The sequence below is a fragment of the Providencia sp. 6390 genome (assembly GCF_058148425.1).
In genome coordinates this window covers 57672-173014 of sequence record NZ_JBYVYL010000004.1, presented here as the reverse complement: position 1 = coordinate 173014, position 115343 = coordinate 57672, and the positions used below count along the sequence as shown (strand labels likewise).

General features: G+C 40.2%; 120 protein-coding genes, 3 tRNA genes and 2 pseudogenes (2 of these 125 cut by a window edge). 72 read left to right on the top strand and 53 right to left on the bottom strand.

All coding sequences use genetic code 11. The annotated features are described in order from the left end of the window. The 12 genes from AC3Z9T_RS10315 to pdxR form a co-directional block, all read right to left on the bottom strand. Nucleotides 1-584 carry the 5' portion of a bestrophin-like domain gene (locus tag AC3Z9T_RS10315; RefSeq protein WP_490126074.1) on the bottom strand. The gene continues 232 nt to the left of window position 1, outside the view, so only the first 584 of its 816 coding nucleotides appear in the window; its start codon is at nt 582-584; the stop codon falls past the left edge of the window. A gap of 179 nt (nt 585-763) precedes the next feature. Next, nucleotides 764-1216, bottom strand: a complete 453-nt coding sequence (locus AC3Z9T_RS10310; RefSeq protein ID WP_490126073.1) for a GNAT family N-acetyltransferase — start codon at nt 1214-1216, stop codon at nt 764-766. A 22-nt stretch (nt 1217-1238) separates the two neighbouring features. After that, on the bottom strand, nt 1239-2132 hold the full coding sequence (locus AC3Z9T_RS10305; protein WP_490126072.1) for a dihydrodipicolinate synthase family protein: 894 nt from the start codon (nt 2130-2132) through the stop codon (nt 1239-1241). A 145-nt stretch (nt 2133-2277) separates the two neighbouring features. Next, nucleotides 2278-3438: an iron-containing alcohol dehydrogenase gene (locus AC3Z9T_RS10300; protein WP_490126071.1), complete on the bottom strand. Its 1161-nt coding sequence runs from the start codon at nt 3436-3438 to the stop codon at nt 2278-2280. Next, a complete protein-coding gene (locus tag AC3Z9T_RS10295; protein ID WP_490126070.1) occupies nt 3435-3770 on the bottom strand; it encodes a putative quinol monooxygenase in 336 nt (111 codons plus the stop codon). The genes AC3Z9T_RS10300 and AC3Z9T_RS10295 overlap by 4 nt, the downstream gene beginning before the upstream one ends. Beyond that, the gene (locus AC3Z9T_RS10290; protein ID WP_490126069.1) at nt 3767-4357 is read right to left on the bottom strand and encodes a glycerol-3-phosphate responsive antiterminator; all 591 of its coding nucleotides are present in this window, start codon (nt 4355-4357) and stop codon (nt 3767-3769) included. Before AC3Z9T_RS10290 ends, AC3Z9T_RS10295 begins: the two co-directional genes overlap by 4 nt. An 11-nt stretch (nt 4358-4368) precedes the next feature. Continuing rightward, on the bottom strand, nt 4369-5913 hold the full coding sequence (locus AC3Z9T_RS10285; protein ID WP_490126068.1) for an FAD-binding oxidoreductase: 1545 nt from the start codon (nt 5911-5913) through the stop codon (nt 4369-4371). Beyond that, nucleotides 5910-7589 (bottom strand): glycerol-3-phosphate dehydrogenase/oxidase, encoded by a 1680-nt coding sequence (locus AC3Z9T_RS10280; RefSeq protein WP_490126067.1) that lies wholly within the window; start codon nt 7587-7589, stop codon nt 5910-5912. Before AC3Z9T_RS10280 ends, AC3Z9T_RS10285 begins: the two co-directional genes overlap by 4 nt. A 14-nt stretch (nt 7590-7603) precedes the next feature. Next, entirely contained in the window at nt 7604-9130 is a 1527-nt protein-coding gene (locus AC3Z9T_RS10275) for an FGGY family carbohydrate kinase (protein ID WP_490126066.1), read from the bottom strand. Further along, nucleotides 9127-10590, bottom strand: coding sequence for an MFS transporter (locus AC3Z9T_RS10270; RefSeq protein WP_490126065.1), 1464 nt, complete (start codon nt 10588-10590; stop codon nt 9127-9129). The genes AC3Z9T_RS10275 and AC3Z9T_RS10270 overlap by 4 nt, the downstream gene beginning before the upstream one ends. A gap of 652 nt (nt 10591-11242) precedes the next feature. Further along, nucleotides 11243-11593, bottom strand: a complete 351-nt coding sequence (locus tag AC3Z9T_RS10265; protein ID WP_490126064.1) for a phage holin family protein — start codon at nt 11591-11593, stop codon at nt 11243-11245. Between the two features lie 494 nt (nt 11594-12087). Next, nucleotides 12088-13506 carry a MocR-like pyridoxine biosynthesis transcription factor PdxR gene (pdxR, locus tag AC3Z9T_RS10260; RefSeq protein ID WP_490126063.1) on the bottom strand — a complete coding sequence of 473 codons (1419 nt, stop codon included), beginning with the start codon at nt 13504-13506 and terminating at the stop codon, nt 12088-12090. A 120-nt stretch (nt 13507-13626) separates the two neighbouring features. Between pdxR and AC3Z9T_RS10255 the strand changes: the two genes are divergently transcribed. After that, on the top strand, nt 13627-14058 hold the full coding sequence (locus AC3Z9T_RS10255; protein WP_490126062.1) for a carboxymuconolactone decarboxylase family protein: 432 nt from the start codon (nt 13627-13629) through the stop codon (nt 14056-14058). A gap of 48 nt (nt 14059-14106) precedes the next feature. Here AC3Z9T_RS10255 and AC3Z9T_RS10250 read toward each other — a convergent pair whose 3' ends face one another. Next, a complete protein-coding gene (locus AC3Z9T_RS10250) occupies nt 14107-14538 on the bottom strand; it encodes a DMT family transporter (RefSeq protein ID WP_490126061.1) in 432 nt (143 codons plus the stop codon). Between the two features lie 2 nt (nt 14539-14540). Next, nucleotides 14541-14999, bottom strand: a complete 459-nt coding sequence (locus tag AC3Z9T_RS10245) for a DMT family transporter (RefSeq protein WP_490126060.1) — start codon at nt 14997-14999, stop codon at nt 14541-14543. A 99-nt stretch (nt 15000-15098) separates the two neighbouring features. On the opposite strand from AC3Z9T_RS10245, the gene AC3Z9T_RS10240 reads away from it, so the two are divergent. Then, nucleotides 15099-16028: a LysR family transcriptional regulator gene (locus AC3Z9T_RS10240; protein WP_490126059.1), complete on the top strand. Its 930-nt coding sequence runs from the start codon at nt 15099-15101 to the stop codon at nt 16026-16028. A gap of 63 nt (nt 16029-16091) precedes the next feature. On the opposite strand, the gene map is transcribed toward AC3Z9T_RS10240, so the two are convergent. Continuing rightward, on the bottom strand, nt 16092-16892 hold the full coding sequence (gene map / locus AC3Z9T_RS10235; RefSeq protein WP_490126058.1) for a type I methionyl aminopeptidase: 801 nt from the start codon (nt 16890-16892) through the stop codon (nt 16092-16094). Nucleotides 16893-17272: 380 nt separating this feature from the next. Between map and AC3Z9T_RS10230 the strand changes: the two genes are divergently transcribed. The 16 genes from AC3Z9T_RS10230 to AC3Z9T_RS10155 all read left to right on the top strand — a co-directional run bounded on the left by AC3Z9T_RS10230 (nt 17273) and on the right by AC3Z9T_RS10155 (nt 31775). Beyond that, nucleotides 17273-17698 carry a universal stress protein gene (locus AC3Z9T_RS10230; protein ID WP_490126057.1) on the top strand — a complete coding sequence of 142 codons (426 nt, stop codon included), beginning with the start codon at nt 17273-17275 and terminating at the stop codon, nt 17696-17698. Between the two features lie 434 nt (nt 17699-18132). Next, the gene (nirD, locus tag AC3Z9T_RS10225; protein ID WP_490126056.1) at nt 18133-18447 is read left to right on the top strand and encodes a nitrite reductase small subunit NirD; all 315 of its coding nucleotides are present in this window, start codon (nt 18133-18135) and stop codon (nt 18445-18447) included. A gap of 2 nt (nt 18448-18449) precedes the next feature. Then, nucleotides 18450-18758, top strand: a complete 309-nt coding sequence (locus AC3Z9T_RS10220) for a recombinase-like helix-turn-helix domain-containing protein (RefSeq protein ID WP_490126055.1) — start codon at nt 18450-18452, stop codon at nt 18756-18758. A gap of 62 nt (nt 18759-18820) precedes the next feature. Continuing rightward, entirely contained in the window at nt 18821-19858 is a 1038-nt protein-coding gene (locus tag AC3Z9T_RS10215) for a Rieske 2Fe-2S domain-containing protein (protein ID WP_490126054.1), read from the top strand. Further along, entirely contained in the window at nt 19851-20606 is a 756-nt protein-coding gene (locus tag AC3Z9T_RS10210; protein ID WP_490126053.1) for an SDR family oxidoreductase, read from the top strand. The genes AC3Z9T_RS10215 and AC3Z9T_RS10210 overlap by 8 nt, the downstream gene beginning before the upstream one ends. 30 nt (nt 20607-20636) lie before the next feature. Continuing rightward, a complete protein-coding gene (locus AC3Z9T_RS10205) occupies nt 20637-21413 on the top strand; it encodes an IclR family transcriptional regulator (RefSeq protein WP_490126052.1) in 777 nt (258 codons plus the stop codon). 109 nt (nt 21414-21522) lie between these two features. Then, the gene (locus tag AC3Z9T_RS10200) at nt 21523-22449 is read left to right on the top strand and encodes a VOC family protein (protein ID WP_490126051.1); all 927 of its coding nucleotides are present in this window, start codon (nt 21523-21525) and stop codon (nt 22447-22449) included. Between the two features lie 4 nt (nt 22450-22453). Beyond that, nucleotides 22454-23668 carry an NAD(P)/FAD-dependent oxidoreductase gene (locus tag AC3Z9T_RS10195; RefSeq protein ID WP_490126050.1) on the top strand — a complete coding sequence of 405 codons (1215 nt, stop codon included), beginning with the start codon at nt 22454-22456 and terminating at the stop codon, nt 23666-23668. A gap of 22 nt (nt 23669-23690) precedes the next feature. Continuing rightward, on the top strand, nt 23691-24959 hold the full coding sequence (locus AC3Z9T_RS10190; RefSeq protein WP_490126049.1) for an MFS transporter: 1269 nt from the start codon (nt 23691-23693) through the stop codon (nt 24957-24959). 29 nt (nt 24960-24988) lie between these two features. Then, entirely contained in the window at nt 24989-25507 is a 519-nt protein-coding gene (locus AC3Z9T_RS10185; protein WP_490126048.1) for a cupin domain-containing protein, read from the top strand. Nucleotides 25508-25522: 15 nt separating this feature from the next. Beyond that, the gene (locus AC3Z9T_RS10180) at nt 25523-26362 is read left to right on the top strand and encodes an alpha/beta fold hydrolase (RefSeq protein WP_490126271.1); all 840 of its coding nucleotides are present in this window, start codon (nt 25523-25525) and stop codon (nt 26360-26362) included. A gap of 15 nt (nt 26363-26377) precedes the next feature. Continuing rightward, a complete protein-coding gene (locus tag AC3Z9T_RS10175; protein WP_490126047.1) occupies nt 26378-27172 on the top strand; it encodes an SDR family oxidoreductase in 795 nt (264 codons plus the stop codon). A gap of 10 nt (nt 27173-27182) precedes the next feature. Continuing rightward, complete coding sequence (locus AC3Z9T_RS10170; protein ID WP_490126270.1) at nt 27183-27971, top strand: aspartate dehydrogenase; 789 nt, start codon at nt 27183-27185, stop codon at nt 27969-27971. Nucleotides 27972-27984: 13 nt separating this feature from the next. Continuing rightward, nucleotides 27985-29454, top strand: a complete 1470-nt coding sequence (locus AC3Z9T_RS10165; RefSeq protein WP_490126046.1) for an aldehyde dehydrogenase — start codon at nt 27985-27987, stop codon at nt 29452-29454. A 51-nt stretch (nt 29455-29505) separates the two neighbouring features. Further along, entirely contained in the window at nt 29506-31149 is a 1644-nt protein-coding gene (locus tag AC3Z9T_RS10160; protein ID WP_490126045.1) for a thiamine pyrophosphate-binding protein, read from the top strand. 194 nt (nt 31150-31343) lie between these two features. Then, nucleotides 31344-31775: a hypothetical protein gene (locus AC3Z9T_RS10155; protein ID WP_490126044.1), complete on the top strand. Its 432-nt coding sequence runs from the start codon at nt 31344-31346 to the stop codon at nt 31773-31775. A 108-nt stretch (nt 31776-31883) separates the two neighbouring features. On the opposite strand, the gene cspE is transcribed toward AC3Z9T_RS10155, so the two are convergent. From cspE to AC3Z9T_RS10130, 5 genes are all read right to left on the bottom strand, one after another. After that, a complete protein-coding gene (cspE, locus tag AC3Z9T_RS10150; protein WP_070925520.1) occupies nt 31884-32096 on the bottom strand; it encodes a transcription antiterminator/RNA stability regulator CspE in 213 nt (70 codons plus the stop codon). Nucleotides 32097-32457: 361 nt separating this feature from the next. Continuing rightward, nucleotides 32458-33216: an energy transducer TonB gene (locus AC3Z9T_RS10145; RefSeq protein ID WP_490126043.1), complete on the bottom strand. Its 759-nt coding sequence runs from the start codon at nt 33214-33216 to the stop codon at nt 32458-32460. A gap of 46 nt (nt 33217-33262) precedes the next feature. Further along, a complete protein-coding gene (locus tag AC3Z9T_RS10140) occupies nt 33263-36289 on the bottom strand; it encodes a TonB-dependent receptor domain-containing protein (RefSeq protein WP_490126042.1) in 3027 nt (1008 codons plus the stop codon). 18 nt (nt 36290-36307) lie between these two features. After that, nucleotides 36308-37768: a surface lipoprotein assembly modifier gene (locus tag AC3Z9T_RS10135; protein ID WP_490126041.1), complete on the bottom strand. Its 1461-nt coding sequence runs from the start codon at nt 37766-37768 to the stop codon at nt 36308-36310. A 66-nt stretch (nt 37769-37834) separates the two neighbouring features. Further along, on the bottom strand, nt 37835-38584 hold the full coding sequence (locus AC3Z9T_RS10130) for a Slam-dependent surface lipoprotein (RefSeq protein ID WP_490126040.1): 750 nt from the start codon (nt 38582-38584) through the stop codon (nt 37835-37837). Nucleotides 38585-39113: 529 nt separating this feature from the next. On the opposite strand from AC3Z9T_RS10130, the gene copM reads away from it, so the two are divergent. After that, entirely contained in the window at nt 39114-39479 is a 366-nt protein-coding gene (gene copM / locus AC3Z9T_RS10125) for a CopM family metallochaperone (protein ID WP_490126039.1), read from the top strand. A 38-nt stretch (nt 39480-39517) separates the two neighbouring features. Here the strand turns inward: copM and AC3Z9T_RS10120 are convergent, their stop codons facing one another. The 4 genes from AC3Z9T_RS10120 to AC3Z9T_RS10105 all read right to left on the bottom strand — a co-directional run bounded on the left by AC3Z9T_RS10120 (nt 39518) and on the right by AC3Z9T_RS10105 (nt 42265). After that, nucleotides 39518-40114 carry a DJ-1/PfpI family protein gene (locus AC3Z9T_RS10120; protein ID WP_490126038.1) on the bottom strand — a complete coding sequence of 199 codons (597 nt, stop codon included), beginning with the start codon at nt 40112-40114 and terminating at the stop codon, nt 39518-39520. A gap of 202 nt (nt 40115-40316) precedes the next feature. Further along, a complete protein-coding gene (locus tag AC3Z9T_RS10115; protein WP_490126037.1) occupies nt 40317-41087 on the bottom strand; it encodes a nucleotidyltransferase domain-containing protein in 771 nt (256 codons plus the stop codon). Nucleotides 41088-41455: 368 nt separating this feature from the next. Beyond that, nucleotides 41456-41746 (bottom strand): YdcA family protein, encoded by a 291-nt coding sequence (locus tag AC3Z9T_RS10110; protein ID WP_490126036.1) that lies wholly within the window; start codon nt 41744-41746, stop codon nt 41456-41458. Nucleotides 41747-41896: 150 nt separating this feature from the next. After that, nucleotides 41897-42265, bottom strand: coding sequence for a winged helix-turn-helix transcriptional regulator (locus AC3Z9T_RS10105; RefSeq protein ID WP_490126035.1), 369 nt, complete (start codon nt 42263-42265; stop codon nt 41897-41899). Nucleotides 42266-42361: 96 nt separating this feature from the next. On the opposite strand from AC3Z9T_RS10105, the gene nfsB reads away from it, so the two are divergent. Next, nucleotides 42362-43015 carry an oxygen-insensitive NAD(P)H nitroreductase gene (gene nfsB / locus AC3Z9T_RS10100; protein WP_490126034.1) on the top strand — a complete coding sequence of 218 codons (654 nt, stop codon included), beginning with the start codon at nt 42362-42364 and terminating at the stop codon, nt 43013-43015. A 479-nt stretch (nt 43016-43494) separates the two neighbouring features. Here nfsB and AC3Z9T_RS10095 read toward each other — a convergent pair whose 3' ends face one another. From AC3Z9T_RS10095 to AC3Z9T_RS10065, 7 genes and pseudogenes are all read right to left on the bottom strand, one after another. Continuing rightward, entirely contained in the window at nt 43495-45567 is a 2073-nt protein-coding gene (locus AC3Z9T_RS10095) for an NACHT domain-containing protein (RefSeq protein WP_490126033.1), read from the bottom strand. 8 nt (nt 45568-45575) lie between these two features. Further along, nucleotides 45576-46376, bottom strand: a pseudogene (locus tag AC3Z9T_RS10090) (phage integrase); the annotation flags it as partial. 1760 nt (nt 46377-48136) lie between these two features. Next, the gene (locus AC3Z9T_RS10085) at nt 48137-48757 is read right to left on the bottom strand and encodes an HNH endonuclease (RefSeq protein ID WP_490126032.1); all 621 of its coding nucleotides are present in this window, start codon (nt 48755-48757) and stop codon (nt 48137-48139) included. 9 nt (nt 48758-48766) lie between these two features. Next, a complete protein-coding gene (locus tag AC3Z9T_RS10080) occupies nt 48767-49975 on the bottom strand; it encodes an AAA family ATPase (protein ID WP_490126031.1) in 1209 nt (402 codons plus the stop codon). 2 nt (nt 49976-49977) lie between these two features. Beyond that, nucleotides 49978-50976: a phage integrase gene (locus AC3Z9T_RS10075; RefSeq protein WP_490126030.1), complete on the bottom strand. Its 999-nt coding sequence runs from the start codon at nt 50974-50976 to the stop codon at nt 49978-49980. A 5-nt stretch (nt 50977-50981) separates the two neighbouring features. Continuing rightward, nucleotides 50982-51323, bottom strand: coding sequence for a hypothetical protein (locus tag AC3Z9T_RS10070; RefSeq protein ID WP_490126029.1), 342 nt, complete (start codon nt 51321-51323; stop codon nt 50982-50984). A gap of 199 nt (nt 51324-51522) precedes the next feature. Continuing rightward, a complete protein-coding gene (locus AC3Z9T_RS10065) occupies nt 51523-51861 on the bottom strand; it encodes a helix-turn-helix domain-containing protein (RefSeq protein WP_474333460.1) in 339 nt (112 codons plus the stop codon). 84 nt (nt 51862-51945) lie between these two features. On the opposite strand from AC3Z9T_RS10065, the gene AC3Z9T_RS10060 reads away from it, so the two are divergent. From AC3Z9T_RS10060 to AC3Z9T_RS10050, 3 genes are read left to right on the top strand one after another with little or no spacing between them, the layout of a single operon-like run. After that, the gene (locus AC3Z9T_RS10060; RefSeq protein ID WP_474333462.1) at nt 51946-52137 is read left to right on the top strand and encodes a hypothetical protein; all 192 of its coding nucleotides are present in this window, start codon (nt 51946-51948) and stop codon (nt 52135-52137) included. A gap of 1 nt (nt 52138) precedes the next feature. Then, nucleotides 52139-52342, top strand: coding sequence for a DNA-binding protein (locus tag AC3Z9T_RS10055; RefSeq protein ID WP_349490301.1), 204 nt, complete (start codon nt 52139-52141; stop codon nt 52340-52342). Nucleotides 52343-52355: 13 nt separating this feature from the next. After that, nucleotides 52356-52556 (top strand): hypothetical protein, encoded by a 201-nt coding sequence (locus AC3Z9T_RS10050; protein WP_474333465.1) that lies wholly within the window; start codon nt 52356-52358, stop codon nt 52554-52556. Nucleotides 52557-52570: 14 nt separating this feature from the next. Here AC3Z9T_RS10050 and AC3Z9T_RS10045 read toward each other — a convergent pair whose 3' ends face one another. Beyond that, the gene (locus AC3Z9T_RS10045; protein WP_490126028.1) at nt 52571-52996 is read right to left on the bottom strand and encodes a hypothetical protein; all 426 of its coding nucleotides are present in this window, start codon (nt 52994-52996) and stop codon (nt 52571-52573) included. Between the two features lies 1 nt (nt 52997). Between AC3Z9T_RS10045 and AC3Z9T_RS10040 the strand changes: the two genes are divergently transcribed. From AC3Z9T_RS10040 to AC3Z9T_RS10020, 5 genes are all read left to right on the top strand, one after another. Then, on the top strand, nt 52998-53210 hold the full coding sequence (locus tag AC3Z9T_RS10040; protein WP_490126027.1) for a hypothetical protein: 213 nt from the start codon (nt 52998-53000) through the stop codon (nt 53208-53210). 1 nt (nt 53211) lies between these two features. Next, nucleotides 53212-53391 (top strand): TetR family transcriptional regulator, encoded by a 180-nt coding sequence (locus AC3Z9T_RS10035; RefSeq protein WP_490126026.1) that lies wholly within the window; start codon nt 53212-53214, stop codon nt 53389-53391. 9 nt (nt 53392-53400) lie between these two features. Next, nucleotides 53401-53784 (top strand): DUF5347 family protein, encoded by a 384-nt coding sequence (locus tag AC3Z9T_RS10030; RefSeq protein ID WP_490126025.1) that lies wholly within the window; start codon nt 53401-53403, stop codon nt 53782-53784. A 69-nt stretch (nt 53785-53853) separates the two neighbouring features. Beyond that, a complete protein-coding gene (locus tag AC3Z9T_RS10025) occupies nt 53854-54156 on the top strand; it encodes a DUF2732 family protein (RefSeq protein ID WP_490126024.1) in 303 nt (100 codons plus the stop codon). Further along, on the top strand, nt 54149-54370 hold the full coding sequence (locus AC3Z9T_RS10020) for a TraR/DksA family transcriptional regulator (protein WP_490126023.1): 222 nt from the start codon (nt 54149-54151) through the stop codon (nt 54368-54370). Before AC3Z9T_RS10025 ends, AC3Z9T_RS10020 begins: the two co-directional genes overlap by 8 nt. Nucleotides 54371-54400: 30 nt before the next feature. Here AC3Z9T_RS10020 and AC3Z9T_RS10015 read toward each other — a convergent pair whose 3' ends face one another. Next, a complete protein-coding gene (locus tag AC3Z9T_RS10015; protein ID WP_349490293.1) occupies nt 54401-54961 on the bottom strand; it encodes a hypothetical protein in 561 nt (186 codons plus the stop codon). 82 nt (nt 54962-55043) lie between these two features. Here AC3Z9T_RS10015 and AC3Z9T_RS10010 point away from each other — a divergent pair, with 82 nt between their 5' ends. The 6 genes from AC3Z9T_RS10010 to AC3Z9T_RS09985 all read left to right on the top strand — a co-directional run bounded on the left by AC3Z9T_RS10010 (nt 55044) and on the right by AC3Z9T_RS09985 (nt 60452). Beyond that, the gene (locus AC3Z9T_RS10010) at nt 55044-55880 is read left to right on the top strand and encodes a DNA adenine methylase (RefSeq protein ID WP_490126022.1); all 837 of its coding nucleotides are present in this window, start codon (nt 55044-55046) and stop codon (nt 55878-55880) included. Then, a complete protein-coding gene (locus tag AC3Z9T_RS10005; protein WP_490126021.1) occupies nt 55880-56203 on the top strand; it encodes a hypothetical protein in 324 nt (107 codons plus the stop codon). Before AC3Z9T_RS10010 ends, AC3Z9T_RS10005 begins: the two co-directional genes overlap by 1 nt. After that, a complete protein-coding gene (locus AC3Z9T_RS10000) occupies nt 56196-58595 on the top strand; it encodes a replication endonuclease (RefSeq protein ID WP_490126020.1) in 2400 nt (799 codons plus the stop codon). The genes AC3Z9T_RS10005 and AC3Z9T_RS10000 overlap by 8 nt, the downstream gene beginning before the upstream one ends. A 416-nt stretch (nt 58596-59011) precedes the next feature. Beyond that, nucleotides 59012-59224, top strand: a complete 213-nt coding sequence (locus AC3Z9T_RS09995; RefSeq protein ID WP_318580931.1) for a hypothetical protein — start codon at nt 59012-59014, stop codon at nt 59222-59224. A gap of 5 nt (nt 59225-59229) precedes the next feature. Continuing rightward, complete coding sequence (locus tag AC3Z9T_RS09990; protein WP_318580930.1) at nt 59230-60114, top strand: hypothetical protein; 885 nt, start codon at nt 59230-59232, stop codon at nt 60112-60114. Between the two features lie 161 nt (nt 60115-60275). Beyond that, nucleotides 60276-60452 (top strand): hypothetical protein, encoded by a 177-nt coding sequence (locus AC3Z9T_RS09985; RefSeq protein ID WP_490126019.1) that lies wholly within the window; start codon nt 60276-60278, stop codon nt 60450-60452. A 163-nt stretch (nt 60453-60615) separates the two neighbouring features. Here the strand turns inward: AC3Z9T_RS09985 and AC3Z9T_RS09980 are convergent, their stop codons facing one another. Together AC3Z9T_RS09980 and AC3Z9T_RS09975 are read right to left on the bottom strand one after the other, a co-directional pair. After that, nucleotides 60616-61641 carry a phage portal protein gene (locus AC3Z9T_RS09980; RefSeq protein ID WP_490126018.1) on the bottom strand — a complete coding sequence of 342 codons (1026 nt, stop codon included), beginning with the start codon at nt 61639-61641 and terminating at the stop codon, nt 60616-60618. Then, the gene (locus tag AC3Z9T_RS09975) at nt 61641-63398 is read right to left on the bottom strand and encodes a terminase ATPase subunit family protein (RefSeq protein WP_490126017.1); all 1758 of its coding nucleotides are present in this window, start codon (nt 63396-63398) and stop codon (nt 61641-61643) included. Before AC3Z9T_RS09975 ends, AC3Z9T_RS09980 begins: the two co-directional genes overlap by 1 nt. A gap of 143 nt (nt 63399-63541) precedes the next feature. Here AC3Z9T_RS09975 and AC3Z9T_RS09970 point away from each other — a divergent pair, with 143 nt between their 5' ends. The 25 genes from AC3Z9T_RS09970 (at nt 63542) to AC3Z9T_RS09850 (ending at nt 82332) form a co-directional block, all read left to right on the top strand. Beyond that, nucleotides 63542-64375, top strand: coding sequence for a GPO family capsid scaffolding protein (locus AC3Z9T_RS09970; RefSeq protein WP_490126016.1), 834 nt, complete (start codon nt 63542-63544; stop codon nt 64373-64375). A 24-nt stretch (nt 64376-64399) separates the two neighbouring features. Next, nucleotides 64400-65494 carry a phage major capsid protein, P2 family gene (locus AC3Z9T_RS09965; protein ID WP_490126015.1) on the top strand — a complete coding sequence of 365 codons (1095 nt, stop codon included), beginning with the start codon at nt 64400-64402 and terminating at the stop codon, nt 65492-65494. Continuing rightward, complete coding sequence (gpM, locus tag AC3Z9T_RS09960; RefSeq protein ID WP_490126014.1) at nt 65494-66186, top strand: phage terminase small subunit; 693 nt, start codon at nt 65494-65496, stop codon at nt 66184-66186. Before AC3Z9T_RS09965 ends, gpM begins: the two co-directional genes overlap by 1 nt. Nucleotides 66187-66252: 66 nt before the next feature. Beyond that, a complete protein-coding gene (locus tag AC3Z9T_RS09955) occupies nt 66253-66717 on the top strand; it encodes a head completion/stabilization protein (RefSeq protein ID WP_490126013.1) in 465 nt (154 codons plus the stop codon). Then, a complete protein-coding gene (locus tag AC3Z9T_RS09950; RefSeq protein ID WP_121875173.1) occupies nt 66714-66917 on the top strand; it encodes a tail protein X in 204 nt (67 codons plus the stop codon). The genes AC3Z9T_RS09955 and AC3Z9T_RS09950 overlap by 4 nt, the downstream gene beginning before the upstream one ends. A gap of 33 nt (nt 66918-66950) precedes the next feature. Beyond that, nucleotides 66951-67253, top strand: coding sequence for a phage holin, lambda family (locus tag AC3Z9T_RS09945; protein WP_490126269.1), 303 nt, complete (start codon nt 66951-66953; stop codon nt 67251-67253). Further along, nucleotides 67254-67655, top strand: a complete 402-nt coding sequence (locus tag AC3Z9T_RS09940) for a structural protein (protein WP_490126012.1) — start codon at nt 67254-67256, stop codon at nt 67653-67655. Then, nucleotides 67652-68197 carry a DUF2570 domain-containing protein gene (locus AC3Z9T_RS09935; protein WP_490126011.1) on the top strand — a complete coding sequence of 182 codons (546 nt, stop codon included), beginning with the start codon at nt 67652-67654 and terminating at the stop codon, nt 68195-68197. Before AC3Z9T_RS09940 ends, AC3Z9T_RS09935 begins: the two co-directional genes overlap by 4 nt. Beyond that, nucleotides 68175-68606 carry a phage tail protein gene (locus tag AC3Z9T_RS09930; protein ID WP_490126010.1) on the top strand — a complete coding sequence of 144 codons (432 nt, stop codon included), beginning with the start codon at nt 68175-68177 and terminating at the stop codon, nt 68604-68606. Before AC3Z9T_RS09935 ends, AC3Z9T_RS09930 begins: the two co-directional genes overlap by 23 nt. After that, nucleotides 68599-69213 carry a phage virion morphogenesis protein gene (locus tag AC3Z9T_RS09925; RefSeq protein ID WP_490126009.1) on the top strand — a complete coding sequence of 205 codons (615 nt, stop codon included), beginning with the start codon at nt 68599-68601 and terminating at the stop codon, nt 69211-69213. Before AC3Z9T_RS09930 ends, AC3Z9T_RS09925 begins: the two co-directional genes overlap by 8 nt. A 69-nt stretch (nt 69214-69282) precedes the next feature. Then, nucleotides 69283-69921, top strand: coding sequence for a phage baseplate assembly protein V (locus tag AC3Z9T_RS09920; protein ID WP_490126008.1), 639 nt, complete (start codon nt 69283-69285; stop codon nt 69919-69921). After that, on the top strand, nt 69918-70259 hold the full coding sequence (locus tag AC3Z9T_RS09915) for a GPW/gp25 family protein (RefSeq protein ID WP_490126007.1): 342 nt from the start codon (nt 69918-69920) through the stop codon (nt 70257-70259). Before AC3Z9T_RS09920 ends, AC3Z9T_RS09915 begins: the two co-directional genes overlap by 4 nt. Nucleotides 70260-70262: 3 nt before the next feature. Next, the gene (locus AC3Z9T_RS09910) at nt 70263-71171 is read left to right on the top strand and encodes a baseplate assembly protein (RefSeq protein WP_490126006.1); all 909 of its coding nucleotides are present in this window, start codon (nt 70263-70265) and stop codon (nt 71169-71171) included. Further along, entirely contained in the window at nt 71164-71775 is a 612-nt protein-coding gene (locus AC3Z9T_RS09905) for a phage tail protein I (RefSeq protein WP_490126005.1), read from the top strand. Before AC3Z9T_RS09910 ends, AC3Z9T_RS09905 begins: the two co-directional genes overlap by 8 nt. Then, nucleotides 71772-73655, top strand: a complete 1884-nt coding sequence (locus AC3Z9T_RS09900; protein ID WP_490126004.1) for a phage tail-collar fiber domain-containing protein — start codon at nt 71772-71774, stop codon at nt 73653-73655. Before AC3Z9T_RS09905 ends, AC3Z9T_RS09900 begins: the two co-directional genes overlap by 4 nt. Then, nucleotides 73655-74290, top strand: coding sequence for a tail fiber assembly protein (locus tag AC3Z9T_RS09895; RefSeq protein WP_490126003.1), 636 nt, complete (start codon nt 73655-73657; stop codon nt 74288-74290). Before AC3Z9T_RS09900 ends, AC3Z9T_RS09895 begins: the two co-directional genes overlap by 1 nt. Nucleotides 74291-74388: 98 nt before the next feature. Next, complete coding sequence (locus tag AC3Z9T_RS09890) at nt 74389-75225, top strand: hypothetical protein (RefSeq protein WP_490126002.1); 837 nt, start codon at nt 74389-74391, stop codon at nt 75223-75225. A gap of 134 nt (nt 75226-75359) precedes the next feature. Next, on the top strand, nt 75360-76532 hold the full coding sequence (locus AC3Z9T_RS09885) for a phage tail sheath protein (RefSeq protein WP_490126001.1): 1173 nt from the start codon (nt 75360-75362) through the stop codon (nt 76530-76532). 2 nt (nt 76533-76534) lie between these two features. Beyond that, on the top strand, nt 76535-77050 hold the full coding sequence (locus tag AC3Z9T_RS09880; protein WP_474333513.1) for a phage major tail tube protein: 516 nt from the start codon (nt 76535-76537) through the stop codon (nt 77048-77050). 11 nt (nt 77051-77061) lie between these two features. After that, the gene (locus AC3Z9T_RS09875) at nt 77062-77370 is read left to right on the top strand and encodes a phage tail assembly protein (RefSeq protein ID WP_490126000.1); all 309 of its coding nucleotides are present in this window, start codon (nt 77062-77064) and stop codon (nt 77368-77370) included. A gap of 11 nt (nt 77371-77381) precedes the next feature. Then, the gene (locus tag AC3Z9T_RS09870) at nt 77382-77504 is read left to right on the top strand and encodes a GpE family phage tail protein (RefSeq protein ID WP_121875239.1); all 123 of its coding nucleotides are present in this window, start codon (nt 77382-77384) and stop codon (nt 77502-77504) included. Further along, complete coding sequence (locus tag AC3Z9T_RS09865) at nt 77497-80469, top strand: phage tail tape measure protein (protein ID WP_490125999.1); 2973 nt, start codon at nt 77497-77499, stop codon at nt 80467-80469. The genes AC3Z9T_RS09870 and AC3Z9T_RS09865 overlap by 8 nt, the downstream gene beginning before the upstream one ends. Nucleotides 80470-80471: 2 nt before the next feature. After that, nucleotides 80472-80939 (top strand): phage tail protein, encoded by a 468-nt coding sequence (locus AC3Z9T_RS09860; RefSeq protein WP_490125998.1) that lies wholly within the window; start codon nt 80472-80474, stop codon nt 80937-80939. Next, complete coding sequence (locus AC3Z9T_RS09855; protein ID WP_490125997.1) at nt 80936-82033, top strand: phage late control D family protein; 1098 nt, start codon at nt 80936-80938, stop codon at nt 82031-82033. Before AC3Z9T_RS09860 ends, AC3Z9T_RS09855 begins: the two co-directional genes overlap by 4 nt. 86 nt (nt 82034-82119) lie before the next feature. Further along, nucleotides 82120-82332, top strand: a complete 213-nt coding sequence (locus tag AC3Z9T_RS09850; RefSeq protein WP_490125996.1) for an ogr/Delta-like zinc finger family protein — start codon at nt 82120-82122, stop codon at nt 82330-82332. Nucleotides 82333-82533: 201 nt separating this feature from the next. Here AC3Z9T_RS09850 and AC3Z9T_RS09845 read toward each other — a convergent pair. From AC3Z9T_RS09845 to AC3Z9T_RS09785, 13 genes are all read right to left on the bottom strand, one after another. After that, nucleotides 82534-82620: transfer RNA gene (locus tag AC3Z9T_RS09845), tRNA-Leu, on the bottom strand. 8 nt (nt 82621-82628) lie between these two features. After that, nucleotides 82629-82702: transfer RNA gene (locus tag AC3Z9T_RS09840), tRNA-Cys, on the bottom strand. A gap of 26 nt (nt 82703-82728) precedes the next feature. After that, nucleotides 82729-82804: transfer RNA gene (locus AC3Z9T_RS09835), tRNA-Gly, on the bottom strand. 163 nt (nt 82805-82967) lie between these two features. After that, nucleotides 82968-83516 (bottom strand): CDP-diacylglycerol--glycerol-3-phosphate 3-phosphatidyltransferase, encoded by a 549-nt coding sequence (gene pgsA, locus AC3Z9T_RS09830; protein ID WP_490126268.1) that lies wholly within the window; start codon nt 83514-83516, stop codon nt 82968-82970. Between the two features lie 57 nt (nt 83517-83573). After that, on the bottom strand, nt 83574-85406 hold the full coding sequence (uvrC, locus tag AC3Z9T_RS09825; RefSeq protein ID WP_490125995.1) for an excinuclease ABC subunit UvrC: 1833 nt from the start codon (nt 85404-85406) through the stop codon (nt 83574-83576). Then, entirely contained in the window at nt 85373-86059 is a 687-nt protein-coding gene (locus tag AC3Z9T_RS09820) for a LuxR C-terminal-related transcriptional regulator (RefSeq protein WP_490125994.1), read from the bottom strand. Before AC3Z9T_RS09820 ends, uvrC begins: the two co-directional genes overlap by 34 nt. 223 nt (nt 86060-86282) lie before the next feature. Then, on the bottom strand, nt 86283-87515 hold the full coding sequence (gene pepT, locus AC3Z9T_RS09815) for a peptidase T (protein WP_490125993.1): 1233 nt from the start codon (nt 87513-87515) through the stop codon (nt 86283-86285). Between the two features lie 29 nt (nt 87516-87544). After that, entirely contained in the window at nt 87545-89098 is a 1554-nt protein-coding gene (locus AC3Z9T_RS09810) for an AbgT family transporter (RefSeq protein WP_490125992.1), read from the bottom strand. A 297-nt stretch (nt 89099-89395) separates the two neighbouring features. Next, nucleotides 89396-89812 carry a phosphate-starvation-inducible protein PsiE gene (gene psiE / locus AC3Z9T_RS09805; RefSeq protein WP_490125991.1) on the bottom strand — a complete coding sequence of 139 codons (417 nt, stop codon included), beginning with the start codon at nt 89810-89812 and terminating at the stop codon, nt 89396-89398. 179 nt (nt 89813-89991) lie between these two features. Next, complete coding sequence (locus AC3Z9T_RS09800) at nt 89992-90402, bottom strand: GFA family protein (RefSeq protein WP_490125990.1); 411 nt, start codon at nt 90400-90402, stop codon at nt 89992-89994. Nucleotides 90403-90471: 69 nt separating this feature from the next. Next, a complete protein-coding gene (locus tag AC3Z9T_RS09795; RefSeq protein WP_490125989.1) occupies nt 90472-90735 on the bottom strand; it encodes a hypothetical protein in 264 nt (87 codons plus the stop codon). Between the two features lie 188 nt (nt 90736-90923). After that, nucleotides 90924-92402, bottom strand: coding sequence for a DUF3999 family protein (locus AC3Z9T_RS09790; protein ID WP_490125988.1), 1479 nt, complete (start codon nt 92400-92402; stop codon nt 90924-90926). Further along, nucleotides 92392-95223 (bottom strand): DUF2339 domain-containing protein, encoded by a 2832-nt coding sequence (locus tag AC3Z9T_RS09785; RefSeq protein ID WP_490125987.1) that lies wholly within the window; start codon nt 95221-95223, stop codon nt 92392-92394. Before AC3Z9T_RS09785 ends, AC3Z9T_RS09790 begins: the two co-directional genes overlap by 11 nt. Before the next feature lie 796 nt (nt 95224-96019). On the opposite strand from AC3Z9T_RS09785, the gene AC3Z9T_RS09780 reads away from it, so the two are divergent. The 3 genes from AC3Z9T_RS09780 to AC3Z9T_RS09770 all read left to right on the top strand — a co-directional run bounded on the left by AC3Z9T_RS09780 (nt 96020) and on the right by AC3Z9T_RS09770 (nt 98798). Beyond that, nucleotides 96020-96943 (top strand): AEC family transporter, encoded by a 924-nt coding sequence (locus AC3Z9T_RS09780; RefSeq protein ID WP_490125986.1) that lies wholly within the window; start codon nt 96020-96022, stop codon nt 96941-96943. A 138-nt stretch (nt 96944-97081) separates the two neighbouring features. Further along, nucleotides 97082-98059: a class II fructose-bisphosphatase gene (glpX, locus tag AC3Z9T_RS09775; RefSeq protein WP_490126267.1), complete on the top strand. Its 978-nt coding sequence runs from the start codon at nt 97082-97084 to the stop codon at nt 98057-98059. A 250-nt stretch (nt 98060-98309) separates the two neighbouring features. Next, complete coding sequence (locus tag AC3Z9T_RS09770) at nt 98310-98798, top strand: DUF4822 domain-containing protein (protein WP_490125985.1); 489 nt, start codon at nt 98310-98312, stop codon at nt 98796-98798. Between the two features lie 60 nt (nt 98799-98858). Here AC3Z9T_RS09770 and dtpA read toward each other — a convergent pair whose 3' ends face one another. Further along, the gene (gene dtpA / locus AC3Z9T_RS09765; RefSeq protein ID WP_490125984.1) at nt 98859-100328 is read right to left on the bottom strand and encodes a dipeptide/tripeptide permease DtpA; all 1470 of its coding nucleotides are present in this window, start codon (nt 100326-100328) and stop codon (nt 98859-98861) included. Between the two features lie 836 nt (nt 100329-101164). On the opposite strand from dtpA, the pseudogene AC3Z9T_RS09760 reads away from it, so the two are divergent. After that, nucleotides 101165-101236, top strand: a pseudogene (locus AC3Z9T_RS09760) (RNA-guided endonuclease InsQ/TnpB family protein); the annotation flags it as partial. Between the two features lie 517 nt (nt 101237-101753). Next, nucleotides 101754-102785, top strand: coding sequence for a tetratricopeptide repeat protein (locus AC3Z9T_RS09755; RefSeq protein ID WP_490125983.1), 1032 nt, complete (start codon nt 101754-101756; stop codon nt 102783-102785). A 40-nt stretch (nt 102786-102825) separates the two neighbouring features. Here the strand turns inward: AC3Z9T_RS09755 and dpiA are convergent, their stop codons facing one another. Both dpiA and dpiB read right to left on the bottom strand, forming a co-directional pair. Further along, the gene (gene dpiA / locus AC3Z9T_RS09750) at nt 102826-103509 is read right to left on the bottom strand and encodes a two-component response regulator DpiA (protein WP_490125982.1); all 684 of its coding nucleotides are present in this window, start codon (nt 103507-103509) and stop codon (nt 102826-102828) included. Beyond that, entirely contained in the window at nt 103502-105139 is a 1638-nt protein-coding gene (gene dpiB / locus AC3Z9T_RS09745) for a sensor histidine kinase DpiB (protein ID WP_490125981.1), read from the bottom strand. The genes dpiA and dpiB overlap by 8 nt, the downstream gene beginning before the upstream one ends. Before the next feature lie 369 nt (nt 105140-105508). Here dpiB and citC point away from each other — a divergent pair, with 369 nt between their 5' ends. From citC to AC3Z9T_RS09705, 8 genes are all read left to right on the top strand, one after another. After that, nucleotides 105509-106585, top strand: coding sequence for a [citrate (pro-3S)-lyase] ligase (gene citC, locus AC3Z9T_RS09740; RefSeq protein WP_490125980.1), 1077 nt, complete (start codon nt 105509-105511; stop codon nt 106583-106585). Next, nucleotides 106582-106878, top strand: a complete 297-nt coding sequence (gene citD / locus AC3Z9T_RS09735) for a citrate lyase acyl carrier protein (protein ID WP_490125979.1) — start codon at nt 106582-106584, stop codon at nt 106876-106878. Before citC ends, citD begins: the two co-directional genes overlap by 4 nt. Beyond that, complete coding sequence (citE, locus tag AC3Z9T_RS09730) at nt 106878-107774, top strand: citrate (pro-3S)-lyase subunit beta (protein ID WP_070926190.1); 897 nt, start codon at nt 106878-106880, stop codon at nt 107772-107774. The genes citD and citE overlap by 1 nt, the downstream gene beginning before the upstream one ends. 61 nt (nt 107775-107835) lie before the next feature. Next, a complete protein-coding gene (gene citF / locus AC3Z9T_RS09725; RefSeq protein ID WP_490126266.1) occupies nt 107836-109311 on the top strand; it encodes a citrate lyase subunit alpha in 1476 nt (491 codons plus the stop codon). A gap of 4 nt (nt 109312-109315) precedes the next feature. Beyond that, nucleotides 109316-109861, top strand: a complete 546-nt coding sequence (citX, locus tag AC3Z9T_RS09720) for a citrate lyase holo-[acyl-carrier protein] synthase (protein ID WP_490125978.1) — start codon at nt 109316-109318, stop codon at nt 109859-109861. Continuing rightward, on the top strand, nt 109842-110756 hold the full coding sequence (citG, locus tag AC3Z9T_RS09715; protein ID WP_490125977.1) for a triphosphoribosyl-dephospho-CoA synthase CitG: 915 nt from the start codon (nt 109842-109844) through the stop codon (nt 110754-110756). The genes citX and citG overlap by 20 nt, the downstream gene beginning before the upstream one ends. 206 nt (nt 110757-110962) lie before the next feature. Then, on the top strand, nt 110963-112396 hold the full coding sequence (locus tag AC3Z9T_RS09710; RefSeq protein ID WP_490125976.1) for an anion permease: 1434 nt from the start codon (nt 110963-110965) through the stop codon (nt 112394-112396). Nucleotides 112397-112546: 150 nt separating this feature from the next. Then, on the top strand, nt 112547-113602 hold the full coding sequence (locus AC3Z9T_RS09705) for a 4-oxalomesaconate tautomerase (RefSeq protein WP_490125975.1): 1056 nt from the start codon (nt 112547-112549) through the stop codon (nt 113600-113602). A gap of 116 nt (nt 113603-113718) precedes the next feature. Here the strand turns inward: AC3Z9T_RS09705 and AC3Z9T_RS09700 are convergent, their stop codons facing one another. Both AC3Z9T_RS09700 and AC3Z9T_RS09695 read right to left on the bottom strand, forming a co-directional pair. After that, the gene (locus tag AC3Z9T_RS09700) at nt 113719-114840 is read right to left on the bottom strand and encodes an AAA family ATPase (protein ID WP_490125974.1); all 1122 of its coding nucleotides are present in this window, start codon (nt 114838-114840) and stop codon (nt 113719-113721) included. Next, nucleotides 114837-115343, bottom strand: the 3' portion of a protein-coding gene (locus AC3Z9T_RS09695) for an RNA ligase family protein (protein WP_490126265.1). 204 nt of this gene lie beyond the right edge of the window; only the last 507 of its 711 coding nucleotides appear in the window; its start codon lies beyond the right edge, outside the window; the stop codon is at nt 114837-114839. Before AC3Z9T_RS09695 ends, AC3Z9T_RS09700 begins: the two co-directional genes overlap by 4 nt.

The window sequence follows — 115343 nt, the reverse complement described above, 5'->3', positions numbered from 1 at the left end:
AATAAAAACCATGCCGCATTAGGTATTTGATGACGCCAACTAGCCATGGTTTTTTGTTGTGAAAGATAAAGATCACTAAATGCAGTCAACACCGAAGCAATCACTGGGTTAGGTGTTTTATTGGCTTCTTTAACCGCTATTTCCCACAATGCGGCTTGTTTTTCTAAAGACAGACGTCGCCACTGGTTATTTTCATCACTCACACCCGATCTGAAAAATTCAATACGCGCTTCTAGGTACTGTTCCAATAGGATCAACGCATCAGCCCTATCACTGCTGTCCAATATTTGCGCGCGTTGATAGGCATTACCAATAGCAATCGCTTCGTTCTCTTCGGTTTGCTGCCGATTATTGTAGCCATTGATTGAAATAGATAACACAAAGCCAATCAATAAGCCTAATAATGATAAAATAGCACCCAGTATAATTTTAGCTTCATCATCAGCAATGTCTTCGTGTGCATTTCGGCGTTTAAATATAAATTTACCGATGTACGCAGAAATAACTAATAACACAAATGTGATTATAAACAATAAAATAGAGTCAATCGGCGTATCATTAATTAACTCGGAAAGATTAAACATAGTTTATGTCCAGATAGATAATTTTCCGATGATATACCATATCCAGAATTAGACTTTCTAGCTTTTTGTTGACCCAAAATAATTTCAGATTTTAACGCTAAAACCTCATCTATAAATGATAATAAGTAATGCTTTTATCTCAAAAAACAGCCATCTAACCGGCTGTTTTTAAATCATTTTTAGAGGAGCATTAAACTGTAAATATACTCACCATCAATGATTTCACCTGTATAAGTAAAACCATGTGAAGTATAGAGATTTTTTGCGATCACATTTTCATCATCAAGGCCTAATGTGACTTTGTGAAGCCCTTTAGCTTTAAAATAATCAATGATCGCTGAAAATGTTTTTTTCCCCAAACCCAGCCCTATAAACTTGTAATCCAGCATATAGCGACAGATTTGCGCTTCATTCGGTAAAGACTCCAGTTCCCTGTACATAAAGAAGCCAATTAATGTTTGATCACAATACAATGCTTTAGGCTTGAACTCTGGATAGTAATGAGATTCTGCAATCGATAAAGCATTACAGCAGATATAGTCTTCAAGTACTGTGGCTATCCCATTAGCATTCGAAGTTAACTCGCCAACATCAAATAGGTTATCTTTATCTATTTCTTTTATGTGTATCATATTTGGTTAAAAATAAGTTTTATCAAATTAGTTGTAGTGAATGTAATAAATTATTGAGCTGTTCTTTATCATTACGGTCTACCCCCATTAATGGATGAGGCAAACATGGCGCTTGTACCAATTGCATAATTTCTGCCATTGTCGCCACACAACGTACGCTACCCTTATATTTTGCAACCATTTGCCATAAAGCAGTGAATTTTTCTGAGAGATGAATACCTTCATCGATATCTCCTTTCTGCACCGCTCGTAAAATATTCAGCATCTCTGTGGGTAATAAGCCTGCTGTTGCAGAAAACCATACATCCGCCCCTCCTGCCACACCATAGGCTGCTAAGCTGTCTGTACTGACACCAATTTTAACATGGCTGGGTATTAGCTCTCGTAGCACTTGTATGTGCTGCCTCACCAGTGAAATGTCATTTGAAATGGCTGGAGTTTTTATCGCGGCAATATGCGGCAATTGAGCAATTTTCGCGTAGAATTCATTTGTAAACGTAAAATGTGTCGTTCCGCTATTGTTATATACACAAAGTGGAACAGAGATTTCCCGAGAAACCATTTCAAATAAATGGTATACCTCATTTTCATTTAAAACATGGTAGGCAACTGGCGCTAACATTAATGCCGAAGCCCCTGCTTTTTGTGCATCCTCACTATAAGTTAAAACATCATAACTGTTTACCGCACCAATCCCCACCATAACAGGAATATGACCTGCCGCCTCAACTGCCAGCTCAGTGACCTGTTTTCTTTGAGATGCGTTCAAATAAGGATAGCAACCAGTTGAACCTAAAACGCCTATCGAATCAACTTTGGCTTCTGTTAATCGGTTGATCAGCCCAAGAAATGCATTGTGGTCAACGCGATTATTTTGTAGTGGCGTTAAAGGGAAAGCAGATAAACCATGGAACATGAATACCTCTCAGACAATCGTTGAAAGGTTAGATATAACGCTAACAACAAATAAAAAACAAGCACCGCACCGAGCAGAAGCACAATTGTCACCATCACAATTTACCTGCACGAATGAACCCTTAATAGCGGTGCATAATTTTTATTTACCATGCCTGCTGATATAGCTCTAATGCATTTTCCTCTGTTAGTTCTCGTGGGTTATTCACTAATAGCCGAGTCTGAGCCATAGCAGCAGTGGCGAGTGATGTTAAATCACTGTGTGAAACCCCCAATTCACGCAGGCGCTGAGGAGCTTGGCACGATGCAATAATTTGAGCCATCCGGCGAATAAATGCTTCACTATCTTGTTGCTCGTTGTTTACTACTGGAGCACCTACATACATAGCTAATTCTGCATATAGCTTGCCTGCGCTAGGCAAGTTAAATTTAAGCACTGGCAATAACATCAATGCATTTGATAAACCATGCGAAATATGATGCTGCGCACCCAGTGGATAGGCCAATGCATGAACTGCGGCAACAGGTGAATTAGCAAAAGCGATCCCAGCAAGTGTTGCACCTAATAAATTGGCTTCTCTGGCAGCTTGATTATTGCCATCATCGCAAGCAGTCACTAAATTTTGACTGAGTAGCACCAACGCTTCTTTGGCCAGTAAATCTGAAAGTAAATTTTTCTTATGCTTACTGGTATAGGCTTCGATCGCATGAACCATCGCATCAATCCCTGATGCAGCCGTATGTATTACTGGTAGCTTCAGAGTTAGCTGAGCATCTAACACCACCACATCACAGAACAATGTTGAGTCAACGATCCCCATTTTATTGTCATCGGACGTGGTAAGGATCGCAATATTAGTAACTTCTGAGCCTGTTCCTGCTGTGGTTGGTATTTGAATTAAAGGTAGCCTTTCTCCCTTAACCTTATTGATACCATACATTTCAGAAAGTTTTTGCTGTGATTGCGCCATGATGGCCACAAGCTTTGCTACATCTAGACTTGAGCCACCACCTAACCCAATAATGATTTCAGCACCAACATTTATCGCCATTTCAGCCGCATCAATCACCTGCTGCTCTAAGGGATCTGGCTGAACTGCCGAATAGAGTGAAACACTATATCCAGCTCGCTCTAAATTATGCATAACATCAGACACAATACCGGTTTGCACCAGCCCCTGATCGGTAATCATCATCACCTGTTTTTGTAAACTCAAGGCTTCTATGATGCTGTCTAACCGCTGCGCTGCTCCCCATTCAAAAACGATTTTGGGTACGCAGGCAAATTCAAATTTTGCTAAGTTCACAATTGGCGTCTCCCTTGATTGGGAGAATTATCTCCTTGTGTAACAAAAATACTTTCAACGTGTTTTCTATCTAAAAGTGGCGTGATGACAGCAACACCAATGCGTTGAAAATGAGCTGTTTGGCGATGTGCTTCCAAACCATCTGCTGTTTGATATTGTTCAAGAATAACAAAGTGATCACTATTTTCTGTAGAACGGAAGAATTGATATGACAAATTATCAGGCTCTGTGCGTGTAGCTTCAGCCAGTTCTATCAAGGCTTGATTAACGCTATCTCCCATTCCCTGTTTGGCATAGTAGTAAGCAATAACTTGCAGATACTGATTATTCATTTCATTTTTCCTTCTGGTGATAATGCCATTCCCCATAATTGGCAATCACTGCTTGAAACAGCGATAGCACCACTTGCTAATGCATAGGTGACATCATTGGCATGACTCACAAATCCAGAAGCAACAATCGGAGGCAGTTTCATTTTATCGGTGTGAGATAATAGAGGTAGCATAGGCGCTGGCATTAATTGCACATAATCAGGTGCACTTTGCTCGATAGCATTTAAACTGCGCAGCCAAGTGGAGCGATCGGTGACAAAGATTTTTTGCATCGTCAGCAATTCAAGGCGATTAGCACGTTGAATGGTCTGTAAACGAGTTGATAGTATGCCTGTCGCACCGCTTTCAGCAATATATTCAATACCACTTTTATCTTGCTGAATACCATTGCAGCTATCAATATTCACAATCACGAATTTATCCGCTTGTGTGAGTAAATTAATCACTGGTTGAATTTTTAGCAGATCGATATTGGCAACAATGCAAACTTTTGCCTCGCTTTCAATAGCGACTTTTAATTGATCGACACCATAGATCGCCATAATGACAGGATGGCGCGCTAACAGCGCGCCAAAGTTATGAACCATAATTCACCTACCTAATCAGTAGGAAGCTCAGTACTAAATCCGAGTTTCCCTGGGTTGAGTATTTGTTTCGGATCAAGCGTATCTTTCACGCTTTTCATAATTGAAAAAGCAGATGAAAGTGATTCCGCCATATAAGGTGCTCTTAGTAGCCCGACCCCATGATGATGGCTGAGTGTGGCTTTATGTTTAATAATCACTTGGTTTGCTGCATCCCATGTCGCGCGATACCATGCTGCACGTTGTGTCACATCAACATCGCCTCTTAATGAGAAATACAGGCAAGCGCCATCAACATAAGCGTGTGATTGGTGCGCAGAGCCTGCTAATGTTCCCGGTACTGCATTAATAGCCGCCACAACTTTATCATAAATCGTGCTGAGATCACGCCAGCAACCAATCATTTCTAATGTATCGGCAACCAGTCCCGGTGTCCGTTTAAACCCTTCTGCACTTTTCCCTGTTAGATAACGGGTATCTAACCAACGCTCAAAGATGGCTGCTTGATCAAGAGGCTGTCCGCTTTGTTGGCACACCCGATCAGCAATGGTCAAAAAGGCATCAACCACTTCTTTGGCACCTTCATCGGCAATTAACAATACATTGGTGTTAGGCAAATCAAATTGCACGCCACTTTCTAGGTTGTCATAAAGGCGCAAAACCGCTGGCGTTGTACCCTGTTGCATTATTTGTCGACAAGCTTCTAACCCTTCTGCAAAACTGTCAAAACCCCATGCAATTGCACGCCCATACTCAGGTAAACGATGAAGCTTGAAACGAATACGAACAATAATGCCTAACGTACCCTCAGAGCCAATAAATAACTGTTGTAAGTCAGGCCCTGTCGCAGCACGTGAATAGCCCCCTACCGTAATCAATTGGCCATCCGCAAGCACGATATCCATGCCATACACCATATCTTCAATTTTGCCATAACGAGTTGACAGCTGCCCCGCACCTCGGCACGCCACCCAACCGCCTACTGTGCTGATGCCAAATGATGAAGGCCAATGTCCCATCGTCATTCCATATTCTTTTTGAATGATTTCTTCAAAAACATCACCAAACATACCTGCTTCAACATCAACAATTTGGCTGTTTTCATCAAAACTGACTAATTTGTTCAGTTCACAAACATCCAATACGATCCCACCACGTAAAGGTAAAGCTGCGCCGGTAACATTACTGCGCCCTGCTGAAACCGTGACTGGTATAGTTTTTTCGTTCGCAATACGCATCACTGCTTGTACTTGTTCAACGGTTGAGACACAAACGATCACCGCCGTTGGCGTTGCGGGCTTACCTTCCGTTTCACTGATCATGGTTTTTGCCCACCAATCACGCGTGAAACGAATAACATCTTGCTCTGAAGTCATCACACAGTCAGCAATCTGTATTAATCGATCGACCGTCTCTTTATCCACATTGACTGGCGCAGTTTGTAGCCCTTGGCTACCATTGCCTGAAGATACTGATGTTGCCCACCCCGGTGGAGTGTGTGCGCCAACAATATAGTTACCTCGGTTATAGCCGCGCTTAATCGCATCTTTACTGATCATAATTCTTCTCCTATAAGTATCGATTTTTCACGTTTAATCGCTGCCTGATAGTCGTCTACTTGTGTCTTAATCTCTTCGGCAGTAAAACTCAGTTCTTGTTGAAGTAATTCACCCACTCGCTGTGCTGCTTGTGCAGAAGCATCTCTAGCCATTAAGCGCGCTCGGATCCTCCTTGCTAGCACATCGTCAACCGTACTCGCGAGCTCATGACGAATGGCATAAAGTACCTCTGCCTCGCTATAAGGTAGGCCTTCAACAATCGGTTTTGCGAGTGTGGGATCTTGTTGCAAAATATCACTGACAAAATGCGCTTCTGTTCCATAGCGCTCGCCAAGGTGTGCCGCCATTCCACCTGATGCCATCACTGCTTGCGGATCATAACCCGCCGCACCTAATAGATAAGCTGATTTGGTGGTACAACGTTTTTTCTTACCTAATAATTTACTGGCAGCATCAATAGTTTGCTCCGCCATATGCCGCGAGGTGGTTAACTTGCCACCAACGACAGTAATCAAGCCATCTTCTGCGATCGTGATTTGATGATCACGTTTCATTTCAATGGTCTTGCCACCTTTTCCTCCGACTAAAGGTCGACACCCTGCAATACTGCCAACAACATCATCAACCGTTAAATTGGCTTTCAAGGCCGTATTCGCTCCCTCAATTAAGAAATCTAATTCTTTACGAGTGCAATACACGTCATCTAAGTTTCCTTCGTAGTCCTCATCGGTAGTGCCTAAGTAAGAAACATTTCCCCAACGTGTAATGGTTGCGCGGCGGTTGCGCCCTGGAACAGGAATGGTGACAGTACAATCATTACGTATTTTCAACCATGGGATCGCAATGTGAACGCCTTTTGCAGGGCGAACATGCAAAGCACTTTCAGTGCCTTTTTTCTCGCCTTTCCAATCGCGTAGCCATACGCCAGTTGCCATGATCACGACTTTGGCAGAAACATTGATTTCACGATTATCGGCCTGAACCATCGCGCCACTCACTTTGCCATGAGCACCCCTGAGGATTTCCTGTGCTTTGGTATGATTGACGACAGTGACTCCGTGATGTGCGGCAGTTCTTGCTAATGCAAGTGTCAGTCTGGCGTCATCAACACGTGCATCAAAATACATGAATCCACCAGACAGCTGTTCCTCATTCAGTGTCGGACAATGCGATAACACTTCAGCGGGTGTCAATTTTTGGTGCAAAATGCCTTCGCGCCAGCCACCCGCTAAATCGTAAGTCCATAGTAAACTTTCGAATGCTTTAGCTAATCGCTTATCAAATACGCCGTTTTTATCTAAGATCGGGAACATAAAAGGTAAGCGCTGTACTAAATGCCGTGCATTACGACGTAAGCGTTGACGCTCTAATAAGGAATGAAAAACCAGCTTTAAATTCCCTTGTTCTATATAACGCAACCCACCATGTACCATTTTGGAAGATTTGGATGATGTGCCAGAGGCAAAATCATCCTTTTCAACTAACGCAACTTTATATCCTCTTAGACTGGCATCTAATGCAGAATAAGCCCCTGTTACACCCCCACCAATAATTAAGATGTCGTATTTTTCATGCTGTAACTGATTGAGTTGTTCTTCTCGATTGAGTCTTAGTGGCTCTGTTGTAAACAGATCACTATGTGATTTACTGGGCTGACGAGATGGCAAAAAATTCATGAGTAAATAGACTCCTAACAAGCAATGGCTTTTGTCGCGGTATTATCGATTTCAAGTTGAATACGTGAATTCCACTGTAAAAGGCGCTGATGACGCTCAGCGGCGCTAATTGAGGGAATAAAACGTTTCGCTACCGTTAATGTTTTGCAGGCACCTTCGAGAGAATCCCAAAGTAATCCATTCGAACCAGCTAAAAATGCAGCGCCTCTAAGGCTTGCCCTTGCTGTTTCAGACATGCGCAACACGGGAACGCCGCTGATATCCGCTTGAATTTGCAATAAAGCATCACTGTTTGACATTCCACCACCTACCACCAGTTCTGCGGCAGTTAAACCCGTTGCGGATTGATTCGCTCGTAAGCAGCCCGCCACTGAGTTGGCAATACCTTCTAAAATGGCATAAGCAATTTGTGGACGTGTCGTTGAAATCGATATGCCGTTTAAAGAGGCACGTGCTTGAGGCTGTAAAATAGGTACTCGTAACCCAGTTAAAGCAGGAATAAAACTGACACCACCTGCATTTTCTGCTTGCATCGCCAGTTCACTAATTTGCTCTGGCGAATCAAACCAGTGCAGCTTTTCACATACCCAATTCAGCGCTGAGCCAGTTGTAGGAACAAAAGTTTCTACTGAGTAATGAGATCGTGATTGCTGGCGTCGCGCCACCATAGCCAATGTGCTTTCAAGTTTATGGTCGAATGAAGGAACGCTTTCACTGACGATTTGATCGATGAAACTCCCTGTACCATGCATGCAAATAGATTGCCCGTGCTGAATACAACCTAAACCGACCGCTCCAGCAAACTGATCTCCCATACAAGCTAATATTGGCACAGCAATACCGAGCAGATCTTGCCGTGTCGTTCCTAAATCATCTGAATCATCTTTAAGTTCAGGCAATAATGATAAAGGAAATGATAAAGCCTCCAACCATGGGGTGTAATAACGATGTTCACGCAAGCGATAAGCGCCTGCAGAGGTTGCATTCGTTGGTGTTGTAATGCAGTGACCTTCCTGTGATAAATGCCACAATAACCAACTATCGATGGTGCCAAATTTGAGTCGGTTAGCCTTAAATGCCTCAGCAACCACTGAAGTTTCTTGAATATGTTTCGCAGCCCATAAATAAGGTGAACGAATACCGACAGGACGACCTGTGTGTTGTAATAATCGCTGATCCCATTCATCAGCTAGGGTATGTAAAATATCGGCATAGCGTGCATCTTGCCAAACCATGGCGGGTACTAATGATTTGCCCGTCTCACTGTCCCACAGTACAGAGGTCGAGCGCTGGGTCGCAATACTTAAGGCCACAATATTTAGATTGTTTTGTTGCGCCTGAGCGATAGTTTTACGGCAAACATCTAATGTCGCCTTTAATATGTCATCTGCATTTTGCTCTGTAACACCATGCTGTAAACTTTCAACTCGTAAAGGGTGATATTCCAAAAAGCTCACTAACCCATCGGCGCCGACAACGGCTGAACGTGTACCTGACGTTCCTTCATCGATCGCTAGAATGACATTTTGACTGTGTTTCATTCTGTTCTCCTTAACGAGTTGTCAATAATGGTTTCTTTTTCTGCTTTAAATTGCGGAGCATTTGGCTCATTGTCAGGCACGATATCGGTACGAGTGGGATCCCATTTAATTAGGAAACAAATGACACTGGCGACCAGCGGTACAACCGACATAATAAGAAAAGTGGTTTGCAAGCCATAAGATTCACGGAAAACAGGGAAAATGAATAAACCGAGTGCAGCTCCCATCGCTCCAAGAGCACCAATGATACCGTTTGCCCCCGCGCGCAACTCACTTCTGAATGAAAGTGAAGATAGACTTTTTCCATTCGCTCCCGGTCCACCTGAGTGACAGAGAATAAATAGCGCAGGTACAGTCAACGATAACCAAATTGGCATCACGTCACTGTAGAGCCCTAAAGAAAGTAGAACGAAAAAGGCAACGGCGAAGCCTGTTGCTGATGCCATTCTTAACCCCAGCCAACGGCCAATCAGTGGTGACATAAATCCACCGAGGATCCCAAACAGGTTGAAGAACAGTGAACCTAGTGTCGCATAAACAAAGTTCTTGCCGAACATAGCCGCACTGATCACTGGCAGATACCAACCGATCCCAAAGTATTGAATGGATTGACAGATTTGTACTGTTGCAGCCAAAAGTGTTCTGGGTAAATAAACCCCTTTAAAAATAAGTAATAAATTCCGAACGCCACCTTTTGCTTGACCTACAATTGGCTTCAATTCTTCTTTAGGCGCTAATACAAAATAATCACCATAGACTTTGGTCATTGCTTTAGTGGCTTCAGCAAAACGTGATTTTCGAGCCAACCAAATTGGGCTTTCAACAAGATAGACAAATTGCAGAATAAAAATAGTAATGCCACAAACCGCGGTGACACCAATAGAATAACGCCAGATCGCATCACCAACATCCATTGAGAAAAATAGTAATGCAAAAATCAAATTGAGACACACGGCAACATACCAAACCCCTTGCCATGTATTAAGACGACTTTTTAATTTTGCGGGGGTAAATTCGGCTAACATCGCCATTGCGACGGCAAAGTCCATCCCGTAAGACACGCCAACAAAGAAGCGCCCTGCGATAATGGTGTGGAAATCTGCGGAGAACATCACTAACAATGCACCAATAATGGCAACAACCTTAGCAATAATTAATGGTTTAACCCTTCCCCATCGATCAGCAATCCAACCACCTACAGGGTTAAAAACGATTGCGACCCATGACGAGAAAGACGTCAATAACGCAATCTGCGTCGCTGATAAATTTAAATCACGGGTCATTGGGTTGAGCCCTGCACTTAATGCTGAATTTGAAAATGCATCAAGGAATAATCCCCCAAGCATTAACCACCAAATCAGCCCTGCACGGCCAGTAAGACGAGCCTGAGAATCGATGAATTGTATAATGTCATCGATACCTCTTATTGTTACGGATTTTGATAGATTGCGAACAGTCATAGCAGCCCCCTTCGTAATATTGGTAAGATGGCCGCTATCCACTAAAAAAAGACAATAAGAGACCATCTTCATATCACAGATAGTCTCTTATCTAAAATCTGCTGCCCTCAATCTACTGGCATACAACAATGAATGTCAAAACATTGTTAATATAATTAATGATAATTGTGACTTGTAGCGCAAATGTTAACAAATAATCAATAAGGTAAAACCAATAAATTTAGGATAAGTAAAAAACACAAGCAAAAATAGCTTTTATTACATCAATTATTAATATATTTAACATGTATGATAAGATATAAAACTGAATTAACCAAGAATGTAAAATTCAAAGAAATACTAATCAAAGTGCCTTAATAGAATACCCAACGAATAATCATTACCTCTGAGTTTCACCTAACTGATAGGAAAGACAAACAAAATATAGTAGCTGTACTCTAAATAATTCGAGGTGCAGCTAGGCGACAGGTGAACGAATCGCTAGGAGCATACAAAAGTATATGACTGACGTGTGTAAATGTAGGCAACAACGTTACAACTTGAAATATGACGAGTATAAGTGATTATTAATAATAAGATCCATATATTCGATAAGCCTGATTGATGGCTTATCGTAAAACTTAATTCTGTCAATATATCTCATTATTTAACATTATTCTTTTTCTCCATAACGTTTTTTCATTGAAATCAAAAGTGAATCCACAATCCAGCTAATCTTTTTTGTACCAAGAAAACCTATCATGGCTCCACAAAATTCAGCAAGAGATGACCAAGCCTCAGAATAATTCATATAAACTAATAACCATTGCAGTGCACGGATCGCACTCACGGTAATTGCCCCACAAATCACTGCTTCCGCTAATGATTGCCATGTACTATTGCCATCTCGCCATTCTCGAATAAATGCAATCAGCGTTGCTAACATAACACCACTTAATAATGGAAAATTGAGTTGAACCCAGCGAAAAACCTGCTCCCAAAAATCGATATTTTTTTCATGCATAATGATACCTCCTAAATGGAGTGCTAGTTTATTGTCAATAAATGAAGCCTCCTTATAATTATGTAAGGTCATCAAGTTATATATACTCGTCATACTTCAAGTTGCAGTACCTTTCGTTAAGGTATAAGTGACTACGTTCACTCGTTGCATAGCTGCACCTCGAATTATTTAGAGTATAGATTTTCATAATCTTACCAAATTTAATTAATTATCATTCAATAATTACCATTACTATTACTATTACTATTACTATTACTATTAATAAATCAAGGATATAATAATGATAAAGTGAGCCTTATACATAACAAGGCAAAGTTACAACCATTAATTAAACATTCTATTTTATATTATTTAACACAAAATAGCATACAGATAGATACTCGCATGGATAAGAATTAGTATAAATACGTTATTTCTTTAGTCATTAATAATATTTACACCTCAAACTATATTGCAAAAAAAGAGAATAACTAATATTAAACAATTTATTTAGTTTAAACAGTGATAATTTTCTTTAATTGCAAACAAAAGTCGAATGCATCATGTGAATTCTTAATATTAGTGAACCCTAATAATATAATTTGCGAAGAGTTATTAGACTGCATCCAACTATCAAGTGCTTGAATAGCGAAACCTTGCTTATTCGCTCGCATCACAAATTTTTCCGCTGACTGCCCATTAATTAGCTCAGCAACAATATGCATTCCACCAGACTGCTGATGAACTAATAAGATACCAGCGAAAACTTGAGTGATAGCATCAATTAAGTATTGCCGTCTCTGCTTATATAAATTGCGCATTTTTCGTAAATGACGTGAGAAATGCCCTTCTTGAATAAACAGTTGGCAAATCTGTTGTGTCCATATAGGGCTAGTTCCTCCTAATGATCGCGCTGTGCTTTGAAATTGAGTCACTTGGTTAATCGGCACAACGGTGTATGAAAGGCGTAAAGAGGGAAACAGCACCTTACTTAAGGTTCCGCAGTAAATAACCCTATGATCTTTATCTAGGTTTTTCAACGCAGGAATTGGACGGCCTAAATAACGAAACTCACTGTCGTAATCATCTTCAATCACCCAACTTGCATGTTGGTTTGCCCATTTAAGTAAATCCATGCGCCTTTTCAATGATAACGTAACATTGGTTGGACTGTGATGAGTCGGTGTCACTAAGGCAAATTTTGCATTCACAGCCATTTTATTGCCTAAATCAATATCCATTCCCTGATCGTCAACACCAATGGGGACTAAAACCATTCCCATTTTTTGCAGGAATTCCCGAGCAATATGATAACCAGGCTCCTCAAACCAACCAATATCCCCTTCTTGAAATAAGCTTCGTAGAATTAAAAATAAACTCGCCCTATAACCAGATGAAATAAATATTTGCTCAGGTGAGCAAGCTACGCCTCTCGATACCGCCAAATAACTCGCTAACGCTTCTCTTAACCCCATAAAACCTTGTGGATCAGGGTAACCAAGCTGCACGGGTTCGATATTACGTAACACTCGATGCGTTAACCGACTCCACAACGTCAAAGGAAATACATCTAAAGCAGGGATCCCAAGTTGAAAAGGCAATAATTCATTTTCATGATAAAAATGAGTCCCCTCAGCACATGGATTATCTTGATGTAACTGGTTCGCTGTGATGGATTTTGTATTACGCAAAAAATTCGCCATTGAGGCAATAAACGTGCCTTTAGCCCCTCGGCCAATCAATATACCTTCACTGGTCAACAGCTGATAAGCAAGTTCAACAGTTCCTCGAGCAACGTTTAATTCACTGGCTAAAGTACGGATCGAAGGTACTCTTTGCCCCGCAAGCAGTTGTCCTGACTCGATTGCATCACGAAACCGATGATACAGCTGCATATACAATGGCTCATTAAGCGTACTATCAACCTTAAACATATTACCCTCTATCTTGTCCTAGTTATTTTTACCATTTTTGTCACTTTATTATAGGACAATTTATTATTACTATCTTTACCAATAAATCATCATATTATATTGATAAGGATAGAAATTGTTATGAGTACACTACGCCTAGTCTATAGCAAGTTATCACCTGAAGCCTATAAAGGTTTAATTGATTGTAAGAAAGCGTTAGAAAAAGGTGGATTAGGGATTGAACTGATTGAATTAGTTAACTTGCGTGTTTCACAAATGAATGGATGCGCTTTTTGCTTAGAAATGCATGCTGCATCATTGAGAGAACGTGGCATCAGCAATAAAAAAATTGACAGCTTAGCGGGTTGGCAAGTCAGTGCACATTTTACTGTCGAAGAACGTGCCGCTCTTGCTTGGACTGAATCGCTGGTTAATATTGCTCAAACTGTTGCACCCGATGAGTTATTTCAAAACCTTAAACACTACTTTTCTGATGCACAAATCTCTGATTTAACCCTTGCCATAGGGCTAATGAGTGCGTTGAATCGTATTGCCATTGGTATGCGACAGTAATATCACTATGCTTGGTGTGATAATTGAACCATCACACCAACATGAGTTTTAATTTTCAGACTTCATATACTGATAGAGAACGCCAGTAATAATTAGCATTAATCCGAATAGCTGGAGGGTTAAATAGCTACCAGTATGCCCATTAAAAATATCTAATACAAAGCTTGAAACCACTTGTCCACTAATCGCCAATAAAGTTGTCAATGTGACACCCAATTTAGGTAAAACATAGCTATTAATCACGACAAAAAATGCGCCAATCACTCCACCAACAAATGCAACTAGAGGGATCTGATGAATATTTTGGATATATAAACCGCCTTGAAAAATCAAAACTAATCCCAAAAATAAGAAACCCACAATATGATTAACTAAAGAAGCATAAAATGCATTTTTACTTTGTGCCAATGCGCCATTGAGCGTTCGGCTTGACACAATACATAATCCATTCAGCAAAGCGATACTAACAAAAAACCACATTTCTATTTCCCTAATACAATCAATGTACTGCCTAGAATAAATAACGCCGATACGATTAAATCACTCGTATCTATCCGTTTTCCTTTTACTCTTAAACCAAAGAAACCGAAATAGTCTATTACTAGGCCAAACACCACTTGCCCGACCAACATCAAAACGATACTTCCTGATAAAGACAGTGGGCTATTCACAGTAATTGCAGCCAGTAATACAGTGAATGCGCCAGGAATCCCAGCTAAATAACTGATTATGCTTGTTTTACCCTTTAATACCACGTGTTTATTTCTCAATCTGAATAACATAAACACAGCAAAAGAAAAAACAGCGCCTACTCCGTGAGTTAACCAAGAGGCTTTTAGTGGTGATGTAAATTGCGATAAATAACTGTTGCTCATGATCATTAAGGTGAGCAACACTCCTGACATAATAGCCAGTAAAGGTAACAATATTTTATTCTTCATAAGGAAACTTTTTTATTGAGGGAGCTTCATTATAGTTTTGCTAATGGTATTAATTAATCTATAGAATAGGAAACACTGTGTTTATTTTGAGTCAACAATATGCATGATTTAAATGCTATTCCTATTTTAATCGAAGTTGCAGAAAACTTAAGTTTCACCAGAGCGGCTGAAAAGTTACATATGACCAAGTCTGCCGTGAGTAAATCAGTTAGCACTGTTGAAAGTCAACTAGGCGTAAAATTATTCAATCGTTCAACACGTAAAATTAGCTTAACTGAAATAGGTACGACCTATATTGAATACTTAAAAACATCCTACTCTTTCATTGAGCAAGGAAAAGACGCTATCACCCAGTTAAATCTCAAAGCTGCAGGTAGAATAAAAATCACAGTTCCCATGTCATTTGGTACATTACACTTATCAAGGTTGATGCCTAAATTCTTAAAACAATTCCCTGACTTGCAAACTGAAATGATTTTAGATGACAAAGTGGTTGATTTAATCGCCGAAGGATTTGATGTTGCCATACGTATTGGTCATTTGCCTGATTCTTCACTAGTTGGGCGAAAAATAACCTCTTGCTATAGTGCATTGTGTGCTTCGCCCAATTATTTAGCACAGCATGGAATACCTAAACAAGCTGTGGACTTAAAACGCCATAATTGTCTGTTCTATTCATTATATCAATCAGGACAAGAATGGATTTTCTATAAAGGGAAAACCACCGAAAACATTAGCCCTAATAGTAAATTTATCGTCAATAACAGTGAATCACTATTACAAGCCGTTTTGCAAGATATTGGTATTGCTTTATTGCCTTGCTTTATTGCAGCTCCATATCTACAAAATGGTTCGCTAGTGCCTTTACTTACTGAATATTCACTACCACAACACGCCATTTACGCCGTTTATCCTAATCGAAGTTATTTACCCCATAAGACACGAGTAATGATTGATTTTTTATTTGAACAACTAAACCCAAATAGCCAATATGCACAGCAATATGAAATTAATTATTACACCCCTTAGTTAGCACAAAGGCCGCTTTCGCGGCCTTAAGGTTTTAACCTACAAGATCATAAAAGTAATCCGTTATGACTTAAAGACAGATGAGGAAATAAATTTTTTCTCCTCATTACGCAAGGTTAATACCTCATAGCCTGTGGCTGTGACTAAAATAGTATGTTCTGACTGGGCTGAAAGTTTTTTATCTCGAGTGACCACTGTCCAACCATCTTTCTTAGTTTTGATCTTCATGCCACCTTGGTTGATCATCGGCTCAATGGTGAATATCATCCCTTCTTTTAATTCAATCCCTTGACCACGAACGCCATAATGTAGTACTTGAGGGTCTTCATGCATCTCACGACCTATACCATGACCGCAGTATTCACGAACCACACTATAGCCATTGGTTTGAGCATGATGTTGAATAGCGGCACCAATATCACCCAATGTTGCGCCCGGTTTTACCTGTTTAATACCTTCCCACATGGCTTCGTAAGTGTCTTTAACTAATTTACGAGCCAGTGGCGATGCTTCAGGCATCACATACATTTTACTTGAATCAGCAATAAAGCCATTTTTTTCTAATGTAATATCAACGTTGATAATATCTTTTGCCTTCAAATGCTCATCAACTTTTGGAACACCATGACAAACCACTTCATTCAATGAGGTATTTAAAACATACTGATAATCATATTGCCCTTTACTGGCTGGTCTTGCCTGTAAATCATTGACAATATAATCTTCAACTTTGTCATTTATTTCCATAGTAGTAATACCTGGCACGATGAAAGTATCTAGCATTGCAAATACTTTGGCTAATAAACGACCGGATTCACGCATCAATTCAATTTCTTCAGCTGTTTTGATTGTGATATTACTCATGGTGCTTCCCTTTATGGTTATACTCGTCATACTTAAAATTACAGGGTTGTCGACCACCTACCTGCACTTCGAATTATTTAGAGTATAAAAAATTTTTAGACTAGTTATCGCAGCAACTCAAAGCGATACAATTGACAAACCATATCGCATACCCAATGAGAATGATAGGCAATCAGCACAAACGAGATAATCAATACTTATTTGACCTACATTTTTTAACATTAATTTCTAACTTAAATCCGCCGTCAAAGTATTACTAGTTATAATGATGTATTCTTTTCACCACTGGTCACTCTAGAACTGCTTATAGATTGAACGTTTTTTATCTTTATGACCTGATTTATTTTTAAAGCACTATCGATGATTGTTCGGAGAACAATATGTATAAAAAAATTTTAGTTCCTATTGATATTACAGAAAAAAGTTTAGCTCATATGGTACTTCCTCACATTAGGTATCTTTCTGAGGAAGAAAATGCTCATATTCACTTTTTAGCAATAATTCCAACCGTTCCTTTTTATACCTCTATGGGCTTTGGCTTCGCGGAAAAAGCAGACAGTGAACAAGATAAAGTCACCAAGCAATTAGTTGATATTATTAATGAATTTGAATTACCCAAAGAAAAATTTACTGCTCAAGTGGTCATGGGTACACCGAGAGATGAAATTTTACGTATTGCTGATGATATTCAAGCAGACTTGATTGTTATCGGTTCAAGACGACCGGGTATGTCTACCTATTTTCTTGGTTCTACCGCTTCAATGATCATTCAAAACTCTAAAATTTCTGTTTTAACTGTACGTTAAAAGGTCAACCCACTTAGGTGGGTTTTCTATAGAAAAAACATAACATTTTGTAATATAATAATTATTATCTATCTACTACTAACAAAAATATCGACTTAATAGTTTCCAACCTAAACTTATCGTCGAAATAACGATAAAAGCATAAAAAACACCCACCGATTACTTTTTTAGTGTTTCATGACTAATTTATGATGAAATAAACTAAACAGCCTATTTTTCCTTTCATGTTTCAGAGCAATAATCCACAACTTGTTTCTTATATGAAACTAAAATCAACCATAACCTCGACATACTGCACATTTTAAAACAATCAATTTACATAGCCATAACATTTGATTGACTACTTATCACCCTACCAATTAGTCTGGTTTTAAATAATAAACAATGTTTTATATATGAAACAAAATTATTTAGCTGTAGAGAGAGGAAACAAGATGAGTTGGATAGCGATATGTGATGTCTCGCAAGTACAAGAAGAATTTCCTTATTCAGCACGCGTCAAGGATACCGAGATCGGCGTTTTTCTCGTCGAAGACCAATACTACGCCATGGAAGATGTTTGCCCGCATGCCTATGCCCTACTCAGCCAAGGCTTTGTTGAAGATGGCAAAGTTGAGTGCCCACTGCACGAAGCCGTGTTTGATATTCGAACAGGTAAGTGTCTACGTGAGCCAGGTGGCCGTGATCTGCAAACATACCAAACACGTGTTGTTGATGACCGAATCGAAATCAGTTTGATTGAGGAGTAGACATGGATCCAATACAAAATTTTAACCCTTTCTTACCTGCAAATCATCAAATTATCCCAGCAAGAGAAGGGGGTAAAGGCCAGATCCAATCACCCGGCGCCGCACCCAATGTCGTTTGGCAAACTCGTTCGCGGATCCCTGATGAATATGAAGTCGCGCTGATCGCGATGTTAGAAACCTTGTTTGCTTCGGGTATTGAAACCCTTGAGCAAATCATTGATTCACTAAATCAAAAACAATTGTTTGACCGACAAGGCCAACCATGGAATGAAGCAAGTTTTCGCGAATTTCTCCAAGTAAATGGGTATTAATTCACCGCTATCTTACAGAAATAATAATAACGAATGATACCTCCGATAACAGGAAGCAAATTATGACAACCAAAACACAACTTCAAAACTATCAAGATTACTTAGATGTTGGACTGCGAGGTCAGTGGTATCCCGTTTTATCAAGCTGGGAAGTCACGAGCAACCCAATTGGTATTACCCGCCTCGAAGAACAAATTGTTTTATGGCGCGATGATAAAGGGCAAATTCATGCACTGGAAGATCGCTGCCCACATCGCGGTGCTCGTTTATCCATGGGCTGGAACCTAGGTGAACGCATTGCTTGTTGGTATCACGGTGTTGAAGTTGGTGGTGATGGTATTGTTAAAGATGTTCCTGCGGTCAATCAATGCCCTCTCGAAGGCCAAAAGTGTTTAAAAACCTACCCTGTTCAAGAATTGCATGGTGCTATTTTTCTCTACTTTGCTATTGAAGATGAAGCACCGCCATCACTCGAATTCCCAGAAGAGTTAGCTGATAGCGAAAATCATAGTAATTTTTTATGTACCGCGACATGGAATTGCAACTATCAATATGCGCTTGAAAACGTCATGGACCCAATGCATGGCACGTATTTACATTCATCTTCTCACTCTATGGCTGATGGTGATAAACAATCGGAAATGATTTTAGAGCCGACTCAAAACGGTTTTATTTTCCGCAAAAATGACCAAATCGGCGTCAACTTTGACTGGGTAGAATTTGCCAGCACAGGTGCTCACTGGCTCCGCTTATCTATCCCGTATCAAAAGCGCTTTGGGCCCGGCGGACACTTCTGGATCATCGGGATGGTGGTTCCTGAAGACAGATTTAATACACGCGTTTTCTTTTGGCGCATCCGTAAAGTCAAAGATTGGCAACGCGACCTCTGGCGCTTTATGTATCGCAATCGATTAGAAGGCCTGCATTGGGATGTGTTAGAGCAAGACCGTATCATTTTAGAAAACATGGCGCCAAATGCTCGCCAGCAAGAATTCCTTTATCAACATGATGTTGGTTTATCACGTCTACGTCGCATTATGCAGCGTGAAGCCAAAAAGCAATTTGACCAACTCTATAATAAGGAAATGTCAAATGCATGACCTACTGGCGGGTAAACGTATTGTTATTACGGGCGCAGCGAGAGGCTTAGGCTTTAGTTTCGCTCAAGCGATTGCTCAACAAGGCGCTCATGTTGTGCTGTGTGACATTCTAAAAGAACGCTTACAGCAGAGTGTCGCACAACTGCAACAAGAAGGTTTAACCGCTGAAGGACATCATTTGAATATTGCCGATCCCGACGCTATAGAGCGTGTTTTTCAGCAAATCGGCCAGCAAGGCGCAATTGATGGATTAGTGAATAATGCAGCCCTCGCAACAGGTGTTGGCGGTAAAACATTAGACGAATATGACCTCGACCTTTGGGATAGAGTGATGACCGTTAACGTTAAGGGCACATGGCTCGTCACCAAGGCGGCGCTGCCCTACTTACGTCAAAGTGAACATGGCAAAATCGTCAATATTGCATCAGATACCGCCCTGTGGGGAGCCCCGCGACTGATGGCGTATGTCGCTAGCAAAGGCGCAATTATTAGCATGACCCGCTCCATGGCACGTGAGCTAGGCGCACAAAAGATTTGTGTTAACGCCATCGCGCCGGGTCTGACCAAAGTTGAAGCGACAGAATATGTTCCCGCTGAACGCCACCAACTGTATGAAAATGGGCGAGCGCTGCAAGGTGAGCAGCAACCTGAAGATGTTACCGGAACAGTTCTATATTTGCTTTCACCAATGGCTAATTTCGTCACTGGGCAGCTGATCCCAGTTAACGGTGGATTTGTATTTAACTAATGGCGCCGCTGATGCGGGGAGGCTAAAACTTTGAGTTCAACATGCAAATATTTGATCCCCGGTTTAGAAAAAGGATTACAGCTTTTATTACTCCTTGCACAGCAGCATCGCGAACTGACTTTCGCTGAAATTTTACGTCTGGTTGATATGCCAAAAGCAACGGCTTATCGAGCCATCCAAACGTTAGTACATTTAGATTTTATCGAACAGCACCCAAGGACTGGCGCATTCTCTTTGGGTCGTAAAGTGCTCAGTTTAGGCTTAGGTTATATTGCCTCTCTCGATCTGACTCAACTGGGGCAACCTATCATAGAGCAGTTGCGTGACCGCAGTCAGTGTAATAGTCACCTTGTGATACGTGATGGCCAAGACATTATTTATATCGCTCGCGTCAGTGGTGCTGAGTCAAAAATTAACCATGTTAGTGTTGGAACGCGTTTACTGGCGCATCGAACATCGCTTGGACGCATGTTATTAAGTGGATTAAGCCGAGCTGAATTTGATGAGCTCTATCCAGACGATGAATTACCTGATGACGCGGGCAGTAAACAGGTTTTTTGGAATATGATCCAAGCCGACCGATTACGGGGCTATGTTATCGGGGAGTCTTTCTATCGACGTGGAATTTCTTCCATTGTTTACCCCGTTTATAACCGAGACAACGGTGTCGAGGCGGTCATTAGCATTATGATGCCAATGGATAGTATCCCAGCCCAAGAACGCCAACGATTACAAAATGAAGTCAGGAGTGCAGCTCAAAAACTCACAGAATTTATTGGTGGGATGACATCCGCTAAAGCGATATAGCACTACTCAACAATCACACTGAACATTAGGTTTATTGCATAAGCCAGCGGCCTCTGCTTGCCCCAAATCTAAGTTGGCAATAACCAAATTATTATATGAGGATTAAATTATGTCAGTCATTGGTATCGAAAAATTAGAATTTGGGGTCGATGACATCGCGGCTTGCCAGCAGTTTTTGCAGGATTTTGGCTTGCACAAATCCCCCAATAACCCATCTCATTTCACCACGTTATCAGGAGCTAGCGTCACCGTTTCAACAATTGATGCCCCTCACTTACCCGCTCCTTTTGAAGCAGGCTCAACCTTACGCCGTATCACTTGGGGCGTGAAAGATGCAGCAGAGCTTGAACATATCATCAAAAAAATTGCGGATTGTCCTCAATTCAAACGTACAGAATATGGCGCTGAATGCCTTGACCCAAACGGCATGAGCGTAGCTTTTACTATCACCCAACAGCAGCCTGTTTCCGTTGCAGTTTCACCAATTAATCAATGGGGTGACATTCGCCGTATTGATGCTCCAAGCCCGGTTTACGATAAAGCGACCCCAATTAATATCGGTCACGTGGTTTTTTTTGTTGATGACTTGCCAGCAACAGAAGCTTTTTATTGCCAGAAACTCGGTTTCCAAGTGTCTGACCGCTATATCGATCGCGCCGTTTTTTTACGTACTCAAATAAATGGCTGCCATCACAATCTCTTTTTACTCAAGCTACCACACCGTGGGCGTGGCCTGAACCATGTCGCCTTTACCGTACGCGATATTCATGAAGTCATTGGTGGTGGACTAGCGATGAACCGCCAGCACTGGAGCACATTTATCGGCCCAGGTCGCCATCCAATATCATCCGCTTACTTTTGGTATGTCAACAGCCCAACGGGAGGAGCGTTTGAATACTATACCAATGACGACTACTTAACGGAAAAGTGGCAACCTCGCGAACTAGAACACTCTTTAGTTTCCTTTACTGAATGGGCAGTCGAAGGTGGCATCGACCACGAAACTCGCCGCCAAGTCAAAAAAGAAAAGGAGTGAGACCATGACACAGGTTATCAATGGTGGGATCGTGATTATTGGTGGAGGCCAAGCTGGAGGTTGGGCGGCCAAAACCTTAAGAGATGAAGGCTATCAAGGGATTTTATCCGTGATCAGTGATGAGTCACATGATTTCTATGAACGACCACCGTTATCCAAAGCGGCTCTCAAACAGCACGATTTATCGCTATCGCGTTTATTCAATGAAGAAGAAACCGCAGCATTAAACATCACATGGTATCGACCACTCCGCGCAACGACAATTGACCCTAAAAATAAATACGTTTTACTCAGTGATGGACGTCATATCACATTTGATAAATTATTAATTGCAACAGGCGGTCGAGCACGTTACCTCTCTTCTGCTTGGCAGGCGCACCCACGAGTTTTCACACTTCGTTCATGGGATGATGCACAACACTTACGCGCAGCCATGCTTAAAGCAAAAAACATTGCCATTATCGGTGGTGGATGGATCGGTTTAGAAGTTGCCGCCTCGGCTCGCCAGATGGGACTTGAAGTCACTGTTTTTGAGCGTCAAATACGCCTGTGTCAACGCAGTGTCCCCGCTTCTGTTTCTGATGCATTAACGCAGCGACATCAACAAGCAGGCGTCAATATCATCACTGATTGTGGCGATATTTGCCTTGATGAAACGACCAAGCAGTTATCAATAAGTTGTGATAAACAAGCCAGCCAATCTTTTGACCTTGCCGTTATGGGTATTGGTGTCGAGCTAAATTTAGAATTAGCGGCTGCTGCGGGTCTTGAATTAACTCATGGCATTGTCATTAACGGCCAAGGACAGACGTCACACCCTGACATCTATGCCGCGGGCGATGTCGCTTGTCATCCTACATTATCGCTGTGTTTACAGTCTTGGGCGTATGCACAAAACCAAGCCATTTCCACAGCAAAAGCGATGCTTAATGAACACAGTGAACCTTTTAGTGACCTCGCTTGGTTATGGTCAGATCAATACCAAGACAATATCCAAATACTTGGCATTCCAACGACTGACGCCACACAACATATTCAGCGTATTACACCCAATTCTGAAATTTATTTCTCACTCAATCAGGCCAATGAGCTGATCCAAATGGTGTCATTCAATGATGCCAGAGCTATTAAATTGGGCAAACGATGGATGCAAAACAACCGTAAGCTATCGCCTTCAGAGCTTGCAGATCCTAATTTTTCACTGATGTCGCTGAAGTAAATAAGCGAGTAGGAGAAACAACATGGCAAACCAACAAGTTTCTGTTTCCTCAGTGACTAGTGAGCTAGAAACACAACAGGAAGAAAAAGTGAATTGGTTCATTCCAATTGGGCTGTTTTCCTGCGTATTGCTCGCCTTTTTTGACAAAATTAGTATTGCAGCGCTGTTCTCTGATGAACAATTTCAAAAAGCCCTTGGCATCGATTTTGACCCGACTCGCCTTGGATTATTAATGAGCGCCTTTCTTTTTGCTTATGGCGTTTCATCAATGCTACTCAGTGGTATTGGCGATAAGTTCCATCCAACTAAAATGCTGCTTTTTATGGTCAGCAGTTGGTGCTTTTTAATGATTTTTATGGGTTTTACCCACCATTACGGCACCATGGTTTTTCTGCGTATTTTACTCGGTATCGCTGAAGGCCCATTACTTGCCATCTCTTACGCCATCGTTCGTCGAACATTTCCACAAAAAATGCAGGCACGAGCCACAATGCTTTGGTTACTTGGCACCCCTATCGGTGCAGCACTAGGCTTCCCTATTTCCTTATATTTGCTTCATAACTTCGGTTGGCAAAGCACCTTCTTTGTCATGGCGGCCTTTACTGTACCTGTTTGGTGGCTGATCATTATCGGTATTCGCCATCCTAATTTAGCTAATAGACAAGCCAAAAGTGCGAATGGTCAGGTTTCAGCCAGTGAAATTGCTGAAACAAAAACACAGCGCAACATTTTACTACGTAATAGCCACTTTTGGGTCATCTGCTTGTTTAACATTGCCTTCTTAGTTTACCTCTGGGGAATGAATGGTTGGTTACCAAGCTACTTGATTAAAGGCAAATCCATCAATTTAGAACATGCAGGGATCCTCTCCTCATTGCCTTTTATCGCCATGTTATTTGGTGAGGCTATCGGTGCTTGGCTTTCAGATCGCTATGATCGCCGTGCATTAGTTTGTTTTATCTCATTGCTTGGTGCAGTGGCTGGGTTGGCGGGTGTGTTATTCCTCGATAATACCTACAGCATTATTTTGATGATGGCATTCAGCATGTTTATGTGGGGCGCAGGTGCACCGAATATTTTTGCCTTGTTAGCTAAAGCGACCCAAAAACAAGTCAGTGCACTGGCGGGCGGTATTTTCAATGGACTCGGTAACCTTGCTGGTGCAGCCGCACCACTGCTAATGGGGGTACTGATCACCATGACCCACGATATGGATAGCGGATTATTATTTATCGTTATTATCGGTTTAATCGGCAGCTTGTTACTTCTGCCACTCATTAAGAAATATTGATTAAAAACTCAGTATTAGGAGATAGCACTATGTCACAACAACTGAACCAAATAAAACCACAAGGTATTGAAATCGCAGATTGGGTTGAATCACGCATCGCACGTTTTGAAGGCCGCAAATATGATTGGAACGCACTGAAATTTCAGGCTGACTTCGATCCTAAATACCGCCGCGCACAAATGCGTTATATCGGTACTGGCGCCACGGGTGTCGCCAATGATGCAAACACTGTACCCGCTGAAAATTTTACTTTTTCGACCATGGTGCTGCCGGCGAAATGTGAAGGCCCTCTTCATTTGCACCCAGATGTAGAAGAAGTCTTTTTCATGCTTAAAGGCACCATTACCTTATTTATCAAAGATGGTGACGAAGAATATGAAACTGTGTTGAAGGAGCGTGACCTCATTTCTGTACCAGCGGGTATCTATCGTGGCTTATTCAACCACGGCGAAGAAGAAGCGCTTATGTGTGTAATGATTGGCACACCAAAACCAGCGATCCCGACTTACCCAGAAGATCACCCATTATCAAAAGTAAAACGTGGTTAATAGGAGAACTCAGTGATGAAACTGCCAAGTGAACAATTACCTGAAATCCAATCTGCCAATTTTGGCCAATATTTTTTGAATTGGCGAGAGGCAGGCAGCGGTGATGCCATCATTCTATTGCATGGCATCAGCTCAGGATCGGCTTCATGGGTTTATCAATTGGCAGAGTCATCACTGACACAACATTATCGACTGATTGCATGGGATGCGCCCGGTTACCGTAACAGTCAAGCTCTCAGTAACCAGCACCCTACTGCCATTGATTATGCTGATGCATTAGCCGCTTTTATTGACGGCTTGGCGCTGACCTCGGTTGTTCTTGTCGGTCATTCACTCGGTGCATTAATAGCGAGTGCATTTGCAGCGAAATATCCGAGCAAGATAAAAAGCGTATTTTTAGCCAATCCAGCGCAAGGTTACGCAACAAAAAGCAAAACAGAGCAACAACAAGTTTATCAACAGCGTGAAGACATTGTTTTTAATTTAGGCATTGAAAACTATGCACAACAGCGAGCGGCAGCCTTACTCAGCCCGGCAGCTAGCAAACAACAAGTTGATTGGGTAAGACAAACCATGAGCCAACTCAATCCAAACGGCTTTCTCGCAGCAGCATGGATGTTGGCACACGATGATCTTGGTCATTATCTTGAGCAGTTCTCAGGGCCAGTACAAATGGTGGTTGGTCTCGACGATACCATCACCCCACCCGAAAAAGTACAACAGCTGGCACAGCAAAAAGGTTGCCCATTGAGTTACCTCGAAAAAGCAGGCCATGCCAGTTATCTCGATGCCTCTCAACAATTTAATCATTACCTGACACAATTTTTGGCATCCGATGCCGCAGTAGAAGTTTGATTAAGGAATAGCGCTATGAATTTACAGTTAGAAAATCGTGTTGCGGTTGTCACTGGAGGAAGCTCAGGAATTGGCTTAGCCACCGTCAAACTGCTGTTAGAAGAAGGATGCAAAGTCGCTTTCTGCGGTCGAGATCAAAACAAATTAACGCAGACACTCCAGTCATTGCAGACTCTCTACCCTCAAGCACAACTTCTGGCTGTGAGTTGTGATGTGTTGGATAAACAACAAACTGAAGCTTTTGCTGCACAAGTTCAATCCCACTTTGGGCAAGTTGATTTATTAATTAATAACGCAGGGCAAGGCTATGTTGCCAATTACGCTGATACTCCCGAAACCGCTTGGCTGCACGAAGCGCAGCTAAAACTCTTCGGTGTTATCAATCCCGTGAATGCATTTATGTCACTGCTAGAGCAATCTAATATTGCCTCCATTACCTGTGTCAACTCGTTATTGGCTTTACAACCCGAACCGCATATGGTTGCCACCTCCGCGGCTCGCGCCGCATTATTGAATCTCACATTAAACTTATCAAAAACCTTATTACCAAAAGGGATCCGCGTTAATTCAATTTTACTGGGTATGGTGGAATCTGAACAATGGCGCCGTCGTTTTGAAAACCGTAACGACAAGGATCTTGATTGGGACAGCTGGATCGGTGCTATAGCACAAAAAAGAGGCATTCCTATGCAGCGCCTAGGTAAACCTGAAGAGCCAGCACGTGCCTTAATCTTTTTAGCATCACCTATGGCATCTTTTACTTCAGGGGCAGCGATTGATGTCTCTGGCGGTTTTAGCCATCACATTTAAAGGAACTATGATGAAAACATTGATGCTTATCGGATATGGCGCTATGGCCAATGAAGTTATCAACCGCCTACCAGCTGGAATTGAACTACGTTGGATTGTGGCTCGCGAACCTCACCATAACGAAATCAAACAACGCTTTGATCACCGTGTTACGCCACTCAGCTGCCCATCACATGCAGATCAACAACCTGATTTGGTTTTAGAATGTGCTAGCCAGCAAGCCGTCAAACAATATGCCGCTATGATACTGGCAAAAGGTTGGACATTCGCGGTTATTTCGACAGGTGCACTCGCCGACGCACAATTTGCAGATAGTCTAAACCAACAACCACATCAAGGTACTTTTATTCCACTATCAGGTGCTGTCGCTGGGCTAGATGGCTTACGCTGTGCGAAACAAGCCAAAATTAACCAAGTCACTTACCTTTCACGTAAAAGCCCTGCGAGTTGGCGTAATGGCCCAGCGGAACAATATATTGACCTCAACAACGTCACTGAGCCTACAGTTTTCTTCCGTGGCTCAGCACGCGACGCGGCACTCAAATTTCCAGCCAATGCCAATGTCGCAGCCACTGTTGCTTTGTATGGCGTTGGTATGGATCAAACGAAAGTGGAGTTAATGGTTGACCCAACCACAAGCAAAAACAGCCATCACATTGATGTTACTGGAGATTTCGGACATTTTTGCATTGAGCTGAATGGCAATCCTTTGCCATCAAACCCGAAAACCTCTCTGTTATCTGCCTTAAGTGCTGTTGAAATTTGCCAACGCATTGCACAGCACGATGCCATTATCTGACAGGAGAAAAATAATGAAAAAGCTTGATATATTCGTCGGAGGGAAATGGCAACAAGGTCGCGGCAACGAAATGTACTCACGTTTCCCTGGGGATCAACATATTGTTGCCACCTTAAACAGTGCTAGCCTTGAAGATGTTGAAGATGCGGTCATTGCGGCGGACAAGGCATGGCGTGCACCGAATTGGCGTTCGTTACCATCCCACCAGCGAGCCACAATCCTACTTAAAGTCAGTGCATTAATTGAAGAGCACATTGATGAACTGACCCACTTACAAACCCTCGATAATGGCAAACCGTGGGCTGAAGCACGTGGGCTAGTCATGAGCGCCGCGGCAACCGCTCGCTACTTTGCTGCCGTTTGTGAAGTCAGTGGTGGTGAACTGCCACCACGTCGCCAATCCGATATGATGACATTGAGTACTTATCAGCCGGTTGGGGTGATCGCAGCGATTACGCCATGGAACTCACCCATCGCAAGCGATATGCAAAAAATCGCGCCAGCGATTGCCGCGGGTAACGCAGTGATCTTAAAACCGGCTGAAGCAACACCATTGATATCCTTAAAACTCGCCGAACTGTTTGAACAGGCAGGCCTTCCTGCTGGATTACTGAGTATCTTGCCGGGCAAAGGCTCTATTGTTGGTGATGCCCTAGTTCGCCACCCACTGGTCAAAAAAATTTCATTTACTGGTGGCACAAACACCGGCCGCCAACTTGCTCACATCGCCGCTGACAAACTGATCACCACATCACTTGAGCTAGGTGGCAAATCACCAACCATCGTCTTAGAAGATGCAGATATCGAACTGGCTGCACATGGCGTTTGTTATGGCATTTTTAGCTCAATGGGGCAGGCTTGCATTGCGGGCTCACGGCTATTTGTGGCGAAAGCTATCTATAAACCGTTTATGGAGCGATTAACCGCCCTCACCCAGCAACTCATCATTGGCGATCCACGTCAAGAGCGTGTGCATATCGGCCCACTCATTTCCCCTGCGCATCGAGAAAACGTGATCAGCTACGTCACTCAAGCCATCAAAGAAGGTGGCACAATTCGCCTTGGCGGTGAAATACCGAGTGACCCAAGTTTGCAAGAAGGTAATTACTACCTGCCAACCATCATTGAGGGTCTGACTAACCAAGCCTCCGTCTGCCAAGAAGAAATTTTTGGCCCTGTTTTAGTCGTCATTCCTTTTGATAACGAAGATGAACTTATCAATGAAGCGAATGATTCTATTTATGGACTCGCTGCGGGGATCTGGACAAAAGACTATACGCGCGCATTTAAACTCGCCGATACATTAGACGTCGGCACTGTTTGGATCAATACCTACAAAGTTTTCTCCATTTCAACACCTTTTGGCGGTTTTAAAGAGAGTGGACTCGGTAGAGAAAAAGGCGTTGAAAGCCTTAAAGCCTATATGCAACAAAAAAGTATTTTTCTGGCATTAAACCCACAACCAAACCGTTGGTGTGAATAAATGACCACTGAATTGCGACCAGTGAGTTATCAAATTCTTAAGGAGAGCACTATGTACGAGACAATCACGGTTGGCGAGGCGATCGCCAGAACATTAGAACAATATCAAATCAGTACCGTGTATGGGGTTATTTCAATTCACAACCTCCCAGTGGCCGATGCCATTGGCCGCCGCGGTGTCATTGATTTTACCCCAAGCCGTGGTGAGGCTGGAGCCGTCACTATGGCTGATGCACACAGCCGCTTTACAGGTTTAGGTGTTGCTCTCACTAGCACCGGAGCAGGTGCTGGTAATGCTGTCGGCTCAATGATAGAAGCTATGAATGCCTGCTCCCCCATGATCCATATCACTGGACAAGTCGAAAAAGCATACCTTGATATGGATGCAGGTTTTATCCATGAGACCCGCGATCAGTTAGGTTTCTTGAGAGCAAGCTCAAAACAAGCCTTTCGTGTTCATACTGCAGAACAAGCCGTTGCCGTTTTACACAAGGCCATTCAAGTCGCACAAACCGAACCCTGTGGCCCAGTATCTATCGAAATTCCAATTGATATCCAAAGCACACAAGTACCCTTATCTATTCTAAGTGCCCCACTGACGCCTTTGGCACTTCCTGATGTGACATCAGCGCAAATAGACGCGATCTGGCAAAAACTGCAACATGCACAACACCCTTTACTGTGGATTGGTGGTGGTGCATTGCAATCAAGTCAAGCCGTTAAAAGACTGGCTGATTTAGGTGTTGCCGTGATTAGCAGTACACATGGACGAGGTATTCTATCTGATGACCACCCATTTAGTTTACGTGCTTTTCACAACGCCGATTCCATTGATAAGTTAATGCGTGATTGTGATATCACACTGGTAGCCGGCTCTCGACTGCGCAGTAATGAAACAAAAACGTGGTCGCTTCCTCTACCACAACCGTTAATTCAAATTGATATTGATCCACTTGCAGCCAATCGTAACTACAATGCAGATCTCGTTATCACGGCAGATTGTACTCAGATATTAAATGGCTTAGCGGATAAATTAGAACAAACAAATTTTACTACCTCATCACAATGGCAACAACGAGTACAAACAGCGGTACAACAAGCCGAAGCTCAGCTAAGAGAACAATGTGGTGCTTATAGCCAATTAAGTGATGCTGTTGAGCAGGCTCTACCTTACGGAGGCATATTTGTTCGTGATATTACCGTTTCAGGCAGCTTATGGGGAAGCCGACTATTAAAAGCCACTCGGCCATTACATAATATTCACTCGTTAGCTGGGGCTATCGGTTTAGGCTTAGCAATGTCAATTGGCACTGCTAAGGCAAATCCAAATACCCCTGTTATCGGTTTAGTGGGTGACGGTGGCCTAATGCTTGGTATTGGTGAATTAGCGACCATGGCGCAAGAACAATTACCGATTGTACTGATCATCATGAATGACCATGGATATGGTGTTATGCGAGGTATTCAGGAAAAATACTTTGCAGGCCGACAGTACTACAATGAATTGCTTACTCCATCATTTAGCAAACTCGCTGAGTCGATGGGAGTTCGTGCATTAACAATAGATAAGGCAAAAGACTTTCAAACGACCATTAAACAAGCGATTGAGCTAAAACAGCCTGTGGTCGTCGAAGTTTTGATGAACAATATTGGAACAATGAATTTTTCAGGCCCACCACAGAAAAAATTATTCTAAAACTTAATCATATATATGGGGTGAGTGAGTTATCACCCCATTGATTTATTTCCAATCAGCCATTCTCAGCATTGTCCTGTCCTATCACACTGACTTAACTTATATATATACAAATAAATTGCTATACTCGCCGCTAAACAAATTTCAGGAAAGTGTACTTATTGTTAATAGTACCGACGACTTAAGGAACAATAATGAAAAAATATCTATTACCCATTAGCCTTACGGTGAATGTGATCCTTCTTGCTTCGATTATTTTTTTAGGGGTTAAGCTATTTAATATAAAGAATAAAATCGACACAACGATTGAGCAGGTAAAAAATGGGCAATATTCTCAGTTGATTAAAGATAATACTGGAAACTTAGTCCCTGAAGGGCTCAAAAACTTTAATAAAATTGAAGTTTCAGACAACAAATGTGATTATTTTGACCAAAAGTTTGATATACTAGTTAGTTATTTGGAAGAGAACCCTACGATCCCTGGTTCAAATGCTTATGTTAAGCAACTGAACAAGCTCAAAACCGCCGTTGAGAAATCCCCTTCTGCACTTAAAGACACCGCTTGTGAAAAAGGCGTATCCACGATTAATTATATTGGCGAAAAATTATCGTCAGTGAATCAATAGCAAGGTCATCATTTTCTATTGATTACACACAAAAAATAAAAGCCCCGTTTACACGAGGCTTTTATTCAAATTTGTACAGCGATTAATCAGCGCTGTTGCAACTTTAGCTTACAGTGGGATCACGTTAGCAGCTGCTGGGCCTTTAGCACCGTTCTCGATAGAGAAAGATACTTCTTGACCTTCGTTCAGGCTTTTGAAGCTGTTGCTTTGGATTGCAGAGAAGTGTACGAATACATCTTTGCTACCATCTTTTGGAGAGATAAAGCCAAAACCTTTATCGTTGTTGAACCATTTTACTGTACCAGTCATTGTATTAGACATGTTATTTCCTTTAAATTTATTAAGTTGCCATAAGGCGGGGTAAGGTTTGTTCTTTGTACGTACTTATGGGAATTAAATTAGAAGGAATTCACAATGAAGGTATCATGGATAACACTTAATAGAGAACTGCTTTAACTTGTCTTTCATAAATAAATGGGTACTACCAAACCAGCCGCGCTATTAACGCATACAATGATTATGATAGCAAACTTTATTTTAAATTCCGCCATAGAATCAATCACAATACGAACAACAAAATCCAAACCATAACAAGCATGATTAACTTGATATCATACTCTAATATAGTGTAATACAAACCATTTTAAGCAGTTAATACAACATTATGTTTTTAAAAATGCTTCTATTGAAATTTAATTTTAAGTGATATTGGAGACTTAAATCCTTCTGGTGGAACGCCAACAGAACGACTTTTTTCAACCGCAGCCAGTGCTGCATTATCTAATATCTCATAACCTGAACTCGTCACAATACGCGCAGAAGTCATCTCCCCCGCAACAGTGAGATGGAATTCAACTTCGATGACTCCACGAATTTTCATACTCTTAGCTCTTCGTGGGTGCTGCTTGTTACGTTCAATTTCTTGACGTAATTTTTCACTATAAGAGCTTAATTGACCACTATCCGCTACATTTGAAAAACCTTGAGCAGGCTTACCTATTGCTCCCATCGCTTCAGACAATGACGTCACACCATTTTGTGACTCCAATGGTTGTGGCTGAGTAGATACCTTCTCTACTTCAATTTTCATTTTTTCCTGCTGCTCAATGACCTCTTTTGATACAGCGACTTTATTGCTTTCCTTAGTAACTGGTTTGCGTTGCGTTTTTTTTTCCTTATTAGCCACAATGAGTTCTGCTGCATCAACCATTATTGGAGAAATAGGTAAATCATGCTGTTCACTAGGCGCCTCTACCACAGTCTCTGGTGATCTTGCTTGTTCAATAGCTTGAGTTAATGCAACCGATATTACTGGCGATTCAGCACTCGCTCGATGTTGCAAACTTTGCTCTGTTTTAGAAATTTTCATCAAATTAACAATAACCGCTAAATGCAGCAATATCGAAACAGATACGGTCAAAAATAGCGTATTTTTCATCATATTCTAATCAACCCTCTTAATAACTAAATTAAGAGGGTTATTGTGTTTAAAATTGGCTAGTGAAGTTGAGTCTAAATGTCCGACCCGGAGCTGGCATCATGGTCCGGGTCAATGGATCCAAATAATATTCATCAAGAACATTAGTCGCTAATAATTCCATACTGACGTTTTTGGCAATTTGATAACTCACATAAGCATCTGCAACGAATATTGGATTCCAACGCATTGGGCTATTATTAAGCGGTGCATAATGAGGAGGATATTTACCCATCATCGCTTTTTCATCATCATTTTCTGCTCCACTGTGATAACGCATACGACTACCAACCTCTAAGCGTTGATCGAAGAAACGCATTCCTAAGTTCGCATTGATACTGTATTTAGGCTGCAATTGGGTACGCATAAAACCACCGGGAAAGCCCGCTTCAGTACAGGAGGATATATTGAAATCATTCATCGGATCTAACAGAGCGGCAGATTCACTATCGCAAACTTCATTTTTTAAACGGTAGTCAACCCCAATATCACCAAAGTAGTTGCCATTGTCATAACGCGCTTGTAATTCAATACCCGATGTGATGTGTTTATCGACCTGAGTAAATTTAAGGTGCCCATCGCGTTCAAACGAATTTTCAATCGTCGTGTGATAATAATTTATACGTACATCAGCAAAGCGTTCTGCACTAAGTAACTGTTGCATATTGCGTACATAGCCTAGCTCAATCGTTTTACCGCGCTCAGGCTGAACATCTCGCCACACCGCCGTATTTCCTATTATGGTTGCAAAACCAATAGTGTCTTCAAAAATGCTTGGCATACGAACCGTTTCAGTATAACTGGTATAAATACGGTCATTATCGGTAAGATAAACGGATGCTGAAAACGCAGGTGTCCAAGCATGTGCTTTACGTTTTTCTTGTGGTTTAAATTTTTCTTCGTCAGTTAATCTGCGGATATCTTCAGCGGGATTGTTACTCGAAGCCGAATAACCTGGAATATATTGTGTGACCAATTGGCCAGTAAATGGGTCTATGGCTTTAGCATTACGATCCAAAGTTCCATTGTAAAAAGGATTGGTTTCTTTTGTGAGTTTATTATCACTATCGGGGTACCATTTGGCCTTAGATTTTTCCCTAATACGGAATACTTCTTGTCCATTTATTTTTTTAAATTCTGATTTATCAAATGTCTGCGTATTTAAATTTAATGCATCCTTAATTAAAAGATCTCGATAATAAGGAGAACGCCGTACATCGTCAAAACGTTTATGTTTACCTTTGGGATCAACATAAATATGATTAATAATTTTGTTATATTCATCAACTGTGATAACTCGAGAAATATCATAATTCTTAGCTAATAACTGATGAGGACGAGCAAAGTTAATATCTTTTAACGCACGACGTTTATTAAGTAAATCGTCCTGTGACCAATAACTGGTACGTTGAGCACCTGCGGTTAGATTCAACCAATTTGTAGGACGCCAATTAAAATTAAAGGCAAGGGTATTTTCTTGTCTTTTCCCTTCTCTTGGTAGTGAGCCAAATGACTTAGCTGTTGCACCAATATTTGGGTCGAAAGCATTGTTGTTACTGCTGATTGTTTCGTGAGTAAAACTGCCCATAACAATCAGATCTAAACTGTCGGTTAATCGCATTTTGTTGGATAAATCAATTCCTTGTCGGTTATTGACTGAATTGAATTGTTCCCCTAAAACCAATGTGCCATCTATATTGGGATCCCATTGGCCTTTGCCTCCAGCGAGTTCAAAACCATAATCGCGCCCTTTAGGTTCCCTTGGGTAACCTCCAGAAGTATTGCTATTACTTATTGATTTAGTTAGCCAGTAGCCTAGCTTCATATCAATATAGCGATTATTTTTTGGTGAAAAAGAATAAGTGGCATGAAAGGCATCTACTTGCACTTTTGCTAATGGCCATTGTGGTACTTTCCCTTTTAAATCCATCATCGCAATTCTTGATGGCATTATTTCACCATAATCATTTATAGTCTGCGTGTAGCCAAGCGAAAGCTTTTGCTGTTCAGATAAAAATAGATTGGTTTTAATTAAATAGGTATTCATTTTACTGGAGGTATTGGTAACTTCTTTGCCAGGAAAATAGACATTGGCGGCAAATGGTAAATAAGGATCAAGCGGCTTTGATGGAGTTCCAGGATCATGACTCACAATTTCATCGGTATAGTCTCCAGCACCACGCGTTCCCGCAAAATAATTTCCTTGATCACGATAACTGTATGCTGCAATTAAATCGAATCGTTCCTGCCTCGTGCCGATCGCCATTCTGACTGCATTATCTTGTAAATTAAAAAAGTTAGCATCACCACGGGACTTTGCGGTCACTAACAGTGCGGGATCATTAAATAATGATGACGTTCTTTTTCTGAGCACATCAGATAAATTCTCGACAATAGCAGGATCATCACGATAATCGGTACCTGTATGTAATTGAGCAATGCGCGGCTTAGTCGAATTACTACTGGTCTCTAACTTTAAATCAAAGCCAAACTGATCTTCTGGAGCAACGACATCATCAATATTAATAGTTTGAATTGCAATCCCACCCCCTACCGACGTTTTTACATCCAGATCTAATGATGCGCTTTTATGTACTGTAATACTGCTGATCATATTAGGGTCAACATAGTTGCGATTATTGACGCCGTTGTAACCCCGCCATACGGTATGAGCTTGCTCTGTCCCATCTACCGTGACAGGTACCCGTCCCTGCCCTTGAATTCCACGAATATTAGGATCTATCGCGCCACTATTTCGCGCATCGCCACTAAATACCCCAACGGCACTATTTAATACATCCGCAGGATTAGTGCCTTTGTAGCGTTCAACTAAATCTTTACCAAGGTAGACATTCGATTCATTTTTATCATACTGTGCATCGTAGCCTTTTTGGTCTCGCTGTTTAATGGTTGTCGTTTTATCACTAATAATAATGGTTCCGATATCTTCGCCTTCTTTGGCAAATATTAAGTTGGGAATTAAAGCAAACGAGATACCTGTCGCAATATTAATTGCAAGCAATTTTTTTATCTTCATTATTTAACACCTAGAATATTAAAACCGTTTTTCCAATTTAAACTCAACTTCATTCTGTGTATAAGAATACAATACATCAATACTGCTATTATTTTTTCTAAATTTATAAGAGAACGATGGCGTTAAGGTAAATAGCTTATATCTTGGAACACTTAACTTTATAAAATAAAGTTGTTCATCATCGTCTCTAATTTGATTACTGAACGTATATTGAGCTTGCTCAAAATACGTTTTTTTATAGCTCGCCATGCCTAAAAAATTAAAACCTTGTGAAAAACCTTTAAATGCACCTACCCTAACACCATATTGTTTATAGCTATCACTTTGATACTGTTTATTTCGTATGACGCCATCAATGCCCCCAAAAAAAACCATATCGGGTGTAATTGCATAAATATTAGTTAAATAGAGACTACTCTTATTACCATCGCTACTTTGATACAGAGAACGGTAGTTTAATTTTTTATAATCAACGATAGCGCTTACAGAAAATTTTGGTGTAAAGCGATACTCAGTATCAATACCACCCCCAACGCCATAATATCTTTGCTGATCCGCAGTAAATTTAAACTCAACAATTGGCCCAACCGCAAATGATTTTATACCGTCTTGATATTGATAATAGGACTTTATATTAATTATATTCTCATTATTCTGAGAGGATTTTTCATATTTATAGCCATAAGTATACGCCTTAAATAGCGCATTATGATGGCGATATAAAGGAATTCGCTTTTCAATATTGGCATCATAAATAAATTTTTGCCCTTTAGTTGCTGCGCCTACACCATAGCAAACCTCTTTTACCTCACTACGATAGCAATCTCTTCGGTGATCACCCGGCACTTGATTAATGTTTGAGTTATAACCATAACCTATCGAGAGACTACCTTGCCATACAGTTCTTTTTTTCAAGGCATTTTTGAATTGAGTAATGCTGTCTAATACATGTTTCGGTAGCTGCTGCGCATATTTATCTAACACTTGGTTAAATTGTGCTGTCGCTTCTTTATTCTGTTGGTTCTCATAATATACGCGAGCTAATTCAAGCTCCACCCGTAAAAAATCAGGATTCTTTTGTAAAATTTGCTGATAATAATTAATCGCATTTCCATATTCTTTATTTAAATGAGCGTTCTTTGCATTTGCATATATCACTAATAATTTATCATACTCATTTAATTTTTGATAATAAGATAATAACCGATTCACATCATCATATTGGCCTCTGCCCAATGCAATATAAATGGCTTTCCCCATATCATGGATATTATTATTTAGTTTATATTTCTTTCCCTCAAAGTTAACGGTTAATTCATCATCAAGGGCTATATTTACTTCATCATCCCTAGGCAATCTTTTATTCACTTTTAATTTTTCTGTTAATAATCTTTGATAATCATTAATATCATCGCTATGGGAAATAGCAAATCCACTGTAAAAAACAGATAATAATATAATCAAACGTAACATCGTCATAAAATATAACCAATTGACTAGCAAGGCAGTAATAGATGGAACATTAATTCCACCTATACAAATTAACTATTGTGCTTTTGAACCACCAAATGCAACATCTTTAGTATGGTCACTATCAAAAGTCACTATCCCTGCAACCGCCTCGGCGTCAGTACCAAAAAAGTGACCAGAACTACGTCCTTCTATTGATTCATTAGCAATAGCGTCTCCTTTAAATTGCCCTTGTTCTAAGATGTTTCCATCCATAGTAATATTTAATGATTGCCCGCTCAGCGCGCCTGTATATGTTTTGGTATCGAAATCTGCGTTAAATGCACCACTTAATTTACCGGCACTATCGAACTGATTAATTCCAGCAATGGTATACTCTACTTGCCCTGAATTCGGTAGCGATTCCGTTACATCTTTACCTGAATAAAATGCGGTATGCGTTGCATCACCATCAATACCGGTTTTTGACCAATCGCCAAAATAGACTTCTTCATTTGCAACCTGAGTAAAATTAAACTTTCCGGTATTAACAGGGTGTGCACTCGTGGAGGCAGCTAATTCATATACACCGTGTTCATTTTCGACTGCTCGGGCTTTAAAACTAGAAAAACTAATTCTTGTACCAAAAAATATTGATTGCAAGCCAATACCCGGATCACCAATCGCTCCTGCATGTGAACCTCTTGCATATTGAGTGTCGCCAACGACAACTTCAACGCCATCCACACCATACTCTTGACTTTGTGCAGAAATTGTCACAGCGCTAGCATTCAAAGTCGTTGCAGATAAAGCGAAAGCTAATACCGCTAATGATAGATTTTTCATAAGGCTCCTTGTCAAATGACTGATAACTTATTGGTAAATGTAGCTATCCAAAACAGCTTAAAAGCATTAATCGAAATGCTTGGCGAAGAGTATATAGAACCCATCCCACCACTCAAATGGTAATGATTACTATTAGCATTGAAAATAAATTCAAACGAAAGTTAAATTTAAAATCATCAAAATAAATCTGATAAAAATTAAATTAATAAAAAACAAAGGGCTATAAATAAATTTCCATTACTCAAAATAAGTAGCAGGTATTATTTATTTTATATTATTTATAAAACAAATATTGTTTAACTTTTTCCTTGTAATCTTTCATATAATAACATCCTTAAAAAAATTAAATTTTGTTATTAATTTTAGATCTAGATCACCATTTTAAAATATCTTTAATTATTCTTTAAAATCATTATCTTGATAATTAATATGTAAATTAAGTTAAATTTACTCTACTTACATTGACCTTAACCCTAGGGGAAGCTTTATGGTTATCGCAATTCAACCCATCATGAACAAGGAAATTCTCATGAAAAAATTGCTTCCTATTGCTGCTATTATTGCAACGACAGTTTCATTTGCTTCTCTTGCTGATTCAGCTCACTCAATGCACATGTCTCCGCCAGCAACTAACGATATGCAAAAAGAATTGAGTCAATCTATGGATAAAATGCATTCAGATATGGCGAAAAGTATGAATGAGCAAAATGCGGATATCGCATTTGCACAAGGGATGATAGCCCATCATTTAGGCGCAATTGACATGGCTAAGATTGAACTTAAATATGGCACAGATCCTGAAATGAGAAAGCTAGCAGAAGAAATTATTAATGCTCAAGGGCCTGAAATAGAACAAATGCAACAATGGCTAGAAAAAAATCAAAATAAAAAATAATTTTATAGGTTAGCCTCGAGGATCAGGGGCTAACCTATTTATATATTCACGGCAAATGGATCATTGTTAGCATCATCATTCCATACATACTCCATACTTTTGATAATTGATAATGCTTGAGACCGGTCATAAAAATCACTCACCACTTGCAATGACATATCAATACCTGCACTAACCCCAGAAGATGTATAAAACTTGCCATCCTTCACCCAACGAGCCTTCGAATGCCAATTAACCTGACTATTAATTGAAGTTACCCATTCAAATGCTAATTTATTACTCGTTGCATTAAATCCATTCAATAAATTCGTCGCTGCCAATAAAGCCGATCCCGTACAAACCGTCATACAATATGACGTGTATTCAACTTGCTGTTTAAGCCAATGAATATACTCTTTATCAATCGCTAGAGGCCGAGTTCCCTGCCCACCGGGGATCAACAGATATTCATACTGAGGAGCGATCACCTTTTCTGTTTCAATAGTCACACCTTGCGAACTGGTTTTTTTACCACCTTCGGGTGAAATAAATTTCACGTTACAGTCAGGTAACCGACCAAAAACTTCAACCGGTCCCATCACATCTAAGGTTTCAAAACCATCAAATAAAACAATTTCTAAAGTCTCTATGTTCATCAAACACCTCTCTTACCTGCTGAAATTAAGCAGTCAATTAAGTGGCTAGTACAAATCACTATACTGCAATACAAGGGCAGTAACTTAAATTATGATGAGTATATACTCTAAATAACTCGAGTTGCAGTTAGGCGACAAGTGAATGAGTCGCTAGGAGCCTACATAAGTAGTTGACTAGTGCGAGTGAGCCTAGTCAACAACATTACTTTTGCTGCATATAATGTTCATTTAACCACGAAATGAAACTTTCTAATTTAGATATAAATGTGCCGATATCGTCTTGAGGCTCAAAACTTTGTCGCAAAAAATAGTTGATTTGATGCTCATATTCAGGAAAAAGAGCAATAAACTGCTCAGCATACTCATTTAAACTTTCAGGCCAAGCTGCTTCATTATGACCACGTAGCATATTGGTTGAGCGTAACAATTTTCTTGCAGCTGCCCGCTGTATTAACCGTCGCTTATTTATATCCTTCAAGATTTTTAGATCATGAATATACTGAGTCAATACGTCAACAAAATCGCCATTAACCGCAACAGCAATCTTCCTAGAAGGAAAAAAAGGCTCAAAACGTAGTCTTAAATCATCGCCAAAAATACAGCGGCAATGGTGCTTTAGCCAATATCCCCAGCTAAACAAATTACGTTCATCAAAAACATCAGCTAACGTACCGATATCAAAATCAATTTTACTGACAACACGGTGAGTTTTTTCCAAGTATGAGTGTGTTTCATTCAATTGTTTCAGCTCAGCTTCGTCAAGCTTTCGTATAAAAATAAGACATAGATCTAAATCCGAGTGACATGCAACGGCTTGCCCTCTTGCAACGCTGCCATAAACATATACGCTGTGTAATTGATCTTTCAAAACACGTTGGAGATGATCAACGACATCGTCAATCACTTGCTTGAATTGTGCCTGGTAATCAACTGGAGGTAGAGTGGCAATCCTGCCTTGCGAGTCTATAGCCATAATTCCCTACGCTGTTCTGTGATTAAGTGATACTGCTGATTTCTAAGCTGCCAATGCGGCAGTGCACTATAAACTACCATAAATAACTTCTAAGATAACAATAAGTTGCCTTAAAATTGATAGAATTACCTTATTTAAATATAATTATTTTAATTATTTGTTTTAATTAGAAAATTTTTATCTCAAAAAAAAGTAAAACATCATAGATAAAATATGCATTGGTTGCTTTATTTCATTTGTATCTTATCAAGACTGTTATGGATGGGTGGAAAGAAAAAGAAGATAAAGAGCAGCATTGAAACTTTGTGTTGCCTTATTGTTAATGTGCCATGATTAGAAACAAAGCCCCGAAAACGGGGCTAAGTAAGTTAATTAGTTGTGCTTTTACTGGTATTTTTTGTGGATTTTGTTTTTGTTGCTTGGGATTGCTTTTTTTGGTCTGTTGATGACTTACTACTAGCAGAACTTTGCTTTGAGTATCCAGAGCAAACTTTTTTAGATTTACTGATCGTCCCATCTTTGCATACAAAATTCCCATTATCACAATAATCCACGCCACCCTTACTACCGGAACAAGGTGTATTACTTGCGTGAGCTAAGTTTATTGAAGAAATAAACATGATTAAGACTGTAGAGATACATATACAAAATTTTTTCATCGCACACCTCTATAGATAAGATTTATTACATATTAACTATAGCTAAAATTTTAGTTTAGTATATTTGGTGCAGACATTTTTATCTAAATTTAGTAAACGGGTTATTGCTATCTAGCACCCCGTTACTAACCTAAAATAAGTTTAATTTTCCTATTTTTCAACAGACTTATTATTTAGTAAAGGTATTCCATATTCATCCCCCCACACCTTTAACTCTTTTAACACTTTATTTAACGCTATTCCACTTTGACTTAACGAATACTCAACTTTTGGTGGAACTTCTGGATAAACTTTTCTCTTTATCAACCCACTAGATTCAAGTTCTCTGAGTTGCTTAGTAAGCATTCTGGGAGTTATTGATATTAACTTTTTCTGCAATTCATTAAATCTCAATGTTTTTTCTTGTAAGTGATATAAAATCACTCCTTTTCCTTTACCTCCCATTAGTTCTAATGATGCTTCAACAGCGCATCCATCATAAGAGTATTCTTTGTATCGATTCTTCTTAATAGTATCCATAAGTGTAGTATATACAGTATTTGTGCGTACTTGTCATTTTAGTACAAATTAAATATCATAGCAAAAAATAAGTAAGCTTTATAAATGGAGTCTATTATGAGATTAAGTTCGGTGTTAATGAAACGTTATGCAACTAAAAAATTCGACAATAATAAAGTAATATCAAACGATGATATTGCTATTATTAAAGAGTTATTACAGTTATCTCCATCTAGTGTAAATACACAGCCTTGGCATTTTTTAATTACAAAAAATCAAGAAGCTAAAAAGCGTATTTCTTTAGCAACTGATGCAGAATATTCATTTAACAGTGATAAAATATTAAATGCATCGCATGTTATCATTGTTTGTGCGAAAACCGATATTACAGAAAATTATATGTCTCATCTTTTAGAACAAGAAAGTAAAGATGGTAGATATTCATCCGATGAATTTAAAGAACAAGCTAACAATGCTCGTTCATTCTTTGTTGATTTGCATAGGAATAAATGCAATGATTTAACCCACTGGTTAGAAAAGCAAGTTTATTTAAATATGGGCTCACTTCTTCTAGGTGTTGCTACACTAGGTATTGATGCTGTTCCTATGGAAGGTGTTGATTTTACCATTCTAAACAAAGAGTTCTCTTTAGAAGAAAAAGGTTTAAATTCAATCGCAATTATTTCTTTAGGCTATAAAGAAAGCAATGATTTTAATGCTTCACTACCAAAATCAAGACTACATCAGAAAGAAATAATTACTGAAATATAATCTTAATTAAATACCATTAATTAAAACTAAAAAAAGATCATATTATATTTATCAAAAATGGACTATATAGCAATCTTAGTATTAGATGTGTAATTTTCCAATACAACTAATTTATAGCATTTGCTTTTAATTTAGCTATATCCACTTGCGCACATTGAGTTTCATTTGAGAGCACAATTCAGATAGAAGTAGAGTGCTTTAAATTATGCTCCTTGAATAAGATAGATTGCAATATGCTTTAGAAGACCATAAAAGAAAAGGCCTGATGTATTTATCAGGCCTTTCTAAGGGTTAAATTACTCTAGTAGCTCTTAGTAGACTTTAGTAACCTATAATGTGTTGCCCAGAATGAGACTTAAATTCGTATACCCTAAAAGCCGAGGTTTTTTAAATATTCGACACCATATATGATTATCAATAACATATTGATAATCATATCAAAAAATAATATATATATTGGTAAAGGTGCTTCCATATATCTATCTGTCGCCACTGTTTCTTATCTTATGAATAAGCACTGAAAGCTGTTCTCTATGTGATTTTTCTGGTAATTTCATACTGCTATAAGCTGGATAGTATATTGTATCAAAATGTTGTTTGACTGATTCTATCAAACCATCCAGCAATTTTTTTTCTTTTAATAGAAGATATAAATTAATCTCAAATGAAAATTTAATTTCTAAATTATCAAGTTCATTGATTTTACTCAATCTGCTCATAGTGAAGTCAGGAAGAGCATCTAAAGTATATTTAATAGCATCAAATAATTTATTATTCTTAATTCTTTCCTTCTCGTCATAATTGCTGCTATTTTTAGCTTTAATATGATTAACTTGTTCTATTCTTGTGTTTTTTATTTTACTTTTCATTTCATCATAATCTATCTGGTAGTTGTTTTCATGGTTGTATTTATATATAGCCTCATCTTTCTTGCAATCTCTATTTAAACTAACCAGCAAGTTAAGAACATTTATATTTAATAGTTTACTAAAATCTAATTCAGTAACCATGTATATATCATCTCTTTTTCCTATAACTACAGAGCGAGAAAATTTAATATCAACATCTTCACAAATTGATTTTATATAATTTTCCACATATGAAAACTCCGTTTCATATTTGTAAATCTCAATAGACATAAGAAACTTCAATACCATATTTTCCCTAAAAATTTTCGGATATGTTTTGTGTAAAAAATAAAGCATATTGTCATATATTTCACTATTTTTAACGTTATTCATTATTGTACTACAGAAATTATCAAGCATATCCTTAGGTATATAATTAAAATAGAATGCTGCATGATACTCCTGTACTGACTTATGGATGTAAACATAATTATCAGCACCATCCTTTTGAATAAGACTTGTAATACTTATAATGTCTTGTACAAACTTAGGAACCTCGTCTATATTGACATTATTAAGTTTAAAAACATCCTCTATATAATTTGTCATTTCAATCATTGAGAAATGAAATTTATCCTCAAAGAAAGAAAAAAATGACAATCCAGAGAAATATTTTTTTGACATAACATAATCTTCGATTGAGCTATGCTTATGCCTCCTAAAAGTTTTAATTTCATCATGTTCAACATATAAAATTTTATACAAATCATTATAGAAATCAAAAGTACTCTCAGGTATTTTTTCATAAAAAGGAAAGCACTTAACTAGCAAGGTTATTAATATTGGAGATATTAAAGTATCTGATAAAGATTTATTATTACTTATTGATTCTTTTATTTTACTAGCTTTTTCTTTATCATCCTTAACTAAAATATCCACAATAGATAAACAATCTTTTTCCGATAAATCATTTATTCTATAATTTTTAATCCTTGTTGCATTACAAATTTCAGTATTAGGTCTACTTGTTGTTATAATAGAGCAATGCCCATAATTTCCTATCCTATCAATTTGTTCTAATACCTTATGTCTTTGCTGAGGTGGAACTTCATCAAATCCATCCAAAAATAAATTAATATAGTTACTTTGTAAAAATGAAAACAAGCACTCATCATCAAGAATATCAACACCAAAATTATTGAATTCATTGGATATTGATTTCAGCAAATCAAAATCAAAGTTAACTAGATTTTTTAGCTCAAGGTAGATTGGTAACCTTTTTGCTTGTTTCAACGATAGAAGAAATAATTTTCTTAAAAGAGTACTTTTCCCTTGGCCTGCGATCCCAATAAAATTAATAATACCGGAACTAACATGCATCATTTCCTCATCAATCGTAATGTTAATATTATTATTTCCACCGTGTAAAATATCTTTCATTAAATAAAAACTTAATGGGAAATAAATATCATCTATATCAATATCATTCTGATGAATTATTGTTCTAACAGACCGTATTTTAGGAATATAATAATTATTATACCGTTCTATTATTTCGCGGTTATCAAATTGTATTGTTATTACTGTGGCTGAATCATGCTCTCTCTTCACCTTTGCTGATAATATACGATCTAGTATAGCGTTAGTAAGTACTTCAACAGTTTTTGTTCCCATGGTTCCTAGCATTGCGGATAACATATCCATAATCTTTACTAAACCCTATCAAATGGATTCAAACTCACAGCGGCATCTAAATGATCTGGGGCGAAGTGTGCGTATCGCATTGTCATTATGATGGTGCTGTGACCTAATATTTGCTGTAGTACTAAAATATTGCCGCCGTTCATCATGAAATGGCTGGCGAAAGTATGCCTTAGAACATGGGTTCTTTGCCCCTTAGGTAGATCAAGGCCGGCTTTTTTTAATGCGCCTTCGAATGCATCATAGCAATTAGAAAACAACTCTCCGCGTCGTTTAGGAAGCAGCTCAAATAGTTTCTGTGATATCGGTACTGTGCGGTTTTTATTGCCTTTAGTCTGAATGAATGTCACTTTATAAGGCATAACTTGAGACTGACTTAAAGATTCAGCCTCACTCCATCTTGCGCCGGTAGCAAGGCAAATTCGAACCACATTACCGAGGTCTTTATTTCGAGATTCATCGCAAGCATGCAGTAAACGCTTAATATCTTCTTGGTATAAAAATGCGAGTTCTTGATCACTCTCTTTAAATTGCCTAACGCCATCTAAAGGATTATCCCATTCTCCAAGACGCTTTAATTCTGCGAATACGGCATGTAAATATGATTGCTCACGATTAACCGTTGCTTGTTTCGGAGCAGCTTTACCTTTCGCATTCCACTTACCCTTTAAACGATTTTCACGATACACAGCAAACATATTTTTATCGAATTCAGTAATGCAAGGATCTCCTAAATGCCAGCAAATCTCATCTAATTTAGATTTCCTAGAGCTACCTGAATTTAGTGTATTTCCATGCATATGATATCTACGTCACCTAATCTAGTTGATTTTAATACTTAGTTAGATATTTTATCTTAACATACTCTCAATCCCAGCATCTGTTTAAATGGCAGAACATCCTTTTGAACAGTAAACTAATTATGCGTATAAAATCATAATGGCTATAGAATATAGTCTTTGCCATTTTTTTTAAGTGTCTTTCACCTATACCCATCATTTAATGACATCATCAATTAGTCAAAACGTTTAGTTTCATATAATTCTTAAAGCATTTCGAATATAACATTAGATTACAGTAAAGAATATAATCACATTTTATTTCTAGGATAAAATAAAAATCAGTTTCTATATATTTATTGTGGAATTTATATTGAAAATTGAGATTACAGACTTAAAAAAAGCATCTTTATATATATGATATATAAGAATATACTCTACCTAACTTATAATGTGTTCTGTAAAAAGCACTATAGAGTCTTTCTTCCCGAACTTTCTAAGCTGCCTATACGGCAGTGAACATTATGACGGGGTTGATGTCACTTACATCAATTTTCTAAGCTGCCTATACGGCAGTGAACACATAATGCGCTCAGCCAGAGTTGCACTTTTTTTTCTAAGCTGCCTATACGGCAGTGAACTATAGACTACCATAGAAAACAAGCTCAATAACAATAAGTTATCTTAAAATTGCCAAAAATACCTTACTTAACCACCACTATTTTAACTCATTGTTTTAGCTTGTTATTTTTCGTCACAAAAAATAACAGGTAAATATTGAGGTTCAATAAGGATAAAATAGGCAAAATTCATATCCTCAGAACAAATTGAAACCATTTTTAGCTTAGATGTCTACTTTGAAGAGCGTTAATTTAAATGTTTACAGGTGAGCCTAATGAAACTAGCAACAGTAGAACATGTACATGTCGATGGTCTTTATGAAGCCTTTAAATGGTATAAAGACATTCTATACTTTGAAGTAGCGCCTAAACTCAAGTTTTAATTTGATCAAGGTGGGCCACTAGTCATTGTTAAAAAAGGCATCCTAATACATTGGAAACACAATCGCTTTTAGCGCAGTCAAAGCTACTTTACTAAAATTTATGGAGCACTTGAAAAGTCGCAGTATTCAAGTTTCTATCTTTGACCATGATATTTCTATATCTATCTACTTTAAAGACCCATATAACATAAATATGAAGTCACAACATATGAGTACTTCAATTTATAAATCTTAGGGCCAATTAAAAGTCCGGTTTACTCGAGCTGGCTTTGTGATTAGCTATTTTGCTACTTCAACCACAGACACATATTTAACACTACTAATTTTATCGGATTAAATGTATATCCACGCATCATCAGCCTGACCGATAGCGATTAACCCACTAGTCACATGTATCACTTTAGTTGCCACAAAGCATTTGTAGAGAAGCAAAGTATTTCTGGCCATAAGACACCATCACAGACGGCACGATATGATAGAAAAACTACCATCGTTCTAACAGTCGGAGGACAGAAAAAATCGGGGGGAAGGTAAAAATATAGTGAAAATATATAGTGAAAATATTATGAAACGTGATTTCAGTCACAAAAAAAGCCACCTAAAAGGTGGCTTCTTTCTTTCCCTAACCCGTTGTAATTCAACGCAGTTTTTATATGGTGCCCAGGGCGGGACTTGAACCCGCACAGCCTAAAGGCCGAGGGATTTTAAATATTTAATATCAATTTTAAAATTCAGTAACATACTGAAAAATCTTTAATTTTAATTAACGAATGGTAATCTTTATACATATTTATATTTTTCCATCGCCATTTAAATCAAAATCATTGATAAGCCTTTCAAATGCTCTACGAACATCCTGATTATCTATACCAATAAAAGAGCTCACTCCTTGAGATTCATTAAATGAATTAATACTGCTATTTTCTAATTTAAAAAAATCTTTCGTATATATTCCCTTAGGTCTATTATCAATGACTTGGTAATACCATATTGATGTATTATTAACTTGCATGGATATATAATTAATATAATCATGATATACATCAAAATTAGGGTGAATAAATTTATATGATTCAGAAGCATACATTTGATTATTTGAGGCTATATAGAAATCTATTTTCTTTCCTTTTCTATATAAATTACATACTTTACAAGAACAGCTAAGGTTTTCAATTTGAAACATTTCATTCACATAAAGATGTTTTGGTAGTATATGTTCTATATCTATAGTTACAGATGCAGATCTATATAAATCTATTCTACAATAACAACATTTATGGTTTTGTTTATTAAAATGATATAGCTTAATTTTCTTTTTTATTTCATCCAAATTTTTATCGACCCATGACTCATGCCCTTTTCTTATGCTTTCTTTAATTAATTCCTGTTCATTATCATCATAAAATCTCATAACAAAACCTTATTTAATATCATTTAAAATTTTAGATACACCTTTAAGAAATTCTTTTTGTCTATCATCATAAGAAATTTCAATTAAACTATTTATTTTATCTTTAGCATCAGTAAGTTTTATTTTTTTGACGGAGTAATCATTTAATAATTTCTCGCATATTTTAGATAAAGTTCGATTTTCAGGTGTTATGACTTCAAAATATTCCATATAAATTTTTTCTATGTTTTTGAATTTATTCTGCTCCCTTATAGGCTCAAAATCTTTCATTTTATACAAATTCACATTTTTATCTGTTGATGATGCAATTATTGGTGAATGTGTAGCTATAAAAATTTCCGTACCATAGTAGAATGTCAAATCTAATAACATAGAAATATATTCTTTTTGCCATTTAGGATGCAAACTGTTCTCAGGTTCATCAATAACAATTACGGTTCCTGCCTCTACGTTTGAACCAATAAATGACATTAATCCTAAAAAATATTTTTCACCTGAACTTGCGTCATTTAAATTAAACCACTCATCATGCTTTTGAATATAAATATCTATTGCTGACAAAATCCCCATCTTTTTTAAATATTTTTCACTTAATAGTAATAAAGATAAAAACTCGGGCCTTCCTAGTGGGTTATGTATGAAATCATTACTGACCAAATCAATTGTAATCATTTTGTCTGTTTTTTTGTTTATTCCTAAAGAATAATGAGACTGTCTATATCTTTCATTCGTTAGATAATTTTCAAATGATGAATCATCTTCAATGAAATTATAGTAATTATTAATTAAATCTATACTAACCCCTCTCTCGATTAAGAAACTAATATTTTCAAATTTAATTAAATCATAATCAATTGGATTATCCTTATCAGAAACAAACTTATTAAAAAACCAAGTTCTATTCTTTTTTATTTTAAAATTTAATTTTATTTTAGGAGAAAATCCAGCATATTCAAATATCGATGCCATTCTGTTTTTTTTATCAAAATAATATAATTGAGCTAAATGTTCTTTTATATATGACCCTACATTTAAAGTTCCACGTTTAATTCCAAAATATTTATAATGCTCACTATCAGTACGACGAAATCGACTAAAAATTGAGTTGCAGACAGCCAATGTATCAATTCTATTATCTATATTATTACAAATTATTGTTTTTAGGTGATTTGTTTTACCTTCACCATTTTCACCAAAGTATATATTTACAGTACTCATATTCATCTTATTTTATCAAATGGATTCAAACTCACAGCAGCATCTAAATGATCTGGGGCGAAGTGTGCGTATCGCATTGTCATTATGATGGTGCTGTGACCTAATATTTGCTGTAGTACTAAAATATTGCCGCCGTTCATCATGAAATGGCTGGCGAAAGTATGCCTTAGAACGTGGGTTCTTTGCCCCTTAGGTAGATCAAGGCCAGCTTTTTTTAATGCACCTTCAAATGCATCGTAACAGCCGGAAAATAACTTTCCGCGCCGTTTGGGTAGTAATTCAAATAGTTTTTGTGAAATTGGTACTGTGCGGTTTTTATTGCCTTTAGTCTGAGTGAATGTCACTTTATAAGGTATGACTTGTGACTGACTTAAAGATTCAGCTTCACTCCATCTTGCGCCGGTAGCAAGGCAAATTCGAACCACATTACCGAGGTCTTTATTTCGAGATTCATCGCAAGCATGCAGTAAACGCTTAATATCTTCTTGGTATAAAAATGCGAGTTCTTGGTCACCCTCTTTAAATTGCCTAACGCCATCTAAAGGATTATCCCCTTCCCATTCTCCAAGACGCTTTAATTCTGCGAATACGGCATGTAAATATGATTGCTCACGATTAACCGTTGCTTGTTTCGGAGCAGCTTTGCCTTTCGCATTCCACTTGCCCTTTAAACGATTTTCACGGTATACAGCAAACATATTTTTATCAAATTCAGTAATGTAAGGATCACCTAAGCGCCAGCAAATAGCATCTAATTTAGATTTCCGAGAACTACCAGAATTTAATGTTTTGCCATGCATTTCATACCAACGTTCGACAAGCTCGCTTAATTTTAATGCTTGCTTTGTTGATCCGCTGGCTGAATCATTAGGCTGTAGTTTGCGCTCGAAAGATAATGCTTCACCACGTGTCGCAAATTGCTTTCGAATACGTCCGCCATTACGCCCATTGGGATAACATTCACAGATCCATTTACCCGAAGGTAATTTTCTAACTGCCATTACCTTTATTCATCCTTAGTTCGAGTTACCATAGCTTCCGCTTTATCTAGCACTTTAAGCAAATCATCGACATTATATGTCGAACAAACTGTAATTTTTTGTTGATCACTCAAATAAATATTAATCTCAGTTTTTTCATGCTTGCCTAAAAAACCAGCAATTCCATCACATATCCTTTTCTTTAAATTCAAATCATTTATTCTAAATACGATACTTTTTTTATTGGGCTGCCCTTCAGAGAAACTCATTGTTGTATCTATTTTAATTCCTTGTTTTTCCAATTCAGATACGAGATCATTGCTACAACTTTGTTCAGTGTAAAAGGTAATAATATTTATGCGACTCATACTCTGTAGTTCCTCATCTTTAACTCAACGCCTTAAACTAGTATTTTTATATTTACTGGTAGCGTTCAATACCCTTCGTGGAAAATATACCTCTATTTCTTTTGAACGTTTCTCTACAATTTCTGAACTGAAAAAAGGTCAGGCCTTTATTATTTTGATTGATAATAAAACAAAGTAGTATCATCAAAAAAATATCAGCCTATTTTGAACTAACTTTTTTTACCGGTTCAGATTTCGCGAACGCAGCGCCAACCGCCTGTACGTTTAAGCGTGCCGCCTCATCCATGGCGCGGTAATTTTCGATAAGTTTCTTCTCCTCTATTGAGATGTTATCTTGCGGAATTCTGCAACCTGATAATATATACATAACATCAACCCCCATTTCATTGAGGCGAGCGAGTAATGACGCTTTTGGCTCTGTTTTACTTGCTTCATAGTCACAATACGTTCGAAACGCTACTCCACAAGCCTTAGCCATCTCAGTTTGAGTGAGCCCAAGCTTATCTCTTTCCTCTCTTAAACGATCACCTATTTGCATTTTTCTGCAATTTCCTGTTGACTATTTGCAGAAATCTGCAAATAATGTATTTGTGTATAACCTAGTGGATCACAATATAACATTATGGCACAAGAAAAAAATATAACGCGATCGCGTTTACCTCGTACGGAAGGTAATAAAAAACTAATTCCGATGCGTTTATTCGAAACCGAAAATAATGCACTGGAGTTATTAGCAGAAAAAGAAAGTCGTTCTAAGTCAGCAATGGCGAGAATGATATTTTTGGAAGGTTTAAAATCGTTCAAAGGGGACTAACATGCAAAAAATCACTATCAATTTTTCAGTAGGGTCGCCTTACGTTTCGATTGATGAATATTCTCGATTGAGTGGAATACCTTTGAATACTTGTCGTGCAATGGTGAACCGAGGACAGATTATTATTCGACCTAAACAAGCTCCAAAAGAAAAAATCCAAGTAAACATGATTGCCATGTTAAAAGATGCAATTGGAAATAGTTGATAGAGGTTATTTTATGATTACGCAAATATCAACGCATAGTTTTAAATACCGAGGCTTTAAAATTATAAAGTTAAGGGTCAAAAAAGATACTCAGCGTAAATACAATTACAGTGTTCAACTTAATGAGCAAGAGTTTGGTTTATCTGATTCAATTGATTCTGCCACTGGGTATATAGATAGACTATATGAAATGCGCGGTATTCATCAATCATAGAAGTTTTACCCAAATTAATTAGATAAGGTCTTATATAGCAATGCAGCGCCAGAAGTTAAAACAGATGATGATATATTTACGATTGTATCTTTTACGCCTGATTTCGTCGCCTCTAAAAGTTGTTCACCAAAGGATGATTCTAATGAATTAGGAGTGAGTTTTAATAGTTCTAAACCTTTTGCGGTCAAAACCGCATCAGAAAAAGAACAGCCATATTGAATGTTAGCAGAAATGTAACCATGCTCAATTAGCCATGAAACTGTTTCAGTAACAAATATAGCATCATGATTAATTGATGGCTCATCAAATGGGTCGAGTATAGTTTCAGGAAATAACCGTTCTACTGTGAATGTTTTTCTTACAGGGAATGATTCATATAAAGATGCTAGAACAATACCTGTTATTTCGTTGAATTTTTTAATGTTAATCGGAGTAGACACTATGGATACCCTTTCAGATAAAAAAGAAAAATATGACGAGCTGTATAAAACATACCATTCCGTCATTGAAATGCAATTGTCATTGAGCATGGATAGTATCAGAGCTAAAAAAGTATGGCGATCTGCATTGTCTGATGTTGATGCCTCCGTTTTGGCCGACGTACTTGCTGATATTTTAAATCATGCAGGCCATAAAATTGTGTCAGGTAAATAATATGGATAGTGAAGAAATTATGACTCAATTATATATACAACAATATAAACACAAGCTAACAGGCTCATCTGTTAGTAATTTCAAACATAAAAAGAAACAGAATAAATTATCAACGGCAGACAAAGTATTTATGGTCATCAGTATTTTATTTCTAGTCTATTTAGTCACGGTTTCTATTTAAGTATTAGTTATGAATAGCTCAACGACTGAACAAACTAAAGCACAAGGTATTATTCAGTTATTAGGCAATATCAAAAATTATGAGAGTACTGGACAATCTCTAACCGAAAGGACTGAGGGTTTAAATCAGGCATCAAGGGTTAGAACATCACTTTTTCATCTAAATAAGGATAATCCAGATAATAGAGAGTTAGCAGGTTTTATTGAATATTTAAGATTAAATGATGAGCGAGCGCTAAGTATGATTTTTTATTTAGCAGGTATTAAAAGTAATCAACATCAATTAAGTTTTGATGAATTTAATAAAGGGGAAAAACAATTAATTATTACAGCGATTAATCAAATTAAAGCACTCGCAGCGCTATTGCCTAAAAATATAGCAATGCCTATTTAACTATAAATAACAAATTTAATGACGTTGACGCGTCAGGGATTTCTACACTCTGAATATAGGATTTTTATTATGAAAAATATAGAGAGAAGACAAATAATTATTAAAGGGCGAACTGTAGGGAAAAGCACTGAACTGCCTTTAATAGGTTGTGACCCTGCGACAGGTGAGCGTGATTACTCCGCTATTGCCATAAACATTAAGGCCATCAGAGAAGATGAACGTAAAACATTATTTGATAAGTTCTCATCTCGTCTTGATTTACTCGCTTGCAAAATACTTAAAGAAAAAATGAACGATGAACAAATTCATCAATTACTGGTTGGCGAGTCTGAGCATTTTTCTAACTTAGCGGCGGAGTTGGATCATGTCTAAAAACTTTGACCGCGCTAGCGAGTATGAACAGCAAATGCGTGAGCATCAAATCAATGCTGTTGTTAAGCGTCCTGTTGGCGTATCCGCATTTATATGTGAGGAATGCGGTCGCCCTATCCCTGAGCAACGCCGTCTTGCATCAGTTGGTTGCATCAGATGCATCGACTGCCAAACCGTTTTTGAACTGAAAGATAAACATTATCGGGGTGTATGAATATGTTCAAAGCATCCCCTAAAAATAAACTTAATTTCTCGGAGAATATTTTGGATATATGCCATCTTCGATTTCAGGAATACTACTTGAATCAACTTTTGCAATCCATGCAGGATAGATATCACCTGTCATTAAAGTTGATAAAAATTTATTCCATTGAATGGGAACAACAAAAACATTTGTTGCCATCGGTAGGTACTGAGGATCACCAAGTTGAAATAACTTTATTGCCTTATAACTCGCTTGAATCGAAAGATACATATCTGACTCTAATTGTTTCAGTGAATCCCAATATTCCCATTCAGCCATATGAAGAGTATTGCGATTATGAATTATTTCCTGCAATCCATTTTCAATCAATTCTTTCCATAAGTATTGAGCTATCCATTCATCAGCATAGGTCCACTCCATACGCTGACCTAAAACATTTCTGTATTCCTTTGTTGGCAATAAGCGCGCTGGCATATGGTTTTGTAAGGAGCCAAGAAATACCTCACATACATCAAGCATTTCTCTGGCAGATAAAAGCCGTACCTCCCCCAAAGGAGCGCTATCAGCAGGCAAAATATTAAGGTGGCGATCATAGGACATAAGCACTCCAAGATAATGAATAGATAAACGTTATTTCATTATTACATAACTAAAAAATTTAAATCATCTTATGGTAAAGATAATGACGAAATCAAAAGTTTCTACTCCTATTAAAACTATCTTAAAATGGGCTGGCTCTAAAGTTCGCATTATTGAACAGTTACGCCCTTACCTACCTAAAGCAAAACGTCTAGTCGAGCCATTCGCAGGCTCATGCGCTGTGATGATGAATACAGATTATGAAAAATATTTAATTGCTGATGCTAATCCTGATTTAATTAATTTATACAATGCGCTCATTATATTACCTGAAAGTATTGAAACTGATGCATTGTCTCTTTTTAAAGAAAGAAATAATAAGGGTGATTATTATCTCACTAGAACTGAATTTAATAGTACTAAATCTGAGCTGTCTCGGCTTCGCCAAGCTAGTTTATTCTTATATCTAAATCGTCATTGCTACAATGGATTATGCCGCTACAACCAAAAAGGTGGGTTTAATACTCCTTTCGGTAAATATAAAAATCCATATTTTCCCCAAAAAGAAATTGATAGTTTCCGCGATAAAGCTTATTTCAGCAAAGCAAACATTTTAAACCTTGAATGGCAAGATACACTCTCATTAGTTGATTTTGGTGATGGTGTTTATTGCGATCCACCTTATATGGGTAGTGGTTTTACCCAATATCACACTGCCGGTTTTTCCGATGCTGACCAAGAGGCATTGGCAATTGCTTTAAAAGATATCAATGATATTCAGGGCAATCCGATCACTGTATCAAATTCACCTGAAGCAAAAGAGCTTTACGCTGATTTAGATTTCACCATTCATGAAATAGACGCCCCTCGCACCATATCGGCTAAAGGCAATCGTAAACCAGCTAAAGAAATTATTGCTGTATTAGCAGGGGTCAAGTAATGGAACTTGATCCTAAAAATGGCGTGTACATCAGTGGTACACGTTTTGCTATTCAGCGCCATGTTGATACTGAAAATAATAACGTCATTTGGCGATTGCTTGAAATTAATCGCTTTGAACGTAGCTATAGCCTTGTTTGCTGTCATTCTGATCCGTGGATGCTGGCTATTGAATTAACCTCTTATCACGTCCAAAACGTGAAGGGAAAAGGTATCAGAACATTAGATGTTTACCGTGAGGCAGTAGATGTTATTTCCCGTCGATGTGAAACTGCAATCAATTTACTCAGACAGGAAACATTAGGCGGGGCGCTTAATGTCTAAGGTATTCGATTTTACTAAATTACCACTGACTTATACTGCGGATATGGTTTTTCCTTATCCGTGGAATAAGCCTAAAGAGAATGATTATTACAAGTCTGATGTAGAGAGACCGCTTACCCGTGAACAAGTCCTTCAGGGGCAAGCGATTTTAAATGACATTGAAGCCTTGCCGCGCGTTCTGCGCTACCGCTATCAAAAGCAGTATGAAAACCTCATTAAAGAAAAAGGCTCGCGTAAAGCGCATGATTTTTTGTATTTTCGTTTTCATGAGCAAATTTGGCCGCGCTTTATCGCTGTAAACTCACGCTACGAGATGGATGCAAAAGCATTATTGACGCTTTCTACTCGCTTATCTGTCGAAGTAAGCCAATTCAATAGATTGTTTGATCTGAGTGATAAACCGGTAAAAAAACTTGCTGAGACTATCGCTGCCGGCTTTTTCGATTTATATGAAAAGTATTGCGATACGCTGACCGAACACCATAACGGTGATCGTGAAATTATCTATGAAGATTCAATACAAACAGAAATTTATGGTCGTTTAGCTGAATTAGCAAAAGGACTGCATATATCCCCGCTTCACTATCAAGCCTATTGTCGTGTACTTAAAAATCGCAAACGAGGCAAAAAAAAGCAAAATTTAGATGTTCGCAAAGTGATTGCCGCTATCCAGCGCCTAACCAATACAGATTATTGGTATCGCAAATTAAAAGCCCATCGTACCCAATGGCTTGAAGCCTTGATGATCGCAAATATGGATGTTTGCCAGAATCGCAACCCCTACGCCAGTAAACAAGCCATTCGAGCTGTGCAAGCGCAACGTTTATCTAATATGCAGTATTTACAAGGCATGGATATTGAAGACGTTGAAACGGGCGAGCGGTTTGATCTGTTCGATAAAGTGATGGCGAGTGTTTCAAACCCTGAAATTCGGCGCATGGAATTAATGGCGCAAATGGCCGGTATTGAACGTGTAGCGAAAGAACGCGGCGATATCGGCATGTTTATTACCATGACCTGCCCTTCTAAATATCACCCGACAAAGCTGCGTAAGCGAAAGAAAGATGTGATCGCGGTGCTTAACAGTAAATGGAAAGATGAAGCCTATACACCAAAAGACGGGCAGCAATATTTAGTTAAAGTCTGGTCGCGTATTCGTTCGGCCTTTAATGACAATAATATTGATGTTTATGGGGTTCGTGTTGTTGAGCCGCACCATGACGGCACGCCGCATTGGCATATGCTGCTATTTGTTGATAAAGCCAGTCGGGCGGACGCAATTGATATTATGCGTAAACGTGCTTTGAAAGAAGATTGTGACGAGGCCGGCGCACATAAATACCGTTTCGAATGTAAGCATATGAATCGCGGCGGTGCGGTGGGTTACATTGCAAAGTATATAGCTAAAAATATTGATGGTTATGCGCTTGATGGTGAGATAGACCACGAAACTGGCAAAGATTTAAAAAGTATGGCGGCAGCGGTTACTGCTTGGGCTTCAACATGGCGCATACCTCAATTTCAATTTTATAAACTTCCTTCAAAAGGTGCTTATCGCGAATGTCGTCGGCTTCCGCGAGGCGTTTCTATTGCAGAACAACTAGGTGATATTGCTGAACGAGTTCGCGCCGCTGCCGATGGTGGTGATTTCTTTGAGTATGTGATGTCGCAAGGTGGCCCATGCATTCGTCGTAAAGAAGAAACGATACGTGTTGCTCGCGAGGTCGCTGATGTGAATGTTTACGGTGAAGACGTTCAGAAAGTCGTGGGTATTTACAATCAGCTTGTTGCAAACAAGCCAACACTCAAAACTCGCGACAGACAATACAAAATTGTGAAGAAAAACTCCGATGCTGCGGGCGATGGTCTTTTAAAAAGCGCAATCGGCGCGCCTCGGAGTCCTGTCAATAACTGTAGATCGCGAATCACATCCAATCTTTCAGATGTGCAATTTTACGAGCCAGAGCGCTGCTCTGGTGAAGTATGCAACATAGAGGAATACGGTTTTGCCTTTATTGAAACAGACGCTCAGAACTCGGTAGGGAGCGAAATTTCACAAGGTAGGCAGCAGCGGCAAGTATCACGGGTTGAATTAAATGAAGAAGAAATTGAATTAAGGCCAGAAATAGATAGTTTTATGCAGAAAACAGGGTTTGAACTCCCAACTGAAACCATGGCCAACATGTTTATCAAAGGTATGGCCATTAAAGATGATGACCGTGTTTTCAGGTTTGACGGTGAGCAAGTGCGAGTTATTGAGTCGGAAGTAGTCATAAAAGAACGAATTCAGGCAGTAAAAGCGAAAAAAGAGGTTGATTTACAGCAGTGTCGAAAACGTTACGCCGAGGCGCTGGCGCGAATAACAAGATTGAGAGGAAAAAATGCTGACTAAGTATCTAGTGTTCATCGTTTTTTGGGGCGCTTTTGCTCTATTTGTTGGTTTAATTTATAGATAGGTAAATAAAATGACAATTGAAATAAATGTAATACAGTTGGACATGACAATTTCGCATTATTCACGTGAAATATTGAACGAGCGCAAGCATTAAATAACTGTATGTTTGTACAGTTAATTTATTTGTGCTATACTGTGATCTACAAAGAAATGGACAGCGCCATTGTGTTTCGTATAGTGTCACTGTGTAAGATTGGTATACTATATGTAGTATGGGATTGTAAAGATGTCTCAAAAACGTATTGAAGAGTTGAAATATTTAATTTTTTCTTATAAAAAGCCTTAAAATATATAATGAATATAATTATTAACCACAGGTTGAATAGTCACATAGGAGTTAATAGGAGGAGCATATGACTACTGTATATAAGTCTAAAATGACTATGTCTGGCTCTAGAGATAGACTAAGAAAAGCATTACTTGATAATGTAGGTAACTATACAATAACAAGTGATGGGCGTGTTCTATCTGATAAAGAAACCCTAATATCTGCATTTGAAAAAGAATTGGAAAAAATCAATAAAATCTTACAAGCTAATGGAAATAAAGCTAAAAAGGCAGGCTAAATTTAATGAATACGCTTATATTAGCTATAGCGCTAATTAGTGGTTATGTATATGTGATCAACGCAGTTTCAGAGAGATATAAATTTAAGCGTTCCGAAGGTTGGGACGCTTATTTTTATATAGCGGTCTGGGGAGTATTTTTTACTGTTATAGCATGGATATTATGTTCGTTACTGAGTGTACTTGATGTCCTAAGAATTACTTACAATTATCTGTTATCTAAGCAAATAATTGATATTGAAACTATCAATAGAGTATTCCCTTTATCACAAATAAGTAAGCCTGCTGAACCTAGTAATGCGTTAGCGGACTTGCGTCAGCAATCTTATTACATGAAATTAGCTGATTTAAAGTTTGCTTTATTTGGTGTGGTTTCAATTCTGCTTTCTTGGATAACTGGCAAAATTGTTAAATGGTACGTGAATAAAAATGTTAAAAGACGTATTGATGCATTAGTCAAAGTTGTTCATAACGACCCGTTCGAAAGTTTATTGATAGAAGCTGATGTTAGAAGATTCCCCGTCATAATAACATTAAGTTCAAGAAAAATTTATGTCGGTTTGGTTTCTTGTCCGCAATTTGAACATGGTCGTATTGAGTACATTGAGATTCTCCCGTTACTCAGTGGCTATAGAGATAAAGATGAGCTTACTGTAAAAATCACAACAAATTACAGAAAACATTATTCAGAGAGCGGGATTCTCAGTGGCTTAGGGGAAAGTCAGTTGTCATTAGATGACTTCAGGACACTAATACCAAAAAGCGATATAGAAGGTATTTCATTTTTTGATACAACTGCATATTCAAAGTTTAAAGAAGATGAAGAAAAAGATAAAGAAGAGTGTAATTCTTTATCTGAAGAGTTCATGCCTAAGTCAGAAAAAAAATAATACTCTGAATTATAAATCACCGCCGTAAGGCGGTTTTTCTTTATTGTTTTCCTGATGCATAGATTTCGCAATTTCCCGCCCAAATCCGCAAGTTTAAACAAGGATCGCAACCCACACCAAGCGCCACCACTAGCGCGGTTCGGACGATCTCTTGCACCTGCATGAAAAGCGCTCTATTTAGTGGGCAGGCGTGGCGGGGCTACGATTGTGCGGCGACATGTTTATTGTTAATTATCCGTCCGCAAAATCTCAGCCTCACAGCGGCGTTAAAATCAATTATTCATACCATGGATAGCAATTATTTTCGCGTTGCTTACGATGGCTTACAGCGTGCTTAAATCGCTGTTTGATGTGGGTTAATTTCTGCGGATTAGTCTTGGTAGTGCCACTTTGATATAATATCGTGGGGTCTTATTATTATTAAGACCATCGAGAGCACCTACCTGTAGGCGAAAAAATACCGCCTCAGTGGGCGGTAATGTTCATTCTGAAATGAGTAATCTACTCGTTATCATCATCTAACTTATACGGTTCAAACTGTATCACCTCTTCCCCGCACCAGTCGTTCAACTGCTTCATCTTGGCTTGTAACGGTATCAGTTCATTGCGCACAAACACCTTTGCCGCCTTTTCAACATCACCAAAGCCACCGGTGTTTTGTGGAATGATCCCCATCATCTGCGGCGGTACCCGATGCGCGGCTAACATATCATCGCGGCTGACATTCTTAATATTCAAAAATTCATCTTTGGCCGCAACTTCGCTAAGTGGCATAACTTGGATACCGTCCTTCTTGCCATTCGGTGCATACAAAAACAGATTACGGAAATTGCCGGGGCCTCGACTGCTACGCACTGCTTTACGAATGTTTTCTATGTCAGTGGGTGATTGTGAAGAATCACTGATATACATGATGTAACCAGCATGGCTGCCATTCAGATAATAACGGCGGCGAAATAGCGTTGCGGATTCATTAAGCAAAGTAGAAGGTAAAGCAGCCAAGTATTCAGGCAGGCCATAAAGTTCTTGATTCACATCCGGCTCTATCAAATGAAATACGCTACCTTGATTAAATGCGAACGGCTCACTTTCATAGCCATATTTCACAAACCAATATTGCTCGTCATCGGTACCACGGCGAGTATATTTCGCCGGCGTATGTTTGAATTTTAATAATCCACCGAGTTGATTGGTGCGCTCTTCAAGATATGAATTACCGAACATCAAAAAGTCGAGTGAAAAGCTGTCGAATGCTTGCCTATCCAATAATCGGTGTGGCTTAAATGTGCTGGTTAAGATATTGCGTTTGACATAAATCGCACTGCTGTGATGCGGTGCGGCACGAAACGCTTTTGATAATCCGTTAAAATTAATGGGTGGCTCATACCAGTTTTCCATTCTGACACATTCGAGGTAATCATAGATTTCACGGCTATCAAGAACGGAAACCGGCTCACCAAATGTGAACGCTTCTACGCCGCCGGTGTTTTGCGATTGATTTTGTTTTTTGCGATTTTTACGGCTCATTAGTAAAGCTCCACGATATTATGATGTTGGGTGCTGTCACCCGTGATCGGTTCATTGAATAAGGCATGCATCGTCGCCCATGCGAGGTCGGCATGGCTGGCGTCCTCACTGCGACTGGCTTCATAGGTCGGTCGATTACCACTGGCTGTAGTTGAACGGCGAATGGCCATAAAGGATTGAATAATGTCCGTGTCGCCAGCGTCGAACTCTAAACGGCCGCTGTTGATCACATCCCATGCTTTAAGCACTAAGGCGTTTTTCATTGCGGGGTTATAGACAAACTCACGTGCTTGCGGGAAAAACTCTAAAACGGATTGATAAACACCGTGACCAATACCGGTAGAGTCAATGCCTATATATTCGACGTTATAGCGTTCAGTCAGTTGTTTGATGGCTTCTGCTTGGGCGCGAAAATCCATACCGCGCCATTGATAGCGCTCAAGAATGCGGAATGACCCACCCATCATTGAAGGCGGTGCCATCACTACGCAACCGGCACTATCACCATTTTCGGTACCTTTGGCGGGGTCGTAGCCAATCCAAACAGAACGATACCCATAAGGCCGGTACATTTCAGGCTGAAAATCTTCCCATACATCCCAGCTATCGACTAAGCAGCGCTGCATCAGCTCCAGCGAAAAAATAGAGGCTATATCATCAACAAACTCACACATCAGTAAGTTTTGATATTCATCAGGGCTGTATTCTAATGGTAGCTGTTTGATATCAAATAAATCACAGCCGCCTTTTACCGCATCTTCAACCGTCACCACTTGCCGCCAATGGCCATCTGCACAAAGTTTGCCAGCAGCTAATGCCGTGTGACTCACATCAAGGTCAATTCTATCGGCCTTGGCTCGGCCTCGGTTAAACAGTTTTCCAGACCAAAACGGGTACGCGCTATGCGTCAAGCTTGAAGGGGTTGAAAAATAGGTTTGGCGCCATTTTTTATGCATGGCCATACCGCTGGCCACTTTGCGTAATTCTTGGAATTTAGGGATCCAAAAATATTCATCAAGGTATAAATTGCCGTGGTAACTCTGTGCTGTCCGTGCATTGGTACCGAGAAAATACATCGTTGCCGCATTGGGTAGCACAATTGGGTCGCCTTTTAACTCAACGCCCACCTCTCGCGCCATATCAATGATGTAGCCTTTGAATACATGTGCTTGAGCCTTACTTGCTGATAAAAAGATTTGGTTTCGCCCTGTGATCAACGCATCCATAAACGCTTCGCGAGCAAAAAAGTAAGTCGCACCAATTTGCCGTGATTTTAAGATGTTGCGAATGCGGTGTTTATGCCCTGCGCTGTACCATGTTTTTTGGTACGCAAACATATTTTCACGAAACATTTCTTCTAGCTTTTCAATCTGTTCTTCGCTGAATACGTTCTTATCAGGTGCGCGGCGTTCGCCGGCATTGCGGTTGGCCAACTTCGGATTTAAATCAACTTCATTGCCACCGTTTTGGTATTTGTTAATTTTGGCGTGACGCTCGACTTGCCGGTACAGCAAATCAATTTCTTTATAGTCTTTACCCTCTTTATTTTCTTTGCCTAACAAGGTACAAAGCCGCATTTCCAGTGTCATTTCAACACGTTCAATCGGCGTAATATCATCCCACTTGTCGCGCCGTTTCCAGCTGTGAATAGTCGCTGACTTTTCGTTAAGCAGTTCAGCAATGCGCGCGATCCTGTACCCATTAAAATACAGGTGCATCGCGCGTTTACGGGGTTCAAAATCGTGTAATGTATTCATGCGGTCAGATTACTGATCGCAATTCTTCCGCGCGCTCGCCTTGTGTTGTACCTCCCTCCTTTACAACAACGAATCATTGTCTCTGTCATATAAACACTGGAACCATAAGCCCATTATTCTGATGTGACTGATGGAGTCATTACATGACGAAAAAAGCAAAGCCAGTGCGTATCTGTGTTGAGGGAGCCACAACCGATGGCCGCACCGTACAACGCAATTGGTTAACTGAGATTGAAAAGAACTACGACCCGAAGGTGTACGGGGCACGCATTAACCTTGAGCATTTAAATTATGAATGGATGCCACGTTTTGGTGATGTTGATTCCGTCTATACCGAAGAAATCAGCGAAGGTGCACTAAAGGGCAAGTTAGGGCTTTATGCAAAATTATCGCCGACTGACGACCTGATCCAAATGAACCAAAAACGCCAAAAGGTTTACACCTCTGTCGAAATTAGCCCTAAATTTTCCGACACCGGCGAAGCGTATTTAGTTGGCCTAGCGGTCACTGATCGCCCAGCCAGCCTCGGCACTGAAATGTTGCAATTTAGCCAAAATAGCGGCGCGAATCCGCTTTCTGAACGCAAACAATCAAAAGACAACGTTTTCACGGCGGCTGAAGAGACGCTTTTTGAGTTTGAAGATGAACAGCCCGAAGAACCGAAAACACCCGCGCTATTTTCTCGTATTGCCGAAATTCTTGGTCGTAAAAGCAAAAACGATGATGCCCGTTTTGCGGACGTCAATAAAAGCGTTGAGTTGTGTGCCAAAACCATTGATGACGTGCAAACCGAGGTCACTAGCCTAAAAACGCAATTAAGCGATCGCCAAAAAGACAGCGACGAACTGAAAACCTTACGCACTGAACTGGCTGAACTAAAAACCCAGTTAACAAAGACCGATAACAGCGGCGCGCAACGCCCTCAATCGCTGGGCAATAGTGGTGCACCGGCAGCGGAATATCTGACGGATTGCTAATTAGCCCATAATTTGAGAACAGACATGAAAAAACATACCCGATTTAAATTTAATGCGTTTTTGACACAACTGGCTTCATTGTTTGAAGTTGAGATTGAAGCGCTCTCTACCAAAGTTGAAGTGAACCCATCTATAGCCCAAAAACTGGAAGATAACATTCAGCAAAGCGCCGCTTTCCTGAGCATGATTAATATTGTTCCTGTTGACGAGCAATCAGGCCAAGTGATCGGTTTGGGTGTTGGTTCCACTATTGCCGGCACAACCGACACCACCAAAGAAGACCGTGTGCCGACAGACCCTAGTTCACTAACGGATATTGAATATAAGTGTGAACAAACCAACTTTGATACCGCATTAAAATATCAAAAGCTGGATTTATGGGCAAAATTCCAAGATTTCCAACTGCGTATTCGTAACGCGATTATTCGCCGCCAAGCGCTTGACCGCATCATGATTGGTTTTAATGGAGTTACTCGCGCCAAAAAATCTAACCGTGAAGTGAATAAACTGCTGCAAGACGTGAATATTGGTTGGCTGCAAAAAGTGCGTAATGATGCCCCTGAGCATGTAGTGAGTGACGTCAAAGACGAGAACGGCGCAGTGATTTCCAAAACTATTCGCGTTGGTGCCGGTGGTGACTTCTTCAACCTCGACGCACTGGTTATGAGTGCGGTTGATGATTTGATTGATGAAGAGTATCAAGATGACACCGAAATTGTCGTGATCTGTGGTCGCAAGCTGCTAAGTGACAAATATTTCCCACTGGTCAATAAAGACCAAGAAAACAGCGAAAAACTGGCCGCTGATATGATCATCAGCCAAAAACGCATTGGTGGCTTGCAAGCCGTTCGCGCGCCGTATTTCCCTGAAAATGCGTTGTTTGTCACGCGTCTTGATAACTTGTCGATTTACTGGCAGAACGAGACCCGCCGCCGCCACATTATCGACAACCCGAAACGCGATCAAATCGAAAACTACGAGTCAGTCAATGAAGCTTACGTTGTCGAAGACTATCGCGGCGTGGCTTTGATTGAAAATATCGAAATGGTCACCGCACCGGTCAAAACGCCTGAAACCGAAGATACCGAAGATACTGAAAAAAATAAGGACGGCGAATAATGAGCGCTAGCATTTTCCGACGTCACGTTATCCGCATGAGTGCTGAAAAGGACGCGCAACAGCGCGATCCCATCACACAAACCGGCACGGCTTATACCCAAATGACCTTAATGATGAATGCTGATCGCCGCCGGCTAAAGCGTATTCAGTCATTTGAACGTAAAGCCAGCGTGAAGCGGGAAATGCTACCCAATTATGCCCCATGGGTCGCGGGTATTTTGGCCAGTGGCAGAGGCCAGCAAGATGATGTGACGATGCGCGTGATGCTTTGGCGTGTCGACGCCGGCGATTACCACGGCGCGCTAGATATTGCTGAATATGCTTTGCGCTATAACCTGAGCATGCCTGAAAAGCACACCCGCACAACAGGTTGTGCTATCGCGGAAGAAATTGCAGATCAGGCCGAAAAGCAATACACCGCCAAAGCCCCGATCCCCTTAGATGTACTCACTCGCACTATGACGCTAACCCTTGATGAAGATATGCCCGACCTCGTGCGCGCCAATCTTTACAAGTGGTTAGGTTACGCCCAGCGAGACAACAACCAGCCGCAACCGGCAACCTGTTCATGGTTGCGAGCACTTGAATTAAATGATCGTGTTGGTGTGAAGCAAGACTTAAAGCAGCTTGAGAAGTACTTAGAAAAGCAGCAACAAACCAACACGGCATCACAGAACGAGCCACCGCGCTAGGGCGGCACAGAGGCACAACTTAGGTTAACGCCTCTGTCCACCGCCCACCTATTAAGAGGTGTCAGTATGGATTTTACATCCACGCAATCACAAAACATCGCTGATGACGTATTTCACAGTGGGGATTTTTTTCCCGATATTCACGCGCGGGATTATCAGCAATCCATGTTAACGGATGGCAAAGTCACTCCCGAACGGCTGCGCCACGCGATCACTAACGCCATCATTGAAATTAATCGTGAGTTGGCCAATTGGCGACAAACGCAAATCATCAATGGTTATGTTTCGATGGATAAAGTACCGGCTGATTTTATCAATGATGACAGTGAATTAGTTCTGCTTTACCGGCGCGCTGTTTATAGCCAAACCAAAGCCAATTTGACCGAACGTTACCGCGATGTTGATACCACTAACAGCGGTGAAAAAAAAGCCGAGGGTCTAGGTACCACAATTGATGAACTGTGGCGTGATGTGCAGTGGGCAATTCAGCGCATCAAGGGGCAATCACACAACATTGTTGAGTTGATATGAAAGTGACGGCACTGCAAGGCGAAACGCTGGATGCACTGTGTTTTCGGGTGTTGGGGCAAACGGCGGGCATGGTCGAAAAAGCCTTAGAGCTTAACCCACGTTTAGCGGAAATGGGCGCTATTTTACAACATGGCACATTAGTTGAACTCCCTGATATCACCGAGCCGCCGCAAAAAGTCCTGATCCAACTTTGGGATTAATAACACCCTCAATAGGGGGATGGTATGAAAACGATGAAAGAACATTTAACGGAAATTTTCGAAGCATTGAAAAACGCATGGCCGCAATTATCCGGTGTCGCATTAGCCATATTTATTCGCTACGCCATTTTTATTTATGACGGTGATACCCGTAAAAATAAATGGGCTGAGTGTTTATTGTGTGGTGCGCTTTCTTGGGCGGTGATCAGTGGTGCTGAGTTTATCGGTATTCCTGAAGCGGCCTCCGGCATGATTGGCGGTGCGATTGGTTTTTTAGGTGTTGAGAAAATTCGTGAGATCGCACACCGCATGATTAATAAACGATTGGGGGGATAAATGACACCACGAGGCATACGTAATCACAACCCCGGAAATATTCGTCATGGGGCTAAATGGCAAGGTCTGAGCGAACAGCAAACAGACCGTAGTTTTTGCCAGTTCACGGATCCTGTTTGGGGACTGCGTGCATTGTTTAAATTGCTACTCAATTATCAAAAATTGCATGGCCTGTGTTCTATACGCGTAGTGATTAATCGCTATGCACCACCCATTGAAAACTATACTGAGAACTATATTCAGGCGGTAGCCAATAGCCTCAATGTCAGTCCTGATGATTGTTTAACATTGGAAGATAAAGCCGTTTTATTTGAAATAAGCAAAGCGATTATCAAGGTTGAAAACAGTAACCAGCAACCCTATAGCCAACAGCAATTTGAAAAAGCGTACAGCCTGCTATGAACAAGCGATTAATTTTATTAACCGTCATCAGCCTACTTAGTGTGGGCTGTTTGATTTTTTTACTCGAAAAAAGCGATCGCTTAATCAAGTTATTGGTCAGTGAAAACAATCGACTCGCCAGTGAACTGGCTACACAACAGCACATTATTGCCGACCAATCATTACAGTTTCAGCGCTTTAATCAGATTGCCGCCAGTGCTTCATCGCGGGGTATTCAGCAGCGCGCTGACGCCGAGGAAAGAAAAATTGAATACAAAACCCTGCTTAAAAAAGAGCCGACCTGTGATCTGCCTGTGCCTCGTGATGTTGCTGACAGCCTGCTCAACAACACGTACCGTTTACGTACCAGCGCAATGCGTTCCCTTGCCGAAGGCATTGACCCAACCCGTCATGCCGTCATTGCCCGACAGCCTTTAACCTATTGTGATTTGGCGCTATGGGTAAATGCGTTGCTTGCAGACTTAGAGCAGGCCAACACCCAGCTGATGGCTATCGAAGACATAGAGGACTCTCGGCAAAATGAAAAAACTGAACGGCATTAAAGACCGGCTGTACCAAAAAATCCCTTATCTCAAAAGTAACCCTGAAAAGCTCTATCTGTTTGTCGATGATGGCAGCATCATTGCGACGATGGAGCCATCCCTTTCCTATGAGTACAGCTACAGCATAAATATTATTATTGAAGCCTTTCCTGATGACCAAAACATTGTTTTTGCCGTGGTGATCGAGTGGCTAAAAGAACATCAGCCCGATATTTTGGCCAATCCCGATAAACGCTCAACCGGCATTCGCTTTGAGGCTGATATCCTCAATAGCCAAAGTGCCAATATCAGTATTGATTTAAAACTGACTGAACGTGTCATTGTAGCCAACAAAGACGGTAAATATCACGTCGAAGCGGTCAGCGAGCCCGTAGACCCAGTCCACGAATGGGATAGTCTGTATGGATGATGCTCTCACCGAACTCAATCACGAACTCGCTGGCCTGCTCGCTCGTGTTGCCCCTGCCGAGCGCAAAAAACTGTCTCGTTTACTGGTTCGTGACTTACGTAAAAGCCAAATCAAACGTATTCGCGCCCAGAAAAACCCCGACGGCAGCACCTTTACCAAACGCAAAGCGCAATTTATTACCGTTAAGCGTGAGATGCGTTTTATCTGGCGTGGCCAACAACGTAGTTTAAAAAATTGGCGACAAAACAAAAGCATGACCACCGGCTTTGATGTGGATAAAGGCGGCGCTCGTTCATTTCGAAAAGGTGATATTCAACGTTTTATCTCAGTTAAAAAAGACCGAGTCAAAATCAAAGGGAAAAGTAAACAGGCTCGCATGTTTAAACGCCTCGCTACTGCGCGTTATATGCGAACCTTTGCCAATGAAAACGAGGCGGCAATCTATTTTGCACCGGCAGCGGCTAATATCGCCGCGATCCACCAATACGGCTTAAAAGAAAAGTTGCGTAATCTGGATATTCAATACCCCGCTCGTCAGTTGCTTGGTTTTACCCCTGAAGATGTGCGCCATATTGAAACCCTACTTATTAACTATCTCGCTTCCTGATGTTGTAAGCCCACGGTTTACAACACTAAGCCGATGCATTCACGCCATGTTTTCGTGCAGGCTGTCACCATGAACCCGAACACGAAAAATACGGAGTTACTCCGTTTAATCCGAAACCTGATCCGCACTGGCGTTGTGATTGATGTCGATATTCACCGTGGCTGTCGAGTGCAAACCGGAAACTTACAAACTGACTGGCTGCCGTGGATAACTCAACGAGCCGGTGCAGCGCGTCACCTTTGGGCGCCGTCTGTTGGTGAGCAAGTGGTGATTTTTTCGATAGGTGGTGAGCTGACCACCGGTTTAGTGTTGACCGGTATTTTTTCCGATGAACATAACGAGCCCACCGATTCATTAACCGCCAACCATGTGACCTACTCTGATGGTGCAGTGATTGAGTACGAACCGGCTACCGGCGCCTTAAAAGCCGTTGGCATTAAAACCGCATTGATTGACGCCAGCGAGCAGATCACCGCCAATGCACCCGTTGTCACCGTTAACGCCAGTGAGCAAATCCAATTCAATACACCCACGGTTATTTGTTCTGACAACCTCACCTGTGCCACGTTGAATGTGCAAGAAGGTGGCGAAATGACTGGTGATTTCAATCACCGAGGCGGCGCAATAAACTCAAACGGTATCACATTGCATACCCATACTCATGGCGGTGTGCGCTCAGGTGGTGACTCAACAGGTAACCCACAATGAAGTATTTAGGCTTAAGTGCAATAAGTGGCCAACACATCACCGACATTGATCATGTGCGCCAATCCGTGCGCGATATTTTAGTGACTCCAATCGGTAGCCGGCTCGCGCGGCGCTCATATGGCTCATTATTATTTCGCTTGATTGACCAGCCAGACAATAACGCATTGCGGTTACGGCTAATGGCGGCTTGCTATACCGCATTGTTGCAATGGGAACCGCGCATTCAAATTCAACGACTCACTATTTCATCGCCAACGCCTGCCAGTATTGTCGTTGACTTAAGCGGTGTCTTTTCCGGCACTGAACAACCATTTAATTTTTCAGTACCCGTGAGGTAAGCCATGCCAACGATTGATCTAAGCCAATTACCGCCACCGGATGTTGTCGAATCATTAGAATTCGAATTGATTTTTTCTGAACGAAAAAATGCTTTAATTGCGGCAATGCCCGAAGAACAACGCGCCGCGATTGCTCGCACGTTAGCGTTTGAATCGGAGCCGCTTACAAAACTATTACAAGAAAACAGCTATCGTGAACTGATATTACGCCAGCGCATCAATGAGGCCGCGCGAGCTAGCATGGTAGCTTTTGCCGTTGGTAGCGATTTAGATCAACTTGCCGCTAACAATAATGTGAAGCGCTTAATGTTATCAGCCGGTGATCCTAATGCCGTTCCCCCTATCCCACCGGTTTACGAATCCGATGCTGATTTACGTGTGCGTATTCCAAGTGCATTTGAAGGGCTTAGCGTAGCAGGCCCTGTTGGCAGTTATGAACATCACGCCCGTAGCGCCGATGGTCGCGTAGCGGATGCCTCGGTGATCAGCCCTGCGCCAGCTTATGTCACCGTAACAGTGTTATCCCGCGAGGGGAACGGCACTGCACCGGCGGATTTAATTGAAAAAGTAACAACCGCTTTAAACAATGAAGATGTTAGGCCAGTCGCTGACCGTGTCACTGTGCAATCTGCAACGATTGTTAATTATGAAATCGACGCGGTGATCTACTGCTATCCCTCGCCTGAATATGAACCGATTACCGCCGCTGCCGAGGCACAATTAAAACGTTACACAACCCAACAACACCGGTTAGGCCGTGACATTGTGCTGAGCGCCATCTATGCAGCGCTGCATGTGCAGGGTGTGCAACATGTTGAAATTAAAAAACCAGTTGCAGATATCAAGCTAGACAAAACACAGGCCAGTTACTGCTCAAATATTAATGTATCGCTAGGTGGTTCAGATGAATAATCGTTTACTGCCTACCGGTTCATCAGCCTTAGAAATCGCCGCCGCCGAAGCTTGCGCGCAAATCGAACGAGTACCCATTCCAATTCGTGAGCTTTGGAACCCTGATAAATGCCCCGTGCATTTGCTGCCGTATCTGGCGTGGGCGTTCAGTGTAGACCGATGGGATAAAGACTGGACGGAAAAAGCAAAGCGCGATGCGATTAAATCGGCAATGTTTATTCATAAACACAAAGGCACTATCGGTGCACTACGCCGCGTAGTTGAACCGCTCGGTTATTTAATTCGTGTTGTTGAGTGGTGGAAAACCAACGAAACACCAGGAACGTTTCGGCTTGATATCGGTGTTCTTGAAACCGGTATTACCGAAGAAATGTATCAAGAGTTAGAGGCGCTAATTTTTGATGCCAAGCCGGCGAGCCGCCATTTAGTTGGGCTAACGATTCAACTGGAAACACGCGGTGAATTCTATTGCGGGGCATCTAGCTATACCGGTGATTCACTCACTGTTTACGCTTATACCCCGCCTTTAATTTCGGTTTCTGGTCTCGACGTTCGCGGCGCTGCTGTTCACTTAATTGATGAAATGAGGATTAATCCACAATGAAATACTTTGCTCTGCTCACTAAATTAGGTGAGAACTTACTCGCTCAGGCAACCGCCTTGGGCACAAAAATTGAGTTAACCCACATGGCCGTGGGTGATGGAGGCGGCTCATTACCTACACCGGACACCAATCAAACCAAGCTAATCAAAGAACAGCGCCGAGCCGCCATTAATACGCTGTTTATTGATGAGAAAAATAAAAACCAAATTGTTGCAGAGCAAATTATCCCTGAAAAAGACGGCGGTTGGTGGATACGTGAAATCGGTTTGTTTGATAAAACGGGTAATTTGATTGCCGTGGCAAACTGCCCTGAAACCTATAAACCTCAATTAGAAGAAGGCTCAGGACGCACGCAAGCTATTAGAATGGTATTAATTGTCAGCCATACCGAGTCAGTGACATTAAAAATTGATCCATCGGTGGTACTTGCCACCCGTGATTATGTTGATGATTCAGTAAAAAAAAGCATTGAAGAGCACGAAAAAAGCCGCAAACATCCTGATGCAACCATCACGGCTAAAGGTCTTGTGCAGCTTGCCGACACGTTGAGTGCTGATAATACAAAGGCGATCACCCCTAAATTAGCGACTGAAATTAATCAGCGTGCAACCAATGCACAAACAACCGCGACTACCGCAAACACTAACGCAACGAATGCGAATAACAATGCGAACAACCGCGTTCCCAGTACTCGCAAAGTTAACAACAAACCATTAAGTGCGGATATCAATTTAACTGCCAGTGATGTTGGTGCATACGGTAAAGATGAATCTGATACTCGGTTTCAACCCAAAGGTAACTATGCACCGGCGGGTAATTATCAACCTGCTGGTGATTACGCTACCAATACAGCACTCAATAACGGCCTTGGGTCAAAGTTTGATAAAACGGGCGGGGTAATAACGGGTAGTGTCACTATTAAAAACTCTTCATTGTCAGTGAATGGAACTGGTGACTATACCGGCATTAACATGGCGCGTTTAGATTCAAGTTATGTCAGATTAGAAACTAATCCTGTCGATGATAAATCCCTATTAACCATCGTTGACCGATTAAGTGGCGGTGGGAATAAAAATGTAGTCACCATACCAAATAAGTCAGGCACAGCTATGCTAGTTGGCGACTATGGTTGGGGAGGGGTTGTATCTTCAAATTGGCTCCCGACTACTGAAGCGTATGAGTCGTTTCTAAAAAATAAGGCAACACCAACCCAAGTGTTTAGAAATGATAGCGCAGTTACCCCCAATCATTATCAATACTCAGCAACAGCATACTTTAAGGCTGGAGATACATATACTGCAATATCAGCACATTATCAGGGTGCAGGGGTTAGAGTCATCGGTGGAAATCCAAATGCGTTTTTTACATATACGCTATGGACAGATAGAAGTGCCGCAGCAGACCGAAACGGTAATTTAAAAGTTTCTGGCTCATCATCAGCATTAAGCGATTGTCAAGTTGGTGTTCCTTTACCGTGGCCTCAAGCAACAGCCCCAGCCGGTTATTTAATTTGCAACGGCCAATCATTCAATAAAACAACCTATCCGCTGTTAGCGCAAGCTTACCCGTCAGGCATTTTACCTGACTTGCGTAGTGAATTTATACGTGGTCTAGATGCAGGTCGTAATGTTGATAGCGGTCGTACTGTCTTATCTGCACAAAGTGACGCGATAAGAGATATTGCCGGAGAGATTCAGGGGATTAATCTGAGCGGCAGTGGTGCTTTTGGCGGTAGAACTGTTGTTGATTATGGCATGTCACCGAATGGCTCAGGTAAAGACCAATTTAAATTAAATTTCAAGGCATCTAACGTTGTCCCTACCGCAAATGAAAACCGTCCTCGTAACATCGCATTTTTATATATCGTGAGAGCAGCATAATGAACAAATATAATTTAGAAATTACTCAAGGTGAAATCGGCCAAGATGGCTATGTATCAAAAACTGGATGGGTAAAAACCTATTACATCAATGAAGTAACTCGTGAATATATCGGCGCGACGATGGAGCATATCACCATCGGCGGTGGTTTACCTGCTGGCGCTTATTTAGATGCTCCACCATTACCCGAAAAAGACGATACTGCGATTGTTCGCAGCGCTGATGAAAAATCATGGCTTCATGTTACGGACCATCGTGGCAAAACGGCCTACAGCACAGAAACACGCCAGCCGATAGAGGTTGATTTTATCGGTGATTTGCCAGCAAATTTAACGTTGTTAGAGCCAAAAACGGAGTTTGATAAATGGGACGGTAAAAAGTGGGTCACAGATATTGAAGCGCAAAAAGCGGCATTAGTTGCTGAAGCCGAGCAAGAAAAAGCACAGCGACTTGATGAAGCTAATAGCACAATCACCTATTTGCAAGATTCTATCGAAGTCGGACTTGATGACGATGATTATGAAAGTAAATTGAAAGACTGGAAAAAATACCGCGTTCTATTAAATCGTGTTGATACTTCAACAGCGCCAGACATTGATTGGCCACAAAAGCCCATTATTAGTGACAATAGATAAGTATTTTAGTTTAATCATTGGTTCTCTATACTCACGTTTTATATCAATAAAGCGTGATATTATAACCAACTGATTTTAATAGAATATTGAGATAGCTAATGAAGCAGCCTGATAAAGAAAATTTTTTTCTTGAAGTAATGATAAGATTTTCAGCTTTTGAAGATAAAGATACCTTTGAAGTGTTGAAACAAATTGATGAAAAAAGGCATGAAAAAACACTAAGGTTATATAGGCAAAAATATAAGTTTTACGTCCACAGGTATGTGGCATTAAGTTACATATACCAATCAATGATCAATATAGCAAATACGTTCTCTTACTTTGATGAACATAAAAAAGCACTAATCCATGAAAGAGAAAAGAATATCTATTTAGCTATGAATGAACCATTTGCTCAGGGAATCATTATACAATACGCTAAACTAAAAGAAGCATTAGTCGACATATATTCTGATGAACCTAGGGATATAGCACTTAAAGAAAGATTACTAAAGAATAAAAGTGTTGAGGCTGGCTATAGTGCATTGTCTGAACTATACCAAAAAATAAAGGAAAGTAATGTTGAAGATCTCAGAAATACAATATTTGCCCATCCATTCAAGGCAGACAAAAAAAATGTCATATATCCATATGAAGCAACTGAAAACATACTTAGTACATTTAAATCATTATGTGATGAGCCCGACAACAGAGCTTTTTCAAAAAGCAAAAATAGAATAGCTTATTTCTGTAATCAATATTTAATGAAAGCAAGTAGAATTCTATATCTTAGAGATAAAAATAAAAACTCAATCAAAACAAATGCCCAAAAACACGTAAGAATAATAAATGAATTTATGTGTTTACTAAGAGATGAATATTTTTTTGGATATGAACCAATTCTAATTCCAGATGAAAAAACAATGAAGAAATTTATTGTTGATAATCTAAAGTGAATGATCTTATTAAGATGTGGCAATAAATAGTTTACAATAGCTTTGTTGTACCCTTCCCCCATACAACACCAACCCCGCGACAACATTCAATATCAATAACACCATAGAAGCTACCACCAAAAGGAGCTTCTTTTATGGCGCAAGATTATCACCACGGCGTACGCGTTGTTGAAATCAACGACGGCACTCGCCCTATTCGCACTGTTAGCACAGCCATTGTTGGCATGGTATGTACCGCCGACGATGCCGATGCAACGGTATTCCCACTTAACAAGCCGGTATTGATTACCGATATTCGCACAGCCATTGGCAAAGCCGGTAAAACGGGCACGTTGTCGCATTCATTGACCGCAATCGCTGACCAAACCGCACCGGTCACCGTTGTTGTTCGTGTTGAACAAGGCGAAACCGAAGCCGAAACCACCTCAAATATTATTGGCGGCACCTCTGACACAGGTCAGAAAACTGGTTTACAGGCACTGCTTACCGCCAAAAATCACACTGGCGTTAAACCACGTATTATTGGTGTGCCGGCTCACGACACACAAGCCGTTGCCACTAAACTGGCATCAATAGCGCAAGAGCTGCGCGCATTTGCTTACGTCAGCGCGTACGGTTGTAAAACTATTTCTCAAGCCCTCGACTACCGCAAAAACTTCAATCAACGCGAATTGATGGTGATCCACCCTGATTTTGTCTCATGGGACACCGTCACCAATTCCGAATCTATCGCTTACGCCACCGCTCGTGCGCTAGGTTTGCGCGCGAAGATTGATCAGGATATTGGCTGGCATAAAACGCTTTCAAACGTTGGTGTTAATGGCGTCACCGGTATCTCTGCGGATATCTCTTGGGATTTGCAAAACCCCGCCACCGATGCCGGCTTGCTCAATGAAAACGAAGTCACCACATTAATTCGTGAAGATGGCTTTCGCTTTTGGGGTTCCCGTACCTGCTCCGATGATCCGCTATTCGCCTTTGAAAACTATACCCGTACCGCGCAAGTGCTCGCAGATACAATGGCAGAGGCGCACATGTGGGCAGTCGATAAGCCAATGACCCCAACGCTGGTTAAAGACATTATCGAAGGCATCAATGCCAAAATGCGCGATTTAGTCACCAACGGCTATTTGCTGGGTGGGCAATGCTGGTTTGATCCCGATGCTAATGGCAAAGATGAATTAAAAGACGGCAAATTAGCCATTGATTATGACTACACACCGGTACCACCTGCCGAAAATATCTCATTCCGTCAGCGCATCACCGATCGCTACTTGATGGACTTTGCATCAAATATTAAGGGGTAACCATGGCTTTACCACGCAAATTAAAAAGCATGAATTTGTTTGTCGATGGCGACAACTGGCAAGGTATTGCCGAAGAGATCACGCTGCCCAAAATCACCCGTAAATTAGAAACCTATCGCGGCGCCGGTATGCAGGGCGCGGTGAATATTCGCATGGGCTTAGACGATGGCGCGTTAGATAGCGAAATCACCTTGGGCGGTATCGAAGCGCAAATTTATAAACAGTGGGGTATCTCTGAGGTCGATGGCGTGATGCTGCGTTTCGCTGGCGCTTATCAACGTGAAGATACCGGCGAGGTCAATGCCTGTGAGGTGGTATTGCGCGGCTTTCTGTCTGAAATCGACGCCGGTAATGCCAAGCAAGGCGAAAACACCCAAGTTAAATTCAGTTTCAAATCAACCTACTACAAACTGATTTGGGATGGTTCACCGCTAGTTGAAATAGACATTATCAACATGATCGAAATCGTTGACGGCGTAGACCGTCTTGCTGAACAACGCGCCGCTATTGGCCTGTAATGGAAATTATCATGACTGACGAAGTAAAAAAAACACAAGCCTCTGTAAAACTGGATGAGCCGATTAAACGTGGTGAGTCTGAATTGACTGAAATTGTCGTGCGTAAACCTAACACTGGCGCGTTACGCGGTGTGCGCTTACAAGCGCTGATGGATATGGATGTTTTATCCATGACTGAGGTGCTACCTCGCATCACCACGCCGCCGTTAACCAAGCCCGAGATCATGGCCATGAACCCTGCTGATTTGGTTTTGTTATCGATTGAGGTGGTTAATTTTTTGCTACCGAACTCGATGCGCACGGATTACCAGAACGATTAACCGTTGATGATTTGGTTGCAGACATTGCCACCATTTTTCATTGGACACCTTCTGCCACCGCCGAAATGAGCCTGATTGAATTATTAGAATGGCGTTATCGCGCATACAAACGAAGCGGACATAGTGATGAGTAAAAATCTACGTTTACAAGTTGTGCTAAACGCCGTCGATAAATTGACAAGGCCATTTCGTAGCGCACAAGAGTCAAATAAGAAACTGGCGGGTGCTATTCGCCAGTCTCGTGAAGCGATAAAAAATCTCAATCGCCAAGCTGGTCAAATTGAAGGCTTTCGCAAAGCAAAAATACAACTTGTTGAAACCCAGCAAGCCTATCAAGCCGCAACACAACGTGCGGCAGCTCTAGCGCGTGAACTCAACGCCACCGAAAGCCCCACTCGAAAACAGGCCGAGGCACTAAGAAAAGCGCAACGCGAAGCCTCGCAATTAAAAAATAAGTTTGGGGAATTGCAGCAATCAGTACAGCGACAGCGTAGCGAGCTGCAAGCCAGTGGTATTTCAACCAATCAACTTGGCCAAGCGCAACGCAAATTAAATAGTGATATTTCACGCACAACCCAACAATTACAGCGCCAAGAGCTACAATTAAAACGCAGTGCCGAGCAAGAGCGGCGCATGGCCAATGCGCGTAGTAGCTATCAATCAACCATGGACACACGTAATAAAATTGCGGGTAATGGTGCAGCAATGACGGCTACCGGTGTGAGTGTGTTATACGGCGCTAAAAAAACATTAGGCGCAGGGTTTGATTTTGAAAAAGGCATGTCTGGTGTCCAAGCGTTAACACGGCTAGATAATAATTCCCCCGAATTAAAAGCACTCACTGAGCAGGCTAGGCAGTTAGGAGCAACAACCAGCTTTACCGCTAATGATGTGGCCGGCGGTATGGGTTTTCTTGCTATGGCAGGTTATGACCCTGATAAAATTAAAAAATCCATCCCTTCCATGTTGGACTTAGCCAAGGCCGCGGGTATGGATGATTCACTCGCTGAAGTTGCTGATATCGCATCAAACATTCAAAGTGCTTACAAAATTCCTGCGGATGAAATGAAGCGGGTTGCGGACGTGCTGACATTTGGTTTTACAACATCCAATACCGATTTACGCATGTTGGGTGAAACGATGAAATATGTTGGTCCTGCTGCTCAGGCTGCTGGACAAGACTTTGAATCTATGGTCGCAACAGTTGGCTTGTTAGGTAACGTGGGCATTCAGGGTTCACAAGCCGGTACATCACTACGAATGGCGTTATTAAGGTTGGCATCACAACCAAAAGCTGCCCGAGAAGCACTAAAGAAATTAGGAATTTCTATTGCAGATAGCAAAGGCCAAATGAAAGAAATGCCACAAATTCTATCTGATATTGAACGTTCATTTTCAAAATTAGGGATTAGCGGAAAAGGTAACGTAAAAAAAATTGCATTGGTTAAAGATCTTTTTGGGGTCGAATCCTCATCGGCAATTTTAGAGCTTTTAGACAAGCAGGGTGAAATTGATCCTGAAAAACGAATTGATGCATATATAAAACAAATTCAAAATCAAAAAGACACAGCAAGCCAAGTCGCTACAACAAAAGCCAATAACCTTGATGGTGATATTCGTAACATGGTGTCCGCATTTGAAGATGTAGCGATCACTATCTATGATGACATTCGCCAGCCGTTGCGTGATATAACTAATCAAGTAACTGAAATCACACGTAAAGTCGGCGATTGGGCTAAGCAAAATCCTGAAATAGTCAAATGGACTGCTGCTGTTACTTTAGGTTTAGGCGCAGTTCTTACCGTTCTTGGTGGTGTGTCATTGATGGTTGCAGCCATGCTAGGACCATTAGCCATGGCTAAACTCAGTTTATCCGTACTCGGTATTAAAGGAAGCGGCTTTTTATCCTTACTTCTCAAGCCACTAAAATTAGTTGGCTCGGCTTTTATGTGTCTTAGCCGGATTTTGCTAGCCAATCCCATTATTTTAATTATTACCGCCATCGCGGCAGCGGCTTATCTTATTTATAAATATTGGGGCAATATTGCGCCGTACGTCAAAAAATTGTGGGATAAAGTAGCGCAGCTTTTTTCCGCTGCGTGGAACTGGATAAAAAGCTTTTTAATGAAATGGACTATCGTCGGTTTGATCGCGCCCTACTGGGATAAAATAACCGGCTATGCCAATACTATTTGGGAAGCGGTTAAACAAACCTTTTCCCAGTTTTGGGAGTGGACAAAAGCCTTTATTCTTAACTGGACAACACCGGGCTTAATTTACCAACATTGGGACAAAATCACGCACTATGCAAATGTGGTGTGGGATGCCGTCAAACAAACCTTTTCCCAGTTTTGGGAATGGACAAAAAACTTTATTTTAAACTGGACAACCGTTGGTTTAATTTACAAACATTGGGATAGCATTGTCGCTGTCACCTTGAAAATGTGGACAACCATTAAAAAAACCATTTCAGATAAATGGGATGAAATCGTTAATGACGTCAAAAACCTCCCTGAAAACTTTAAACAAGTGGGTGGTTTGATCATTGATAGTTTAAAAAATGGCATTCTTGAAAAATGGGAAGCCTTAAAAGCCCAATTTGCTGAAATCAAGAAAATGGTCACGGATTTAATGCCTGACTGGATGCTATCCGATGAAACCCTCGCAATGCGCGCATCCAATCAGGTTACAGTGATCCAAGCTGGAATGAAGAGCGCCGGTATGTTTGATAGTGGCGGCATCATACCGCGTGGCCAATTTGGTATTGTCGGCGAGCGTGGCGCTGAAATTGTCGAAGGGCCTGCTCGCGTAACCAGTCGGCGCAATACTGCGGCAATGGCCATGGCGGCAGCAATGACACTCGGCACATTATCACAACCGGTCAGCGCAAAACCTATTCACCCCTACGCGGTTAATGCCGGTATGAAACAAAGCGCGCCGTCATCAAAACCGGTACCCGCGCCCGTGATCAACATCTACCCGCAACCAACCCAGTCGGCACAAGATATCGGGCAAGAGGTGGCGCGACAAATTGACGCTTATTATCGACGCCAGCAAGCCGCACAGCGTAGCAACTACCGCGACAGTGAGGACTTTTAATTATGGCCATGGCAGCACTCGGTTTATTCGTGTTTGAGTTACGCACCACGCCATTTCAGGGGATGCAACGCGAGCACCAATTTCGATTTGGTTATAACAACCGCATCGGCAAACGGCCAAGCTTCCAGTTTATGGGCGCGTCAAATGATGGGTTGACCCTATCTGGTACGCTTTACCCTGAATTAACTGGCGGTAAATATTCCTTATTGATGTTGCAGGCCATGGCAGAAACCGGTAAAGCGTGGTCATTTATTGGGGGTGACGGTACCATTTACGGCATGTACGTGATTGAAAGCTTGAGTGAAAACAAAAGTGATTTCTTTCATGACAGCGCAGCCAGAAAGATTGAGTTTACATTAACGCTTAAGCGAGTGGATGAATCACTCGCTGAGATGTTCGGCAATATCAGCGAGCAGCTGGATACGCTGACCGATTCCGTCGCAAATGGACTAGGAGGATTGCTGTCATGAGTGATTTTTTTCTGACCGGTATTGAATCGGTACCGCAATATGTGCTCGCCGCCGGTGATGTCAATATCAATGATCGGCTGCAAGGCCGGCTAATGTCACTCACCATGACAGACAATCGCGGCTTTGAAGCTGACCAGCTGGACATTGAGATAGATGATGCTGACGGCAAAATGATGTTGCCCAGACGCGGCGAAGTGCTCTCTCTGCATTTGGGTTGGAAAAACGAGCCGTTAATATTTAAAGGTAAATTCACTGTTGATGAAATTGAATACAGTGGCGCACCCGATAAAATTACCATTCGTGGCCGTAGTGCGGATTTCCGATCATCACTCAATGTAAAACGTGAAATCTCGTATCACGACAAAAGCCTTGGTGACATTATTAAAACCATAGCTAAGCGAAATAACGTTGAGCCGATGATTGAAAATAAGTTGGCCAACATAAAGCTAGCCCACATCGACCAAACCAATGAATCTGATGGTTCTTTTCTGGCGCGACTTGGCCAACAGGAAGGCGCAATTGCCGCGATTAAAAATGGCCAACTGTTATTTATGCCGCAAGGCAGTGGTAAAACTGCCAGTGGGCGTCCTATTCCCCCGTTATTATTGACGCGCTCAATTGGCGATGGGTACCGCTTTTCATTAGCAGATAGAAGCGCATATACCGGCGTTGTGGCTAGCTGGCTAAATACGCGAAAGCCACAAAAAAAAGAAGAAGTAAAAGTTAAGCGTAAACGAAAAACAAAAAAGAAAGCTCCGGCGAAAGTCGCAGAACCGCAAGGCGATTACCTTGCTGGCGAGGAAGGCAATACGCTAACCCTATCCCACACCTACGCAAATAAAGGGAACGCAGAGCGAGCAGCAAAAACCGCATGGGAAAAAATGCAAAGAGGTGTCGCGTCATTCTCCATTCAATTGGCCAAAGGCCGCGCCGATATCTATCCCGAAATGCCAGTTAAAGTACAAGGTTTTAAACCTGAAATAGATAATGCTGAGTGGATACTCACAAAAGTGTCGCATTCATTAAGCGACAGTGGCTTTACATCAGCGCTTGAATTAGAGGTTAAAATTTCAGATATGGCAATGACTGATTGATAAGCATACAAAACCAGAATGACTACTGGATAAAATATCAGTACAATAGACTTAATATCAACATCATGGCAAAAGGTAACCGGATCATGATGAAATGCCCCATTTGTAACGAACCTACACGCATTCGTAGCTCTCGCTATATCACCAACGAAACCAAAGAAAATTATAATCAGTGCCAAAACATCAATTGCAGCACTACTTTTGTTAGCCATGAGTCCGTGGCACGATACATTATTAAAACTGAATTATTGGATGCGGTGATCCCTCACTCACACAATGAGCAACTTTCAGTGATTTAATTTATAAAATGCGATGAACATCACTTATTCTGAAGAGAGAAAATGCCTGAAAACAATACTGTGATTATGAACAGCGCCGCCAAGGTGCCGCCATTCTGCCGCCACTTTTGATTTTCAGTGACAAATTCCAGATGCAAAAAAGCCACCTTGAAGGTGGCTTTTTCTTTCCCTAACTTACTGATTTATCAGTCAAGTTTTATTTGGTGCCCAGGGCGGGACTTGAACCCGCACAGCCTAAAGGCCGAGGGATTTTAAATCCCTTGTGTCTACCGATTTCACCACCTGGGCTAAATTTTTGGAGGCGCGTCCCGGAGTCGAACCGAGCTACACGGATTTGCAATCCGGTGCATAACCGCTTTGCTAACGCGCCTTCTTGTTCAATCTCATTACTGAGATTGGAGCGGGAAACGAGACTCGAACTCGCGACCCCGACCTTGGCAAGGTCGTGCTCTACCAACTGAGCTATTCCCGCCTTAAGCTTTCGCTTTTCAAACTGGCTGATTTACTTATTTTTTTTCGTAAACCTCGTTGCCGTTCGATGCGTTGCATTCTACTGATTTCACATTTTGAGTCAACACAATTATTTAAAAAAATCGTTTAAATCCGTTCGTTCGCTGTTTTTTCAATCATTTCGATCAAGCTTCGCTCAAATCTCCCCATGCTGCCCTCAAATATTGATACATTGACCAGAACGTTAAGATGGCAGCAATGTACAATAATGCGATAGCAAGGTTCTCAATCAGTAAACTTGGACGCCATAACAAACCAACTAATGACATCATTTGAGCCGTTGTTTTAAATTTACCAATCCAAGAAACGGCAACACTGCTTCGTTTGCCAATTTCTGCCATCCACTCTCTAAGTGATGAAATGATAATTTCACGAGCAATCATGGTTGCTGCAGGTAAAGTCACATACCAAACATCAAAACTCTCAGTGACCAACACTAATGCAGTTGCCACCATAACTTTATCAGCAACAGGATCAAGAAAAGCGCCAAATTTCGTTGTTTGCTTCCACAACCTTGCAAGATAGCCATCAAACCAATCAGTTACTGCGGCGATAACAAAAATCAACGCACAAACAAAGGGCCCCCAGCTAACAGGTAGATAGAAAGCCAATACAAAGAATGGTATTAAGATGACGCGAAACAAGGTCAACCACGTAGGAATATTTAATTTCATCATACTCAGTAACTTTTTGACCAAAATGGATATTATAAGTATGGTGCCCTAAGACACCTACTGTTTCAATGCATTATAAATCTTTTCTGCGAGCGCGTATGAGATCGAGGGCACTTTTGCAATCTCTTCTATACTTGCATTTTTTAAGGGTTGTAAGCCTCCCATATATTTTAACAACATTTGGCGACGTTTTGGCCCTACACCCTCTATCGATTCTAAGGCGCTGGTATTTTTAACCTTCGCACGCCTCTGGCGATGACCAGTAATGGCGTGATTATGCGATTCATCTCGAATATGTTGGATCACATGTAAAGCAGGAGAATCAGGAGGTAACGCAATGCCTTCACCTTCAGGTTTAAAGAAAAGTGTTTCTAAACCTGCTTTACGGTCACTTCCTTTTGCAACACCAATTAATAATGGACGATTTTTATCCCAATCCACGTTAAGCGAGTCAAAAACATCTTTTGCTTGTCCTAATTGCCCTTTACCACCATCAATAAAAATAATATCAGGGACTTTGCTTTCATCAAGGTGCTTGCCATAACGGCGCGTTAACACCTGATGCATTGCCGCATAATCATCACCTGGCGTGATACCTGTTATGTTATAGCGGCGATACTCAGCCTTTACTGGCCCGTTTTTGTCAAAAACAACACAAGAAGCAACTGTTTGCTCCCCCATCGTATGTGAAATATCAAAGCACTCCATACGTGATATAGAATCCAATTCAACAATTTTCGCTAATGATGCCATACGCTGATGAATTGTTGATTGCTGAGCCAACTTAGTAAGCAATGCTGTAGAGGCGTTTGTCCGCGCTAATTTTAGATAGCGAGCTCTTGCCCCCCTAGGCTGCGTTTGAATTTGGATTTTTCGCCCAGCAACCTGTGATAATGAATCGGACAATAATTCTTTTTCAGGTAAAGCAAAATCCAAGAGAATCTCACCCGGTAATGTACGGTTTTCACTACCTTGTAAATAAAATTGCCCAAGAAACGTTTGTACTACTTCTTCTAATAAAGTACCGGCAGGGATTTTAGGGTAGTAGCTGCGGCTTCCAAGTACTTTGCCTTGACGAATAAATAAAACATGTATACAAGCAAGCCCAGACTCAAAAGCAACACCGATAACATCAAGGTCATCACTATCACCTGAAACATATTGTTGCTCAGTAACCGCTCTTACCGCCTGTATTTGATCACGAAAGCGTGCCGCTTCTTCAAAGCGCAGTTCTTGACTGGCTTTTTCCATTCGTTCGATCAGCCCTGTTAAAACCTGCTGATCCTTACCCGTTAAAAATAAACGTACGTAATTAACTTGTTGCTCATACTCTTCGTCACTGACTAATCCTTGAACACAAGGACCTAAACAACGCCCTATTTGATATTGTAAACAAGGCCTTGAACGATTTTTATAAACGCTGTCTTCACATTGCCTGATTGGAAACAGTTTCTGCATTAGAGCTAACGTTTCTCTTACTGCATAAGAGTTAGGGAATGGTCCAAAATACTCCCCTTTTGCATGTTTTGCACCACGATGCATCGACAACCTAGGGTGAGTTTCTTTACTCAAAAAGATATAAGGATATGATTTGTCATCTCGCAGCAAAACATTGTAACGAGGCTGGTAAAGCTTAATGTAATTATGCTCAAGTAACAAAGCTTCTGTTTCAGTATGCGTAACGGTCACATCAATAGACGCAATGTTCTTAACTAACTGCTCTGTTTTGCGACTACTGACTGTGACGCGGAAATAACTGGAAAGACGTTTTTTGAGATCTTTTGCTTTACCGACATAAATCACTGTTCCCCCAGCGTCATACATACGATAGACACCGGGTTGATTAGTCACTGTTTTTAAGAAAGCTTTTGGTTCAAACTGTTCGGACACCCTGATACACCCTGTTTGGTTACGATCAACCCATTACTGATAGCGATATGAGTTAATTCTACATCACTACGGATATTAAGTTTACCAAACATTCTATATCGATAGGTATTCACTGTTTTAGGACTCAATTCCAACATTTGAGCGATCTGCTTTATCGGAATACCTTGGGTAATAAACAGCATGATTTCAAGCTCACGTGTTGATAATAAATCATATAAATCAGCTTGTTCGTTCTGATCAATACGTTTTAAAGCTATGGTTTGTGCAATATCAGGTGAAATAATTTTACTGCGTGCATTGACTATCTGTATGGCTTCAACAAGCTCATCCGCTTCAATCTTTGCACTTAAAATGCCACGAATACCAATATCAAGCGCTTTCAATAGAAAGGCATAATAGCGGTGAATATTATAGATAATGATCCCGACATCAGGCTGAGTACGCCTTAGTGTTTGTAATGTTTTTAGTGATTCATATTGACAGTTATCACTATTAATTAATATAACGCTAGCCTTTTGCTGTCGGTTCCATGTAATGGCTTGTTCGATAAAAGGGAATGAAGCAACAATACCACATCGTTTATGGCGGTTAAAAATAGCCTCAAGTCCACGAATTAAAATATTATTATCATCAATGATTACTATATTAATCATTTTCCATCCTATACTTTATTGTAATTCCCATCCAAAACTCTTCATAAATAACAATTTCTGAAAATAAAATAAAGTATTTTAAATTAACTATGAACTGATAGATTTAATAATAAACAGATAGATAAACAAATAAAATTAGTTACTATGTATCATTTGAGCGATAAATTAAATGGCCATGTATAAACATAGCCATTTGATAAATTCAAAATTAAAAATAATAAAACTATTTTTGTCCTACTAAACGACAAATCGTTTCAGAAACTAAATAGCTTTTCTCAAAAGAACTCAGTGGCAAAAATTCAAACTTAGAATGAAAATTCAATGCACCTGTAAAGTAGTTAGGTGTTAAAACACCTCTTGCTGACAACGCAGAGCCATCTGTACCTCCACGCATTGGGATCACATTCGGTTCAACATTTTGAATTTTCAATGCTTCAAAAATTAAATCAATTGCCGTGCGGTCATCACCCAATGAATCACTAATGTTACTATATACATCAGAGATATTGAATTCAATTTTCGCCTTTGGATGACGTGCTTTTATCAGTTCGACTACTTCACCAATATAACGCTTACGTGCTTCATAGCTATTACGATCAAAATCACGGATCGCCATTTTAATTTTGGCATTATCAGGATTTGCAGTCAGATCGGTCACATAAAAGTAACCTTCACGGTGCTCTGTATGCTCTGGGGTATCAAAGCGGTCAAAGCAGCCAATAAAATCATGTGCAATACGGATCGGGTTAACTAGCACGTTTTTCGCCGACATTGGATGTGCCGTAATCCCTTTTATAGAAACTTCAATAGAAGCTGCATTGAAGGTTTCATAAACGACTTCACCCAATGCGCAGCAATCGATCGTATAAGCAAAATCAACCTTAAAACGGGATAAGTCCATGATTTTAGAACCACGTAGACCAATTTCCTCATCAGGAACAAAGGCTACATAGATATCACCACAGTCAAAATCAGCATGCTGCAACTTATCCATCAGCTCCATCACAACCGTGACTGCTGCCTTATTATCAGCGCCAAGCACACTTGTTCCATCGCTAAAAATGATCTCTTCACCGACATAAGGCGCTGCTTCAGGGTGTTCTTCAGTTTTAAACCAAATCTCCTCTTGCACATTTAAGCACAAATCTTTTCCTTCATATTTCAATGTCTGAGGTTTGATAACAGGGGATAAACCAACATCAACCGTATCCAAATGGGTAACAAAACCAATTTTAGGCGCTGAAGGTTTATTGCCAGGGCGAACCGCATAAAGGATCGCATGATCATCAATATAAATATCTTTAAGGCCATAACTTTCTAGCTCTTTAGCGAGTAGTTTGGCTAGTTCACGTTGCCCTTCTGTACTCGGCACAAACGTTGCTGAAGCATCGCTTTGACTTTCAATAGCAAGATAGCGGAAAAAACGTTGTTCGAGCTGTTTACCTAATTGATTCATTTTTTATTCCTTTTACTCAGTCCAGCAAATTATGATGCTGGCTGCCATGTATAACCACTGTCAAAACCGATTGGGATATCAAATGCCCAGAACAGATAAAGTGTTGCGGTCAATGTGATCAATAGACCTATAGTGAACGGGATCATCATAGAGCAAAGCGTACCAATACCTGCATTTTTGTAGTACTTCTGGCAATACATCAAGATCAGCGGATAGAATGGGAACATTGGTGTACTGACGTTCATAGCAGAATCACTCACGCGGAATGCCGCTTGCGTCAGTTCAGGAGAAATTCCCACCGCCATTAGCATTGGCACCAATACGGGTGCCATAATTGCCCATTTAGAAGTTGCTGATGTGATCATGATATTAATCAATGCCGTCAAAATAATGACACCAAGTACAGTCATTTCTGAGGGCATATCCAGTGTACGCAATAATTCAGCACCGGACAGTGCTAATAGTGTACCCAAATTAGAATGTTGAAATGAATATAAAAACTGAGCCGCAAAAAAGGCAAAAACAATGAATGGAATTAATGACTTAGTAATATTTTCCATTGCCTTAACCACATCTTTGGTTGAGGTGAAGGACTTAGTCATATAACCATAAATAACCCCAGGCACAGCAAAGAAAATAAATAGCAGCGGGACCACGATTTGCATAATAGGTGCTTTCGGACTAGTTAAGCTGCCATCAGGACCACGCAATGGTGAATTTTCAGGCCATAACAGTGCAAATAAACCTACCGCCAACAAAATAACAACACCACCCGCGACACGAAATGCTTTGTGCTCAATAGGGGTAATTTTGCCAAGATCTTGCTCTGCATCGACATCAACTTCATTTGTGGTAATTGGGCAGTTTTTGTTTAGCCAAGGTTCTACAATTTTTTCAGTAATAAACCAGCAAGTAAAAATAACACCAAACGTACCACCAAGGCTGAAGAAATAGTTACACAGAACGTTAACGCTATAGCCGGGAGCCATCATTTGCGCGGCATCTTGAGTAAAGCTTTGCATGATTGGATCAATAATTGATGGAGTATAACTGGCGGTAAAACCACCAGCTAATCCAGCAAAAGCTGCCGCTATACCGGCTAATGGATGACGACCACTTGCGTAAAACATCATGGCTGCAACAGGCATCAAAATTACATAGGCGGAATCTGATGCGATATGTGAAACGATACCAACAAACACGACTGTTGGCGTCAACATTTTAGGCGTAATAAAGGAGAGCATTTTTTTCAACGCAGTGTTAATAAAACCACTACTTTCAGCAATACCAATTCCTAATGTTGCTACAATGGTTATCCCTAATGGAGGGAAATTAATAAAATTTTTCACTGCCGATGTGATAAATAATATTATTTCCTCATAGTTAAACATATTTACGACAGAGATTTTTTCTTTCGACACTGGATGGTAATAATTAAAATCTACGAATGAAAGTAGATAAGATAAAAACCAGCAGATTATTAGGGCATAAATAAACAGCATTGTAACATCAGGCATAACGTTCCCGATACGTTCAACACGGTTTAAAAACCCTTTCTTTTTAGGGAGTGTATTTGTTGTCATATTTGCAAGTTACTTAGGTTATTAGAGTAATAAACTTTCACACAGTAGATAACCCTCTCTGAAAAGTAAAATACTTTCTTTCAAATATTTAACAGGATAAACCAGTGGTATTTTATTGTATTAGTATAATTTAACATTGAAATGAGAGATATTTGTGTTGAGGAAAACGAAGTGACATAGAGACAAGGAATAGCCTACTACGACTTATTACTTAATATTATATGCTAGCTTTAAAATGCATAAGAAAAAGGAATGAATTCCATTCCCTTTTCTATTTTAAAAAATAATTGAATTATTCTACTCTCGTTTAAGTCTTTCTGTATTGGCGATAAATAATGCAATTACTAACACTAAGATAGCTCCTGAATGGAGTAAAGTTGTCATTGGATCACTATGGTCGACAATAATTAAGCGTATTACCGCAGTAATTCCGATATAAATAAAATATCTCAACGGGAAATGGTAACCAGATAAAAAATATTTAGTAATCAATGCAATAAACTCAAAGTAAAGAAAATAGATAACTATTCCCTCTAATAACTCATAGGCTGTGGCTTCTTTTTGACCACTAAACATCAGCAATGCCATAGTATAGGTTTCTTTGGCTAAAAAGAATACAAGTACAACCGCCAGCGCAATCAAGCCAATGTTTAATACCCATTGTAAAACCCATGCGATATTACTTGCATGTCGCATATTTCTCATACTGTTCATCTGCAAACATCCCTAAACATTAATGGTTATTTATACAATTTATGGTAACGTTTTATTTACTTTACCTGTTAAATTAACAGAATTAAATAACCCTATATAATAAGTTACTGGTCTTTTAAGTTATTATAATGCATATTCTAGACATTAGCACTACTGAGAAATAGCAAAGAGCCTCTCTATTAGGATTGCTGGCTCATCAAGTTAATAATATCCTGCTCAGTCAGCATCGGTGTTTTTTCAACAAAATTATAGTAAACCGGTTTACTATCAACGAAGATCTGCATCGCCAAACTTGCATTTTTAGTTTCCTCAAACAAAGTTGAGGAAACATAATAAGATGACGGGGTATGGAGGTGATAAAATAGGTGAGTACCACATTGCTTACAAAAAGCACGTTCAGCCCATTCCGATGATGCAAAACGGCTAATAAACGCCTCGCCATCGATACTGACATCATCATGGCAATCAATAGTAAAACCTGGGCCACCATTCCAACGTTGGCACATTCCACAATGACACACACTAATTTTATCAACGGGTTGCTGAGTTGTTATTTTTACTGCGCCACACAAACATTGACCTTGGGACATAATAGTTTCCTTTTGCAGTGATACTAAGCGAATGACTATGAAAGAAGCGTAGCACAATAAAAGTCATAATTAGGACTTTTTATTATCAATTCTGAATTGGCGCCCATTAAAACGGCGATCAGTCGTTTTTTCAGATAGCTCAATACTGTTGACTTCCACCTGCTCACGCATAGACTCGATATCTCCTACATCCCCCATTTTCATTTGCTTGAGTGAATGTTCAATTCTTACATTTTCATGAGGAGCTACTGTCTCTGTTGTTTGAGCAAATACAGATGCACTGGTTAATAACGCTATCGCAATAAATAATTTTGAAAATATTCGTGTCTTCATTGAGTTCTCCTTAAGCTAGAGCTTTGTTTTAACTCAATACTTTGTCAAAAAATAGCACTTAGGAGTAATCATTTGGAGGGATTTGTAAATTTTTTAATGAAAGATAATCATCTGGTTTTATTTGATAAATTATTAAGAGCGTCACTAAAAAGGAGGTATCATAACCTCCTTTTCAATTATTTATTTCATTATGGCTTAGGATTTTTACTGTTAATTTCTTTTACTAGATACCAGCAAAAATAAACTAACACAATGATCCCGAACCCAAGCAAAGCCCACAATGCCCCAGTCATCCAATCAAAATAGCTTTCCGCTGAATTATTTGATGTGAGTTGACCTTCGCCCCCCAACTCAATAATGTCATTTGATACTGATAATTCGGGATAACGATGCATCAGTTGCTCAACAGTTAATGGCTGCCCTAATAAGTCCTGATAATTCATATTATCCAAGCCTGCGATCTGGCTCCCCCAAACTAACAAATAGGGAGATGCACCTTGCATATTGAACACTAAATTAATCGCATCACGCATTCCTTCAACATAAGGCGGTTTATCATCCCAACTCCCTTTCAATGCCGTGATCCTTATTTTTTTAACCATCAAACCATTTACTGGTACATCTGGATTATTAACTTGTTCACCATTATTAATTTGGTTATAGGCAACAATATTGGTTAACGGTAACCAGTTTTCCCCTGAATTAGAGGTGTACTCAATTTGCAATGGCAATACACGATTAGTTTGTTGCAACTGTATCGTTATTGCGCTCAATGGTTGCGCTGAAGGTAAACGATAGATAAGTTGATTTAACGACATACCTTCATTGTTGGTAATAAAGTGACAAGTTTCTTGTCGCCTTGTTGAATGAAATACTTTAGATGTTGCTTGCACCGATTTTAAATCAGGCACGCTAACCTCTTTAGCTGCTACCGTAATCATCATTAAATAAGGCGCCGTTAACGCTGAATTGTTCCCCGACAATAACTCTATCGTATTACTGCGGATTTCCCCTGCGTTAGAATTTAAACTCATGATTGGTTGGTTCGTAGAAATACTCTCCCAATGCTGTTTGTCTTGACTTGCATAGATAAAAGACTTGGCTTGCCAATCTTGTTGGTTACTAGTCCAATCTAAAGACAAAGTTTGAATTGGCAAATGACTTTGCTGTCCATCTTTACGTGTTAATAAGAAAGCTTGATACTTAATGTCTTGTTTATTCTCTACAGACGGTATTTCAATACGACTAACTTTACTGGGTATTGTTTCAACCAATAAATACTGTCTCTCATTCAACGCTTCTTCTTTTGAACTGACTTGATCTGCCTTAATAATTAAAGGCTGCAAGGAAAACTGAATTTGTGATGTCTCACTGCTCTCTTCAGAGTCAAAAAACAGTGCAGAAGGAACTTCTTGACCTGTTCCATTAAACACCCTGATATCTTGCAATGTTTTCGAGTGCGCTGAATTAACATAAGCTTCAGAAGGCAACTCCACCCACGCAAAAGGCGTATCTTCAGTTGTTCCATTTAACTCGGAGCCTTGATAAAAGTCATAAGGGGTCAAGACTTGGCTATTTTGCCCATAACCATAAATAGTGCCAGAAAATAACAGTGAGAAAACAAGGGTACAACCCCCTAACCACATCCTTTTGTATTTAGTTAGCATTATCATCTACTCCATCGGCTCCTTTTTCTTGCGTTACTTTTGGTGGAAGCGGGGAAAAATAACCAACAACCAAAATAAGCACAGCAACGGCAATAAAACTAATTGCTCTTGATAAACCATCTTGCCCATAGATATCAATAAGGAATAATTTAGCGATAACACAGGCAAAAATACCAGCACCGATCAGCCAACTGGCTCTATTGTGCTTCAAAGCAGCAAAAACCATAAAGCCAAGTGCAACTAATGACCAACTAATTGAAAGGACTGTTTGTATTAATCGAGAATCAAATAGCGTATCGAAATTCCAGCTGATTTCGGAAAAATCAGCCACCGCACGGAGTATAATGCCGTTAAACCATAACCCGCTAAGAATAACCGCAGATAAACCTAACCCACGAATAACAAATAGGTCAAACTCACTAATTCGTTTTAATTTTTGTATCAGGCCACGGCGCATCAATAACAGCGAGGCAATACTAAATAACCCTGCTTCATCTAACGGATTAATCAGCGGGATGTAATTCCAGAATGTCAATTTCCCATCTTCTAAGTTGGCAATAAAAGACAGCCAAATCAAAACTACAGTGACAGGTAAAAATGCATACCAATAAATCATTCCGTTACGCTTCATAGGTGGCAATTTTTGACTTTGCAACCAATACAACACCAAGGTTGTTAAAGTTATTGCCATGACATAAATAAAATAGCCAAGCTCATTCATACCCCAAGGCAAAATCGCCACAAACCAATTCACTTGTGTCGCAATAAAGGCCAAGATCAACCAAAACGTTGCCCCATGCAATATACGCCGTAACCACACATTACGCGCCTTATGGGCATGCATGGCGAACAAGACCGAGCTCCCCAACATCACAGGCCAAATCAGTGAGCTCTCACCTCTCCCCATTGGATTCTCATCATTGATAAAATCGAATGCAAGATAATAGTAACCAATTAACCAAACAAACGATTGGCATAATAATAACTCAACCCAGTCTGTTTTAATGGCTAATAAACGCCATAACCAAGCAGAAATAATCACCAATGCCATAATAATGAAGCTTTCCGATTCCCAGCTCCACGATAAAATATCGGTAATGACAGGTAGCCAAAAATACCAAACCACTAATCCAAGTAGCAAAAAACCGTAACTCAATAATTTAAAATTAGCGGATAATTCACGGCGGATATGGAATAACGCTCCCGCACAAAAACAAGCCACCAACAAAACAGGCACCATATAAGTACTTGCTCGGCTCCATGAATATAAAGAAAAACCGCTCAGTAATGTAACTGCGCTGATAATAATCAGCAGTGTTGCTACAATCACTAGTTTGTTGCTACGTACAGAAAAGCCGTACCATAATAAGAGTAACCCTTCAACAGACCAAATAATCGCGGTCCATTCAAAAGTAAGAGCCAACGGTATTGCTAAAGTGATAAAACCTACGCCAATCACAATATTACCGAGAGCTAGGCTTTTCCCTGAGCTACTATATCGTTTGTGAATTTGAACGCTAGCAAACAAATACAGAGCACCTAATAAAAGTGCCACAAAACTAGGAACAAGGCCTATTTGCCAAGAAATCTTATACTGTAATGCCATCGTGATGAATGGAGGGAGGAATAACAAAGTATAATCAACAACCATTTGTTTTTCGTGTGGGTAACGTAATGCAAATAATTGAGTGAGAACATTAAAGACGACTAGGTTAGCAATCAGGAAAATTTGGCTAGATGCATAATATTCTATGTGATAGTGGCTCCATCCCCATAATATGGCGACTGCATAGGTCATAAACATGCCAACTAAATTTAATGGGCGCCATGCCTGCCAAACACTGATAACCAATATCGCAATGGATAGCATCAAATAATATGAGAATAGCAGAATGTGATTACCGCCACCCGTCGATAATAAAACAGGGGCTAAATATCCACCTAATGAAGCGAGAATGGCTAAGCTAATCGCCCGTTGCAATAGTGCGAGTACAATACTTGCTGCGCATATCAAAATCATCGCAACGAATGCCATGCTATAAGGCAGCATGGTATACAGCTTAAAAGCGGCAAATATCGTAATATAAAAGCAGCCTATCGCACCACCTTGCAAAATCAGTGCGAATAATGATTTCTTATGTCTTAAATACCAACCGATCCCGAGTAAAAACAAACAACCTACCGCACTCATCAATAAACGTACTTGTGGGGAAAGAACGTTATTTTGCACACTAAACTTAAGCAAATAACCGATACCAAAAAATAACAATAAAATGCCAATTTTAGCTAAAGGATTTCCTTGCCAAACCCAACTGAAGAAATGACTAAAAATAGGCCAAGCCCCATCATTTTGCTCGCGGAGCGTTTTATTTTCTTTATCTGATGCGCGGTCAAAACGATTAACGTCAATGTTATATGTTGAAGTGTTTTTACTACCAAATCTATTTACGTCTACTGACGATGTTGATATCGAGCCCACCGTTTGTACTTGTTGTGGCGCCCCTTCCGTCGACATACTTGTATTAATTTCTGTTAATGTGCCGACATTATTTTGTAATTCACTCGATACTTCTACTGATAGTGTTGAATGTACAGCTTGTTCTACTGGTGATGGTCCGCTGGCAGAAATTGGTTCGGTGAGTATATTCTGTGAATGATTTGCGTGAAATTTTAGCTCTTTTTCTAAAAATGCTATACGTTGATTTTGTTGTGAAAGTTGTTGTTCCATGCGATTTGCGCGATTTAGCGCGATGATGGAAAGGATTGGTGAAATAACCACCAAAATGACAACTATGAACCCTACTAGTATCAGGATATCCACAAATAGGTTTCCCTCATAATCAAACTCACAATATATACTCGTTATGCTTCAACCAGCAGTACAATGCATGTTAAGAAAAGATGGCGACACTAACTAGCCGCTTAACTGCACCTCGAATGAATTAGAGTACCTACTCGTCATACTTAAAGTTGCAGCGCCTTTCATTTAGGTATGGTGACTACGTTCACTTACGCCAGTCACAGTGTTTTCTATGCGCCTAGCGATTCGCTCACTGGTCGCCTAGCTGCGCCTCGAATTATTTAGAGTATAGAAAATTAACAAAAAAAGAGTAATCGAAACTTCAACTAGTGTAGATAGCATTCTACCCATTGCCAATGGGCTGTAATAAATTATTACAAAATTAAAGCCGACTGTTAATTATACCCTGAAAAAACAGTCAAAAAAAGAGCGTTCAGGCAGATTTACTTCTGTAAAGACACTATTTTTACGTAAAATCGCAATAAATTATTTTATTGATAACAAAGGCATTATTTATGCCCCGCCATTTTTTAAGTTTATTTATTATTATAATTCGTCAATTACGATGATTTTATTTTTATTTAATAAAAAATTTTCTTTTTTACGTATTTTCCGATTTATTTATGATATTTATATAATCACATTTTTTATATATTCAATGATTAATTAATAGCACCAAAACATATCGATAAAAGAATAAATTGCAGTGCAGTTGAAAACATAGCAAGCCCTGTGAGCAGTACAATTACATGAGCGCGTTTTTGGCTTCTCACTGCGAATTAAATTATCACAATACAATCAAAAGATGAGGAGTGTTATGTTACTACATATCATCATGGCCGCCCTAGGACCTATTATTCTTGGTTTAGCTGTCGGGTGGCTATCTGGGAAATATGGCTTTATCAAACGTGAGTATTCGCAAGCCTTTGCCGACTTTGTCGTAAAAATTGCCTTACCTTTCGCTTTATTTTTAGCCGCTGCGCAAGCACCGCCTTCTGTTCTGTTAAATATTGATTATTTACTGGCACTTGCTGTTGGTTTAATCGTTTCTTATATCATTGGCTTTGTTGGTGGTAAAGTTTTTTTCCGTCATGATAAAAAAGATGCTGCAATGCAAGCGCTGTCGGTTTCTTTCCCAGATATGGCTTATTGTGGGCCACCGGTACTATTAGCCACTGTTGGCTCTTCTGGCTTAATCGCGATGGTTCTTGGAAACTTAATCTATACCATTATTATCATTCCCTTTACCCTGTTGATGATCAGCGGTAGACAGCAAAATAACAGCGTTTTGAAATCGATTGGTAAAGCTATCGCTCAACCATTAGTTTTCTTACCTATACTCGGCGCTTTATTAGCCATTTTTGGCGTCAAACTACCTGAAATTTTACAAAACTCCGTCAATGAGCTAGGTAAAACAGCTGGAGGCGTCGCACTCTTTTTCCTTGGGCTGTTGCTTTCTGGTATCAAGCTGACAATTAACACTGAAATCATTTTCAACGTTTTTATAAAAAACTTTGTACAGGCTGCTTTGATCCTTGGCACAGGGATCGCACTAGGACTACAAGATGATATGTTGAAGGCTGCGTTTATTATTGGTGTGCTGCCTACTGCAACAGCGGTACCCGCATTAGCAATCAGCAATAAAGCCTATACTGAAACATCCGCAGGCACCGTATTATTAAGTACGCTCGCTGCACTCATTTCAATTATCGGTGGTATAGCAATAGTCGAAATGCTGTAATCTTTTCTATGGCAGGTGATCTCCACCTGCCATATTTTATCCCCTCACCGCTGTTTCATTCGCCAGGCATTTGCCAGATAGATCACAAAAAAAGTATCATATACGCTGTTTTTAGCATTCAGGAAATAAATAATGAAAATTAGCGATGAGTTAGCTTATGCAATCGCTTCAGTCACAGAAGTTGCTGCGCTAGCAGCACATGAATGGGTTGGTAAACAGGATAAAAACGCTGCTGATAAAGCCGCTGTAGAAGCTATGCGTAATCGCCTGAATCAAATTGATTTTCACGGTAAAATAGTAATCGGTGAAGGTGAAATCGATGAGGCACCTATGTTATATATTGGTGAGCAAGTCGGTAACCTATCGGCTAAACATAAGCTCGATATTGCGGTTGACCCTATCGATGGAACACGTATGGTAGCTTGTAATGAACATAATGCCATTGCTGTTCTTGCTGCTGCACCAACAGGAACACTGTTACAAGCCCCAGATATGTATATGGAAAAATTAGTGGTGGGTTCGGCTGCTAAAGGTGCCGTTCACCTTGCTAACCCACTTGAAAAAAATCTTGAAAACCTTTCTGCGGCACTTAATAAACCGATTTCAAGTTTATCTATTGCAGTTTTAGATAAACCGCGCCATCAACACATTATGCAGAACCTGCGTAATTTTGGTGTAAATGTTATCGCGATCCCTGATGGTGATGTTTTAGCATCACTTTTAGCTATTTTACCTGAGCATGCTATTGATATGATGTATGGTATAGGTGGAGCACCAGAAGGAATTATTAGTGCGGCTATTGCTCGCGCATTAGGTGGTGATATGCAAGCACGACTGGTATCACGGATCCAAGCAAAGGGAGAGACGCCACAAAATAAACTAATGGCTGATCAAGAAGCTATTCGCTGCCAGCAAATGGGGGTTAGTATTGGTGAGGTCCTCACATTAGATACAATGGTGAGCACTGATGATGTGATGTTTGCAGCGACCGCAATCACTCCAACCATTTTAATGGATGGCATCTCATTAAACGGTGAAAGCCGAAGCTCAAATACCCTATTAATCAATGGATACAGCCGCTCATTGAAGATAATTAATAACCGACATTTTAATTAATATACCACTACCAAAACTGGCATTAATTAATCAAAGTGCCAGTTTTGTCAACTCACATTGACCGAATACCATCAAGTAACGATCAATATGCTCTGCTTAATCGTCGTTATGATGATTGATTTGTAAATTTAACTCGGCTGCTGACACCATTAGCAATACTTTTTACCTTCCTATTTCACTCTTCTTCTTCTAACTTAATAACAGGTATACTTTTTAACCATTCATATTCTCATCTAATAATGGAGTATTTATGAAATTAAAACCTCTAATTGCAGCCATCATTGCTTTATCTAGCGTGACTGGTGTGGCAGCTCAAACCAATTCAGCAACTATGACTGGATCTGCTACAGCTACTAGCACAGCAAAACAACTCAATACTTATGAAAATATCATGATTGATAAAGTTTGGGTAACTACAGAAGCGCTAGATCAAGACAATAAAAAAGTTGATCCTGCTGATGAACAAGTCGCTAATTTCTTTGGATTAGCAGAATACTATCCAGATGGCTCATTTAAAATGACAACCCTTGATGGAAAACCAAAAATGCAAGGTGACTGGTCATTTAGTCAAGATGGTAAAAGCCGCTCATTGACAGCAAAAAATGATAAAGGTGAAGTACTATTCACTCGTGTTGTAGAAAACATCACCGTTACACCGGATGAATATACTTATCGTATTTACCCATCACAAGATGATAAATCAAAATACTTTGATATCGTTCATCAAGTAAAAAAATAATACCTTTGGATAACAAGAGGGTCACTTCTAAAGTGACCCTCTTTCGCTTAACGCTAAATACTAATCACGCTCTAATGTCATTCGATTGAGCATTGGTGCCGTTATTACCATCAAAATAGCAATAACACCGGTTACAATACCGATTTTAAGGAATACATCGCTGTATACTGCCAATGAATCAACAGAACTCGTTAGCTCCCCTTTTGGCACCGCTGCCATAGAAGCGACATAACCCGCAATAAATGCAGCTGCGGAGTTAGTTAGGAACCATGATCCCATAATAAAGCCCATCAAACGCTGTGGAACAAGTTGTGCCACCATCGCTAAGCCTAAACCGGAAATCATTAGCTCACCAATGCTTTGGAAGCCATAACAAATAATCAGCCAATTAACCGATACAATACCCGCTTCATTGGCAAACTTCGCACCTAAAGGCAACACAAGGAAAGCCGCGGAACAAAGTAGCATACCGATAGCAAACTTATGTGGCATTGGTAAATGGTCACCCATTTTATTATAAATTGCAGCAAGAATCGGGCTACCAATCATAATCCACAGTGGGTTTAAGGCTTGGTATTGTGCTGGTTCAACACTAAAGCCTAATATTTCATGTTCAACATTATGCAATGCAAAGAAGTTAAGTGATGTAGGCATCTGGCTATACAGAACAAAGAATACGATCGCTTCTAGCATCAAAATCAAAGCTACGATCATTCGACGGCGTGCTGTACCATTTAACGCAAGGGTTTCTTTAATAAAAATAATAATGATACCCAGTGAGATGATACCTAGCGCTGCACGAGCGATACCCATGTTGTGCAATAACCATGTTGAAATTGAAATCAAGGCCACAACACCAACAATAGTTGCTAATAATTTAGAAATTACCATGGGAGCAAAGTCTGGCTTAGAACCGTGCTGTGACACCCACTTTTTACACATGAAGAAGTTAATTAGCGTGATGACAAGACCAACCACACTAAGTGAGAAAGCAATATCCCAGCCATAATGTTTCGCCAGCCAAGGTGTTGCTAACATAGAGAAGAAGGAACCAATGTTAACGGACATATAGTACATGGTAAATGCACCGTCCAAACGTGGGTCATCTTTGGCATAACAAGTCGATAATAATGAAGATGGGTTAGCTTTAAATAAACCATTACCAACAGCTATCGTTGCCAGCCCCACATACACCATAGAAACATCATGGTCTGAATAAGCGACAAAAGCATAACCAGCAATCAGTACTAATGTACCGAGAACGATAACACGTTTTGTACCTAGGATTTTATCGCCTAACCAGCCCCCAATTGCGACAAAGCCATACACTAAGGCAGCAAAAGCAGAAAACAACGTAATGGATTCTGTCTCTGACATGCCAAGAACTTGGCTAAGGTAAATTGGGAGGATCCCCTGAAGGCCGTAATAACCAAAACGTTCCCAGAGTTCGATAGAAAAGATTAGATAGAACGAGCGAGGTTGCTTAAACGCGTTAAGACTTATTTCCTCTTTGTTGTTAGTTGTGGACACTAGTTACCTCTATGACAACCTGTACATATAAATAAAAGCAAAATGGGGTACTGTCTATACCCTCAGCATTGTTATGTTCTCAAGAATTAACGTTTCAAAATCCAACTTTTCAGACTGATAAAGTATACGTCCCTGACTTCGTACTCCATAAATTCAGCCTTCAAAATTAACATCTGTGTGTAATCGATGCTAATGAACAACAAACAGAAAATTCAATGAGTTAAAGCAAATTTGATTATTTATTCAACATTTATAGGGATAAATACCGCTAGCCATGCGAAAATCAATTAAGCAATATACGCTATTTATGCACCAAAGATAAAGATTTAGTTAGTATCAATTACCCACTCAATAGCTCAATATCGTGATTAATGTCACTTTTGCAGTCGATTTAACAAGAAAGTGTTGCCCATTAATTAACCAAATGTATGTTCGTTGTTAAGTATATTGTGCTTATACCAAAACACGATTACAAAATTTATTGCTGCTCTGTGTTTATTTATAATACAGTTTTCTATTTAAGCTATTGTCTTAGCCCGACAACTTATCTTTCCATACAACAACATCAAACTAACTAATTATTCATCCAAGGAAATATCAACAACTGAGATGATGATTAGCAAAATCCGCCGTAAACCTTCGCCCTATGCGGGCGGAGAGATAAGGCGAAAAGCCAGAGGGCTTTAAAGAACCATCGTCAAAGCGTTTCTGCGGGACTTTGTTGCACAATGAAATAGACGACCTGCAGACTGACACGGTATCTTTTTCAGATAAACTCCTTCAGGAACCCTACAATGCGCTCAATTCATCATGATAATATACGGATACAGGCATGACAGGCGGCGGGACTCGTCGTCTCTGCCCATGGAGGCCAGCATAAATCCGTGATACAAACGGTAGCGGCCTGAGAAGTGGGAAGCTTCGTCGTTTACGACGAGGAGCAATCACATGGAGTTCATGAATAAATATTCTTGAGATGGGGATAAAACGTTAATTAGCTGAAAAATTATAGACATTATTATCACTGCGATAAGAGGAAATATCAGTGATTGGAGCCCAATTGTACTATCAACAGAGTCGCGCTATTTTAGGTAAAAAAAAAGCCCAGTGGTTAACTGGGCATAATGCATTCTACTCAAGGATCTTCGTTACTTCGACTGAAATTACCATTTCATAGCTGCATTATCGCATTACTTTATGTAAAGAAATGAATATTGAGGGTAAATATATGAATGCTTAGGCAACAAGCAGAATATACTTATTACTGAGACTGTTTTCTTGCAAAAAAAGTTCATTTTTTCACTAAAACTTTACTGTATCCGACTAAATAGCACTTTTTACAAACGCCATTTACTCTTTTCAGCATTGCACCGAGTAATGTAGCAAGTTAACCTATCTTCAGATAGGTTGATAAAAGGAACTTCAGTGAAAAAAACACTGCGCTCATTATTGCTGATTTTTAGTACCCTTGCCCACTACGGCTATGCAGAGCCATCATCAGTTCCTCAAGATGAACAAATTCTGCTTAAACAAGCACAAGAAGGGCAAATGGAAGCACAATTTAACCTAGCAATGCTTTACCAATCAGAAAATAAACTTAGAGAAGCGGCCAAATGGTATCGCTTATCCGCTGAGCAAGGCTTCACAAAAGCACAAATTAACCTCGCGTTGATGTATCAACAAGGCAAAGGTGTCGATAAAAATAACCAACAAATGCTATTTTGGATGAAAAAAGCCGCTGATGCAGGTGACCCATTAGGCCAACTCAACATGGCTGAATACGCATTGGCTGGGGTCGATAAGCTATTACCGAAAAATAAACAGCAAGCGGAAGAGTGGTTAGTCAAAGCTGCGACTCAGCATTTCCAACCCGCTGAATTAATGTTGGCTTATTGGTATGAAAAAGGGATTGCTATTACAGAAGATCCACAAAAAGCCCAGCAAATCTATCTCTCATTAGCTAAGCAAAATCAGCCTCAAGCACTTTATTTACTTGGCTATCAAGCTGCTACAGGTATGTATGATAAAGTTGATTATGCGCTGGCTTACCAATATTTTTCACGTTCGGCTCAGTTAGGTTTTTCTCCTGCACAAAATAGTTTAGGAATGCTGTACTTACATGGGCAGGGCATCACTAGAGATGTGCAATCCGCCATCAAATGGCTCACCTTAGCGTCAGAGCAAGGTGAAATTTCTGCCCAATTTAACCTTGCGTTGATTTATGCACGCGGTGATGGAGTCAACGCCGATCAAATAAAGGCTTGCCATTGGTTTATACGTGCAGCACAACATGGCAGTGCTGATGCACAGTATGCCAGTGGTGCATGTTATCAGTATGGCATGGGAGTGACACAAGATGATCGCAAGGCTTTGTATTGGTACAAACTGGCAGCAGCGCAAGGCAATGAACGAGCAGAGAAAAAAGTGTTGATCTTAGAGAACAACCTTAAAAAATAGCCTATGTTGCCTACTGATTTCCTCAATAGGCAACATTGCTCTATTTCTTCGCTGCACGGTAAATACGTTGTGGCCTCCCGACTTTACCATATTCGATTTCGGCTTCAATTTTGTGCTGTGCTAAGCAATATTCTAAATAACGACGAGCAGTGGTGCGACTCAGTTTAATCGTATCGGCAATCGTCTCTGCGGTATATTCAGCATTAGGCTGTGCAAACAGTGATAACACTTTTTCAAGTGTCAGGGTATCAATACCGGTTGGTAGCTCTTCTTTTGCTTCGCCTCGTGCATAGGTATTAAACATATCATCTATTTGGCTCTGGCTGGTTTTGCTATTCGCTTGCAACACCGATTTGCGCTGAATATAGCGATCTAATGTCTGCCCTAAACGTTCATAAGCAATTGGCTTAACCAAATAATCAAACACGCCTAAGCGGATCGCTTCTGAAACGGTTTCCATATCGCTAGCGGCGGTCGTAAAAACGATATCTGCGTTATTTCTTTCTTGGATCAGCTCATGTACCAGATCGATACCTTTACCATCAGGTAAATAGTTATCAAGTAAGATAAGGTCAGGCTTCATATATTCGACCATTTTTCTCGCTTGTGTGAGGTCGCCCGCCACCCAAACCTTATCGCAAGCAGGATAGGATTTAATATACTCACCGTGCATTTCTGCCAGCAGGAGTTCATCTTCCACAATGAGGATTTTTATCTTAATCATTTTGTATCTTCACTTTCGGAATAAAAATTGAGAATAGAGTACCATGTGGTTGATTATCTTCAATAATAATCACACCATTGCACCGTTTTACATATGAGGCCACAAGATATAGGCCAATCCCGTGCCCATCAACAGATTCCGTTTTTGTTGTCATACCCCTCTCAAGCCATTTTTCTTTCATGTTAGAAGGGAAACCGCATCCCTGATCCGCAACCTCAATCACAAACTCAGCACCTTCATCTGAAAGATACAGTTCAACTTGTTTATTACCGTTGTTATTTTTCAGACTTGCTTCAAACGCATTATCGAGCAGATTCCCCAAAATGGCACAAAATTCAGTACTCGTCAGCAGTTGTGGTAGTGAATTCAATTGGCAGCCTGGTGTGAACTCCAATTGTAGTCCTAATTCCCTCGCTCGATGATATTTACCAAACAGCAATCCAGCCACTTGTTTATCGGAAAATTGCTGACGTAATGCATCAATTAATTGCTGTTGTGATTCTGATTCGCCCTTGATCATCGCCAATGCTTGGTCATATTCTTTCATTTGTAAAAGACCACTCAGCGTTGACATCCAATTAAGATGTTCATGGCGTAATGAGCGCAAATTTTCAACGTATTGGCGTACTTGTGTCAATTGAGAATTTAAGGATTCAATATCATTTTGGCTACGAAAACTAATAACAGCTCCCATGAGATTGTTATCATCCATTAAAGCAATACGGTTAGCAATTACGTTTAAACCATTAAATACGCAAATCACATCATGTTGTGTCACCGCAATATCATGCACAAAAAAAGTCGCTGGTGTAATTAATTCACTGACTGAACGCCCGATTAAGTGATTAGATGGCTCACTTAATGACAGCATTTTGCGTGCATTATGGTTGATATTAATAATACGTCCAGTGCAGTCTACCGCGATAATTCCTTCAAAAACCGCTTCAAAAATTCCTTTTTGCATCACGACCATTTGAGTAATTTGCTCAGGTTCCAAACCTAACATTTGTCGCTGAATTAAGCGGGTAAACGCCCATGATAAAAACAGCAAAATAACTAGAACACCAAAAAATGTTGCGCCGGTTTGTACAAATAACTCGCTACGCGAAGTTTCAATTTTTTGCGTTAAATAGCCAATCGAAACAACACCAATCGCTTTACCTTGCTCATCAAAAATAGGTGTTTTGGCACGGACGGCATTACCTATAGAACCTTCCCCACCAATAAAATAGCTTTCACCTCGTTCTAATGCACCGGGTTTATTCCATTGCATCTTAAACCCAACCTTTTCTTCATTAGGATGGTATAAACGCATCGAATTTTCATCGCCAATCACCACGTAGTCGTAATCAGAGTCTTGGTTAAGTTTATCAGCAATGACTTTTAGCTTTTGAATGTCGCGCGTTTTAACTGATTGAACAATGCTTTCCATTGATGCAATAAGCTTCGCTTGGCTCATTGCTAGTGAACGAATGTTCGCCATTAAACGGTTTTCGGCTGTATCGGTAAAGTATTTACCAAGACCCAGCGTCAAAACCATGGATACCAATAATAAAAGAAGAAAGACTCGAACAGAAAAGGATATCGATTTGTGTTTTCGAAACGGGGAAGGCAAATATTCTTTTTTCATCAGATATCCTATTACCTACTGAAAAGTAAAAAATTTGTTACATTAAAAAACACAGAACACACTGACAATACAGCTAATTGCGTCACTAATAAAGCAAATATTAATAATTAAATACATTAAAACCAAGCGATAAACAACTTATTCGATAATTAAACACATTAAAACCATTAAACAACTACAAACTCCTCTTAGAAACATGAAATAGGTCAAACATATTAATTAAAGAATCTTTAATATTAATATCGAAAAGGATAATTAAATAAAAAACTAGTGATTCATTTATTAAATTAATGTCAAAATTTTTATTTAATTAACTTTAACATTAGTAACAACTTAAAAACATCTCTATATGAGGTGCAGGATACTAATATGTTCGAAAACATAACGTTTCACCATGTAAAACGTCATGAGAACAGAAAACTAGCTGAAATTGCTCAGTTTTTAAAAGAAAATGATTTAGATATTGATTCCAGTATTGACATTTTCATTACCATTACTCGCAATGATAAATTAATTGCTTGTGGCGGTCTGGCTAAAAATGTCATTAAATGTGTCGCTATTAGTGATAGTTTTCGTGGTGAAGGTTTGGCATTAAAACTGGCCACTGAACTGGTCAATCTTGCTTACGAAAATAATACGACTCACTTATTTATTTATACTAAAACGCAAAATGAAAGTTTATTTCAACAATGCGGCTTTCACACTCTTGCCACTGTACCCAATATCATGGTGCTGATGGAAAATAGTTGTTGTTACTTAAAACGCTATATTAATAGTCTCAAAAAACAACGCAAAGATGGTAAAAAAATTGGTGCCATTGTTATGAATGCCAACCCATTTACCCTTGGGCACCGCTATTTAATTGAAAAAGCAGCTAAAGAATGTGATTGGCTACATTTATTTGTCGTTAAAGAAGATACCTCTCGTTTTCCTTATGCCGTTCGATTGGAATTAATTGAAGCCGGAACTCAAGGTATTGAGAATTTAACTATCCATAGAGGTTCCGAATACATTATTTCTCGAGCTACCTTCCCTTGCTATTTCATCAAAGACAAAGCTGTTGTCGATAATTGTTATACCGAAATCGACATTAAAATTTTCCGCCAATATATCGCCCCTGCACTCGGGATCACTCACCGTTTTGTCGGAACAGAGCCTTTTTGCAAAGTCACTAATCAATATAACGAAGACATGCGTTTTTGGTTGGAAACACGCTCACTCAGCTACCCACCGATTGAGCTCGTTGAATTTCCGCGAATGGTCTATGACGGAACGGCAGTTTCTGCCTCACAAGTTCGTAGACTGCTCGCTAAAAAAGATCTGGCGGCGATCAAGCCGATTGTCCCCGAAGCAACCTATCTCTATTTGGAAAATATGTTAGCTTCCCGCTCGTCATCGGCTTCTCACCGCGTCGAAAATTCTGAATTAGTCACAGGTGAACTATGAAAATACTCCACGCAGCCGTTGCCGGCACGCTTGAATCAAGTGATGTCATGGTACGGATAGAACCTTTAGAAGACACTGAAGAGGTCTCGATCCAAATTAGCAGCAGTGTTGAAAAGCAATTTGGCGATGCCATCGAACAAGTCGTGTTTGAGTTAGTCGAGCAATATGATATTCAAGGTGCACAAATTATTGTTGATGATAAAGGTGCTTTAGAGTGTGTACTAAGAGCGCGGCTTGAAGCTCTGCTGGCTAGAGCATGTGATATTACTGCATTGCCATGGGAGGACAAATAATGACGCCAGAAAGAAAAACACGCACTCGCAGAAGTATGCTGTTTGTTCCCGGCTCTAATGCGGCAATGCTCAGTAACTCATTTATCTATAAAGCCGATGCGTTAATGTTCGATCTCGAAGACTCAGTGACTTTACGTGAAAAAGATACAGCTCGTCGCTTAGTTTATCATGCTCTACAACATCCTTTATATCGTGATATTGAAACCGTAGTACGTGTTAATGCACTTGATTCTGCTTTTGGTGTTGCCGATCTCGAAGCCGTAGTGCGCGGGGGGGCCGATATTGTTCGTTTACCTAAAACGGATACCGCGCAAGATGTCATCGATATTGAAAATGAAATCTTACGTATTGAAAAAAGCTGTGGCCGTGAACAAGGTAGTACAGGTTTGTTGGCAGCCATTGAATCACCAATGGGTATTACCCAAGCAGTCAATATTGCTCATTCATCACAAAGACTTATAGGCATCGCATTAGGTGCCGAGGACTATGTCCGCAATTTGCGCACCGAGCGGTCTCCAGACGGCGTTGAACTCCTCTATGCTCGGTGCGCCATTTTACAAGCTGCGCGTTCAGCGGGTATTCAAGCCTTTGATACCGTCTACTCAGATGCAAATAATGAAGAAGGCTTCTTAAAAGAAGCCGCTCATATTAAACAGCTTGGTTTTGATGGCAAATCGTTAATTAACCCTCGTCAAATCGAATTACTTCATAACCTCTATGCTCCCACTCAGAAGGAAGTAGATCACGCACAACGGGTTGTTGATGCGGCGGATGCCGCTGCACAAGAAGGCCGTGGTGTGGTTTCACTCAATGGGAAAATGGTAGATGGCCCAGTGATTGATAGGGCACGGCTTGTGTTATCACGTGCTGCATTATCAGGTATTCGAGAAGAGTGAGGCATTGAAAATGACAAATACAACACAGCGTCAGGCTCGCGTATCAGCCTACTTAGCTCCAATGACTGACCAAACAGCGCGTCAATTTAAAGATATTGGAAAAGTCCAACAGCAAGTACAAAAACCACGTAATCGCAAACTATGTGAAGATCTACAAGTCGCAATCCGCCGTTCAGGCCTAAAAGATGGTATGACCATTTCATTCCATCACGCATTCCGTGGTGGTGATCTCACCGTCAATTTAGTCATGCAAGTCATTGCAGAAATGGGTTTCCGCAACCTGACATTGGCTTCTAGCTCACTCAGCGGCTGCCATTCACCGTTAGTTGAACATATCCGCCATGGTGTAGTCAGTAAAATTTATACCTCGGGTCTTCGTGGACCATTGGCGGAAGCAATTTCTCGTGGTGAATTAGCCGAGCCTGTGCAAATTCACTCACATGGTGGGCGTGCCAATCTTATTCATAGCGGTGAGCTGAAGATTGATGTGGCCTTTATTGGCGTTCCATCTTGCGATGAATATGGCAATGCTAACGGCTATACAGGCGAAGCTTGCTGCGGTTCGTTAGGCTATGCAAAAATTGATGCCGAAACTGCCAAAAAAGTGGTTATGTTGACCGAAGAATTACTGCCCTATCCTCACAATCCTGCCAGTATCAAACAAGATGAAGTAGATTATATTGTTAAAGTTCGACGTGTTGGCGATGCTGATAAAATTGGTGCTGATGCAACACGTATGACATCAAACCCACGTGAATTATTAATTGCCCGAACTGCGGCAGATGTGATTGAAAAATCAGGTTACTTTAAAGAAGGTTTTTCATTGCAGACAGGAACTGGTGGCGCTTCACTCGCCGTTACACGCTTCTTAGAAGACAAGATGCGTCGCCACAATATTTGTGCAGCATTTGCGCTTGGCGGTATCACTTCCACTATCGTTGATTTACATGAAAAAGGGTTTATTCGTAAATTAATTGATGTGCAGAGCTTTGACCGTGCAGCCGCTATGTCATTGGCTCGCAACCCAAATCACATTGAAATCAGCGCCAATCAGTACGCTTGTTTTGATTCAAAAGGCGCATCTGTCGACATGCTTGATGTGGTGGTGTTAAGTGCACTTGAAATTGATACTCGCTTTAACGTTAACGTGTTGACAGGTTCGGATGGCGTGATCCGCGGCGCATCAGGTGGCCACAGTGATACTGCTGTTGCCTCTAAATTGTCAATCATCGTTGCACCTTTAGTTCGTGGTCGCATTCCTACCTTGGTGGATGAAGTGATCACATGTGTTACCCCCGGCTCTAGCGTTGATATTTTAGTGACCGACCATGGTATTGCCATCAATCCTTCCCGCCCTGAGTTAAAGCAACAATTGGAAAGTCAGGGGATCAAAACGGTGTCCATTGATTGGTTACGTGAACGTGCTGAGCTATTGACGGGCAAACCTAATCCGATTGAATTTACAGATAAAGTCGTCGCGGTTGTACGCTATCGTGATGGCTCTGTCATTGATGTCGTGCATCAGGTTAAGGAGTAGCACTATGTTTTACCCACTGCCTGATACAATAGAGCAATCTGAAATTTCTTTACTTGAGCTGCTAAACAGCCGTGACAACCGTCAGGCTCGACAGCAGCAATGGATTGGTCTCCATCAAGTAACCCTGATTTCATTTACTGTCGTTTTTCCTGGACCTGTCAAAGACAATCATCTTGTTAGACAAGTCTTTAATCAGGGGTTAAATGCGCTTAAACAGGTTGCTCAATGCAGGCAGTGGGTACTTTTAGCACAACAATCTTTTGCATTATCAACAGGGCCTGAATGTTTTGTCGCCGTTGATGCCAATGCAGCAGAAGTCAAAACCGTTTTAATTAAAACAGAAGAATTATCCCCTGTTGGTCGCCTGTGGGACTTTGATGTCTTTGATGCCAACGGTCAACAATACTCACGTAGCACACTCAGTCTCCCCCCAAGACGCTGTTTGATTTGCAATAAAGAGGCCAAAATTTGCGCTCGTGAACGTATTCATCCATTGGATGAAATCATCAATAAAATCGAGGTGCTAACAAATGCGTCTATCGATCATTGAGTACCCATCGCAACTAGCACTAGATAGCGTACAGCATTACAGCCAGCTTGCTTGGCAAGCCCTGATGGCTGAAGTCAACTTAACACCAAAACCTGGTTTAGTGGATAAATACAATACTGGCGCTCATAAAGACATGGCATTAACCGATTTCCATTTAAGTGCCAATGCCATTGCACAACACTTCCCTGCTTTCTTACATGCAGGTGCGCAATATAAAGATTTACCTCTTCACCAGCTGCTGAAAATGATCCGCCCCATTGGGATCGCCTGTGAACAATCGATGTTCCAAGCGACCAAAGGGGTAAATACCCATAAAGGCTCAATATTTTCACTTGGATTGATCCTCACCGCAATCGGGCGTTTGTTAGCGCTAAACGAATTTGTGTCTGCCTCCGCTATTAGTGTGACAGTTGCACACATGTGCCAAGGCATTACCGCTGAGCTAAAACAAACAAGTATTCGCCCTACGGCAGGCCAAAAACTATATCAAGCATTTGGTTTAACCGGTGCGAGAGGTGAAGCAGAAAGTGGTTATCAATTAGTCATCAATCTTTCGCTGCCTTATTATTTGAAACAACTTATCGAAGGTAAGCCTCAAGAGCTCGCCCTACTGCAAACACTACTACTATTAATGGCGAATAATGATGATACCAATGTAGCAAATCGTGGTGGTTTACAAGGTTTATCGTGGCTCAAAACTCAAGCGCAAAGCTTGCTTGATCATGGCGGATTAACCCAATCAGCTGATTTAGCTAAAATTCAGCAATTTGATAAAGCATGCATTATTCACAATCTTAGCCCCGGAGGCAGCGCCGACCTACTGATCCTGACGTGGTTTTTAGCACGTTTACCTTATCCAACCGAAAAATTGGTTTCACCAATTAATAATCATTAAATATTAACTCACACAGGAAATAATGATTACCTAAATACCCATTATTGCTTTAACGAATTTATACCGTATTACGAATAACCAAACTAATTAATTAAATATATTCAAGATACAGTTACATAAAAAATACGTTAATTAACAAATTCATAATATTAAAGTTCATTCAATTTAATATTAATTAAATTTAGTATTAATTAAGGAAATGGCCTATGCAAAAAGATAAAATATGGAAGCTATTACTTCTAATAGCCATCCCCATAATCATCTCACTAATACCCACGCCTGAGGGGCTCCCCCATATTGCTTGGCTATTATTTGGTTTGTATTTATCAGCAATTATTGGGTTGGTTTTAAAGCCCTATTCTGAACCCGTCATATTACTTGCCACCATTGCAGCTAGTGCGGCCGTGATTGGTATTACTGGCACTAAAGATGTCAAAGTGGGTGAAGTGTTAAATGGTTACGCTTCAGGTACCACATGGTTAGTTTTTGCCGCGTTTACACTCAGTGCTGCTTTTGTCATAACCGGACTAGGTAAACGGCTTTCATATATATTGATCGGCAAACTTGGTGGTACAACATTAGGTCTTGGTTATGTCACCGCAATTCTTGACTTAATCATTGCTCCAGCAACGCCATCAAACACTGCCCGTGCAGGGGGAATTGTTTTCCCAATTATAAACAGTGTTGCCGTAGCGCTTGGTTCCGATCCGGAAAAAAGTCCACGCAAAGCTGGACATTATCTGCTGGTTAACGTGTATATGGTGACCAAGACCACCAGCTATATGTTCTTAACAGCAATGGCTCCGAATGCGTTAGCGTTGGCCATGATGACTGACATTATGGGGATCCATTTGAGTTGGGGTGGATGGGCGCTCGCTGCCGCTGTTCCTGGCTTAATTATGTTGGTGTTAACACCACTAATTATCTACAAACTTTATCCACCTGAATTGAAAAAAGTTAATAATAAAGAGATTGCGGCAAAAGGTTTAGAAGACTTAGGCCCAATGACAGTGAGAGAAAAATTGCTGGCAATTATCTTTGTATTAGCATTAGCAGGATGGATTTTTGCAGGACAGATTGGTGTCAGCGCTTCTACTGTTGCAATTTGTGTTATGGCATTGACATTAATTCTAGGCGTCGTGACTTGGGATGATGTGCTAAAAAACAAAGGCGGCTGGAACACCTTGATTTGGTACGGCGGTATCATCGGTATGTCTGGCGTACTCACAAAAGCTGGTTTCTTTAAATGGTTAGCAGATGTCATGGGGCAACACCTCTCCTTTGGTGATCAAACCATGCTCGCTTTCTTTGTGATCATGTTTATCAGTGTGGCAATTCGTTACTTGTTTGCTTCTGGTGGAGCTTATGTTGCCGCGATGGTGCCCGTCTTTGCAACGGTAGGTATGGTTGCAGGTGCACCACCAATGCTGTTAGCGCTGGGTTTACTGTTCTCGAATGCGTACGGCGGCAGCTTAACCCATTACGGAGGCGCGGCAGCTCCAATCGTTTTCGGCGCGGGTTACAACGATATTCGTTCATGGTGGATCATTGGTGGTATCGTCGCATTTTTAAGCTTACTCGTTCACATGACCATTGGTTTAGGTTGGTGGGAAATATTAATCAGCTCAGGTTTAATTTAGAAAATAATTGAAATGAAATAAATATGGAACCCAATAAATAATTGGGTTCCTTTTATCATAAATATACTCTAAATAATTCAAGATACAGTCACAACACTACAACTTGAAGTATCACGACTGTAAATACGCAATATTTTGCAGAGGAAGCCTATGAAGAAAATACCTTGCATGTTAATGCGCGGCGGTACATCGAAGGGCGTATTTTTATTAGCTGATGACTTACCTAAAAACATTCAAGAGCGCGATAAATTAATCCTAGCCATTATGGGTTCAGGACATGCTTTACAAATTGATGGGATCGGTGGTGGCAACCCACAAACCAGCAAAGTGGCTATTATTAGCCGCTCCTCCCACCCTGAAGCCGATATTGATTATCTTTTTGCTCAAGTTTCTATCACCGAGCCTATTGTCGATACTGCACCAAATTGTGGTAATATTCTGTGTGCCGTAGGCCCCTATGCCATTGAAAAAGGCTTAATACCCATCACTGGTGATACAACGACCGTACGAATTCGCAATATCAATACTGATACCTTTATTAATGCCACAGTACAAACCCCAAATGAGCAAGTACTCTATGAAGGTGATACCTCGATTGCCAGTGTTCCCGGCCATGCGGCCCCCATTGCACTCACCTTCTTAAATGCATGCGGTACAAAAACCGGTAAGTTGCTGCCAACAGGCCATGCCATTAATATTATTGAGGGTGTTGAAGTCAGCTGTATTGATATGGCGACGCCAGTTGTACTGATTGATGCCCCGCAATTGAATAAAACAGGTTATGAAACCGCCAATGAGCTTGAATCAGATAAAGAATTCATGCAGCGTTTAGAGAGTATTCGTTGCCAAGCAGGGCTAGCAATGGGGTTAGGTGATGTTAGTCAAAAAGTGATCCCAAAACCGATATTGGTTTCCCCCGCCGTTCGTGGGGGTACAATAAATGTACGCTATTTTATGCCACACAAATGTCATGGTGCGTTAGCAGTAACGGGGGCAATTGCTATTGCTACTGGCTCCATTGTTGATGGTACCGTCATCAAACGCTATCTCACCAAACATGTGGATATGCAGCATATTTCCATTGAACATCTCAGCGGTAATTTTGATGTCTCACTGAGTCAGCAAGGTGAGTTCCCTACTGGCTTGCAAGCCTCTATTGTACGAACTGCTAGAAAACTGTTTTCTGGCGATGTGTATGTTCCTTAATCACTTTAGGGCAACCTATGGGATTGCCCTAAAGTATGTTAAAGAAAGGTGTAGTCACCTACCTACAACTTGAAGTATGACGAGTATATGACGCCTATTCATTAGGCGTCATACTGTTAGGATTGAAACTCACCATTGATAACGTAAGAAACTTGGTGTGCCTCATCTGGCGTAGGCAATTCTAATTTACTCGCCATCCGTTCCATAACATTCTCAGGTACGGCATATTTACGTTGGCGGTTTTGCTGTTGCCATTGCTTATATGGTACTTCCAAATAAATCAGATGTATTTTTGCTTGATAGCGAGCAAACAAACTGATCATGCTCTCTCTTAGAGATGCACTAAGTGATGTTGCATTCCAAATAAAATCCGTTTTTGCACGCAATCGTACTTTAGCTTGCTCTTTTGCATGTTGAGCAACCCAACCTTGAGCATTTCTATCAGCTGGACTGATTTTGTGCGCTCTGCGGATCTCATCAAGGCAAATCACCTCTCTATGTGGATAGTGCTGGGCAATAAAATGATCTTTTCCCATCCCCGGCAAGCCACATAACATAATCACTTCACTGCCAAACTCTTCAAATGGTTGATAATCAGGTGTACCACGTTGCTGATGAAAATAGTGAAACCGACCCGCCATCGATGCAAATGCTTTCGGTTGTTCCCAACAATCTTGCTCACGGCAAAACAGCTCAAACAGTTCAATACGTGATAACAGTTCGTCCTGATCATCACAGATACGCCCCAATACATCCGCTTTGGCTAATAAGCAAAGTAATGGCATTCCTACGCGCAATGAAGCTGCAAATAGTGCACGTTCAGGATCAGGTTTTTCCATTATCCATAATGGCAAACCATGAAATCTCACCAATCCAGCTATTTGTTCACGAATAGCAAACGGTGTCTCCACTTCACGAAATAGAATGTGGCGAGCCGATAACTCACCTTTCTTCGCATGACCTGGCGAGCGAATTCGCCCATCTTCTTGACGTGTTGTCGAGCGTTTTTCAACATCATGTAATAATGCAGCCGCCCAAACAATCTGTTGATGTACAGCCGATAGCTGCTGGTATTCAGGTAAACTTTCTAGCGCAGCTAACACCATTTGAGTATGTATTGCGACATCACCTTCCGCATGATGCTGCTTATCTTGTGGAACATCTCGCATATCGCGTACAAAATCAAATTGTGCTTCTAGCTGTGACCATTCACGTTTATCGGTTAATTGCCAACTCATGACTGCCCTCCTTGGTATTCAAAGGCCAATTTTGCTCGCTGCCAATGACGTTTCCAATGAACATCCGTTTTGACATGATTTTTACGCACATATTTGAAAACATGGCACATAAAATCATCAACCAAAAAACGTTGGCTATCACGCGTCACAATGCCTTCCATGCTACAAGGCTGTTGACTATGGGTATCGTAAGCAATAAATTGGCTATCTTGCTCCGCCGCAGTAATTAGCTGTTGAGTATAGGATTGTGGATCAATCTGCCTATCAATACTCAGTGATAATTCAGGCACTGTCGGGAAATCAAATAACGCAGCATAAAATTTGACCTCTTCCCAACTCAACCAATAATCACCTTGTCTGACTGCAAACACATAAAAGTAGTCTTCAATATGTTGATACTCGATCGAATGAACGGCATAAAGGTTTTCACCAAACAGCTCAATATCGCCTAAATCGTTTTTAATTAGCTGCCAGCGCTGGCGGATCTGCTGGCTCCATGCTGA

What these genes read in the sequence shown, in the direction of transcription:
- AC3Z9T_RS10310 (WP_490126073.1), bottom strand. Translation starts at nt 1,216, where the DNA reads ATGATACACATAAAAGAAATAGATAAAGATAACCTATTTGATGTTGGC.
- AC3Z9T_RS10305 (WP_490126072.1), bottom strand. Translation starts at nt 2,132, where the DNA reads ATGTTCCATGGTTTATCTGCTTTCCCTTTAACGCCACTACAAAATAAT.
- AC3Z9T_RS10295 (WP_490126070.1), bottom strand. Translation starts at nt 3,770, where the DNA reads ATGAATAATCAGTATCTGCAAGTTATTGCTTACTACTATGCCAAACAG.
- AC3Z9T_RS10290 (WP_490126069.1), bottom strand. Translation starts at nt 4,357, where the DNA reads ATGGTTCATAACTTTGGCGCGCTGTTAGCGCGCCATCCTGTCATTATG.
- AC3Z9T_RS10285 (WP_490126068.1), bottom strand. Translation starts at nt 5,913, where the DNA reads ATGATCAGTAAAGATGCGATTAAGCGCGGCTATAACCGAGGTAACTAT.
- AC3Z9T_RS10280 (WP_490126067.1), bottom strand. Translation starts at nt 7,589, where the DNA reads ATGAATTTTTTGCCATCTCGTCAGCCCAGTAAATCACATAGTGATCTG.
- AC3Z9T_RS10275 (WP_490126066.1), bottom strand. Translation starts at nt 9,130, where the DNA reads ATGAAACACAGTCAAAATGTCATTCTAGCGATCGATGAAGGAACGTCA.
- AC3Z9T_RS10270 (WP_490126065.1), bottom strand. Translation starts at nt 10,590, where the DNA reads ATGACTGTTCGCAATCTATCAAAATCCGTAACAATAAGAGGTATCGAT.
- AC3Z9T_RS10265 (WP_490126064.1), bottom strand. Translation starts at nt 11,593, where the DNA reads ATGCATGAAAAAAATATCGATTTTTGGGAGCAGGTTTTTCGCTGGGTT.
- pdxR (WP_490126063.1), bottom strand. Translation starts at nt 13,506, where the DNA reads ATGTTTAAGGTTGATAGTACGCTTAATGAGCCATTGTATATGCAGCTG.
- AC3Z9T_RS10255 (WP_490126062.1), top strand. Translation starts at nt 13,627, where the DNA reads ATGAGTACACTACGCCTAGTCTATAGCAAGTTATCACCTGAAGCCTAT.
- AC3Z9T_RS10250 (WP_490126061.1), bottom strand. Translation starts at nt 14,538, where the DNA reads ATGTGGTTTTTTGTTAGTATCGCTTTGCTGAATGGATTATGTATTGTG.
- AC3Z9T_RS10245 (WP_490126060.1), bottom strand. Translation starts at nt 14,999, where the DNA reads ATGAAGAATAAAATATTGTTACCTTTACTGGCTATTATGTCAGGAGTG.
- AC3Z9T_RS10240 (WP_490126059.1), top strand. Translation starts at nt 15,099, where the DNA reads ATGCATGATTTAAATGCTATTCCTATTTTAATCGAAGTTGCAGAAAAC.
- map (WP_490126058.1), bottom strand. Translation starts at nt 16,892, where the DNA reads ATGAGTAATATCACAATCAAAACAGCTGAAGAAATTGAATTGATGCGT.
- AC3Z9T_RS10230 (WP_490126057.1), top strand. Translation starts at nt 17,273, where the DNA reads ATGTATAAAAAAATTTTAGTTCCTATTGATATTACAGAAAAAAGTTTA.
- nirD (WP_490126056.1), top strand. Translation starts at nt 18,133, where the DNA reads ATGAGTTGGATAGCGATATGTGATGTCTCGCAAGTACAAGAAGAATTT.
- AC3Z9T_RS10220 (WP_490126055.1), top strand. Translation starts at nt 18,450, where the DNA reads ATGGATCCAATACAAAATTTTAACCCTTTCTTACCTGCAAATCATCAA.
- AC3Z9T_RS10215 (WP_490126054.1), top strand. Translation starts at nt 18,821, where the DNA reads ATGACAACCAAAACACAACTTCAAAACTATCAAGATTACTTAGATGTT.
- AC3Z9T_RS10210 (WP_490126053.1), top strand. Translation starts at nt 19,851, where the DNA reads ATGCATGACCTACTGGCGGGTAAACGTATTGTTATTACGGGCGCAGCG.
- AC3Z9T_RS10200 (WP_490126051.1), top strand. Translation starts at nt 21,523, where the DNA reads ATGTCAGTCATTGGTATCGAAAAATTAGAATTTGGGGTCGATGACATC.
- AC3Z9T_RS10195 (WP_490126050.1), top strand. Translation starts at nt 22,454, where the DNA reads ATGACACAGGTTATCAATGGTGGGATCGTGATTATTGGTGGAGGCCAA.
- AC3Z9T_RS10190 (WP_490126049.1), top strand. Translation starts at nt 23,691, where the DNA reads ATGGCAAACCAACAAGTTTCTGTTTCCTCAGTGACTAGTGAGCTAGAA.
- AC3Z9T_RS10185 (WP_490126048.1), top strand. Translation starts at nt 24,989, where the DNA reads ATGTCACAACAACTGAACCAAATAAAACCACAAGGTATTGAAATCGCA.
- AC3Z9T_RS10180 (WP_490126271.1), top strand. Translation starts at nt 25,523, where the DNA reads ATGAAACTGCCAAGTGAACAATTACCTGAAATCCAATCTGCCAATTTT.
- AC3Z9T_RS10175 (WP_490126047.1), top strand. Translation starts at nt 26,378, where the DNA reads ATGAATTTACAGTTAGAAAATCGTGTTGCGGTTGTCACTGGAGGAAGC.
- AC3Z9T_RS10170 (WP_490126270.1), top strand. Translation starts at nt 27,183, where the DNA reads ATGAAAACATTGATGCTTATCGGATATGGCGCTATGGCCAATGAAGTT.
- AC3Z9T_RS10165 (WP_490126046.1), top strand. Translation starts at nt 27,985, where the DNA reads ATGAAAAAGCTTGATATATTCGTCGGAGGGAAATGGCAACAAGGTCGC.
- AC3Z9T_RS10160 (WP_490126045.1), top strand. Translation starts at nt 29,506, where the DNA reads ATGTACGAGACAATCACGGTTGGCGAGGCGATCGCCAGAACATTAGAA.
- AC3Z9T_RS10155 (WP_490126044.1), top strand. Translation starts at nt 31,344, where the DNA reads ATGAAAAAATATCTATTACCCATTAGCCTTACGGTGAATGTGATCCTT.
- cspE (WP_070925520.1), bottom strand. Translation starts at nt 32,096, where the DNA reads ATGTCTAATACAATGACTGGTACAGTAAAATGGTTCAACAACGATAAA.
- AC3Z9T_RS10145 (WP_490126043.1), bottom strand. Translation starts at nt 33,216, where the DNA reads ATGATGAAAAATACGCTATTTTTGACCGTATCTGTTTCGATATTGCTG.
- AC3Z9T_RS10140 (WP_490126042.1), bottom strand. Translation starts at nt 36,289, where the DNA reads ATGAAGATAAAAAAATTGCTTGCAATTAATATTGCGACAGGTATCTCG.
- AC3Z9T_RS10135 (WP_490126041.1), bottom strand. Translation starts at nt 37,768, where the DNA reads ATGACGATGTTACGTTTGATTATATTATTATCTGTTTTTTACAGTGGA.
- AC3Z9T_RS10130 (WP_490126040.1), bottom strand. Translation starts at nt 38,584, where the DNA reads ATGAAAAATCTATCATTAGCGGTATTAGCTTTCGCTTTATCTGCAACG.
- copM (WP_490126039.1), top strand. Translation starts at nt 39,114, where the DNA reads ATGAAAAAATTGCTTCCTATTGCTGCTATTATTGCAACGACAGTTTCA.
- AC3Z9T_RS10120 (WP_490126038.1), bottom strand. Translation starts at nt 40,114, where the DNA reads ATGAACATAGAGACTTTAGAAATTGTTTTATTTGATGGTTTTGAAACC.
- AC3Z9T_RS10115 (WP_490126037.1), bottom strand. Translation starts at nt 41,087, where the DNA reads ATGGCTATAGACTCGCAAGGCAGGATTGCCACTCTACCTCCAGTTGAT.
- AC3Z9T_RS10110 (WP_490126036.1), bottom strand. Translation starts at nt 41,746, where the DNA reads ATGAAAAAATTTTGTATATGTATCTCTACAGTCTTAATCATGTTTATT.
- AC3Z9T_RS10105 (WP_490126035.1), bottom strand. Translation starts at nt 42,265, where the DNA reads ATGGATACTATTAAGAAGAATCGATACAAAGAATACTCTTATGATGGA.
- nfsB (WP_490126034.1), top strand. Translation starts at nt 42,362, where the DNA reads ATGAGATTAAGTTCGGTGTTAATGAAACGTTATGCAACTAAAAAATTC.
- AC3Z9T_RS10095 (WP_490126033.1), bottom strand. Translation starts at nt 45,567, where the DNA reads ATGGATATGTTATCCGCAATGCTAGGAACCATGGGAACAAAAACTGTT.
- AC3Z9T_RS10085 (WP_490126032.1), bottom strand. Translation starts at nt 48,757, where the DNA reads ATGAGATTTTATGATGATAATGAACAGGAATTAATTAAAGAAAGCATA.
- AC3Z9T_RS10080 (WP_490126031.1), bottom strand. Translation starts at nt 49,975, where the DNA reads ATGAGTACTGTAAATATATACTTTGGTGAAAATGGTGAAGGTAAAACA.
- AC3Z9T_RS10075 (WP_490126030.1), bottom strand. Translation starts at nt 50,976, where the DNA reads ATGGCAGTTAGAAAATTACCTTCGGGTAAATGGATCTGTGAATGTTAT.
- AC3Z9T_RS10070 (WP_490126029.1), bottom strand. Translation starts at nt 51,323, where the DNA reads ATGAGTCGCATAAATATTATTACCTTTTACACTGAACAAAGTTGTAGC.
- AC3Z9T_RS10065 (WP_474333460.1), bottom strand. Translation starts at nt 51,861, where the DNA reads ATGCAAATAGGTGATCGTTTAAGAGAGGAAAGAGATAAGCTTGGGCTC.
- AC3Z9T_RS10060 (WP_474333462.1), top strand. Translation starts at nt 51,946, where the DNA reads ATGGCACAAGAAAAAAATATAACGCGATCGCGTTTACCTCGTACGGAA.
- AC3Z9T_RS10055 (WP_349490301.1), top strand. Translation starts at nt 52,139, where the DNA reads ATGCAAAAAATCACTATCAATTTTTCAGTAGGGTCGCCTTACGTTTCG.
- AC3Z9T_RS10050 (WP_474333465.1), top strand. Translation starts at nt 52,356, where the DNA reads ATGATTACGCAAATATCAACGCATAGTTTTAAATACCGAGGCTTTAAA.
- AC3Z9T_RS10040 (WP_490126027.1), top strand. Translation starts at nt 52,998, where the DNA reads ATGGATACCCTTTCAGATAAAAAAGAAAAATATGACGAGCTGTATAAA.
- AC3Z9T_RS10035 (WP_490126026.1), top strand. Translation starts at nt 53,212, where the DNA reads ATGGATAGTGAAGAAATTATGACTCAATTATATATACAACAATATAAA.
- AC3Z9T_RS10030 (WP_490126025.1), top strand. Translation starts at nt 53,401, where the DNA reads ATGAATAGCTCAACGACTGAACAAACTAAAGCACAAGGTATTATTCAG.
- AC3Z9T_RS10025 (WP_490126024.1), top strand. Translation starts at nt 53,854, where the DNA reads ATGAAAAATATAGAGAGAAGACAAATAATTATTAAAGGGCGAACTGTA.
- AC3Z9T_RS10020 (WP_490126023.1), top strand. Translation starts at nt 54,149, where the DNA reads ATGTCTAAAAACTTTGACCGCGCTAGCGAGTATGAACAGCAAATGCGT.
- AC3Z9T_RS10015 (WP_349490293.1), bottom strand. Translation starts at nt 54,961, where the DNA reads ATGTCCTATGATCGCCACCTTAATATTTTGCCTGCTGATAGCGCTCCT.
- AC3Z9T_RS10010 (WP_490126022.1), top strand. Translation starts at nt 55,044, where the DNA reads ATGACGAAATCAAAAGTTTCTACTCCTATTAAAACTATCTTAAAATGG.
- AC3Z9T_RS10005 (WP_490126021.1), top strand. Translation starts at nt 55,880, where the DNA reads ATGGAACTTGATCCTAAAAATGGCGTGTACATCAGTGGTACACGTTTT.
- AC3Z9T_RS10000 (WP_490126020.1), top strand. Translation starts at nt 56,196, where the DNA reads ATGTCTAAGGTATTCGATTTTACTAAATTACCACTGACTTATACTGCG.
- AC3Z9T_RS09995 (WP_318580931.1), top strand. Translation starts at nt 59,012, where the DNA reads ATGACTACTGTATATAAGTCTAAAATGACTATGTCTGGCTCTAGAGAT.
- AC3Z9T_RS09990 (WP_318580930.1), top strand. Translation starts at nt 59,230, where the DNA reads ATGAATACGCTTATATTAGCTATAGCGCTAATTAGTGGTTATGTATAT.
- AC3Z9T_RS09985 (WP_490126019.1), top strand. Translation starts at nt 60,276, where the DNA reads ATGAAAAGCGCTCTATTTAGTGGGCAGGCGTGGCGGGGCTACGATTGT.
- AC3Z9T_RS09980 (WP_490126018.1), bottom strand. Translation starts at nt 61,641, where the DNA reads ATGAGCCGTAAAAATCGCAAAAAACAAAATCAATCGCAAAACACCGGC.
- AC3Z9T_RS09975 (WP_490126017.1), bottom strand. Translation starts at nt 63,398, where the DNA reads ATGAATACATTACACGATTTTGAACCCCGTAAACGCGCGATGCACCTG.
- AC3Z9T_RS09970 (WP_490126016.1), top strand. Translation starts at nt 63,542, where the DNA reads ATGACGAAAAAAGCAAAGCCAGTGCGTATCTGTGTTGAGGGAGCCACA.
- AC3Z9T_RS09965 (WP_490126015.1), top strand. Translation starts at nt 64,400, where the DNA reads ATGAAAAAACATACCCGATTTAAATTTAATGCGTTTTTGACACAACTG.
- gpM (WP_490126014.1), top strand. Translation starts at nt 65,494, where the DNA reads ATGAGCGCTAGCATTTTCCGACGTCACGTTATCCGCATGAGTGCTGAA.
- AC3Z9T_RS09955 (WP_490126013.1), top strand. Translation starts at nt 66,253, where the DNA reads ATGGATTTTACATCCACGCAATCACAAAACATCGCTGATGACGTATTT.
- AC3Z9T_RS09950 (WP_121875173.1), top strand. Translation starts at nt 66,714, where the DNA reads ATGAAAGTGACGGCACTGCAAGGCGAAACGCTGGATGCACTGTGTTTT.
- AC3Z9T_RS09945 (WP_490126269.1), top strand. Translation starts at nt 66,951, where the DNA reads ATGAAAGAACATTTAACGGAAATTTTCGAAGCATTGAAAAACGCATGG.
- AC3Z9T_RS09940 (WP_490126012.1), top strand. Translation starts at nt 67,254, where the DNA reads ATGACACCACGAGGCATACGTAATCACAACCCCGGAAATATTCGTCAT.
- AC3Z9T_RS09935 (WP_490126011.1), top strand. Translation starts at nt 67,652, where the DNA reads ATGAACAAGCGATTAATTTTATTAACCGTCATCAGCCTACTTAGTGTG.
- AC3Z9T_RS09930 (WP_490126010.1), top strand. Translation starts at nt 68,175, where the DNA reads ATGAAAAAACTGAACGGCATTAAAGACCGGCTGTACCAAAAAATCCCT.
- AC3Z9T_RS09925 (WP_490126009.1), top strand. Translation starts at nt 68,599, where the DNA reads ATGGATGATGCTCTCACCGAACTCAATCACGAACTCGCTGGCCTGCTC.
- AC3Z9T_RS09920 (WP_490126008.1), top strand. Translation starts at nt 69,283, where the DNA reads ATGAACCCGAACACGAAAAATACGGAGTTACTCCGTTTAATCCGAAAC.
- AC3Z9T_RS09915 (WP_490126007.1), top strand. Translation starts at nt 69,918, where the DNA reads ATGAAGTATTTAGGCTTAAGTGCAATAAGTGGCCAACACATCACCGAC.
- AC3Z9T_RS09910 (WP_490126006.1), top strand. Translation starts at nt 70,263, where the DNA reads ATGCCAACGATTGATCTAAGCCAATTACCGCCACCGGATGTTGTCGAA.
- AC3Z9T_RS09905 (WP_490126005.1), top strand. Translation starts at nt 71,164, where the DNA reads ATGAATAATCGTTTACTGCCTACCGGTTCATCAGCCTTAGAAATCGCC.
- AC3Z9T_RS09900 (WP_490126004.1), top strand. Translation starts at nt 71,772, where the DNA reads ATGAAATACTTTGCTCTGCTCACTAAATTAGGTGAGAACTTACTCGCT.
- AC3Z9T_RS09895 (WP_490126003.1), top strand. Translation starts at nt 73,655, where the DNA reads ATGAACAAATATAATTTAGAAATTACTCAAGGTGAAATCGGCCAAGAT.
- AC3Z9T_RS09890 (WP_490126002.1), top strand. Translation starts at nt 74,389, where the DNA reads ATGAAGCAGCCTGATAAAGAAAATTTTTTTCTTGAAGTAATGATAAGA.
- AC3Z9T_RS09885 (WP_490126001.1), top strand. Translation starts at nt 75,360, where the DNA reads ATGGCGCAAGATTATCACCACGGCGTACGCGTTGTTGAAATCAACGAC.
- AC3Z9T_RS09880 (WP_474333513.1), top strand. Translation starts at nt 76,535, where the DNA reads ATGGCTTTACCACGCAAATTAAAAAGCATGAATTTGTTTGTCGATGGC.
- AC3Z9T_RS09875 (WP_490126000.1), top strand. Translation starts at nt 77,062, where the DNA reads ATGACTGACGAAGTAAAAAAAACACAAGCCTCTGTAAAACTGGATGAG.
- AC3Z9T_RS09865 (WP_490125999.1), top strand. Translation starts at nt 77,497, where the DNA reads ATGAGTAAAAATCTACGTTTACAAGTTGTGCTAAACGCCGTCGATAAA.
- AC3Z9T_RS09860 (WP_490125998.1), top strand. Translation starts at nt 80,472, where the DNA reads ATGGCCATGGCAGCACTCGGTTTATTCGTGTTTGAGTTACGCACCACG.
- AC3Z9T_RS09855 (WP_490125997.1), top strand. Translation starts at nt 80,936, where the DNA reads ATGAGTGATTTTTTTCTGACCGGTATTGAATCGGTACCGCAATATGTG.
- AC3Z9T_RS09850 (WP_490125996.1), top strand. Translation starts at nt 82,120, where the DNA reads ATGATGAAATGCCCCATTTGTAACGAACCTACACGCATTCGTAGCTCT.
- pgsA (WP_490126268.1), bottom strand. Translation starts at nt 83,516, where the DNA reads ATGAAATTAAATATTCCTACGTGGTTGACCTTGTTTCGCGTCATCTTA.
- AC3Z9T_RS09820 (WP_490125994.1), bottom strand. Translation starts at nt 86,059, where the DNA reads ATGATTAATATAGTAATCATTGATGATAATAATATTTTAATTCGTGGA.
- pepT (WP_490125993.1), bottom strand. Translation starts at nt 87,515, where the DNA reads ATGAATCAATTAGGTAAACAGCTCGAACAACGTTTTTTCCGCTATCTT.
- AC3Z9T_RS09810 (WP_490125992.1), bottom strand. Translation starts at nt 89,098, where the DNA reads ATGACAACAAATACACTCCCTAAAAAGAAAGGGTTTTTAAACCGTGTT.
- psiE (WP_490125991.1), bottom strand. Translation starts at nt 89,812, where the DNA reads ATGAACAGTATGAGAAATATGCGACATGCAAGTAATATCGCATGGGTT.
- AC3Z9T_RS09800 (WP_490125990.1), bottom strand. Translation starts at nt 90,402, where the DNA reads ATGTCCCAAGGTCAATGTTTGTGTGGCGCAGTAAAAATAACAACTCAG.
- AC3Z9T_RS09795 (WP_490125989.1), bottom strand. Translation starts at nt 90,735, where the DNA reads ATGAAGACACGAATATTTTCAAAATTATTTATTGCGATAGCGTTATTA.
- AC3Z9T_RS09790 (WP_490125988.1), bottom strand. Translation starts at nt 92,402, where the DNA reads ATGCTAACTAAATACAAAAGGATGTGGTTAGGGGGTTGTACCCTTGTT.
- AC3Z9T_RS09780 (WP_490125986.1), top strand. Translation starts at nt 96,020, where the DNA reads ATGTTACTACATATCATCATGGCCGCCCTAGGACCTATTATTCTTGGT.
- AC3Z9T_RS09770 (WP_490125985.1), top strand. Translation starts at nt 98,310, where the DNA reads ATGAAATTAAAACCTCTAATTGCAGCCATCATTGCTTTATCTAGCGTG.
- dpiA (WP_490125982.1), bottom strand. Translation starts at nt 103,509, where the DNA reads ATGATTAAGATAAAAATCCTCATTGTGGAAGATGAACTCCTGCTGGCA.
- dpiB (WP_490125981.1), bottom strand. Translation starts at nt 105,139, where the DNA reads ATGAAAAAAGAATATTTGCCTTCCCCGTTTCGAAAACACAAATCGATA.
- citC (WP_490125980.1), top strand. Translation starts at nt 105,509, where the DNA reads ATGTTCGAAAACATAACGTTTCACCATGTAAAACGTCATGAGAACAGA.
- citD (WP_490125979.1), top strand. Translation starts at nt 106,582, where the DNA reads ATGAAAATACTCCACGCAGCCGTTGCCGGCACGCTTGAATCAAGTGAT.
- citE (WP_070926190.1), top strand. Translation starts at nt 106,878, where the DNA reads ATGACGCCAGAAAGAAAAACACGCACTCGCAGAAGTATGCTGTTTGTT.
- citF (WP_490126266.1), top strand. Translation starts at nt 107,836, where the DNA reads ATGACTGACCAAACAGCGCGTCAATTTAAAGATATTGGAAAAGTCCAA.
- citX (WP_490125978.1), top strand. Translation starts at nt 109,316, where the DNA reads ATGTTTTACCCACTGCCTGATACAATAGAGCAATCTGAAATTTCTTTA.
- citG (WP_490125977.1), top strand. Translation starts at nt 109,842, where the DNA reads ATGCGTCTATCGATCATTGAGTACCCATCGCAACTAGCACTAGATAGC.
- AC3Z9T_RS09710 (WP_490125976.1), top strand. Translation starts at nt 110,963, where the DNA reads ATGCAAAAAGATAAAATATGGAAGCTATTACTTCTAATAGCCATCCCC.
- AC3Z9T_RS09705 (WP_490125975.1), top strand. Translation starts at nt 112,547, where the DNA reads ATGAAGAAAATACCTTGCATGTTAATGCGCGGCGGTACATCGAAGGGC.
- AC3Z9T_RS09700 (WP_490125974.1), bottom strand. Translation starts at nt 114,840, where the DNA reads ATGAGTTGGCAATTAACCGATAAACGTGAATGGTCACAGCTAGAAGCA.